We start from the raw sequence: 112237 nt of genomic DNA, 5'->3' as shown, positions 1-112237 counted from the left end.
GCAAGCTCCTGCTGGTTGCCGCGATGCTGCAGCTCGGCATTCCCAGTGCGGCCGCCGCGGATGCGCAGGTCAACACCATCCAGGACGTTTTCCGGCATCTGCGCACCTGCTGGAAGCCGCCACCGCCGGCCAAGGCGCGCCCACTCGACATCACCGTCGTCGTGAGCTTTAACCGGGCCGGAAACATTCTGGGCCATCCGAGGATTACCTATGAATCCGCGGAAGCCTCCGACGATGACCGGCTGCAATACCGGATCGCGGTGATGGAAGCGTTGCAACGCTGCACGCCGATGCCATTTACCGATGCAATGGCCGGCGCCGCCGCAGGGCGTCCATTCGCAATCCAGTTCCGCAGCCGGAAGACTTCACCCCCAACGCAAGAGAGACGAGCATGAGCGTCACCGAAAACACCCTGATCCTCGAGACCACGCAGGGCCCCGTCACCATCGAGATGCGGCCTGATCTGGCGCCCGGCCACGTCGCGCGCATCAAGGAGCTGGTCCGCGAGGGCTTTTACGACGGCATCGTGTTCCATCGCGTGATCGACGGCTTCATGGCGCAGACCGGCTGCCCGCAGGGCACCGGCACCGGCGGCTCCGGCAAGAAGCTGAAGGCCGAGTTCAACAAGGAGCCGCATGTGCGCGGCACCGCCTCGATGGCCCGCGCCGCCAATCCCGACTCCGGCGACAGCCAATTCTTCATCTGCTTCGACGACGCCCGCTTCCTCGATAACCAGTACACGGTGTGGGGCAAAGTCACCGAGGGCATGGAGAACGTCGACAAGATCAAGCGCGGCGAGCCGGTGCAGAACCCCGACAAGATCGTCAAGGCGCGGATGGCCGCGGACAAGGAATAAGTGCTCAATCCTCATCCTGAGGAGCGCGGAACGCGCGTCTCGAAGGATGAAGGCCGCTGCTGCAGTTTGGCCTTCATGGTTCGAGACGGCGCTACGCGCCTCCTCACCATGAGGGTCTGACTGTGCGGCGCTGAACTCGACATGCGCACCGATCTCTTCGATTTCGACCTGCCGCCCGAGCGTATCGCGTTGCGTCCGGCGAGCCCGCGCGACTCCGCGAAGATGCTGGTCGTCGAGAATGGCGCGTTGCGCGACCAGACCATTTCCGACCTGCCGCAATCGCTGAAGCCGGGCGATCAGCTCGTCGTCAACGACACCAAGGTGATCGCGGCGCAGCTCAAGGGCCGCCGCATCGGCCGCGAGACCGAGCCGAAGATCGAGGCGACACTGATCAAGCGTCTCGACGGCTCGCGCTGGCAGGCGCTGGTCAAGCCGGCGAAGAAGCTCACAGCCGGCGACCGCATCCGCTTCGGCAATGAAGGCAAGGTCTGCCTGCTCGGCCATCTCGACGCCGAGGTCGAGGCCAAGGGCAGCGAAGGCGAGGTGACGCTGTCGTTCTCGTTCCACGGGCCCACGCTCGACCAGGCCATTGCCGATCTCGGCAGCCCGCCGCTGCCGCCCTATATCGCCTCCAAGCGTACGCCTGATGACCAGGATCTTGCCGACTACCAGACGATGTTCGCGGCGAACGAAGGCGCCGTCGCCGCGCCGACCGCCGGGCTGCATTTTACGCCCGCGCTGGAGCAGGTGCTGCGCGAGCACGGCGTCGGCATCAACCGCGTGACGCTGCATGTCGGGGCAGGGACGTTCCTGCCGGTCAAGGTGGACGATACCGAGAGCCACAAGATGCATGCCGAGTGGGGGACGATCTCGGCCGAGACGGCGGAGCGGCTCAACACCGCGCGCAAGAACGGCGGCCGCATCATCGCCGTCGGCACCACGTCGTTGCGCCTGCTCGAGAGCGCGGCAAGCGAGGATGGCACCATTCTGCCGTTCGCGGCGGAGACCTCGATCTTCATCACCCCCGGCTATCGCTTTCGCGCGGTCGATATTTTGTTGACCAATTTCCACCTGCCGAAGTCGACGCTGTTCATGCTGGTGTCAGCGTTTGCGGGTCTGGAGACGATGAAGCGAGCCTATGCGCACGCCATCGGGAGCGGCTACCGGTTCTATTCGTATGGCGATGCGTGTTTGCTGTTCCGGGCAGAGCCCTAAGACGGATGAGCGAAGCGAAATCCGGGATTCCTGCCTTGCGGCTTCCCGCATTTCGCTGCGCTCTTGCGGGCTACAACACTGCCCTAGGGTGGGCAAAGGCGCAGAGCGCCGTGCCCACCATCGATCTGCATAGTTGAGGTCGATTGGTGGGCACGCTTCGCTTTGCCCGCCCCTACGAGACCGCTACGCCATCGCCCGCTGCGGCAAGAGCTCCGCTATCTGTACAGCATTCAATGCCGCGCCCTTGAGCAGCTGATCGGCCGCGACGAACATCGAGATCGAATGTCCTGTGGGGTCGCTGAGGTCCTTGCGGATGCGGCCGACCAGGACGTCGTCCTGGCCCGAGGCGTCGATCGGCATAGGGAAGTAGTTCTTGGCGCGGTCGTCGATCACCTTGACGCCGGGCGCCTGCGCCATGATGGCGCGGACCTGGTCCTCGGTGATCGGCTTCTCGCATTCGAAGGTGATGGCTTCGCAATGGGCGCGCAGCACCGGCACGCGCACGCAGGTGACGCCGACGGCAATGGTCTCATCCTCGAAGATCTTGCGGGTCTCCTTGATGACCTTGGTCTCTTCATCATTGTAGCCGGTCTCAGGATCGACCGCGGTGTTGTGGTTGAAGAGGTTGAAGGCGTAGGGGTGCGGCATCACCTTTGGCGTATAGACCTGCCCGTTGAGATTGGCGCGGGTGGATTCGACGAGCTCCTCCATCGCCGCGGCGCCGGCGCCGGAAGCCGCCTGATAGGTCGAGATGATCACCCGCTTGATGCGGTTCTTCTGGTGGATCGGCCAGAGCGGCACCAGCGCCGTGATGGCCGCGCAGTTCGGGTTGGCAATGATGCCCTTGTGATCACGAATGCGGTTTGCGTTGATCTCGGGGATCACCAGCGGCACGTTCGGGTCCATGCGGAAGGCGGAGGAATTGTCGACCACGACCGCGCCGGCCTTGACCGCGATCGGCGCGAACTTCTTGGAGATGCTGCCGCCGGCGGAGAACAGGGCGATGTCGACGCCGTCAAAAGCGCGCTCGGTCAATTCCTCGATGACGACCTGTTGCCCGCGGAACGACACTGTCTTGCCCGCCGAGCGGGCGCTCGCCAGCGCCTTGAGCTTGCCGACGCGAAAGCCGCGCTTGTCCATGGTGGCGATAAATTCGGCGCCCACCGCACCGGTGACGCCGACAATCGCGACGACGGGATCGTTACTCACTTTGTCCTCCATTGCATTGAGAATTTAGACAACAAAAAAGCCCCGGACCATCGAGGGCGGGGCTTCGGTAGAGCTGATGCGTTTAAGTCGACGACCTACGCGCGCACGCCTCCCCCGGCCCCTGAGGCCGTGGTGGTTTTGGTCGTGCGTTTGGTGGTCGCGAACATGGCGGCGACTTATGCGGGAGAGTCTTGCAGCCGTCAATGGCTTTCCGCCCCGGTCGATGCCGGGGCCGGGCCGCCGCTATTTGGCCCGCGCGCCCGGCGGCTCCAGGATGACCTCCTTGAGGTCGTCGCCGCTGATCACGACAATCGCAAAATTGAGACGGCCGCGTTCGCGCACCAGCCCGCCGCTGATTGCCTTGCCCGAGGCTGCGCGTTCGGCGACGCGCACGGCGTCGGCGAGGCGGTGCCTGATCGCGCCGAGCGCTGCGAGGTTGTCGCGGTCCTCATGGTCGAGCTCGGCGAGGGGGAGGGCGGCTTCCCCGCCGACGAGCTCTCCGGTCAACGCGTTGATGGTGTGGCGCCAGATCCGGTCATTGTGCAGGGTTTTCACCCGGTAGACCGGGGCGCCGGAAGCTCCATCGAAACTCACATCTGCCGTGGTGGCGCCGGCGTGTCGGCCTTCTGCAATCGCCACGGCCTGGCTGATCGAGATCGACGAGCTGCGGAAGCGCTCGATCTCGCGGCTGACCGCCTGGCGGTCCGCTTCGGCATCACCATCTGTGTCGCTGTGAAGCGCGGTCGGCGTGCCTGCGGTCATGATCGCCTGTGCCGGTGCCGCGAGGAGCAGTGCGGGCAGGGCGATCGCAAGCAGTTGCGAGGTCCATCGTTTGGCTGTCGTCATGCTCGAAACCCTCGGCCAGCGAGTGTGCCGGATGATCGTAAAGAATTCGCGGCCGACCTTGGGCACCGGTCGGCCGCGGAGCGCCGCATCGGGCTGTACCCGGCGCGACGATCGAAGCGGTACGGACCTCCTTGGGGCTGGTGAAAAAAGCGGTCCGTCTCGCCTTATAACAAAACCATACCGTATCGTTTCATTTGGTCAATGGCCGAGGCACGGGTTCTTGGGAATTTGATCGCGAGCTCACGGAATTGTCAGCGGGACGGGCGCCGCGGCGTGCTCTTTGCGGCGCTCTGGACGCGGTCGGCGGGTCCCAGCGCGCCGGCCAGGAACAGCTTGATCGCCGCACGCATGCGCTTCTCCGCAGGTTTTAGCTCCAGCGCCGTTCCGAACGTCGCCATGCGGTGGGTGTGCCCGACGACCACGTCGAGAAACACCTCGGCTGCAATGGTGGTGTCTTCGACATCAAGTGCGCCTTGCGCCACCAGGTGATCGAATAAGCGCGCCGTGGTGGCGACGGCCTTGAGCCAGCCTTCTTCCTTGCCGAGCTTGGCGACGTCAGGGAAGTTGATGGCTTGTGACGTCATCATGCGGCTGAAGGCGACGGCGTCGGGACCGCAGGTGAATGTGAGCATCTCGCGCCCGATCTCGACCAGCCGCTGCTCGACCGAGATGTTCGCGGCGCTAGAGAGTTGCGTCTCCGCGGCTGCCGACAACGGTGCAAGCCATCGTGCGATCTCGCGCCTCAGCACGGCCGCAAACAGCCCTCGTTTGTCGCCGTAACGGGAATAGACTGTGGGCTTGCTGACCCGGGCCGCTTCCGCGACTGCGTCGAGCGAGGTCGCGTCGAAGCCGCGATCGAGGAATAGGCGGGTGGCGACCTCGATCAGCCGCTGATCGCGCTCGATCGCGGCGGTCTTCGTCGGCCGGCCGCCGCGCGATTTCGGCACCTCGCGCCGTGGCGCAGCCGGTCTGGTCTTGGTCGCAGTCAATCCCATGCCCAATGATTCCTGCGCGATCGTGATATCAGTCATTCGCTCTATATCGCGCAGCAGCGGGGGCGTCATCGCGAATCTGGCCGATTTGGCCGTGTCATCAACGGTTTCCCTGTGGCCTCGTTCCGTCATGAGGGATCACGGAAGCGTCGAAATCCAGGCTTGGCCGGAAGCCGCCTTGTCATATCCGTACTGATACAGCGCCCGCATGTAGGCGGTATCGAACCCTTCCGAGGGCGCCGCCGGATAGTCGCGCGCGATGTAGGAGAGATGGAAGCCGAGGCGGTTGCGCTTGGCGAAATCATAGGTGGAGAAGATGATCGAGCGCGTCTGCGACTGGGTGATCGACGACAGGCTGCGCGAGGCGACGTCGATGGTGCTGTTGGAGACGAGCTCGAAGTTGCGTTCGATCTTCTTGTTGACGAGGATGTAGATGTCCATCTTCGTGTTGCCCGGCAGGCGGCTGCCTTGGAACAGCAGGGCTTCCGGCAACGTCAGCACCGGCGCCGTCACCCCGCCGTCGACATGCATCTCCTGGAAACGCCGGCCCTGGCCTTCGGCGTCGATAATGATCGGCGGAAAAACCAGCGGAATGCTGGCGGAGGCCGCCATCACGTCGCGAAACAGCTTTAGCGCCTCGGCTGTCCCGACCGCGGCGATCTTGCCCATGTCCCAGATCGCGGTCCGCTGGGTGTCGAGATCGGTCGTCACCACCAATAGCTTCCGGCCCTTGGCATTCTCGCGCGCGACTTGCGCCATGATCTCGGGTCCGACATAGCGGGCGACGAGCTCGCGCAGCCGCGTGTTGCCGAACAGGCCGGATCCGAATAGCACCCGCATGATGCTGGGATCCTTCAGGAGGCTCTCGGCGATGCCGCTGGTGTAGACCTCCTTCAGCGTGTCGTCATATTGCGAGCCGAGGAATGCAAACGGCGCGATGAGGCCGCCGGTGCTGACGCCCGAGACGACCGAGAAGGTGGGACGGGTTCTGGACGCGGTCCAGCCGTTCAGCACGCCGACGCCATAGGCGCCGTCGGCACCGCCGCCGGATAGCGCCAGGTAGGTCTTGGTCGCGGTGCTGTTGTCTTTCTCGAAGCTGAATTTCGTAACGGGCTCGTCGGCGTAGCGCCGGAGCCCATCGATGTCGAGCACGCGCGATGTGCTGGCTTCAGCGGCCGTGTAGGGCGTCCGGGGCAGGGACGTGCAGGCACCGAGCGCCAGGCTGCACGTCAAGACCAGGACTCCGCCCAGGCGGGCGCCTATCGGCCTTGTCCAGCCCTGCGATGGGGCGGACATGTCAGTCGAACTTGAAGGGTAGGGCATCGTCGGTGGCGGGCGATCATACTCATACGGCCGCCGGCAAATCTGCCGCGGCATTCTCGTCCAGCCTCCAAAGTAAAACTATACTGTATCGTTTTGTTTAACAAGAGCGGCGGACCTCGATATCGCTCAAGTCCTCCCAGTTGAGCCATTGGCCGGCCATGGCATGGTTCGGGCGGGTTGATCGACGTCCTCCGACACGCAATAAGCACCGCCATGAATCCCGACAATGATCTTCCCAATCACTTTGAGTTGCTCGCTACCGATGGCGCCGCGCGCAGCGGGCGCCTGACGACGCCCCACGGCGTGGTGCGGACGCCGGCCTTCATGCCGGTCGGCACCGCCGGTGCCATGAAGGGCATGCACTGGCGCGAGGTGCGCGACGCCGGCGCCGACATCGTGCTCGGCAACACCTATCATCTGATGCTGCGGCCCGGCGCCGAGCGGATCGCGGCGCTTGGCGGCTTGCAGACCTTCACCGGCTGGAACGGGCCGATGCTGACGGATTCCGGCGGCTTCCAGGTGATGTCGCTGGCGGATCTGCGCAAGGTCAGCGAGCACGCCGTCACCTTCCGCTCGCATATCGACGGTGCCAAGGTCGAGCTGTCCCCGGAGCGCTCGATCGAGGTGCAGCGCTTGCTCGGCTCCGACATCGCCATGCAGATGGACGAATGTGTGCGGCTACCGGCCGAGCGTGATGACATCGAGCGGGCGATGCGCCTGTCGCTCCGTTGGGCCGAGCGCAGCAAGCGGGCCTTCGAGAGCGCGCCCGCTGGTTACATGCTGTTCGGCATCGTGCAGGGCGGCGACGTGCCGCAGCTTCGCCATGCAAGCGCGCAAGGCCTGGTCGAGCTCGGCTTCCACGGCTATGCGATCGGCGGCCTTGCCGTCGGCGAGCCGCAGGCGGTGATGCTGGGGATGATTGACGAGACCGCCCCGCTGCTGCCGCAAGAGCGCCCGCGTTACCTCATGGGCGTCGGCACGCCCGACGACATCCTCGAGGCGGTCAAGCGCGGTGTCGACATGTTCGATTGCGTGATGCCGACGCGCAATGGCCGTCACGGCGTCGCCTTCACGCGCTTCGGCCAGGTCAATTTGCGCAACGCGCGCCACGCCGAAGATCCGCGTCCGCTCGATGAGGAGAGCTCATGGCCCTCGACGCGCAGCTGCGCTCGCGCCTATCTGCATCATCTCGTCAAGGCAGGCGAGACGCTCGGGGCGATGCTGCTGTCCGAGATCAATATCGCTTACTATCAAACCCTGATGCAGGGCATCAGGGTTGCGATCGCACAGGGCAAGTTCGAGGAGTTCTATCAGCTTACGCGTGAGGACTGGGCGAGGGGCGACATCGCCCCGCGCTAGAGCAACTCCACGATCAGTTGCATACGAACCGCTGCTTGATGGCGTGCTTGGTGACGAAGCCGTAGCCGCAATTATCGCAGGTCCAGAGATAGCTGATCACGCGGTCCGAGACGTAGGCGGATGCTTCGGCGGCGACCATGGAGTCGGCGCAGACCGGACAGGTGGGCAACTCGCTGCAACGCGGATCGCGGTTGAGCGCGACGGTCGACAACACTTCAGCAATCGCTGACATCGTGGTGACCTCTCCCTGCTTGAGACTTAAGTCTAACATAAGCAGATGCGCTTGACGAGGTCGCAACACAAATGCGTTGGTTTTCTGATATTGGCAGCTCACGTGATTTTGCGATGCAGCGTATTTAACATGTGCTGCATTGTCGCTTGCGTGTCGCCGCAAGCTGTCCGTAACTGCGCAAGAGCCGCGACAGAAGCGCAGATCGTCGCCACAGGGAGTTCATCATGGACGCATCGTCCAACACGGGTGCAGCGCACCAGCCCGGTCGCGGCCGGATCTATGACTCGATCGTCGAGGCTTTTGGCGACACGCCGATCGTGCGGTTGCAGCGACTGCCCGGCATGCACGGCGTGAATGCGACCATTTTGGCAAAACTTGAATATTTCAGCCCGGCCGCGAGCGTGAAGGACCGCATCGGTGCGGCTATGATCATCGCCATGGAGAAGGCGGGCATCATCACGCCCGACACCGTGTTGATCGAGCCGACGTCCGGAAATACCGGAATCGCGCTTGCCTTCGTCGCGGCCTCGCGCGGCTACCGGCTCAAGCTGGTAATGCCGGAGTCGATGTCGATCGAGCGGCGCAAGATGCTGGCCTTTCTCGGTGCCGAACTGGTGCTGACTCCGGCAGCCCAGGGCATGAAGGGCGCCATTGCCGCCGCGGAAGAACTGTTGAAGACGACGCCGAACTCGGTGATGCCGCAGCAGTTCAAGAACCTCGCCAATCCCGAGGTGCACCGCCGCACCACGGCGGAAGAGATCTGGAATGACACGGCGGGCCGCATCGATATCTTCGTCGCCGGGGTCGGCACCGGAGGCACCATCACGGGCGTCGGCCAAGTGCTGAAGCCGCGCAAACCATCCTTGCGGGTGGTGGCGGTCGAGCCGGAGGAGAGCCCGGTGCTCTCAGGCGGCCAGCACACCGCGCACAAGATCCAGGGCATCGGTGCCGGCTTCGTCCCCGACATCCTCGATCGCTCCGTGATCGACGAAATCGTCAAGATCAACTCGACCATGGCAATCGAGACCTCCCGCGCGCTGGCGCGGCATGAGGGCATTCCAGGCGGCATCTCCTCGGGCGCCGCGATCGCGGCGGCGCTCCAGATCGGCAAGCGCCCCGAAGCTGCGGGAAAAACCATCCTGGCGGTGGTGCCGTCCTTCTCCGAGCGGTATCTTTCAACGGCTCTGTTTGAGGGAATCTAGGATATGGCGGATCAACCAAGACGGCCGCGTACGCTTGGCGACGCCAGGACGGAAGCTGAGGCGGCGTTCAAGAAGGTGACAGCCAAGGCCGCCGTGGCGCCGCCCAAGCAAACCGCCGTTCCCGGCATCAAGGAACAGGTCACGCTGCGTATCGACCAGGACGTGCTGGAGTTCTTCCAGGAGGGCGGGCCGGGCTGGCAGGACCGCATCAACGAGGCGCTGCGGAAGGCCGCGGGGAAGTAGGCACCGCAGCCCAGGCAGCGGACCGCATCCTGAGAAGCTTGCGCGGCAAGCGTCTCGAAGGATGAAGGCCTCCGGGCCTTTCATGCTTCGAGAGGCGCTCCTATGGCGCGCTCCTCGGGATGAGGAACTCGCAACGAAAAAGCCCGGCCTGAGCCGGGCTTTTGCTTTGATTGGCTTCGCGCCTCAGCGGCGGAACATGCCGCCCATCATGCCGCCGACGACGCCACCCACGAAGGCCGCGCCGGCAGCGTCGCCTGGATTGCTGCGCTGGGGAGCGGGTGCCGGCGCACTGCTGGGTGCCGGAGCGCTGGCACGCCGAGCCGCCTTCTGGCTGTTATCACTGGCGGTCGGCGGTGCAGCCACGATCTCCGAGAGCAGGGCCTTGTGCTGGTGCTTATTGAGGTAGCCGGAGGAAGGATAGCCGCGCGCGGCCTGCCAGCGCTTGAGCACGGCGCGGGTCTCATCGCTGAATACGCCGGTCTGCTTGGTGTCGAAGCCGAGGCCGGTGAGGCGACGCTGCACGTCGCGGCGCTGGTTCTTGTCGAGGCCGATCTGGTCCTCGGTGAGCTGAGTGGCCTCGTCGGTAAAAGTCGCGGGATCGACGCCAGCAGTGAGCGTGCGGGTCGCGGTCGAGGGGCCGCTCTTGATCGCAGCAAGGCGTGCCAGCGCCAGCGCCTTGAACTGACCGTTCGGATAGGCGGCAAGATAAGCGTTGAGCTCTTCCGGCTTGTTGGACTCCTTTACCGAGCGCCAATATTCGAGCTCGACGCCGTCCGAGCCGCCGCCGGTCGCTATTGGCACGCTGCCAGCCGCGGTCGGAGCCGCGTTGGCGACCTGGGTCGTGGGGGCCTGGTTGAGATAGACGGAGCCGGTCAGGTTGGTGTGGCCCCAGGGCAGCTGGCCTTTGCGGGTCTCTTCATTGACCTGGGCGCGCACCGACGTCATCGCCTGCTGGATCTCGACCCCGGGCTTGGTGATGTTGTCGATCAGCGCGCGGGTGAACGGGCTGTTGTTGCCCTCCTGGCCGTCGAGGGCGGTCTGGCCAGGACCGGTGGCGAACGCGATCAGCGTGCCTTCGCCGGACTTCATCTCGGCGAGACCGCTCTGGACGTTGACGCTGCGGGTCGCCGAGTTCGACTTGATCTTGGCGGCGAACGGATTGTCGCGGCAGGCATCGAGGAAGACGAGCTTGACCTTGGCATCGCCCATGGTCTGCTCGAGCGTGAGGTCGATGTTGATGGCCGCCCCCAGCTTGACGTCCATCTCCGACTTGATGTCGGCGTCGACAGGCAGGAGATAATTGGTGCCGCTGACCGCGATGCCGTGGCCGGCATAATAGAACAGCGCGATGTCGGAGCCTTGCGCCTTGCGGCCGAAGTCGAGCAGCTTCTCCGTCATCTGGTCGCGGCTGAGATTGGATCCTTCGATCACCTCGAAGCCGACATTGCGCAGCGTCGCCGCCATCGCTTTGGCGTCGATCGGCGGGTTCGGTAATTGCGCGACGTTCTTGTAGTTGCCGTTGCCGACGACGAAGGCGACGCGGCGGTCGGCCTTCGCGGCACTGATCGACAGGGCCATGCACATCAGCGAAGCGAGGAGGGTGAAATAGCGCATCTGAGATCCCCAACAGAATCGAATTGTAGGCAGCAACAAATTGGCAACGAACCTACACGAAGTGCCCGACTCCGCGCCACCAAAACGGCAGTAAGTCGCGTCCAAACCGCTGCTGTGTGGCCGAATGTGCACGATGGGAATGCTTCCCGAACGTGATCCAAATCACACGGCCACTTCGTTTTGTCGCGCAAGGCAGCGCAAGGTTCACTGCGCGCGGGCGGGAACGGGCGGAGCCGGCTTCAAATTCAGGAGATTGCCGCACAGGATCAGCGCCGCGCCGAGGACCGTCCAGGCGTCGAGCCGCTCGGAATACAGCAGCCAGCCAGCCGTCGCGGTTAGTGGAACGCGAAGGAAGTCCATGGGGACCACGATCGTCGCGTCCGCATAGCGCATCGCGCTCGCGAGGCAATAGTGTGAAAACGTGCCGCAGACGGCGATCACGCCGACCCAGGCCCAGACATGGGCCGATGGCCAAGTCCAGACAAACAGCGTCGGAGCGAAGCCTGCGACCGACTGCACCACCAGCATCCAGAACAGGATCGACAGCGCGCTGTCCGTGCGCGTCAGGGATTTAACCAGCGCCATTGACACGCCAAATCCGACGGCAGCGCCGAGCGCGATCAGCTGCCCCGGATTGATCTCGCCGGCGGCGGGACGGACGATGACGATCACACCGACAAGGCCGAGCACGATGGCCGCAATCCTCCAAGGCGTCATGCGTTCGGACAGGAAGCTCGCCGCCAGGATCGCCGTCCAGATCGGCATGGTGAACTCGATCGCGACCACCTGGCCGATCGGGATCAGCGTCAGTGCAAAGAACCAGCCGAGCTGAGCGACATAGTGCACCAGGTTGCGACCGATATGTTGCGGCAGGCGCGACGTCTTGAGCACCTTGAAACCGCCCGCGCGGTAGATGATCGGCGAGAGCAGCACGAAGCCGAGCAGCGACCTCACTTCCATGATTTGAAAAACGTTCAGCTCGCGCGTGGCTTCGCGCCCGGCAACCGCCATCACCAGCATCAGCGACAGCCAGCCGGCCATCCACAGTGCGGCCATCGTTTTTGACGGTGTCGTGCTCATTGAGGGCAGATGCTGGAGAATGGAATCTTGAAAGGACGGCCGGTATCAGCGACATCGCCGCCGTTTGCAACGGCCAAATCTGCGGATGCAGCGATGCAGGTCGGCGTGCTAAGGCGTCAGCGAACGACGAGAAAATCGGGAGGTCTTCGCTCATGCGTATCTTGCAGCCAGCCGAGTGGAAAAAACCGCGCGGCTTTTCCCATGGCGTCCTCGTCGACGGGCCGGGGCGTTGGGTGGTGCTGGCCGGGCAGACCGGCGGCGATGAGAGCGGCAACTACGCGCCCGACATGGCGGCGCAAGTTGCGACAGCTCTGAAGCGGATCATCAAGCTCCTGGGCGAGGCCGGCGCGGGCCCCGAGCACATCGTCCGCCTGACGTGGTACCTGACCAGCCGCAGCGAGTATGAGGCCGCCGGGGCCGGCATTGGCGCGGGCTGGAAGGAAACGCTTGGACGCAACTTCCCGCCCTCGACGCTGCTTTACATCGGCGGTCTCGTTGACGAGCGGGCCAAGGTCGAGATCGAGGTCACGGCGTTCGTGCCGCAGGCATAAAAAGTCGACCCGGCGAGGTCGCCGGGTCGACTGTCTTGAACGTGCTATCTCAGCGCGACATCGAGATGTTGGCGCCGCGGAACTGGCTATCGGCGCGCATCGTGACGGTCTGCTTGTTGCCACTCGTCTTCAGCGCGATATTGGCGTTGAAGCCGGCGGCAGAGGCGACCACATCGAAGTTTCCGCCGCCGCCGCGGCCCTGGAGCGAGCCGCTGATATTGCGGCTGGCCTCGGACCAGCTGCCGGTGATGGCGCTGCCCTCTGACTTGACGCTGGCCCCGAGATTGAACTTGTAGGCGTCGCTGGCGCAGGTCAGCGACATTTCCATGGTCGGGCCGATCGGGGTGTACTTGGCCCGGCAGCGGATCCGCTCGGTCGAGCCATCATCGAGGATGACGGTACCGCTGCCGCTCCAGGTGCCTGCCATCGGGGCAAACGGGCCGGACTGGGCTTGGCTTTCAGTGCGGGCGATGCTCGCCACAAACAAAATGGCGGCCGCGATCAGCAGCCGCCGGCCTCTGGCGCGAGCCTCAGTTGGTTTATTGGCGCGATGCTTCCCACCGCCCGCTGCATGGTATGCCTGCAGATGCTCCATTCCACTTCCCCGATCCGGCGTTGCCGTTGAGTTGACCGTTGGCATATGCACCATTGATCGAAACTTTCACAAGTCCCTCACGACCGATGGTGCCGGAAACGTTAGCGCCGGGCGCAGTGATCTTGCCATCGGCAACCGTCAGCATGGAGCTTGCGGTCGGTTCGCAGGAGCCGCTCTTGGTCACGATCGTGACCTGCCAATTGCCGTCATAGGGGCTCTGGGCGAAGGCGGGAGCGGCGAGGGTGCCGGCGACAACTGAAGCGGCACACAACACCGCAATGCGACCTAAACGCATGAAATCCGTCCTCGAATTTGTCTGATATGCTGACGTTTATTCGCACCAAATGTGACGGAAATTTGTTGCGATGCCAAATCGAAAATTGTTCCTGTGGAAACAATGGTTTATTTGAGTCTTGGTGCTCCGATTTCCGCTGCAAAATCAACGCGGACTCGCGTTAAGGGTAAACGTCAGGAGAGACTTGGTGCCAAGGTCGCGAACTGCTCGTCCTGAACTTTGGCCGGCAGCGTCTTGTGGACCTTGGCATAATCGATCACGTCGGCCAGTAGCTTGAGGCCGAGAGGCGCCAGCGCGCGTTCCCAGAGCTCCCGCGCCGTCTCGCCCTTCTTGACGAAGCACCAGTCCTGGGCGGCGATGGCGCCCGCGTCCATGCGGTCGGCGAGGTGGTAGATCGTGCCGCCGGCGATCGGATCGCCTTCCTTGATGGTCCATTCCACGGCGGCCTTACCGCGGTGGCGCGGCAATAGCGAAGGGTGATAGCCGATCCCGCCCAGCTTGGCGGCGGCGAGCGCGTCCCTGCCGATCCGGGCGTGACTGTGCGCCGTGATGATCAGATCGGTATCGGAGGCAATCTCGGAGGCCACCACCAGCTTCGGATTGGCCTGGACCACCACCTCGATGCCGGCCGCCTTGGCGGTGGCGGCGAGGCGATCCTCGGCATCGGCCACCACAACCCGCGCGATCGAGACGCCGTGCTCCCGGAGCATGTTCAGGGTGGTCACGCCGAAATGGCGGGAGCCGACGAGGGTAATGCGCATGGGTATCCGATCCGTCTCGCAGCTGCGTTATCCCCCGATAACACGTCCGGACGTCCTGTCACCACCCAGGCCGCGTTTGCGCGGGTTATCAACAATGCACCGGGTGAGGGCGCGATGAACTCAGCGATTGTGCAGCCACCAGCGTTGCCGTGGTGCCACGGTCGGATGGGAAATGTGGGCAAGCCGGCTCTTGTGTTTCGTTGTAGACAGAAGAGATCTTCCATCTGTCGTAAGAGCATGCACAAATCGGGGCTGGCGACATTTCAACCCGCATCCGTTTTCAAACCGGCTTGGCCGCTGGCGTGATCGCCAGCGGCTTTTTCATACCGCGCATCGCGAAATCATCTGATGGTAATACGTTATCAACAAGCTTGGCGTATCGACGAATCCGTCGCGGATTTGTATTGCGTACCGCGACCGAGAATGTTCCGCCGGCGTAGGTGCGCCGCGCCGGCCTTTTCGCCGGGACCAATCTCATGCCGAGCGCGATTGAGCAGATCGTCGACATCTATGTCCGACTGAAGAACCGACGCGGCCTCGACGAGCTGATGATGCACAGGCAGCGGCTCGCGGTCGATCTGAAGAGCAGGTCGGGCTATGATTTCAGCCTGCCCATCGGTCAGATCGACGAGGAGATCGCAACCATCGAAGCGGGCCTCAGCCGGCTGAAGGCGGGCGATTCCAACACGGCCGGCACCAGCCAGCCGACCTGACCCGTTCAGTCGCGCCGGCCGCCGTCGATCACCGTGAATAGCGGCCGCGCCGGAGTCGGCTCGACCAGAAGCTCTTCCACCAGTGCGGTCGCCGCATCGACATATTTGCGCGTCGGCTTGTCGAGCGGACGCTTGGCCTCGTCATCGAGTGCGACTTTTGCGGCCTCGACCAGCTTGCGCATGCGCACCGCATGATCATCGCCCGCCGTCAGCGTCGCGCGTGCCAGCGAACGCAGCACGAACAGCTCGCCCTCGAGGCGGAGCAGACGGTCGTTGAGCCTGGTGAGGACGGCGTTGAGGTCGGCCATGGCGGATGTTCGGCGCGGAGGATCTGTCCTGATCTAACGGCGATCAGTGAACGGAGTCCAAACACCCTTGGCGCAATTCGGTCGATACCCGGCTACGAATTTCGCTGCCGCTGTGTCCAGGCACGATCGTTCGATCGGTCAGGGAACGCGGCGGCTCAGCCGATCATCCAGCTCCGGCCCAGCGCCGTCCGAACAGCGGCGGTTTCGACTTCACCGCTTCCCAGCCGAAGAAGTGATGCTTGCCCGACCAGCTATGCACCACGCTGCTACAGATGCTGCATTTGAAGCTGCCGGCATGCGCGTCATCATGTTCCTCCCTTGTCGCGGCGTAGGTCATGCTGCAACCCCGGCAGGTGAATTCTTCGATCGTCCAGATGCTATTGGCCATTGCACAGAATGTCTTTGAGGACCTCAACCCACGGTAGCCACGGGCTTTTGCAGCGGCGTAAACTGGCCCAGGGAAATCCGGTTAACGGACGTTAGCCAAGCCAGGCCGCAAGTCCCGATCAATGCGCATCTGCACGCGTCTGATGGCGAGCAGCGGCAGCTTGCCTTGCACGCGCCCGGAGCGCACCCTGTCGCCGATCGCATAGGCATAGCGCCAGTAGCCCGGCGCGGCATTCCGCTTCAGCGAATAGTGGACGCCGCGGTGAATCCCCGCATGTGCATCAGGCTCTCTGGGACCGGCCGTCATCGTCCTCAAAATGCCGGTAGGTCCGATGCGTTCCTAGTCAGCGGATGTTGCGGGAACCGGTCGCCTTGACGCCCGGCTTGTTGCTGGCAATAACGGCTAGGCCGCGCAAGCGCCGCAAGTTGCGTTCATGTCGCAAGGAAGGCATTAGCCGTGAAAAGTCTCCGTCAGCTCCTGACGGGTGAGGATATCATCCAGCTCGTGATCCGGCTCGGCCTGCTCGCCCTGCTGATCATCTGGACCTTCCTGATCATCCGCCCGTTCGTGCCGATCCTGGCCTGGAGCGGCGTGCTCGCGGTCGCGTTCTATCCGGCCTTCAGCTTGGTCGCCAAGATCCTCGGCGGCAGGCCGAAAACCGCGGCAGCGATCCTGACCCTGATCACGCTCGGCATCGTCATCGGCCCTGCGACCTGGCTCGGCCTCAGCGCCGTGGACGGTGTGCGGGAGCTGGCGCACCAGCTCGGCACCGGCGATCTGGCGCTCCAATCGGCGCCGGAGCAGCTCAAATCGTGGCCGCTGGTCGGTCCGTGGCTCTATGACCTCTGGGACCAGGCCTACACCAACATCCGCGCAGTGCTGCGCGAGGTGGCGCCTTATCTCCAGCCGCTGGCGGGACCGCTGTTGTCGCTCGCGGGTGATGCGGGCCTCGGCACGGTCCAATTCCTACTGTCGGTGTTCGTTGCCGGCTTCCTGTTTCCGCACGGCCCGCAGCTGGTTGCAGCCGGCCGCAGCTTCCTGTTTCGCATCGTACCCGAACAGAGCGAGCATTTCCTGGAGCTCGCGGGCGCGACCATCCGCGCCGTAGCGCAAGGCGTGATCGGCGTCGCAGTGGTGCAGGCGCTGCTCGCCGGCTTCGGCTTCAAGCTCGCAGCCGTGCCCAGCGCCGGCCTTCTCGCCTTCATTGTGCTGCTGCTCTCGATCGTGCAGATCGGCGCCTTCCTCGTGCTGCTGCCGGTGATCATCTGGATCTGGACCGCCAAGGACGTCACCACGGCGCTGCTGCTCACCGTGTTTCTCGTCCTGGTCGGCTTCATCGATACCATGCTGAAGCCGCTCGTCATGGGGCGCGGCCTGACCACGCCGACCATCGTGATCTTCGTCGGCGTAATCGGCGGCACGCTCGCCCATGGTATCGTCGGCCTGTTCATCGGTCCGATCATCCTGTCGGTGGCGTGGGAGATGATGATGGCCTGGATCAGGACCGAGGACAGGACGGAGGCGGGCAAGGGCTGACCTTGCGCTCGCCGGTGCGACCGGCCCGCCGTGTCGCACCAGGAGCCAACGGCTCCGCGGCCTCTGATCAAGATGCGTCCCGAACTTGTCTATCCGACTAGACAAGTTACGATCTGGACGATTCTGGTCTCGATCTACGGCAGTGATGGCGAAGTCTTCCAAGCTGGTTGCCGCCAGGCGCGGCAAGGTATTGTTGGTCAGACGCCGGTCGGACGGCCTCTGGATGTTCCCGGGCGGGCGCAAGCGCGCGCGCGAATCCGAGAAGGACTGCCTGCGGCGGGAGATCAAGGAGGAGCTGCCCAAGCTGAAGCTCGGCCGGATCAGTCTCTGGAAGGAAGTGAAGGCCAGGAACAAGCGCTCCGGCCGCAAGATGAGCGACGCAATCTTCATCGCCAAGGACGCCAAGGGCAGGCTGGCGATTGGTGACAAGAAGGAGATCGACCGCGCCGCCTGGCAGAAGCCCCGCGGCATCCGCCTGACGCCGACCTCACGCTACATCCGCGACCGCCTGTTTCCGAGAAAGTCGCGGCGGTGAGCTAATCCTCTCGCCCCGCAGGTCGTGTCCGCGCGGCGGATGACCTCGACCGGGCTGCTCGCGACTCCGGCGCAGCGAGCCTGATCACATCGGCCTCGCGTTGCTCCTTGCGAGCCTTGCGCGCATTGCGCATCGCGCGCTTGATGAAGGGGTGTTGGGAGTCCTCTGCGAAGAACAGCACCACCTCGCAGCTCGGACATTGCCTGGAATAGCCGTCCTGCAACCGGCCGGCGCGATCGCGAAACACATCCTTGCAGCGTGTGCACTGAATCTGGACGAAATTCATGCGCGATCAACTATTGAAAATGGATGTTCAGGTGATCTCAAAGGTCTGAAGAAAGCCTGAAGCGCCTTCGGGAGTCGGTCGACGGGCTTTGTCGCAGCCGATGCGGGTAAGTGGGCCGGTGCTCGCAGAATGCGCGCAGCCGTCATCGCGCCGCCGCAGCGGCCCCGACCGATCAATTGGCTCGATCAGCGCTATTGCTTGGCCGCCATAGTGTCCAGACAACGGTTGAGATAGGCGGTGCGATCCCTCGGCAGCACCTTCTCGAGATCCGCCTTCATCGCGCATTCGCGCTGCCGCAGCTGCTCGGCCCGGCGCTTCTCGGCCGCCTCCCGATATTCGGGGGCGACCTTGCTTGGGTCGACCAGCGCCTGTGAGCGTGCAGGAGCCGTCGCAAGCAGTGCGATGGCCGCAATGAAGAAAATGAATGGTTTCAAAATGCGCCTCCGTAAAAGCGGGCATCCTAGCTCGCGCTGTGTGGGCGCTCAAATCCGAAGATGCGGTACTCCGATCCGGAGCAGTTGGGCGTTGAATGCACGGTCCGCGCCGATCGATATCTAGCCCGCCGCTTTGGAACGACTCCGCCTGCCGAGCGTAGAATCCAGGCTCTCGGCCCATCCCCAACCCCAAAAGCCCCGGGCCTGAGAGAAAACCTTTCCCCACAAAGGTTGGCGACCTCGGTTTCCCCGAGGTCGTTTGATTTGGATGCCGCAAGGGGTGTGAACCAGTTCACAAACGCCCGGCGGAATCGCTGCTATGAGGACGTCATTGCTTAACCGATTCATTTTGAACGAAACGCCCCAGCGTGGCTCCAAGCGCTGGGGTTTTTTCGTGCCTGCTGGATCCGTGGAGCGTTCTCCATCGCATTGACTTTCGCATCGAGAGCAGGGTCCGCATTTACGCGTCGGAACGGAGCCAGTTCCGATCTGCTGGGCGAACAACGGCCAAATTGCCGGGATCACGATGATGCCCCCGACGTTGCCCATGAGCGTGCGTTCGCGGGGCAAATCCCATATGCATAGCGGCAAGCAGCCGAATCGAGATGCGAGCGGCTCGCGTGCAGTTGCCGGCGGTTGACGATCAGAGACGGATTCAAGTGAGGCTTTCCAGAAACGCGCGGGCGACTAAAAAGTCGCCTAAGAAGAGCAAGCGGGCGCAGCGCGCAACGATCTCGTCTTCCTCGCCCCTCGGTATGATGGCTCTGCATCTGCTGGCACAATGGAAGCAGTCCGGACGCAGCGGTCTGGTTTTTCTTGCCGAGAGCGAGAACCGGGCGGAGCGGCTGGGCAGCGTCATCCACGCGCTCGACCCTTCCTGCGAGGTGCTGGTGTTTCCGCGATTGAACACCTTGCCGTTCGATCAGTTGGAGCCGTCCCACGAACTCGCGGGGCGCAGAGCCTCGGTCCTGAGGCGCCTCGCAAGATCCAAGAAGCCGCTCTTTCTGGTTTCAACGGCGGAAGCCGTGATGGAGCGCCTGCCGCCGCCGGCTAACCTGTCGCGCTTGAGCGTGAGCTTGAAGGTGGGCGGCGCGTTTTCCGAGCAGGACCTCGAGGCGCGCCTCCAATCCCTGGGATACGATCTCGAGGACGAGCCCGACTATCCGGGCGGGGCGCTGTTTCACGGCCAGACCTTCGAGATATTTCCCGCAGGCGCGCTGGGACCATTCCGGATCGAGCATTCGGATCGCGCGATCAGGCGGATCGTGGCGTTCGATCCGAAAGAGCACGACATCATATTCGAGACCAGCGAACTTCTGGTCGATCCCATGTCGGAGCGCCTTGGCTTTGCCGGCAAGCGCGGCAAGCGCGCGAGCCTGTTCGACTATTGCGGGCGTGCCAAATGGATCGCCGATGCAGGGGTCCCATTGCACGCCGGCGCCTGGCTGAGCACGATCGAGGAAGCCGCGCCACGTGCGGAGCGGGAGCGCGAATATCTGGGCCGAGGTGACTGGAAACGGCTCGCCAAGGGCATGAAGGTGTTGCCGCGGGCGGCGCCGTTCCAGACCACGCCGGAGTTTTCGAAGCTGACATCCGCAAGGAAAGCACTTCGGGCCTTCGTCGAGGAAACGCGGCGGGCCGGTTCGCGCCTGATCCTCGTCGCCGCGCAGGAGGACGATCTACGCGTGATGGAGCGGATGAGCGGCGTCAGGGCGCAGCGCTGCGAGGACTGGGACGAGGCGACGAGTGGGCGCAACGGCGAGACGGCGCTGCTGGCCGATCTCGATGCCGGCTTCGTCCTGCCGGGGAAAAAGCCTCTTGCCGTCGTCACGGCATCCGACGTGCTCGGCAGCCGGGCGCATCATCCCCAGCCGATGGCACGCGCCTGGAGTGCAGCCTTCGATCATCCGGACGTGCCGGAGCAGGGCACGGTGGTCGTCCATCTCCAGCGTGGCCTTGCCGTGCTCGATGGCTTGCAGACGGTGAACACGGGCGGTGGCGCAATGCGAGAGATGATCCGCCTCAAGTTCGCGGGCGACAATGCGGTGCTCGTACCGCCGCCCGATCTCGCTTTGATGTGGCCTTACGCAACCGAACTCGGCAAGCTGGCGCTCGACAAGGCCGATGGCAGCACGTGGTGGGCGCGCCGCACCGAGGCCGAGCGCGAAATCCAGCTTGCAGGCAAGGTGCTGGCCAAGCACATCAGCCAGCGCCGCCGGCGGCGCGCCGAAAAGCTGGTTCCGCCGGGATCGGCCTACGAGAAATTCGTGGCGCGCTTCCCGTATTTCACCACGAGCGACCAGGCCAAGGCGATCGCCGACGTGCTGGACGATCTCGCGTCCGGTCACCCGATGGACCGTGTGATCTGCGGCGATGTCGGCTTTGGCAAGACCGAGGTGGCGCTGCGCGCGGCGGCCGCCGTGGTGCTGTCGGGCAAGCAAGTGGCGATCGCGGTGCCGACGACGGTGCTGGCCCGGCAGCATGTCGCGACGTTCCAGAAGCGCTTTGCCCCGTTCGGCATCGAGGTCGGCAACCTGTCGCGCGCGACGTCAGGCGCTGAGCTGCGCGAGACCAGGGAGGGACTGCGCAGCGGCCGGATCAAGGTCGTGATCGGCACGCAGGCGCTCACCGGCAAGGACGTGAAGTTCGATGATCTCGGCCTCGTCATCATCGACGAGGAGCAGCATTTTGGTGCCGCCGAAAAAGCAAAGCTCTCCGGCCTCGCCAAGAATGTACATGTGCTCATGATGAGCGCGACGCCGATCCCGCGGACGCTGGCCGCCGGTCTTGCCGGTTTTCGCGATCTCAGCGTGATCGCTTCGCCACCGGTTCATCGGCTGCCGGTCGCAACCAGAATCGCACCGCTGTCGGATGCTGCCATCGCCAACGCATTGCTGCGCGAGCAGCGGCGCCACGGCCAGAGCTTTCTGATCTGTCCGCGCATTCAGGATCTCGATCCCATGCTGGCGCGGGTGCAGGCGGTGGCGCCGGACCTCCGCATCGTGTGTCTGCACGGCAGGCTGGCGGCCGACGAGATCGACGACCGCATGATGAGCTTCGTCGAGGGCAGGGCCGACGTCCTGCTCGCGACCAACATCGTCGAGAGCGGCCTCGACATTCCCCGTGCGAACACCATCGTGGTGTGCTGGCCGGAGAAGTTCGGCCTTGCGCAGCTGCACCAGCTGCGCGGGCGGGTCGGCCGCAGCGGCATCCGCGCCTTCGCCCATTTGCTGACGGAGACGGAGTCCGGGCAATCCGAGAAGCGCCTGGCAGTGCTCGAGGAGTTCAGTCGGCCCGGCGCCGGCTTTGCCATCAGCGAGCGCGACCTCGATCTGCGAGGCGCGGGAGACCTGTTCTCGGAGCAGCAATCCGGCCACGTGCAGGTGTTCGGGCCCGTGCTCTACAGTCACCTGCTGAAAATGGCCTCGGAGAAGGTCGACGAGGGGCGGGCCCCGGTGTGGGTGCCCGACCTCAATTTGCCGGTCGGGGACATGCTTCCCGACAGCTACGTGCAGTCCGAGCCGGTGCGGCTCGAGCTCTACGCGCGTGCAGCACGATGCAATGACGAAGACGACCTCGACGACCTCGAGGAGGAAACGTCGCGCCGCTTCGGCCCCTTGCCGAATGTCGCGCGCGACTTCTTCGGCGCAGCTCGGCTCAGGATCGAATGCAAGCGCAGAGGCATCATCCGCCTCGACGTCGGCCCCGGGGCGGTCGCCGCGACATTCCTGCCCGGGCGCTTGCGGAAGTCGCGGGGAAAGTCGCTGCAGCGCGACGGCGATCGCGTCGTCTATTACAGCCCGATGCGCGATGCGCCATTCGAGCGGGTTGAGGAGTTGTTCGAGGTGCTGGACGAGGGGTAAGGGCGCTTGCGCCTTCGTCAGCACGGGCACCGGAAGCAGGGCAGGCACGCGGTCTGTCGGCGTCGTCCTTCGACCGCAGCTTGACGTCATCTTCAGCGGTACCCGAGCAGAGTTGCTGGATGAAGGTTGAGGCGCTGCCAAAACTGCGAAAACAACCCCATGCACAGTAGCTAAGTGCCGCCGGCACAACGTCTTCTGCATTGGACGCAAAGGTCATTTGACGCGTCGGGCAAAACAGTGGCATTCTGCCATCTTCGGAAAATCCGCCGCGAAGCACTTTGGTCATTCCTCGCACACACCCCGTATTCAGCCGGAGTGGCTGAGCCTGTCAGCCGCCCAAGCCGCTAACGTGGAATTAATCCGAAAAGCCCACAATTTTAGGCACTTGTGTATGGGTGCTGCGTAAAGGAGGCGTCGCGAGGACGTTCCGGGAGCGGCTTCCTTTTGCTCGCTCATTGGGGTCAATGCACGTGACCATGACTTTCGAAACGCAAGGCTTCGTCGAAGAGCTCGACCCTGCAGCACTGGCAGCGGCAGTCGCCGCACCCGCAGTCCCAGAAGCTCCAGGGCCGGTCAAGCGGTCCAGCCGCAAGTCGGTCCTGGCACTGTCGGTGTGTGCCTTGGCCATCAACGGCGCGGCCGCCATCTATACGTTGCCCTCTGAGTTTCCGTCGCTGAATGTCGGCAGCTTGGCTGAACTGCTTCCGCGCCAGGAAGCTTCGGCGCCAAAAGCCGATTCGGTTGTCGCTGCTCTGAAGGACATTCAATCGGCCCAACAGCTACAGACTGCCTTGCTGAAGGAGAACAATGATTCCGTGCAGCAAAATGCAGCTTTGCTGCAGCAGGATTCGATGGTGCTGCTTTCTCTGCGACAGAGCATCACGGACGAACGGGTCGATGTGAGGAAGATATCTTCGCAGCTTTCCACGCTGATCGCGAAGGTCGACTCGCTGCAAAGTGCAATGATATCGGACATAACCTCCTCCATTCCAAGAGGGCACGCCCGCAATCGACTGGCGATGCGCAAACGGATGGTTCGGGAAGCGAAGCCTGTCGGGCCTGTTTCGGTTGGAGGAGCTCCGCTGAGTACGCCGGCCACGCCGCCGGCTCCGGAAAGCTGAAGCATTTTATTCAGCAACCTGAGCGGCGAACGCAGGGTGCTTTGGGTCTTGGGTGGCTCACCCTCTGACTTCTTCTGAAATTGGATATTGCACTTCTTTGCGATTGGAGCGCGAGCGGTGGCTAGCGCAACAGCCATCAGTTGCTTGACCTCGACCTCCAGCCGTATTCCTGATGCGGAATGGTGGCGGTGATGTCGGCCTCTTTGTCCGCTGAGAGGCGCCAGGCTGCCACCCCGAAGCACAAGGTCAAAATCAGGGCTGTCGCAAGCAGAAGCATCGAGACGAAATGGCTCACGCGCGTCCACCACAGTTTGAAACTACAGAGAGCGAACACGAGACACCGATTCGGAAAATACAGACGCGCTGACCTAAAGCCTGGTTTCCACAGCTAGTCATACCGGGCCAAAGGCGCTCACGATCCCGATCGTGATCGGGACCAACGCGACGATTGTCCATAAGGCGGGCGAGCTGGAGGATAGGCCGGCGAAAAAGATCAAGAGACCGAAGCCAACGAGGGCCGCCGAGATAGCATAGGCGAGTGCTTTTTCCATCATTCGATCCACAAGGAATACGGGATGGATTGCGCCTCTAGGACTCGTTGCCGGTCGAAACGTTCCTATGCCCGAATATCTGGATCAAGCGGTGCATCAGCATCTTTGATCCGTTGACGGGACGCATTGGCAGGTCAGCCGCCGACAGGGATGCTCGTCCTCCGCGGCTGACCCGCGAGATGTGGGCCTTGGAAAGCCCTCGATCAAAGCAACCATCTTCGAAACGTCAGAGAATTTGATCCGGAGTCCACCCGTGCGATTTTGTCCGGTCTCGCTATCCAACAGCGGGAGCGCGCAAGGGCCCTCAGCGACATCGCCAGACTCAGGAAAGAGGCATCCGCCGAGATCGAACGGTTGATCGCCTTCCTGGACGCCTCCGATCCCTATGTCGTGACCGAGCTTGAGCAAGGGGTTGATGATGGGCCCTGCGATACCGACGAATTGGAGGTCAGCGAGGGGGATCACGAGGACGTCCCTTGGAAGCCTCGACCACCACCACAGCCAAGAGCAATGGGCGGGCGGCGGTAGCACCGACCTGGAGGAAGACCCTACCGAGTCCGGGATTGCTGACTGGGAGGGTTTGCTAGAGCAGATTGGTATGCGGGATTGGACCGGGACGGTGATGGCATGAAACCAGCATGGAGGCGTGGCACCGCCGGCAAGCAGTCGGCCTGGCAAGCTAGGTGCCGGAAAACGTTGATAACGCTCGGCTGGTGCTTCAGGCGGTGCAAGAGCTGGTAGAGACCTTCCTGATGCAGGAACCAGCCGCGCCACTACCCGCGAATGTGGTCTCTCTGCGGGATCTTCCCTGCGCTTAGGCGGGCGGTAGTCTCAAAAAGATACGCCGCCGGGCTCGAAATACATTGTCCCGGCGGCGCCCTGTTTCAAACTGGGTCCAGCAATCCCAGTCATCCGAATATGAGCAATGCTTGTGCCAAGAGGCCCGCCGGAGCTTCCGCGTGACTCGGGGTCTGACGGCACGTCGTTAAAACAAACGCTGCCGTGCTGCAGTGCCACTCGCTACCAAGTGCACCACTTGAGACGGGATGCGGAGCTGCCATGGCGAACAGAAGAGTCGCGCCGGCGAAGGAATTTACGATCACCAGCGTGCGCGCTTTACGAGACAAGGCATTGATGAAAGCTGACATAGCCGAATCCCCATTGGTCCATTGGGAGAGGCTAGGCCGGGTTTGTTTCTGGATGGCTTCGCGGCGCTGAAAAATGGTTTCGTCGCGGGAATAGGCGGGAATAAGTGGCAAGGTCAAGAATGGTCTCATTTGGTCACTGCAGTCACTCCTTGACCCCCGACTGCTGGGAATGTTTAGGGAAATGGCGACTTCAGCGCGCCCACCGCGCATTGGGAGTCAATCTCGGTAGACGGGATGCGCCTATGACCGCCGCTCAGCCTGCCGACGTCAGGTGCCCCAAGTGCAAGCAGCCGACCCGGCTTGTGGAGCGGCTTTGGCGCCTCGAAACCTCCAGCTACGTCCGCGTTTTCAAATGCCAGTGCGGGGACTGGGACGATTAGGCCGCCTCAGTTGGCGGCCCGCCGGGTTCACGCTGGCGGACATCTTTTTAGTTTGTGCACACTAGTCACCATTAAACGCAGTGATTATTCTGGCACGATATCTCGCGTATTTTAAATTATTTTAATGGGTTGAGGGATGATGAGTACCTTTGATCAAGTTGTTTTCCATCGCGCCATTTCACTGCAGAAGCGATTTGCATTTCTCGAAGGTCAGATGGCCGAATTGGCTAACCTGCGGAATCGACTGGCGCACGCTGAGTTGCGGCGCTTTCGGTTGAGGGCGAGCCGGTCGGCTTTCAAGAAGGTGGCCCGAGGCCGCACCTGTAGATAACCTTTCCTCTCAACCTACACAGAATTGCCAGGCTCCCGCTTCTAAGCCCAAGCTATGGGAACGCGTGGGTCGGGTGATTCATGGAGCGGAAGCCGTTTGAAAGCATGTCTCTCGAAGAACTGTGGCAACTGCACACGGTCGTCAATGATATTCTCGCGAAGCGGCTAGTGGCGAAGAAAGAAGAGCTCGAACGACGACTGGAGCTGCTTAACCGAGAATACAAGGCTCCGCATTAAGCCGCCTCAGTGGCCCGCCGGTTCGGGGGCCGCTTTGTTCTCGTTTCTGGCACTGGCCTGTTTCCGACATTACTGGCCCGGTTTGATTTCGCAGGGGCCTCATTTTGAGTTCTGTATCGTTTGATACTTTGCTGACCAACGTGCCTTGCTAGTCTTTCCCAAACAGAGGGGGCAAGCATGGACCGGCTAAAGCACGCGCGGGGGCAGTTTGAGGCTCCGATCTGCCCTAATTGCCAGATCGGCATGAGGTGGTTTCGATCCGAGTTGGTGCGAGACAATCCGCCGTCGATACTCGCTCACCTCTTTGTCTGCCCTAATTGCAAGCGCGCTCAGCGCCAGGACCGCGAGATCTCGCCAGTTTGCGTTTCTCCCGGAAAGCTAGCGAGTCCGCGCCTTCGTGTAGTCGGCGAAAATAAGTAAGGCCGCCTCAGTTGGCCGCCTGTTTCGCCTGACACGCGGCGCACGATCAAGGGCGACGCATAGGCTTACTACTGGAGAATCGGCCCCCGGCTTCAGGGGGCTTTTGGGGTAGGCCGGGGCCGCTCCGCCAGCTCGGCAGGGAGCCGGCAAGACTCTCAAGCTCCATATGGCGGCCTTGTTCCTCAGGAATCGACGCGACGCCCCCGGATCGCGAGCCGGGGATTGCCTCCCTCAAAGTCGGGCTGGACGTCGGCGCCGCGGCTTCCGCACCCCCTGACAGACGAACCGCGCTTCGATATCAGACAGTCGCACCTCATCAGCCCAACGATCCGCATCCAAAGCAACGTGACGCCCGCAATGGCAATAGGCCAACACGCCGCGAACACCCATCGCGCGCATTGCACCGAAGGTGATCTTCAGTGGCCTGCCGTCTGAGTGAGTAGGCGTGTGGCGTTTTGGGTGAGGCATTGCGCATCCAAACGCACTGCTCGCGAGAGTCAAATCGTCGAACGGTAGCGTTTCGAAAGGTGAGCTAACCACTTTCTGTGGTGGGTGTGGACAACGGCATCGGCTTCTTGCTGTCGGGCGCTATCCTCAGCGCGAGGCGAGCAACGATCGAGCCCCAAAAAATGGCGAGCCCGACAACAACGAAAATTTCCGCTGTCATTGTTGCACCTGCCGAGTGTGCACATTGTGTGCAGACAGCAAAAAGTCTCTCAACCTGAGAGGCCGAATATGGTCGTAAGTGATTGTTTTTGCTTGGTGAGCGCGCTGGGGCTCGAACCCAGGACCCCGTGATTAAAAGTCACGTGCTCTACCGGCTGAGCTACGCGCTCCCATGGCCGCTGATGGCTTGAAAGAGATCGCCATCGTGTTCGGTCATTTCGAGAAGCATGTCTTGCCGCCGCGCTCTACTTGCGTTGCGGGGAAAACCGGCTGTTTCCGGATCATGCTGTCGGCCCGCGCTGTGTAGGGGGAGTGGCTGCGGAGGTCAATAGTGCGGATGGCTGCCGAAGATCGCGGCAGGAGCGGCAATTCGTGCGCTGCTTCCGTTGGTTAGGTCAGGAATTTCAACCTGATTGGCGGGCCATCATCCACGCCGAAAGCGAGGATGGCCTGCCATCCGTCAGTTCGCCTCCCGCCGGACCTCGCTCGGCACCGGTTGCGGCGTGCCGCCCGGGTGGGGCAGCGCCACTGGGCGCAGGCCGATCAGCTCGGCGGTGCGGATCGCGCTGTCGCGCCAGAATTGGAACGAGTTGATGCGGCTGAGTTCGAGGATGGCAATCGCGACCGCGGCGAGGAACGGCAGGCTCTGGAGCACGAGGACGCCGGCGAAGATGTAGATCTCGGTGATCTGCCTAAAACTGTTCGAGGCGATCAGGACGCCGGCGCCGATCACCAGCAGAGTGCCGATCACGGCCTCCCAGAACGCCTGGAACTCGATCGACATCCGCGACAGGCCGCCTTTCGAGGTGCGGGCGAACGCGATGTGCTCGGTGATGAGGCCCTGCGCGACCGCACGCGACACCGTCCATTGCACGCTCATCGCCGCGATCATGGCGCCCAGCATCTGGCCAGGCTTGATCGCGACGCGGGCGCGGTACATCGACAGGAAGTGCGCCAGCGAGACAATGAAGGCGCCGATGATCGGCAGCGTCAGGATCTTGTCGGGGATGGCGATGTCGGCAAAGGCGACGATCGGCACCCAGACAAGATTGAGCAGCGCCACGACCACGCCGAGGCTTTCTGCGCCAAGCCAGTTCAGCCAGCCGAGGCCATATTCGCGCTTCTGGTCGGGCGTAAGCCGGCTCCTGCCGGGCAGGAAGAAGCGCCAGTGCTTCTTGACGATCTGGAGGCCGCCATAGGCCCAGCGGTGACGCTGCTTCTTGAAGGCTTCGTAGGTGTCGGGAAGCAGGCCCTGGCCGTAGCGATGGTTGGTGTAGTGGGTGGTCCAGCCGAGCTCCTGGATCGCCAGGCCGAGATCGGAATCCTCGCAGATCGTATCTGACGACCAGCCCCCCGCCATGTCCATCGCGGCGCGGCGGATCAGGCACATCGTGCCGTGCACGATGATGGCGTTGGCTTCGTTGCGCTGGACCATGCCGATGTCGAAGAAGCCGGCATATTCGCCGTTCATGATGTAGTGCATGATCGACAGGTTGCCGTCACGATGCTCCTGCGGCGCCTGCACGAGGCCGACGCGCGGATCGGCGAAAGCCGGCACGAGGTCCTTCAGCCAGTCGGGATCGACGACATAGTCGGCATCGAGGATGCCGATGATCTCGGCATCCGCCGCGGTGCGGTCCATCGCGATGCGCAGCGCGCCGGCCTTGAAGCCCTGCACCTTCTCGGCATTGATGAACTTGAAGCGTTCACCGAGCGCGCGGCAATGATCCTGGATCGGCTGCCAGAAGGCGGGATCCGGCGTGTTGTTGATGATGACGACGCATTCGTAGTTCGGATAGTTCAGCCGCGACAGCGCATCCAGCGTCTGCTTGAGCATCTCGACCGGCTCGAAATAAGCGGGGATGTGGATCGAGACTTTCGGGTAGTAATTCTCGGGCACGTTCTCGACCGGCTTGCTCTTGGTGAGCAGCCGCTGCGGCCGCCGGCCGAACGCGACGGCCGCGATCTCGTCAATACGCGCCATCGCGATGAGGACGAGCGGAACGAGCAGGATCATGCCCAGCGTCAGCGCGAAGGCCGAGCCGAAGACGAAGTAATGGCTGTTCCAGAACGCGAACACCGTGGCGGCCCAGGCGCCGACGCCGTTGGCTGCCGCCGACAGCAGGAAGGCCTGCTTGGCGGTCGCTTTCTCGATGCGCAGGATCGGCAGCGACAAGAGGGTGCCGACCAGCAGCGCGATGCCCATCAGCTTCCAATAATCGGGGTTCTCGACCGGACCGGTCCAGGCGAATTTCGGCTCGCCGCTGGCGTTGAGGATGCCCCAATAGGGACCGACGCCGCCTTCGTAGAACTTCCAGGGCCGATCGATGGCTTCGACGATGTTGTAGTCCATGCCCATCGCTTCGGCGCGGCTGACGAAATTGCGTAAGGTCAGGGCCTGCTTGAATGGACCGGGGTCGGCATTGCGCAAGTTGTAGCCCGCGCTCGGCCAGCCGAACTCGGCAATCACGATGCGCTTGCCGGGAAACAACTTGCGCAGAAGTTCGTAACGATCGACCGCCTGATCCACAGCCTGGTCAGAGCGGAAGTTTTCCCAATAGGGCAGCACGTGAGCGGCGATGAAGTCGACGCTGGAGGCGAGGTCCGGAAAATCGCGCCAGATGTTCCAGATCTCGCCGGTGGTGACGGGAACGCGGACCGCGCTCTTGACCTTCTTGATCTTCTCGATGAGGTCCTCGACCTTCTGCTCGCCGCGGAAGATCACCTCGTTGCCGACCACGATGCCGATCACGTTGCTGTTCTTGCGGGCGAGCTCGATGGCGGCCTTGATCTCCCGCTCGTTGCGATCCTCGTCCTTGTCGATCCAGGCGCCTACGGTGACCTTGAGGCCGAACTCGGCGGCGATCGGCGGCACCAGCTCGCTGCCCTCCGTCGCGGTGTAGGACCGGATCGCTCGCGTGAGGGTCGAGAGCTTCTTCATGTCCGCGCGAATCTTGTCGGGGTCGACGTTGATGTCGACGACGTGTCCCGGTTCGAACGGCGTATAGGACAGACTCGGCACCAAGCCCTTGAAATCGGGCGCGGGTTCCTTGTCGCGGAGGACTCCCCACAGTCCCGCATGGAGCGCAGACACAAGCAACAGAACGGCGGCGACAACGCGCATCGCGGCTAACCAAAAGGGGCTGAGGTGGCAGGGAAGCGGATCCGACCCCGAGATCCGACCGAGTCCGCGGCAAAGGGAGCATACCTCTGCTGCGCGGTTTCACAACTGTCATGGCCTCATGTCCTTATGAGGGCATGGCCTTTTTCGAACGACGCGCGGCAGTGCCAACCGTGTCTTGGCCGATCGTTCCTGAACGACAGCTGAAACGACGCTTGGCTATTTCTGGGGCGCGGGCGTCGGGCTTGCCGCAGGCGAGGGGCTTGCGGCTGGCTGGGCGGCCTGCGCATTGCCCGGCGTCGGCGCTGGGGTTTGCGAGGCGCTCGCCGCCGCCTGCTGCGGCTGGGACGCCGGGTTGATCCAGCAAGCGTGCACGCGGCTATCCAGGGTCTCGGCGACCTTGGGATCGATTTGCCCGCCGAAGCGGGTCAGGCAGCGGAACGCAGCCTGGATGTGGCCGCCGGGGCAGCCGAAACGGTCGTAGAGGTCGAGATGGCGGAATGCAGTATCGAGATCATCCCGCCACATCAGCCGCACCACGCGCCGGCCAAGCCAGACGCATTCGGGATTGCCGGCGGGGCCGTTGATGACCTGGGCCGCTTCCGCGAATTCGTCGGTGCGGCGCTGGTTCTGGGCAGCGTCCTTGGCCGCGTCCGCGGGCTGGGCCGCGGCCTTCTGGTCGGGGGCGGGCGTGCCGCTCTGGGCGGAGGCGCCACCGAGGCCGGCGAGAACGAGAAGGGAGGAGACGGCCAAGGTGGCGGCGAACTGCCGCAGGACCGCATTTCGTAACTCGAACACCCGTTGCCGCATGAATTCCCCAATGTATCTGCTGGTCGTCCGCGTCAGGATCCCGCAGACGCGTCGGTGATGGCGTCCAAATGGGTCTCCAATGCGGCGGAAAAGTCTTTCCGAGTCCATGACCTGTATTTGGAATTTTGTCCAGCAAAGTCACAATCCTAGGCCCCGGTCGAACGGCCGCAGCCAGATTCCTGGGAGCAGCGGATCCACACCCGGGCGCACCCCCTTGGCAGACGGCGTGCAAGCAGGTAATCGACGGACCCTTCGCGGAGGACGGAACCGATTTCTCTTCGTACGCCACTGGCGCTTCTGCTCGTTTCACTGGGTGCGATTGCTGCCGTGTGGTGGTGGTTGGCGACGCCAATCACGCTCGCGCGCGCGCCGATCGATCCCGCCGAGAAGGTCCAATGCGTCTCCTACGCGCCGTTCCGCGGCGAGCAGTCGCCGCTGGAGACGTGGACCCATATCGAGGCGGACCAGATCGAGCAGGACCTGCGCCAGCTCAAGGAGATCACTGACTGCGTCCGCACCTATTCGATGGAGAACGGGCTCGACCAGGTGCCGGCGATCGCCGCCAAGGTCGGCGGCCTGAAAGTGCTCCAGGGCATCTGGCTCTCCAGCAACCGCACCAAGAATTTCGAGCAGGCCGCGCTCGCGGTTCGCCTCACCAAGGAATTTCCTTCCATCATCACCACGGTCATCGTTGGCAACGAGGTGCTGCTTCGCGGCGAGATGACGACGGCGGACCTCGTCTCCATCATCCGCTCGGTCAAGGCGCAGGTTAGCGTGCCCGTCACCTATGCGGACGTCTGGGAGTACTGGCTGAAGAATCGCGAGGTCTATGACGCCGTCGACTTCGTCACGATCCACATCCTGCCCTATTGGGAGGATTTCCCGGTGAAGGCGAAATTCGCCAGCGCCCATGTCGAGTCGATCCGCGAACGCATGGCGGTGGCGTTTCCGGGCAAGGAGATCCTGATCGGCGAAACCGGCTGGCCGAGCGAGGGACGTATGCGCGACGGCGCGCTGCCGTCGCGCACCAACCAGGCGCGGGTGGTTTCCGAGATCCTGAGCCTTGCGAAGGCACAGAAGTTCCGTGTCAACCTGATCGAGTCCTACGACCAGCCGTGGAAGCGCAAGCTGGAAGGCACCGTCGGTGGCTATTGGGGCCTGTATGATTCGGTGCGCCGCGGCCTGAAGTATCCGCCGGGCGAGCCGATCAGCAATTTCCCGTACTGGAAATGGTACATGGGCGCGGGCATGGGCCTCAGCGTGCTGGTGTTCGCGGTTGCCGGTCTCACGCTGCGCCGGCGGCCGTGGACGCCGCGCTTCTCGGCCTGGCTCGGCGTCGGCATCTCGGCGACGACGGCGGGCATCCTGCTCGGCATCGGCGCCGATAAGATGTATTACGAGAGCTACGGCATCGGCGGCTGGCTGCTCTGGGGCGCGCTGCTCCTCGCCGGCATCCTGTCGCCGATCTTCTGCGCGCAGGCGATGGTGATCGGCCGCAGCCTTCCCACCTTCCTCGATCTGCTCGGCCCGCGCGAGGGCCGGAAATGGTCCAAGCTCACCGCCGTGCTCGGCCTGACGCTGGCCGTGGCCGCGGTGATCGCGGCGCAGACCGCGCTCGGCTTCGTGTTCGACCCGCGCTACAAGGATTTTCCCTACGCCGCGCTGACGATGGCCGTGGTGCCATTTGCGCTGCTGATGCTGAACCGGCCGCAGATCGGCCAGCGTCCGATCGCGGAGGCGGTGTTCGCGGGCCTGCTGGCGCTGTCGGCCGTCTATGTGCTGTTCAACGAGGGCCGCGACAATTGGCAGTCGCTGTGGACCTGCGCGATCTACCTCTTGTTCGCGCTCACGCTGTGGCGGGCGCGGGCCGAGCAAATCCAAGAATGAACAGGCCAATCGCAAGGCCCGACAGCACGACATTGTAGAGCACGATGCCGAGGCCGGCGGCGATGACGCCGACGGTGAGCAGCACGATCGACGGCCGCATCAGGTTCAGCGTCGCAACCACCAGCGCGACGATCCCGAACACCGAATTCTTGAACAGCACGGTCGAGACCGAGCGCGCCTTGCAGAGCAGCGTCTGAAGGCCGGCATCGCAGGCGAGCGCGACTTGCGACAGTTCGATCGCGAGGTAGCGCAGATAAAGCGCATAGCCAACGGAGGCGAAGCCGACGACGATCAGGAACTGCACCTGGTAGGGCGTGAGGCGGAAGGGCTTTTTTGTCATGGCGGCAATATGGTCGGGATGGCACCGGCAGGCAACAGGGCAGGCGAAGTTTCTGCTGACCGCATCCCCCAGGAACACAAGAGGGGCGGGCTGGTTCTGATGTTGTGACGCCTAACGCATGATGTCTTCGAGGAGTGAGCATGGACAAGCCAACCCAGGAGCAGCTGAAAGAGCTCAAGAGGCTGAGCAAGGAAGCGCGGGTCGACGATTGGTCCGAGGTCGTACAGTCCAAGGATGAAGCGGAGATGCGTATTCGCGATCTGAAGGAAAAGGCGCGCATCGAATAGTGATTGCCTGCGCGGAGATCCATCAAGGTCAATTTTGCGCCTTTCGGCTCTGTTCTGAGGGACGGCGCTCGTATTTCTCGGCCAATGCGAGCAGCCCCTTAACGCGGAGCCGAGGGCCCAGCGCCAGGGTCCGCATTCCCATCGGCTTGTCGTTCATATCGCGGTCAATGCCGATCAGCAGACCTGTTCCCGCCGCGACGAGAAGCCTCAGCACGTGATCCAGTTCGTTCATCAAAGCACGCGAGGTTTCGGATGGGCGACTCTTGAGGCGGCGTTGGACGAGCGCGAACTTGCTGCGAAAGAGCGTCTCAGGTCCAAGCGTCCGATGGTCGCATGCGCGCGCAACGCCGGATTTCATCGCTGATCTTGCGGCGAGTCCGCGCGCCGCCCCCGACAAAGCGCCCGCGAATGTTTTGGCGCCTATCGCCTGAAGAACGAGGACAGCGTCGATCCTGCAGACGTTGACGCCGCCTCCGGCTTCGGCGGCGCGGGCTGCGCCGCAGGTGGGGGTGCAGGCGGCGGCTCCTCGCGCTTCGAGCGTTTCGAGGAATAGTTGCGCCGGCGCTTGTCCGGCTTTGCAATTGGCGCGGGCGCCGAGGCGCTCTCGGCCTGCGGCACCGCCTCTTGGCTCTTCTCGGCGTTCTTGTCTTGAACCCTGTCTTGAGTCTTCTCCGGCCCCTTTTCTTGAGCCCTCTCTTGACCGCCGCGCATCGATAAGCGCTGGCCGTCGAACACGGTGGTCTCGCAGTGGCGGTCGTTCTCGGTCAGGCCGGCGCACAGTTTTGCGGCGGCGGCGGCGTTGATCAGGGGCCCGGCACCCAAACGGAGCTGCATGCCGAGGCCCGCGGCGCCCTCCTTGATCATGATGATCGGCCGCAACGCTCCAACTTCCGGATGGGATTTGGTCACGCCGCGCCAGAGTGCGCGCAGGCCATCGATCGAGTTGGCGCCGCCGAGGTCGATGGCAAAGCGCGTCTGCTGGACTGCGATCGCGGGCGCTTCGGTCTCGGCTGCTTCCGGGGGCTTCGTTGCTGTCGCGACGACCTCGGTTGGAGTAGGAGCCGGCTCGGGCTTCTTCTCGGCGGCCTTCTCGGCTGCCTCAGGTTGAATCAGTTTCGACGCGGCTGTATCCGGCGGCGCCATGATCGACTTGGACGGCACCAGCGGAATGGTCGGCAGCGCCGAAGTCATGGCCGGTGACTGCTGCACGAGCGAAGCGGCGGCCGCCGTCTGCGGCGGCGGGCTCGACGGCTCCTTCGCAGTCTCCTTCGGCGTATCCTTCTGGGTATCCTTCTGGGTATCCTTGGCGGCTTCGGTGCGCGGCTTCTCGCTCGCCGGAGCTGGCGTCGAGACGACCGGCGCGACGCTGGGAGCTGCGGTCGCTGGCGCGACATCCTGCGGCTTGGCGCCTTGCGGCGGCGTGGCGTTCTGCTTGGCGATGGCACCGGTGACGGAATCCAGACCCTGCTCGAGCACCGTGACGCGTGAATAGAGCCGGTCGCGGTCGCTGTTCAGCGTCTCGATGGCGGCGGCGAGGCGGCGTGCCTCGTTCTGGCTGTCCTTGGTCAGCATTTGGAGCCGGTCGGCCTGGCGCGCGAGGTCAACGGAGGCAATTTGGTCACGGCGCCAGCCAATATGGGCCTGGTTGGCCACCACCGCGATGACGACGGCCCCGACGGCCGCGACGCCCCACGAGCCCAGCCGCCACATCATGCGGCGGTCGAACGCGCTTTCCTCGGCCAAAAGTCCGGAGAACAGCCCGCCGGTCTCCTTGGTGTCGAAGGCATCCGCCAGTGGGTCGGAATCCTTTGCCATGAACGTTAAGTGCCCAGCCCCGTCTGGCTTCCCCGAATCAATCAGGGAACATTAACAGGAAAAGCGTGCCGCACTTGAATTCCGGGCGTTTGCGGGGGTAGCAAGGCGAGAGCATCTGGGCGGCCTGCCGTCCGCCGCACCATTGATCCGGCCGTATCTGACAGGATTCCGATGACCGCCCGTTCCAGCCTTACGATCGTGCTCGCCGCCGGCGAAGGCACGCGCATGCAATCGAGCCTGCCGAAGGTGCTGCATCCCGTCGCGCATCAGACGCTGCTCGCCCATGTGCTCGCCGCCGCACCAAAGGGAACCGGCACGTCGCTCGCCGTCGTGATCGGTCCCGATCACCAGGCCGTCGCGGAGGAGGCGAGGCGCAGCCGCCCCGACGCACTCACCTACGTGCAAGCCGAGCGGCTCGGCACCGCGCATGCGGTGCTGGTGGCGCGCGAGGCGATCGCGCAGGGGGTGGACGATCTCTTGATCGCGTTCGGCGACACGCCGCTGATCTCGGCCGAAACCTTCGCGCGGCTGCGCGAACCGCTCGCCAGGGGCGCCGCCATCGCCGCGCTCGGTTTTCGCGCCGCCGATCCCACCGGCTATGGCCGCTTCATCGTCGAGGGCGATCACCTGGTCGCGATCCGCGAACAGGCCGACGCCAGCGAAGCGGAGCGCAAGATCGATCTCTGCAACGCCGGCGTGATGGCGATCGATGGTCGCCGCGCGCTCGAAATCCTCGGACAGGTCGGCAATGCCAATTCCAAGAGCGAATATTATCTGACGGACGCAATCGGCATCGTCCGCGACAAGGGATGGGAGTCCGTGGTGATCGAGACCAGTGAAGACGAGGTGCGCGGCATCAACACCAAGGCGCAGCTCGCCGAAGCGGAAGGCGTGATGCAGGCGCGCTTACGCAAAGCGGCGATGGAGGCCGGCGTCACGCTGATCGCGCCGGAGACGGTGTACCTGTCCGCCGACACCGTATTCGGCAAGGACGTCACAATCGAGCCGTTCGTGGTAATCGGCCCGGGCATCTCGATTGCCGACGGCGCGGTGATCCATTCCTTCTCACACATCGTGCAGAGTGCGATTGGCAAGAACGCGTCTGTCGGTCCGTTCGCGCGCATGAGGCCGGGCAGCTCGCTCGGCGAAGGCGCCAAAATCGGCAACTTCGTGGAGACCAAGGCCGCGACTCTCGAGGCGGGAGCGAAAGCCAATCATCTTGCCTACATCGGTGATGCGGTCGTCGGCGCCAAGTCCAACATCGGCGCCGGCACCATCACCTGCAACTACGACGGTTTTGGGAAGCACAAGACGGTGATCGGGCAGGGCGCCTTCGTCGGCACCAACTCCTCGCTGGTCGCGCCCGTGAAAATCGGCAACGGCGCCTATATCGGCTCCGGCTCGGTGATCACCCGCGATGTACCCGACGATGCGATGGCGCTGGAGCGCAACCAGCAGACCATCCGGGAAGGCGGCGCGGCGCGCTATCGCGAGATGAAGACCGGCGGCAAGACTCCCGAAAAGAAGCCGGAGACGTGAGCGAGGCTATTCGTCGTCGGCGAATTCGGAGAAGATGGCGCGGGTCAGGCGCCAGCCGCGCGGCTTGGCGCGCTTGGCCGGCTCGCCTTCGGGATGCTTGATGAAAAGCGGCTTGTTCTCCTTGCCGCGCAGGGGCGGCGGCCAATGCGCAAGGTGCGTGCCCGAGGTCTCGCTGGCGCGCAGATACATCGACGACCGGCCTTTGCGGTCGGATGAGCTTCTCATGGCCGTCTCTCCTGGGCGGGAATCGTTGGCCAAACATGTTGACAGTGAGTTAACGTGCGAGGTTAAAGGCCGGCCAAATCGACGCAGGCGGGGCTCGGTGTGATCGGTGCTGTCTCAATCAGCAATAATTATTGAGTACCTGGTTCCGTAGGAGTTTCGCTAAAACCAACCGCGTCGTTTAGGCGATTTTTCGGCGATTTGGGGGATAGTGATCCGCATGTGCGGGATTGTCGGCATTCTCGGGCGCGAACCGGTTGCAGAGCAATTGGTGGAGTCGCTCAAACGTCTCGAATATCGCGGCTATGATTCCGCGGGCGTCGCCACACTCGAAGGCAAGCACCTGGAGCGCCGCCGCGCCGAGGGCAAGCTGAAGAACCTGGAGAAGCGGCTCGAGGCGGAGCCGTTGCAGGGTACCACCGGCATCGGTCATACCCGCTGGGCCACCCATGGCAAGCCGACCGTCAACAACGCGCATCCGCACGCGACCGAACGCGTCGCCGTGGTCCACAACGGCATCATCGAGAATTTCCGCGAGCTGCGCGAGGAGCTCGAGACGAAGGGCACGGTATTCCACACCGAGACCGACACCGAGATCGTGGTGCACCTCGTCGACGATCTGCTCGCGCGCGGCAACAAGCCGGTCGAGGCGGTCAAGCTGACGCTGGCGCGCTTACGCGGCGCCTTCGCCCTCGGCTTCATCTTCGCCGGCGACGACGACCTCATGATCGGCGCCCGCAACGGCCCGCCGCTGGCGATCGGCTATGGTGACGGCGAGATGTATCTCGGCTCCGATGCCATCGCGCTCGGCCCCTTCACCGACACGATCAGCTATCTCGAAGACGGCGACTGGGTCGTGCTCACACGCAAGAGCGCTGATATCTTCGACAAGGACGGTCACGCCGTCCAGCGCGACAAGATCAGGCACGCGGCCTCGACCTCGCTGGTCGACAAGGCCAATTACCGCCACTTCATGGCGAAGGAGATCCACGAGCAGCCCGAAGTGGTTGGCCACACCCTCGCGCGCTATGTCGACATGGCAACCGAGCACGTCGCGCTGCCGGTCAAGCTGCCGTTCGACTTCAAGACGATCCAGCGCATCAACATCACGGCCTGCGGCACCGCGAGCTATGCCGGCTACGTTGCAAAGTACTGGTTCGAGCGTTTTGCGCGCGTGCCGGTCGAGGTGGACGTCGCCTCCGAATTCCGCTACCGCGAAGCGCCCCTGCGCAAGGGTGATCTCGCCATCTTCATCTCGCAATCCGGCGAGACTGCCGACACGCTGGCGGCGCTGCGCTATGCCAAGGCCGCGGGCGTGCACACGGTCGCCGTCGTCAACGTGGCGACCTCGACGATCGCGCGCGAGAGCGAGACCGTGCTGCAAACGCTCGCCGGTCCCGAGATCGGCGTCGCCTCGACCAAAGCCTTCACCTGCCAGTTGATGGTGCTGGCAAACCTTGCCATTGCGGCCGGCAAGGCTCGCGGTGAATTGTCCGACGAGGACGAGACCAAGCTCGTCCATGGCCTCGTCGAGATCCCGCGCTTGATGTCGGATGCGCTCACCACCGAGGTGGAGATCGAGCGTCTGGCGCGCGAGATCGCAAAGTCGCGCGACGTGCTCTATCTCGGCCGCGGTACCAGTTTTCCGCTGGCGCTCGAAGGCGCGCTGAAGCTGAAGGAAATATCCTACATCCACGCCGAAGGCTACGCTGCCGGCGAGCTGAAGCACGGACCCATCGCGCTGATCGACGAAGCCATGCCCGTCGTCGTCATCGCGCCGTATGACCAGGTGTTCGAAAAGACCGTCTCAAACATGCAGGAGGTCGCCGCGCGCGGCGGCAAAATCATTCTGATGACCGACGCCAAGGGCGCGGCGGAGGCGACCGTCGATTCTCTCGTCACCATCGTCATGCCTGACATGGCGGCGGCGTTCACGCCGATGGTCTATGCCGTTCCGGTGCAGCTGCTCGCCTATCACACGGCCGTGGTGATGGGCACCGACGTGGACCAGCCGCGCAACCTCGCAAAATCGGTGACCGTGGAATAGGCACAAGGGATATCGGTTGGTCGCAGTCTTCCCAAACCTGCTAGAAGCCCCTAGCTTGTGTGCTGCGACCCACCTGGAACCCTAATGACCCCCCGCGACGACGCGCCTGCGCCACCTGATCCCATTCCGGAACCACATACCGGCCTGATCGGCCGTTTCCGCAATTATTTTCTGACCGGCCTCGTCGTGACGGGGCCTATCGCGATCACGCTCTATCTGGTCTGGTGGTTCGTGACCTGGGTCGATGGCGTGGTGCGGCCGTTCGTGCCGCTGGCCTATCGGCCTGAAACATATCTGCCCTACGTCATTCCCGGATGGGGACTGGTTGTCGCGTTTTTCACGCTGACGCTGGTCGGCTTCCTCGCGGCCAACCTGATCGGCCGGACGCTGGTCGATGTCGGCGAGACCTTTCTCGGCCGGATCCCGGCCGTGCGCGCCATCTACCGCGGCCTCAAGCAGGTGTTCGAGACATTGTTCTCGGGCAAGGGCTCGAGCTTCCGGAAAGTGGGCCTGGTCGAGTTTCCTTCGCCCGGCATGTGGTCGATCGTGCTGATCTCGCAATCGCCGAACGAAGACATTGCGCGCAACCTGCCCGGACAGGAGGAACACGTCTCGGTATTCCTGCCGTGCTCGCCGAATCCGACCACCGGTTTCTTCTTCTATGTCCCCAAAAGCAAGATCATCGAGGTCGATCTCACCGCTGAGGACGCGGCCACGCTGATCATGTCGGCCGGCGTGGTTCAGCCGGGCTCGGCGCCAGATCCGAAGAAGGCCGCCGCGCTCGCGGGCGTCGCCAACGCCGCACGCATCGCGAATGCGTCTGCGCTCCAGCCTGCGAAAGTGGAGTAGGGCCATTCCGGCGGGATGGCCACATTCACGCAGGCGTTCGCGTCCTCTGCTAGTGTCGGGTCGACTGAGCGTATCGTTCGGAATTCGGCCTGGAGTGCATGATGTCCAAAACCATTGCGATCCTCGCGCCGGGTGCCATGGGCAGTGCCGTGGCTCGCCGCCTCAGCGAGAATGGCGCGCGCGTGCTGACGTCCCTGAAAGGGCGAAGTGAAGCCACACTGAAGCGCGCGGCGGACGCTGGCATGGTCGGCACCGAGGACGACGCGCTTGCTGAAGCCGACATCATCCTCTCGATCGTGCCTCCGGGCGAAGCAGTGGCGCTGGCTGAACGGCTGGCCGCGCTGATCATCCGGCGCGAGAAGAAACCGGTTGTGGTCGACTGCAACGCCGTCAATGTCGATACCGTGCAAAGGATCGCAGAGATCATCGGTTGGGCGCAGGCGCCATTCGTCGATGCCGGCATCATCGGCTTTCCGCCGCAGCCGGGGGGCAAGAGCCCGGCCTTCTACATGTCCGGCGAGTACGCCAAGGACGTCGCCGTTCTGAATGACCTTGGTCTCGATGTGCGGATCGTTGAAGGCCCGGTCGGCGCAGCCTCTGCGCTCAAGATGTCCTACGCCGGCATCGTCAAGGGTCTCGCCGGCATCGGCTCGGCCATGGTAATCGCGGCAACGAAAGCGGGCGCGGCCGAGGCGCTGCGCGACGAGCTCGCGCTCAGCCAACCCGCGATCCTGGCTCGGCTCGAGATCGCGCTGCCCGACATGATCCCGAAAGCCTATCGCTGGGTCGCGGAAATGCGGGAGATTTCCGGATTCCTCGGCCCCGATCATCCGGCCACCCAGATCTACGAGGGCTTTGCGCGGTGGTTCGAGCATCTCGCGGAGGACGCGAAGGGCGAGGCGGCGGATGCGGAGCTGTTGAAGGCGTTCGCCGCGCGCATCGCGCAGAAGAAATCCTGATCGCCTGATCTCACGTCACCACAATCATTCACTCGCCGTGCGCTGAAACGGATTCCAGAAAACCCTGGATATCCCGGTCGCGTCTCAGGCGCACGACCGGGACATCAGGGCCATATTGAATGCGCTCGGCCTCGATGGCGGGCACGCGCTCCGTGTTGTAGCGCCACGCCTCTTTCATCAGTTTCCAGTCGAACTGTTCCGGACATCCCTCGGGCAAATCGGGCCGTGCGGTAGCGCGATCGAAAGCCGAGCGCCAGAGAATACGCCATTGGCAAAGCCAGCGCGGACGGTCGATAACGACCAGCGTATCGGCGCGCGCGAGCGTGAGATCGAAGGCCAGCCCCGAGAAGCTGCCGTCGACGACCCACGCATCGCCCGCGATTGCCTCAGCGACGCGCGAGCGAAAGCTTGCCTTGTCGGATGGCTTCCAGCCCGGCCGCCAGTAGAGCACGTCGAGATGCACCACCGGCAGCTCGAGCTTTCGCCCGAGCTTCAGGGCGAGGCTCGTCTTTCCGCTTCCTTGGGAGCCAACGACGATGATCCGGCGCATGGCCGAAGGTTTTCACGAAAACGCTCGCAACGAAAGATAGCACTCTTGGCCGAGACCGAGGCGGCCGCATCCTTCGCTGCCGCGATAGCTCAGCCCGCCCCGATCAGCGGAATCGCCTCGTCCCGCTCATACAGATACAGCAGGCACCGCAACGCTTCGCCGCGCTCGCCCTTCAGCTTCGGATCGTCCTTCAGGATGCGCAGCGCCTCGTCGCGCGCCTGGGTGATGAGCTGGCCATGGACTTCCGAACGCGCGATGCGATAGCCGGGCAGGCCGCTCTGGCGCACGCCCAGCACGTCGCCTTCGCCGCGCAGCTTTAAATCTTCCTCGGCGATGCGGAAGCCGTCGGTGGTTTCGCGGATCACCTTCAGCCGCGCCTTCGACATCTCGCCGAGCGGCTCCGAATACAGCAGCAGGCAGGTCGAGGCTTCCGAGCCGCGCCCGATCCGGCCGCGCAGCTGATGCAATTGGGCAAGACCAAATCGTTCGGCGTTCTCGATCACCATGATGGTCGCGGCCGGCACGTCGACGCCGACTTCGACCACGGTGGTCGCGACCAGAAGCCCGATCTCGTGGGCAGCGAACTGGCCCATCACGCGGTCCTTCTCGGTGCCCTTCATCTGGCCGTGAACGAGGCCGACGCGCTCACCGAAGCGTTTTTGCAGGCTTTCGAAACGCTTCGTCGCGTTGGTCAGGTGCTCGGTGCCCTCGGCCTCGGATTCCTCGACCAGCGGGCAGATCCAGTAGACCAGCTTGCCGGATTGGAGCGCGCGGCCGATGCCGTCCATGACCTCCTCGATCCGGCTCACCGGCACTGCGCGGGTGTCGATCGGCTGGCGGCCGGCCGGCTTTTCGCGCAGCTCGGAGATGTCCATGTCGCCGAAATAGGTCAGCACCAGCGTGCGCGGGATCGGCGTTGCACTCAGCACCAGCACATCGACGGATTCGCCCTTCGAGGTCAGCGCGAGGCGTTCGCGCACGCCAAAGCGGTGCTGCTCGTCAACGATGCCGAGCGCGAGGTCCTTGAAGATGACATCGTCCTGGATCAGCGCATGCGTGCCGACGAGGAGGTCGATCTCGCCGGCTTCAAGCTGCGCCAACAGCTCCCGACGCTCCTTGCCCTTTTCGCGGCCGGTGAGGATCGCAACCCGCATGCCGGCGCGCTCGGCGAGCGGGGCGATGGTCTTGATATGCTGGCGCGCCAGGATCTCGGTCGGGGCCATCAGCGCGGCCTGTTTGCCGACCTCGGCGACCGCGGCGGCAGCTAACAGCGCCACCACGGTCTTGCCGGATCCGACGTCGCCCTGGAGCAGGCGCAGCATGCGCACGGGCTGTTTCAGGTCCTCGGCGATGGCCGCAGCAGCGCTGCGCTGCGACGGCGTGAGCGCGTAGGGCAGGGCGTCGATGATGTTGTTGCGCAGGTGCCCGTCGCCGGCATTGCGCACGCCGGCGGGGCGGCGCAATTGCGCGCGGATCAGGGCGAGTGCGAGCTGGCCGGCGAGCAGTTCGTCGAAGGCGAGACGCGACCAGAACGGCTGGTCCGGCAGGACGTCGGTGAGCTCGACCGGCTGGTGCACGCGCGTGAGCGCCTCGGTAACCGGAGGAAAATTGCAGCGGCGCATCACCTCCGGACTGATCCACTCCGGCAGGGCTGGCAGCTTTTGAAGGGCCTGCGCGATCGCGCGGCGCAGCGAGCCGAGCGCGAGGCCCTCGGTCAGCGGATACACCGGATCGATGCCAGAGAGCTTTGCAATCGCCTCTTCGTCGAGCACGCGATCGGGATGCACGATCTGCGGGATGCCGTCATACATCTGCAGCGTGCCGGAGACGTAGCGCTTCTCGCCTACCGGCAGCAGCTTTTCGACATAGCCGGGCTTGGCGCGGAAGAAGGTCAGCACGACCTCTCCGGTGTCGTCGCTGGCGTAGACGAGATAGGGCGCGCGCGCGTTGCGCGGCGGGGGCGGGCGATGGCGGTCGACGGTGACCTCCAGCGTCACCATGGTTCCCTGGACGGCGTCGCGGATTTTTGGCCGGGTCCGGCGGTCGATGACGTGGCTCGGCAGGTGCAGCAGCAGATCGACCAGCCGCGGCGTCTCGTTGCGGCTGAGCAGGTACTGCAACAGCTTGTCTTGCTTCGGACCGACGCCGGGCAGGCTGGTCACGGGAGCAAACAGCGGATTGAGCAGACTGGGGCGCATTCTCGCAACAATCGTCACGCGGGCTCAACCCGCGCATCCATCTATTCAAGAGGATGGATTGCCGGGTCAAGCCCGGCAATGACGACCACAAACAATTGCAACAACAAAGGGCTGACACGGCCGGTCCGAGTGGCTATATCCACCCCGCCCGGCACGTCCGGGCTTTCTGCGTTTGACTGGATTTGAGACATGACGGGAACGACACGATCGAGCAGCGGGCTCGACGACCGCCGCAAGCGGCTTCTGTTCCGCTGCTGGCACCGCGGCACGCGCGAGATGGACCTGATCCTCGGCCGCTTTGCGGATGCCGAGATCGGCAATTTGTCCGAGCCTGAATTGATCGAGCTCGAGCGCTTGCTCGAGGTCAACGATCCCGATCTCTATGCCGCGGTCACCGGCGACAAGGTGCTTCCGGCCGATGTCCCCGGCGCGCTGTTTGCCCGCATCAAGGCATTCCCGATCGCGGACGGCGACGCATGAAGCAGGGCATGAAATCACCGGCCGAGCTGCTGACGCCCGGCCGCGCGCTGACGCTTGCCAATGTCGCCGAGGGCGCCGAAGGCCTCGTCGTCTCCGATCTCGCCCGTGCCATCGCGGCGCGGCCGAAGAAGCCGGCGGTCAGCCTTGCGGTGGTCTGCCGCGACGGTCCGCGCATGCAGCAGCTCGAACGGGCACTGCAATTCTTCGCGCCCGATCTGCCGGTGCTGACCTTCCCGGCCTGGGACTGTCAGCCCTATGACCGCGTCTCGCCGCATGGCGGCATTTTGGCGCAACGCCTGACGACGCTGGCGCGGCTGGCTTCGCTCGCCGGCAGCGACAAGCCGCTGATCGTGCTGACCACGGTGAACGCCGTGGTGCAGCGCGTGCCTGCGCGCGACCTCGTCGCGGCGCAGGCGCTGTCGGTTGCGCCAGGCAACGTGGTGCCGATGGACACCATCGTCGCCTGGCTCGAGCACAACGGCTACAACCGCTCCTCGACCGTGCGCGAGCCCGGTGAATACGCCGTGCGCGGTGGGATCCTGGACCTGTTTCCGGCCGGCCTCGATCAGCCCGTGCGCTTCGACTTTTTCGGCGACAGCCTGGAGTCGATCCGCTCGTTCGACGCCGAGACGCAGCGCACGCTGCTCGACATGCGCGCGCTCGACCTCGTGCCGATCTCGGAATTTCAGCTCGTCACCGACACCATCCGCCGTTTCCGCATGGGCTATGTCGCCGAGTTCGGCGCGCCCGAGCGCGAAGACGCGCTGTACGAGGCGGTCAGTGAAGGCCGCCGCCATCCCGGCATGGAGCACTGGCTTCCCCTGTTCCAGGACCGGATGGACACGCTGTTCGACTATCTGCAAGGCGCGGCCGTCGCGATCGAGCCGCAGGCCGAGGATGCCGTCCGCGAGCGCTTCAAGCAGGTCCTCGACTATTACGAGGCCAGACGCGAGGCGCTGGAGCATCCCGGTGGCGGCGCCATCTACAAGCCGCTGCCGCCCGACCGGCTCTATCTGACCGAGGAGGAGTGGGGCAAACGCCTCGGCGACGTCCCGGTGGCGCGGCTGACGCCGTTCTCCGTGCCGACCGACGGCACGAGTGTCGTCGATGCCGGCGCGCGCAAGGGCCGCGACTTCGCGCCGGAACGCAATGACACCACCGTCAATGTGTTCGAGTCCGTCGTCGCGCATGTGATGGCCTTGCAGGCCCAGCGCAAGAAGGTCGTGATCGCGCTGTGGACCGAAGGCTCGCGCGACCGCATGACCTCGATGCTGCGCGACCACAAGCTGGCCCACACAACCAGCGTCAACAGCTGGCGGACGGTGCAGGCGACGCCGCGAAACGAGACCATGCTCGCCGTGCTCGGCCTCGAAAGCGGCTTCGAGACCGACGAGATCGCACTGATCAGCGAGCAGGACATCCTCGGCGACCGTCTGGTGCGGCCGCGCAAGGCGAGCCGCAAGCTTGACAATTTCATCTCGGAAGTGACGAGCCTCGCCGCCGGCGACATCGTCGTCCACGTCGATCACGGCATCGGCCGCTTTATCGGCCTGCAGACCCTCGACGTCGCGGGCGCGCCGCACGACTGTCTCGAGCTGCATTATGCCGCCGAGACCAAGCTGTTCCTCCCCGTCGAGAACATCGAGCTGTTGTCGCGCTACGGCTCCGACCAGACCACCGTCGAGCTCGACCGCCTCGGCGGTTCGGGCTGGCAGACTCGCAAGGCCAAGCTGAAGAACCGCATCCGCGAGATCGCTGGCGAGCTGATCAAGATCGCGGCCGAACGCATGCTGCACGAGGCGCCGAAGCTGCCGGTGCAGCAGGGCCTCTACGACGAGTTCTGCGCGCGCTTTCCCTATGACGAGACCGAGGACCAGCTGGGCGCGATCGAGTCCACTCTGAAGGATCTCGAAAAGGGCCGCCCGATGGACCGCCTGATCTGCGGCGACGTCGGCTTCGGCAAGACCGAGGTGGCGCTGCGCGCGGCCTTCGCCGTGGCACTCGACGGCAAGCAGGTCGCGGTCGTGGTGCCGACCACGCTGCTCGCCCGTCAGCACCACAAGACTTTCTCCGAGCGGTTCAAGGGTTTTCCGGTCAACGTGGCGCAGGCCTCACGCCTCGTCCCGACCAAGCAGCTTAACCAGGTCAAGAAGGGCCTCGCCGACGGCTCCGTCGACATCGTCGTCGGCACCCATGCGCTGCTCGGCAAGGCGATCAAGTTTCGCGACCTCGGCCTGCTCATCGTGGACGAGGAGCAGCATTTCGGTGTCAGCCACAAGGAGCGGCTGAAGGCGCTTCGCGCCGAGGTGCACGTGCTGACATTATCGGCGACCCCGATTCCGCGCACGCTGCAATTGGCGCTCACCGGCGTGCGCGAGCTCTCGATCATCGCCTCGCCCCCAGTCGATCGGCTCGCGGTCCGCACCTTCGTCGCCCCGCACGATCCCTTGATGATCCGCGAGGCGCTGTTGCGCGAGCGATATCGCGGCGGCCAGGCGTTCTACGTGGTGCCGCGCATCGACGACCTCGCCGAGGTCAAGGATTTCCTCGACAAGAACGTGCCGGAGATGAAGGTCGCGGTCGCGCACGGCCAGATGCCGCCCGCCGCGATCGAGGACATCATGACGGCATTCTACGACGGCAAGTTCGACATCCTGCTGTCGACCACGATCGTGGAATCCGGCCTCGACATCCCCAACGCCAACACGCTGATCGTGCACCGCGCCGATATGTTTGGCCTGGCCCAGCTCTACCAGCTCCGCGGCCGCGTCGGTCGCTCCAAGCTGCGGGCGTACGCACTGTTCACGCTGCCGGCGCAGCAGAAGATCACCGCGCAGGCCGAGCGCCGGCTCACCGTGCTGCAATCGCTGGAGACCCTCGGCGCAGGCTTCCAGCTTGCCTCGCACGATCTCGACATCCGCGGCGCCGGAAACTTGCTCGGCGAGGAGCAGTCCGGCCACATCAAGGAGGTCGGCTTCGAGCTGTATCAATCGATGCTGGAGGAGGCGATCGTCAACCTCAAGGCCGGCGTCTCCGAACCCGCCGCCGACCGCTGGTCGCCATCGATCACGATCGGCATGCCCGTGCTCATTCCGGAGGACTATGTCAACGACCTCTCGGTGCGGCTGTCGCTGTATCGGCGCCTCGCCGATCTCGACACCGAGGAGGAGATCGAGAATTTTGGCGCCGAGATGCGCGACCGCTTCGGCGTCTTGCCCGACGAGGTCCGCTATCTGTTCAAGGTCGCCGCGATCAAGGCGTTCTGCCGCCGGGCCAATGTCGAGAAGATCGATGCAGGTCCCAAGGGCGCCGTCATCGCCTTCCGCGACAATTCCTTCGCCTATCCCGATCGCCTGGTGACGTTCATCCGCAGCCACGGCAAGGCCGCGAAGGTGCGGCCCGACATGAAGGTGGTGTTTCTCCAGGACTGGGAGACGCCCGAAGAGCGTCTCGCCGGCACCACGGAGATCATGCGCCAGCTGGCGCAGCTCGCGCAGAGCAAGAAGGCGGCGTGAACCTCCGGTCTCTCCGCGTCATTGCGAGGAGCCCTTGCGACGAAGCAATCCAGAATCGCTCCGCGGAGAGAGCCTGGATTGCTTCGCGGAGCCTGTCATCGGGCCGCGCTTCGCGCGGACCCGTTGGCTCGCAATAACGGGGCTTGTTGAAGCGGCTCGCTAAAAACTACGACGCCGCCCGCGACGCATCGGCGGACAGCCGCCCAAGGAGCGAGCGCGCCGTATCCGATGCCGACAGCGAATCCACGCTGACCACGGGATCGCTGCGCATCTCGTGCTTGCCGTTCGCGGTGTGCCGCATCACCGCCGACAGACGACGCGCGATCATATGCGCGGTGCGGAAGTCGGTCTCCGCGAACACCACGATCACCGAACCGTCCTTCTGCGCCGCGCCAAAATCCATCTGCCGCATCAGGCGGCTGAGGATCCGCGCGGCATCGAGCTGGGCACGGGGATTATTGGGATCGAAGGCGAAGCGGGCAACAGAGAGGCCGCCGCCGCGGGCCAAGGTCTGTTCGACCGCCTTGGCAAAATCTCGGGCGAAGGCTTCCACGGTGAGTAGGCCGCTGCGTGGATCGATCCAGCCGCCGGCGTCGATCGAGCGCAGCGTGCGGCTCAGCTGTGCTTCCATCGCATGCTGGCGGATTAGTGGCAGTGCATTGGCAGCGACCTTCACCGGCTCGCCGGAGATCAGTTCGAGATTGGGCAGATCGTAACTTTGCGCGAGCTGGTGTGCGGTGACGACGACGGGCAGGCTACGGAAGCGGGTGTCCTCGGCGAGCACCGTCAGGAAGGCATCGGTGACGCGCGCCGTAAAGCCTTCGGCGAGCACGACGCCATCGAGGTCGCGGGTGTTGAGATGCTTGGCGGCGGCTTCGATCGAGAGCGCGCCGATGACGCCGATGCGTTCGCCGAGCGCGACCGACAGCGCAGGATAGGCCGCGCCGCGGCCGATCAGGAGCACGGTGGCATCGCGTGCGGGATCGGCCGCCGGCAACGGGACCGTCGCTTCCGGCAGCCGGCGCAGCACGGTGGCGTGAAGGGTGCGCACACGCAGCGCGGCGCGGAGCCGCGCGATCAGGCGGTCGGGATTGGCGCCGCGTGAGGCGAAGGGCAGGGCGTTGTGCGGCAGCGTGCCCGCGGCATCCATGGCTACGAAGGGAAGGTAGGGTGACTGGCTCGCAATCTTCTTCGCGAGCGGAGCCATGTGCGGCTCGTGTCCGGCATGCATCGCCGCGAGAACGGCGGCCGGCTGCACCTGCTCGACCGCGCGTGCGACGCTGGCCCAGTCGGTGTCGACCACGGGAAAGAGCCGGGCCTCGTCCAGCGCCGCAATGAAGGGCGGCCGTTCGGCATTGGACACAAACAGGATCGGGCCCGCCTGGGACATTGCAAACTCTGATCACGCGACAGATGCCGCACAATCTAGTTTGGCTGCCTTAATGCAGCGTCAACGGAACGGCTGAAACTGATCCTAGACCTGCCCCGAGCGGTCGCGAAAAGCCTCGACCATCAGGGGGTTGAGCCCGAGCTCGCTGAGCGCGTCGCGGGCGCGGGCGTTGTCGTGGGCCCGGCCTGCCAGCCGATGGCCGGAGAGGCGGTCGGGCAGGGCGGTGAGCAGGGCACCCTGACCGAGGCGGCGAGCCCATTCTTGGAGATCGTTGGAGAGGAAGCGGTAGCCGCCGACGGCCATGATGCCGGAGGGCGGCGCGGTGATGCAGATTGCGCCGCTCGGACGGTCGAGCCGCGCGGCATAGCCGGTATCGACATAGTCGCGCGGCGGCTGCGCGACCAGCGTGTCGCCGACCGGCTGCGGCGGCGCGTAGGCTGCGATCGGCACCATCGGCCCGCGCAGGCCGAGCGTGCCCTTCGGGGTCAGCAGGATCTCGCCCGCGATGGAGGAGCCGGACTGCTCGCGCGGGGCGCCGTGCGGCCCCGGCATCACCGCGACAGGCATGCCGTCCTCGCCGCGGCGGGCGCCGAACAGGCCAGCCTCGCCGAACAGATAGACATCCGTCAGCCGCGCATGCGGCGCTATCCAGGCATCGCTTGCGGCGACCTGCTCGGGCGCGCGCCAGAGGCCGATGACGTTGCGCAAGGTCGGCATCCGCGCGGCGAGATCGGAATCGCCGAGGCGTAGCGCGAGCTGGGCAGGCGCGATCAGCACCTCGCATTCGTGCTGGTTGATCTGCTGCTCCAGCACCTCGCTCTCGAAGGGATGATGCAGCGCCAGCGTGCCGCCCGAGAGCAGCCAGACCGCCAGCGAAGAGGCTAGCCCCGCGAACGACATCGGCGCGAACGCCGCCATCACGGTCGCGCCCTGCTTGACGTCGGCCTCGAGCGACATCGCGAGGCCACCGGCGATCAGGCTGAAATGCGGCCGCGGCACCGGGCGAAAACCTTCCGCGGTGACGTCGAAAGAGATCATCGCCGCCTTGCGGCCGTCCTGGATCACGGTGCGCGTGCTGCCGGGCGGGCGGGCCAGCACGTCGTCGAGCGAAGCCATGCCCTCGGGCAGATCGGTGCCGAAGCCGCAGACGTGACGGATCGAGAATGCTTCTGCCGCTGCTTGCATCGCCAGGTCGGCATAGCTGACGCCATCGACCGTGCTCATGGTGACGATGGCGCGCGCCGCGGTGCGGTTGAGCGCGGCGGTCAGTTCCGCATGCCGCCACAGCAGCGGCAGCACGGCGACGACGAGGCCCGCGCGGTGGGCGGCGAGCACCGTCAGCACGAATTCGACCGTGTTGGGCAGCTGGATCGCGATGACGGTATTGGCCGGCAGGCCGGATTCGACGAAATGCGCCGACAGCGCCTCGATCGCCGTATCGGCCTCGGCGTAGCTCATCCGCCGCGGCTGGTGCCCGGTCACGTGCGTCTTGTTGAGGGGATCGAGCAGAGCCGGCGCGTGCGGCTGCCGGGTCAGCGTGCGCTGAAACAGCGTGTCGAGCGTCGGCGATATTGCTGGCTGGTTCACGGCGTCACTTTGCTTGATGAGCTTCCGGCTGCCCCTTCGACCACCAGGTCTCCGGCAGATAGCCGGACAGCGAAGTGGCCTTGGGCCGTTCTATCCGATTCCAGCGCGCGATCCATTGCTCGGATACGTTAAACAAGGGGATTGTGTAGAAGCCCGCGACCAAGGAGCGGTCGAGCGCGCGCACCGCCGAGACGAAATCCGCATGTTCACGGGCCTCCAGCAGAGCGGCTATCATGGCATCGACGGCGGGATCCCTGGCGCCCATGTAGTTGCGGGTCCCCGGATTGTCGGCGGCAGCGCTGCCCCAATAGAAATACTGCTCGTTGCCGGGGGACAGCGACTGGTCCCAGCGGTTCTGGATCATGTCGAACTCGTAAGCGAGTCGGCGCTGATCGAACTGCACGGGATCGACCGAGCGCACGGTCGGCTCGATGCCGGCGCGCTTGAGGTCGCGCTGGAAGGAGAGCGCGATGCGCTCCTGGTCGCGGGTTGTGACCATGATCTCGAAGGTGAAGGGCGCCTTGGTCGCGCGGTTGCGCAGCACGGTTCCGTCGAGATCGTAGCCGGCCTCCGACAACAGTTTCAGCGCGGCGCGCAGTGTCGCGCGGTCGCGACCCGAGCCGTCGGTGACCGGCAGGCGGTAGCTGCCGTCCATGATGTCGGGCGGGATCCCGGCGGCGAAGGGATTCAGCAGCTCACGCTCACGCGCATCCGCAGGCCGGCCGTAGGCCGATAGTTCCGAGCCGGCGAAATAGCCGGCGACGCGCGAATAGAGGCCGAAGAAATAATTGCGGTTGACCAACTCGAAATCGAACAGCAGCGTCAGCGCCTTGCGCACGCGGATGTCGGCGAAGATCGGTCGGCGGGTGTTGAATACCAGGAATTCGGAAGGCTGCGGCACCCCCGGCTTGACGGTATCGCGGATCACTTCACCGCTTCGTGCAGCGGGAAAATCATAGCCGTCGTGCCAGCGCAGCGGCTCGTGCTCGACACGGAAATCATAGAGGCCGCGCTTGAAGGCCTCGAACTGGCCGTTGGCCTCGCGAAAATAGTCGAGCCTGATCTCGTCGAAATTGTAGAACCCGCGATTGATCGGCAAATCACGGCCCCAATAGTCGGGATTGCGGGTCAGCGTCACGCTGGCGCCGGGCCTCACCGCCGTGACGCGATAGGGGCCCGAGCCGATCGGGCCCGTCAGCGTTGTCTCCTCGAAGCTGGCGAGGTCCACCGCATGCTTGGGCAGGATTGGCATCAGGCCGAGGATCAGTGGCAACTCGCGGTCATTGGCGCCAGAGAGGTCGAAGCGGACGGTGAGGGGGTCGGGCGCCTCGGCCTTTGCGACCTTGGCGTAATATTGCCGGTGATTGGGACGGCCGTGGTCGCGCAGGAGCTGCCAGGAGAAGAGCACGTCTTCAGCCAGCACGGGTTTGCCGTCGGAGAAGTGGGCGCGCGGATCGAGGTGGAACGTGACAAAGGTCCTGTCGTCGTTGGTTTCGACGGTCCTGGCGAGCAGGCCATAAAGCGTGAACGGCTCGTCCTGGCCGCGCGCGAGCAGGCTCTCGACCACGTAGCTCCGCACCTGCTGCACGGCCAACCCCTTCACGATGAAAGGATTGAGGCTGTCGAAGGTGCCGAGAACGCCCCACGTCATGCGTCCGCCTTTGGGGGCATCCGGATTGACGTAGGGCATGTGGGTGAAATCGGCAGGTATCGCCGGCTTGCCGTGCATGGCAATGGCATGGGCTTCCTCGGCACACGCGCCGCCTGCCGACAATCCGACGGAGAGGGCCAAAACGAGGGCCGGGGCGAGACGGCAAAGGCGGAGTCCGGGGCCCTCGAAGAGGCGCTGGAACATGAACATCGGCACACGTTGATTCGAGGACCGGCAGGCCTGAATCCTATCACAGGGAATTTCCCCTGGGCGCAGCTGTGGGTGTGGCCAAAGATGGCTGTCGGCATTGATCTTTTCGTCGGCCACGTTAAGAAGGCGGTCAATCGCGCAAGAGCGCCGAGCCCGTCACTTATCCGCCTCAATTGACGGGAAGAGAGCCGCGCCCAAGGCGGCCAGGTTCGGCGCTTCGGAGCGGTTCGGGCACTTCCCGTTCAGAAAGGGTTTTCCGCAATGAATTTCCGTTACTTGGCCGCGTCCGTCCGGCCGCGCGGGCGACTTCTCGCCCTGTTGACGGCGACGGCGTTGGCCGTTCCGTTTGCCGCTGAGGCCCAAGCTCCCGCACCAGCTCCTGGCGCGCCCGCGCCCAAGGCGACTCCGGCCCCGAAAGCGGCGCCGAAGGCTGCCCCCAAGGCTCCGGCGCCGGCGGCCTCACCGCAGGCCCAGCAGGCTCCGGCGCAGGGCGGCCAGCAGCAGGGCGCAGCCCAGCCGGCCGATCAGCAGATCCAGCTGATCTATGCCCCCTGGACCAAGTTCTGCCTGAAGGGCCAGGACGCCAACGCCAAGCAGGTCTGCTTCACCGGCAAGGACGGCCGCATCGAGTCGGGCCAGCCGGTCATCGCCGCCGTGATCATCGAGCCCGAAGGCGAACCCAAGAAGATTCTGCGTGTGACGCTGCCGCTCGGCATGCAGCTCGTGCACGGCACCCGCATCATCGTGGACAGCAACGCGCCGCTGCAGCAGCCCTACGTGATCTGCTTCCAGAACGGCTGCATGTCCGATTACGAGGCCACGCCCGAGCTCATCAACAGCATGAAGAAGGGCCAGAACCTCGTTGTCCAGGCGATCAATGCCAACGGCGCGCCGCTGACCCTGCCGCTGCCGCTCGCCGGCGAATTCCAGAAGGCCTATGACGGTCCGCCGACCGACCCGAAGGTGTTCGAGGAAACCCAGAAGAAGCTTCAGGAAGAGCTTCAGAAGAAGGCGGAGGAGCAGCGCAAGAAGCTCGAGCAGCAGGGCATGCCTCCCGGCACAGCTGCGGCTGGTCAGAAGTAATCGGGACCACATCCCAAACACGAAAAAGGCGCTCGGTTTGAGCGCCTTTTTTGCGGGCCGCTTGCTGGCGGCGAATTTCAGTTCAGCGACGGATTGCGCGGGCGATAGCCGCCGGCTTTGTCCTTGATGAAGATCTCGGCAACCTGTGAATGCCGGACCGGCTCGCCGGAATCGTCGGGCAACAGATTCTGCTCCGAGACATAGGCGACGTATTCCGATTCCGCGTTCTCCGCGAGCAGGTGATAGAACGGCTGGTCCTTGTGGGGCCGCACCTCCTCGGGAATCGAGAGCCACCACTCCTCGGTGTTGTTGAATTCCGGATCGATGTCGAAGATCACGCCCCGGAACGAGAAGATCCGGTGGCGCACGACCTGTCCGATCTGGAATTTGGCGGTCCGCGCTTTAATCATCCCCCGTCGATAGACCAGGATTGTGGCCGATGCTAGTGGCGTCACCGGAATTAACCTTCGCGTCAGGGACGGGTAGCCCCCAAGTCTTCAGAAAACACTTCATCAATGCTCAATATCCTCAATCTGGCTCTGCCTTATTTCGGCTTGATCTTCGTCGGATTCGCGTGCGGCAAGGCCAAGTCCCTGCCGGAATCGGGCCTCGCCTGGATGAACTTCTTCCTGCTTTACGTCTCGCTGCCAGCGCTGCTGTTCGCGATCATGTCGAAGACGCCGTTTGCGGAGCTGAATAATCCACCGTTCCTGATCGCGACCACGCTGGCGACGGTTGCGGCGTTCACGCTCGCGCTGGTCGCCGGCAAGGTTCTCGGCCGGCTGACGCTGCGCGAGGCGACGCTTGCGGGCCTCTCCGGCGGCTACGGCAATATCGGTTATATGGGGCCGGGCCTGGCGCTCGCAGTGCTTGGGCCGAAGGCATCGGCGCCAACCGCGCTGATCTTCTGCTGCGACAGCATCTTCCTGTTCACGATCGTGCCGCTCTTGATCGAGTTGTCCGACCGCGACCATCCCTCGCTCGTCCACGCCTTCGGCGTCGTGCTGAAGCAGATCGTGCTCAACCCGCTGATCATGTCGGCCTGTTTTGGTGCAGCGGTTGCAGCGCTGCATATCGAGCTGCCGGTTGCGCTCGACCGCACCATCACCTTCCTCCAGAACGCAGCTGCGCCGACCGCGCTGTTCGTGCTCGGCGTGACCGTGGCGCTGCGCCCATTCGACCGCGTGCCTTGGGAGGTGCCGGGCGTGATCGCGGTCAAGCTCCTGATCCATCCGCTCACGGCATTCGGCCTGATGCTGGCGTTCGGTCCGTTTGCGCAGCCCTGGGCCGCGACCGCTGTACTGATGGCTTCACTGCCACCGGCCCTGAACGTGTTCGTGATCGCTCGGCAGAACGATGCCTGGATCGAATCCGCCTCCGTTGCGGTACTGCTCGGCACCTTCGCATCGGTGGTCACGCTGACCAGCGTGATGTGGGCGATCCAGAGCGGCCGGCTGGCGCTCCCGTGAGGCGGCTTACCTTCGCCATGTCGGCGCCAGGCCCTCGCGCATCGCAAAGCGACGGAGCGGGCCGATGGCGCCGAGCAGGCGCATGCCAACGGCGCGGACCGGCTGCAGCGGCAGGAAATCGTTGAGCAGGGAGCGGTTGGCGATGTCGATCGCAAAGGTCCGGCTCAAGACGTCCGGACGCCGCGCCCGGTCGTAGCGCTTGAGCACGTCGCTCGCGCCCGGATCCCGGCCCGCTGCGAGGGCCTCGCCCGCGACCCGGGCGATGTCGGCGGCATCGCGCAGGCCGAGATTAAGGCCCTGGGCACCGATCGGGGGAACCACATGGGCCGCTTCTCCGACGAGCGCGATACGGTCACGGCCGAAGGATCTTGGACGCTCGATCGCCAGCGGGAACAGGTTGCGGCCGGGCTCGACCGTCATGCGTCCCAGAATCGAATGCGACTGCTTCTCGATCGCGGCGGACAACTCCTCGTCGCTCAGGCCGCGAAGCCGCTCGGCCTCCGCCGGCGCCGCGACCCAGACGATGCTGGAGCGATCGCCGGGCAGGGGCACGAACACGCAAGGACCGTGCGGCGTGTGGAACTCGGTCGAGACATTGCGATGCGGCCGTGCATGGCAGACGTTGAAGGTCAGTGCGGTTTGCGTCAGCTCGCGCCGCATCACCGCGATGCCGGCAGCCTCGCGGCATAGCGAATGCCGACCATCGGCGCCGACCACGAGCCGGGCCGAGAGGAATTGTGCCGCGGCCGTGCGAATGGCGACCGCGTCGGCTTCGATCAAGACGCTTTCCGCCTCGTCGTCGCAACGGACGAGGTGGGGGAGTTCGGCCGCGCGTTCTTCGAGCGCCAGCATCAGCGAACGATTGTCGATGTTGTAGCCGAACGCGTCGAGACCGATTTCGTGACAGGAGAAGCGGACCTCCGGGGCACGGAAAAGCCGGCCGGTGTCGTCGACGAGGCGCATCACCTCGAGCGCGGCCGCCTTTTCCTTGCAGTGCGACCAGACGCCGAGGCTCTCCAGAAGATCGACGGAGGCCCCCAACAGTGCGGTGGTGCGGTTGTCTGCATAGGGCACGCGGCGCGCCACCAGCGCGGTCCGCGCACCCGCCTGCGCCAACGCGATCGCCGCTGCAAGTCCTGCCGGTCCGCCGCCGATCACGGCGGCGTCATGGAGTGTCGATGCGTCTGTCATGGAAGGACAATTGACACGCCCCGCGGCAAATTCAAGCCCGCTGATTTTGCCTGATTTTATGACGAATTGTGCAACGGCGCGCCGCAATGGCGGATGTGCAAATCGGTCTCATTCTGGTAGCAGAAGCCATGGACAGCCAAGAGGATTCCCTGAAGCCCAGCCCCGCGATCCGCGCCGCGGCGTTCTCGGTCCACATCTTCACCGCGTTCGGTGCGGCGATCGCGCTGCTGGCGATGCTGGAGGCCGTGCGCGAGCACTGGGCAGCGATGTTTCAGTGGCTGGGCGTTGCCCTGATCATCGACGCGATCGACGGTCCGATCGCGCGCCGGCTCGACGTCAAGAAGGTGCAGCCGAACTGGTCGGGTGACGTGCTCGATCTCGTGGTCGACTTCGTCACCTATGTCTTCGTGCCGGCTTACGCGATCGTGGCCAGCGGGCTGTTGCTGCCGGTCGCAGCTCCCTTGCTCGGCGTCGCCATCATCGTCACCAGCGCATTATATTTCGCCGATCTGCGCATGAAGGCGGACGACAATCATTTCCGCGGCTTCCCGGCACTGTGGAATGCGGCGGCGTTCTATTTGTTCCTGCTGCACTGGCCGCCGCTCTGGTCGACGTTGCTGGTCGCCGTGCTCGTGGTGCTGACCTTCGTGCCGTTTCACGTGCTGCATCCGGTCCGCGTCGTGCGGCTGCGCTGGCTGACGATGTCGTTGATCGCTATCTGGGCGCTGCTCGGCCTCTATGTGCTGCAGATGGATTTCCGCGTCGGCACCGGCGTGACAATAGTGCTTTGTGCCATCGCGCTCTGGATCAGCTTCAGCGATGCCCTGATACGACTGGTGAGATCCTTCGCATGATCGATCTCCTCACCAGTCCCGAAGCCTGGGCTGCGCTGCTGACATTGACGGCGCTCGAGATCGTGCTCGGCATCGACAACGTCATCTTCCTGTCGGTGATCGTCTCGCGCATTCCGGAGAAGCAGGCGCATCGCGCCCGCCAGATCGGGCTGGCGCTGGCGCTGCTGTTCCGCATCGTCCTGCTCAGCCTCCTGGTCTGGCTGATCGGGCTGACCGCGCCGGTGTTCGCCGTCAAGGGTTACGACTTCTCCTGGCGCGATCTCATCCTGATCGCCGGCGGCCTGTTCCTGATCGCCAAGGCGACGCACGAGATTCACGGCGAGGTCGAAGCCGATGACGGCGAGGGCGACGAGAAGTCCGCCGGCAACGCCTTCTTCTGGGTGATCGTCCAGATCGTGATCATCGATGTCGTGTTCTCGCTGGACTCGATCATCACCGCGATCGGCATGGCGCAGGACATCGAGATCATGATCGCGGCCGTCGTGATCGCCTGCCTGATCATGTACATTTCGTCGGGGCCGGTGTCGCGATTCGTCGCGGAGCATCCGACCACCAAGATGCTGGCGCTGGCATTCCTGGTGCTGATCGGCGTCGCGCTGGTCGCGGACGGATTCCAATTCCACATTCCGCGCGGCTACATCTATTTTGCGATTGCGTTCTCGGCGGCGGTCGAATTCTTCAACGTGCTGGCCAAGCGCAACCGCAGGAAAGCCGGCACGCCGTCCGTCTAGCCGTTCCTAACTGGGTCGAGTTGACAAGGCGGGCGCGATGCCGTTCGCTGAGCCGCGAGAAGAGGAGGTCAGGTGATGACCAAAGCCGTCCGTGTGCACAAGGTCGGAGGCCCCGAAGCCCTGGTCTATGAGAGCGTCGACGTGCCGGCGCCCGGGCCCGGCGAGGTGCGCATCCGCCAGCACGCGGTCGGCCTGAACTTCATCGACGTCTATTACCGTACCGGCCTCTACAAGGCGCCGGGATTGCCTTTCATCGCCGGCAACGAGGCCTCGGGTGAGGTCGTCGCGGTGGGACCGGGCGTCACCAATTTCCATCCCGGCGACCGCGTGGCCTATTATCACAATCTCGGCGCCTATACCGGCGAGCGCAACATCCCCTGGGAGAAGCTGGTCAAGCTGCCCGACCACATCACCCACGAGCAGGGCGCCGTGCTGATGCTGAAGGGGCTCACGGTCTGGTATCTCCTGCACAAGACCTTCAAGGTCGAGCCGCATCATCGCGTGCTGATCCACGCAGCCGCCGGCGGCATCGGCTTGCTTGCCTGCCAATGGGCGAGGGCGCTCGGGGCCCACGTCATCGGCACGGTGGGTTCGCGCGAGAAGGCCGAGCTTGCGGAGGCCAATGGCTGCGACCACGTTATCCTCTACAACGAGGAAGACTTCGTCGCGCGCGTCAAGCAGATCAGCCGCAACGAGGGTTGCGACGTGGTCTATGACGGCGTCGGCAAAGCGACCTTCCCGGGCTCGCTGTCCTGCCTGAAGCCGCGCGGCATGTTCGTCTCGTTCGGCAATGCCTCCGGTCCCGTGCCGCCGTTCTCGATCGCCGAGCTCAACAATCACGGCTCGCTGTTTGCGACGCGGCCGAAGCTCAACGACTATGTCGGCAAGCGCTCGGAATTACTGGAAGGCGCCGACACGCTGTTCGCCGCCGTCATCAATGGCAAGCTGCACGTGCCGATCAACCACGCCTACGCGCTCAAGGACGCCGCGAAGGCGCATATCGAGCTGGAAAGCCGCAGGACGACGGGCGCGTCGATCTTGAAGCCGTAGTTTCTTCCGTCATCACCTGCTCCGGGGTCCCGGACAAGCTGCAGCGCGCAAGCGCTGCGGCGTAGATGCGCACCATGCAGAGAGATGGGGCCCCGGCTCTGCAGCGCATCGCCGAAGGGGCGCTGCGCTGCGTCCGGGGCACGAGACGTGTCTTACGCCACCCGCCGTGCCGCGCCGGCCTTGGTCAGAATCGCGTCGAGACAATCGATCATCTCGGCGATCTCAGCCCGCGTGACGTTCAGCGCCGGCATGAAGCGCAGCGTGTCGACCTGCGGCGCGTTCAGGAGCACGCCGGCCTCGAACGCCTGCGCGACGATCCCCGGCGCGATCGGCAGCTTGAGGTCGAGCGCCAGCAGCAAGCCTCGGCCCCGCACGCCGCCAAGCCCGTGCCGGGCCGAGACTTTCTGCAGCTCGCTTTCGAGCAGCAGCCCGGTCTCGATGACCGACTTCAAAAAGTTCGGCTTGCTGACCGCTTCCAGCACCGCAAGCCCCGCCGCGCACATGATCGGGTTGCCATTGAACGTGCCGCCCTGATCGCCATGCGCGAAGCAGGAGGCGCGTTCGGCCGCAAGCAGGGCGGCGAGCGGCACGCCGCCGCCGATACCTTTGCCGAGCGTCATGATGTCGGGCGAGATCCCGGTGTGCTCGTGGTGGAAAAGTTTTCCGGTCCGGCCCATGCCGGTCTGGATCTCGTCGAAGATCAGCAGAAGACCGTGCGACTCGGTGAGCGCGCGCAGCTCTTGCAGGAACTGATCACTCGCCGGCCACACGCCGGACTCGCCCTGGATCGGCTCGAGCATCACAGCGACGGTGTTGTCGTTGATCAGCTTCTCGACGGAGGCAATGTCGTTGAGCTTGGCCTTCTTGAAGCCAGCGACTTTTGGCTCGAACAGCGGCTCGAACGCCTTCTTGCCCGAGGCCGACATCGTCGCCAGCGTCCTTCCGTGGAAGCTGCCTTCGAAGCTGATGATCTCGAACGCACCGCCCTTGTGGAGGCTGCCGTATTTTCGCGCCAGCTTGATGGCGCCCTCGTTGGCTTCCGCGCCTGAATTGGCGAAGAACACCTGGTCGAAAGCGCTGCCTTCGACCAGAGCCTGGGCGAGCCTGAGGCTCGGCTCATTGTAGAAGGCCGGGCTGGGCGTCAGCAGCCGCTTGGCCTGCGCGGCGAGCGCATCGACGATCGCAGGCGGCGAATGGCCGAGGCAGTTCACGGCCCAGCCCTGCACGAAATCGAGATAGCGCTTGCGGCTGTCGTCCCAGAGATAGGAGCCGGCGCCCCGGACGAACACGGCCTTGGGTCGTGCCGTGATGTCCATCAGCGCGTCATACGGATGGGTGGCGGTGGTCATGTCGAACTCCTCTGGAGGCGGATGGAAAAGACGCGCGAAAGCAAGAAGGCCGCACTTTGCGGGTGCGGCCTTCTCGAAAACTCTGCTGAATTCAGGCGATCAGCGGCGTCGTCGGACATGGCGCAACCCATCATCGTCGCGGGTGCGACGACGGAAAGCTGCGCGGCGGTGGGTCCGAGAGTTGATCATGGGGCGCGTCCGTACAGCCGAACGGCTGGACTTGTCAAGCAGACGTTCTAAAAAAACACGCGCCTGGCGTGTATCGGTCAGGTACGAAGCGCGGCTTCCTCGCTGCTTCCGGACGCAGGTCAAGTTTTGACGAGCCGTCAGAATCCCGCGACGCTGCCGTACAGATCGTATGCGTCGGCGCGCTCGATCTTGGCGGTGACGATCTCGCCGACGCGCAAGGGGCGGCGGCTGGAGAGATAGACGGCGCCGTCGATCTCGGGCGCATCCGCCTTGGAGCGGCCCTTTGCCACCGTCGGGCCGACCTCGTCGATGATGATCTGCTGGCGTGTGCCGACCTTGCGCTTCAGCCGCCGTGCCGAGATCTTCTGTTGGCGGGCCATCAGCGCATTGTAGCGCTCCTGCTTGATCTCTTCCGGGACCGGGTTCTCGATCGCATTCGACGTGGCGCCCGCGACCGGCTCGTATTTGAAGCAGCCGACGCGGTCGATCTCCGCTTCATCCAGCCAGTCGAGCAGATAGGCGAAGTCGGCATCGGTCTCGCCGGGGAAGCCGACGATGAAGGTGGAGCGCAAGGCGAGATCGGGACATTCCTCACGCCAGCGCTTGATGCGCGCCAGCGTCTTGTCCTGCGCCGCCGGGCGCTTCATCGCCTTCAGCACCTCGGGGCTCGCGTGCTGGAACGGGATGTCGAGATAGGGCAGCACCTTGCCCTCGTTCATCAGCGCGATGACATCATCGACATGCGGGTAGGGGTAGACATATTGCAGCCGGACCCATGCTCCGAGCTCGCCGAGCTCGCGCGCGAGATCGAGGAATTTGGCACGGACCTGGCGATCCTTCCACGGGCTCTCGGCGTATTTGAGATCGATGCCGTAAGCGGACGTGTCCTGCGAGATCACCAGCAGCTCCTTGACGCCGGCGCCGACCAGGCGCTCGGCCTCGCGCAGCACGTCGTTGGCGGGGCGCGAGACGAGATCGCCGCGCAGCTTCGGGATGATGCAGAAGGTGCAGCGGTTGTTGCAGCCTTCGGAGATCTTCAAATAGGCATAGTGCCGCGGCGTCAGCTTGATGCCTTGTGGCGGCACCAGGTCGAGATGCGGATTATGGGCCGGCGGCAGCGCGCGATGCACGGCGTCGAGCACGCTCTCATATTGCTGCGGGCCGGTGATGGAGAGCACGCCCGGATAGGCCTGCTCGATCTGCTCGGGTTCCGCGCCCATGCAGCCTGTTACGATCACCTTGCCGTTCTCGGCCATGGCCTCGCCGATCGCCGAGAGCGATTCCTGCTTGGCGCTGTCGAGGAATCCGCAGGTGTTGACGATGACGATGTCGGCCCCGTCATGCTTGCGGGCGAGCTCGTAACCCTCGGCGCGCAGGCGCGTGATGATGCGCTCGGAATCCACCAATGCCTTGGGACACCCGAGCGACACGAAGCTGACCTTGGGCGCAGCCGTCTGATCCATATCTGAACTGCCTGATTGACCGGCCTGAGCTAGTCCCAATTGCCCACAATTACAACCCTTTGCAGGGCGTTCCGGCGTGCTATGGATGAATCACTGGTGGTGAGTGAGCTATGAGCGCCGAACAGTCGCCCAAAATCGTGATCGTCGATGAAAGCCCGATCCGGGCTGCGATCCTGGAGGAAGGATTGCGGGAGGCCGGATTCACGCAGGTCGTCCATATCCGCGAGATGCAGAGCCTGCTTGCCCGTATTTATGCGGTCGACCCCGACATCATCCTGATCGATCTGGAGAACCCCAGTCGCGACGTGCTGGAGGCGATGTTCCAGGTCAGCCGCGCCGTGAAGCGGCCGATCGCGATGTTCGTCGACCAGAGCGATTCCGCCTCGATCCAAGCCTCGGTCGAGGCGGGGGTATCCGCCTACATCGTCGACGGGCTGAAGAAGGAGCGCATCAAGCCGATCCTCGACCTCTGCGTGTCTCGCTTCAACGCTTTCGCCAAGCTCCAGGAGGAGCTGGAACGCACCAAGTCGCAGCTCGAGGACCGCAAGATCATCGAACGCGCCAAGGGCATCCTGATGAAGGTGAAGGGCCTCACCGAAGACGAAGCCTATGTGCTGCTGCGCTCCACCGCGATGCGCGAGAAGAAGAAAATCGGCGAGATCGCGCAGTCGATCATCACCGCGTCGGAGATGTTGAAATGACCGCGCCCCTTCGCATCGGGTTCATTCCGCTGGTTGATGCCGCCGCCCTGATCGTCGCCGTCGACAAGGGCTTTGCCGCTGCCGAAGGGCTCGAGGTCGAGCTGGTGCGCGAGGTGTCCTGGTCCAACGTCCGCGACAAGCTCAATATCGGCCTGTTCGACGCCGCGCATCTGCTCGCGCCCGTCGCGATCGCGTCCTCGCTCGGGCTCGGCCACGTCAAGGTGCCGATCGCCGCGCCCTTCAATCTCGGCATCAACGGCAACGCGATCACGGTGTCGCCGGCGCTCCACGCCGCGCTGATGGAGGAGATCGACGGCGACCGCTTCGATCCGCTTGTCACCGCCAAGGCGCTGGCGAAGGTGGTCGCCAAGCGCCGCAAGGCCGGGGCCGATCCACTGACCTTCGGCATGACCTTCCCGTTCTCGACCCACAATTACCAATTGCGGTTCTGGATGGCGGCGGCCGGCGTCGATCCCGATGAGGACGTGCGCCTTGTCGTGCTGCCGCCGCCCTACATGGTCGACAGTCTCAAGAGCGGGCACGTCGACGCATTCTGCGTCGGTGCGCCCTGGAACTCGATCGCGGTCGATCTCGGCATCGGCCATATCCTGCATTTCGTCTCCGACATTTTGGTGCGCGCGGCGGAGAAGGTCCTGGCCGTCCGCCAGGTCTGGGCCGACAAGAATCCGGACGTGGTCGCCAGCCTCGTGCGCGCGGCGGTGAAGGCGGCCGAGTTCATCGAGCATCCGGAAAACCGGATCGAAGCGGCGCGGATACTGGCGCAACCCGAGCGGATCGGCGTCGATGCCGAAGTCATCCAGCGCACCCTCACGGGACGTCTGAAGATTTCGCCGGACGGGACGTTCCGCGAGAGCGGCCGCTATCTGCTGGTTGGGCGCGAGGAGGCTGGGCGCCCCGATCCGGTTCAGGCCGCCTGGCTCTATGCGCAAATGGTACGTTGGGGGCAGGCGGCGTTGAGCCCGGACGGCGCCAAGACGGCGATGGCGGTGTTCAGGTCCGACCTTTACGATGCCGCCCTCGGCCGCCGCCCGCCCGACGAAGCCCCGGCGGCATTTGGGGCCTTCGCCGGGCCGGCGTTCGATGCTGACAACATCCTGCAACATCTAGAGGCCTTCGACGTGGGGCGTTGGAAGGCCTGATCGTCTCTGCATAATTTTAAGGCAATCCATCTCATCGACTAAATTTCGAGCTGACTGCTCGAATTTCATGAGGTGATCCGCGACCGGAATGTTCCGGAGCTGCTGCTAAGTGATTGAATTCTCAATTTTTCTTATTTCGTCGAAGCTGGCACGCAACTTGAATGTTGCACTGCGGCCAGCTTGTCACAGGTGCCTGCTGAGCCGAAACCCGCAGCAACGAAGCTGATCGGACCGCTGGGTCACGAGGCCGGCTCTTGGAGCCAGCCGAGATACCTCGCGGGTCGTGCCAATTTCCGTCGATACCACCTCGGTGGCCGCAGGAGCTTCGTTACCGACCATGAAAATCGATACGCTCGCAGTCGACTTTACCGACGAGCAGAAACGCTATCTCGAAGGCTTCACGACCGGTCTGCAGATCAGCCGCGTCGGTCGCGGTCTCGGCGGCGGCGCCGCCAAGGCGAGCGCCGAGCCCACCGGTCCCGATGCCGTGCACATCAAGGCGCAGGACAAGGTGATCGCGTCGGGCAAGAAGCTCGCCGACCAGGAGAAGTTCAAGCGCGAGGAGCATCCTTTCGATGCTTATTCGCGCTTGCGTCAGCAGGCGCTCGACAACGCGCCGCCGAGCCCGGCGGACAATTTCCGCTGGCGCTATTACGGCATCTTCTATGTCGCGCCGACGCAGGATTCCTACATGAGCCGCCTGCGGATTCCCAACGGCATCATGAAGCACTGGCAGCTGTCCGGCCTTGCCGATCTCGCCGACGAACTCTGCGGCCCCTACAGCCACGTCACCACGCGCGCGAATCTCCAGCTTCGTGAGATTCCGCCGAAGAACGCCGTGAAGCTGATCGAGGGCATCCAGGACCTCGGCCTGTGCTCGCGCGGCTCCGGCGCCGACAACATCCGCAACGTGACGGGAACGCCGACGGCGGGCATCGATCCGCAGGAGCTGATCGACACGCAGCCTTATGCGCGCGAGTGGCACTATCACATCCTCAATGACCGCTCGCTCTACGGCTTGCCGCGCAAGTTCAACGTCGCCTTCGATGGTGCCGGCAGGATCGCGGTACTCGAGGAGACCAATGACATCGCATTCACCGCGTACGAGGTGAAGGACGGTTTCGGCGTCGAGCCCGGAGTCTGGTTCCGTCTCGGTCTCGGCGGCATCACCGGCCACAAGGATTTCGCCAAATATTCCGGCATCATCGTCAAGCCGGAGCAGGCGACCGCGGTCGCCGACGCAATCGTGCGCGTGTTCATCGACCATGGTGACCGCACCAACCGCAACAAGGCGCGTCTGAAATACGTGCTCGACAGCATGGGCCATGACGGCTTCCTCAAGCTGGTCGAGGAGCGATTGAAGACACCGTTCACGCGCGTGCCCGGAGAGGCCTTTGCGCCTCGGCCGGCCGCGGACCGCATGGCGCATGTCGGCGTGCACAAGCAGAAGCAGGACGGTCTCAACTGGATCGGCGTGTCGCTGACACTCGGCAAGCTCACCTGCGATCAGATGCGCGGCCTTGCCAAGATCGCACGGGATCTCGGCGACGGCGAGATCCGCCTCACGGTCTGGCAGAACCTTCTGATCTCGGGCGTGCGCAACGAGAATGTCGAGCTTGCCATCGCGGCGATCAAGCAGATCGGGCTCGCGGTCGAGGCCTCGCATATCCGCGCCGGCCTGATCGCCTGCACCGGCAATGCGGGCTGCCGCTTCGCCGCGGCGAACACCAAGCGCCATGCCGAAGAGATCGGTGACTGGTGCGAGCCGCGCGTTCCGATGGACAAGCCGGTCAACATCCATGTCACCGGCTGTCACCATTCCTGCGCGCAGCACTACATCAGCGACATCGGTCTGATCGGGGCGCGCGTGCCTGTCAACGAGGAGGACACGGTCGAGGGCTATCACCTTTTCACCGGCGGCGGGTTCGGCCCTGACGCGGACGTCGGGCAGGAGGTCTATCACGACCTCAAGGCCGAGGATGCGCCGAAGACGGTCGAAGGACTGCTCAAGGCCTATATCGCCCATCGTTCGTCTCCCGATGAAACCTTCCTGTCCTTTGCGCGCCGCCATGACGGCGAAACGCTGCGCAAGCTCGCCGATGCACAGGTGTCCGCATGAACCAGATCACGCCTCCGCCGAAACTCGACATCATTCCCGCCAGCGCACCGTTCTCCGATGCGCAGCGTTCCTGGCTGAACGGCTTCTTTGCCGGACTGTTGTCGCCTGACGCCGCCGCGCCGCTGTCGGCGGAGCAGGGCGCCGCCGTCATGCAAGGCGCCGCCGGCGACGGCGACGACGGCGAAGCGCCGTGGCACGACCAGACCTTGCCGATTGCCGAGCGGATGAAACTCGCCGAGGGCCGTCCCCTGCGCCGCAAAATGATGGCGGCGATGGCGCAGCAGGATTGCGGCCAGTGCGGCTACAATTGCCACGATTATTCCGAGGCCATCGCGAGCCGCAGCGAAGCACGGCTCAACCTCTGCGTTCCCGGCGGCAAGGAAACCGCGCGAATGCTGAAGTCGCTGTACGAGGAGCTCGACAAGGCCCCGGCGGCCAAAGCGGCGGACAAGCCGGACACGGCCGCGCCAGCGGTGACCGTGACCATCGCAGAGCCGGGCCGCTCGCGCGACAACCCCGTGACCGCGACTTTCCTGTCGCGCCGTCTTCTCAACAAGGGAAAGTCGGAGAAGGAGACCTACCACATCGAGTTCGATCTCTCCGAGAGCAGGCTCGACTACGTCGTCGGCGACAGTTTTGGTGTGTTCGCGCGCAACGATGTCGGCCTCGTCGACCAGATCATCGCGCTGCTCGGCGCCTCCCACACCACCAAGGTCAACGGCAAGACGTTGCGCGAGGTGCTGATCGAGGACGTCTCGCTGTCGCCGGCGCCGGACACGCTGTTCGAGCTGATCTCCTTCATCACCGGCGGTGCGGCGCGCGAGAAGGCGCGGGCGCTGGCGCAGGGCGAGGATCCCGATGGCGATGCGGCGACGCTCGACGTCATGGCCGCGCTCCAGAAGTTTTCGGGCACGCGGCCGCATCCGGAGGCCTTCGTCGAGGCGCTGGAGCCGCTTCAGCCGCGGCTCTATTCGATCTCGTCCTCGCACAACGCGACGCCCGGAAAGCTATCGCTGACGGTCGATTCGGTGCGCTACGTTGTCGGCAAGCGCAAGCGCCTCGGCGTCGCCTCGACCTTCCTCGGCGAGCGTATCAACGAGGGCGAGAAGCTCAATGTCTATGTGCAGAAGGCACACGCCTTCGGCCTGCCGCAGGACCCGAAGACGCCAATCATCATGGTCGGCCCCGGCACCGGCATCGCGCCGTTCCGCGCCTTCCTGCTCGACCGCAAGGCTACCGGCGCGCCCGGCAAGAACTGGCTGTTCTTCGGGCACCAGCGCAGCGATTGCGACTTCTTCTACCAGGAGGAGCTCAACGCGATGAAGACCTCGGGTCTGCTCACGCGACTGTCGCTGGCCTGGTCGCGCGACGGTGAGAAGAAGTTTTACGTGCAGGACCGCATGCGCGAGGTCGGCCGTGAGGTGTGGACGTGGCTTGCCGAAGGCGCGCATCTCTACATCTGCGGCGATGCCAAGCGCATGGCCAAGGACGTCGAGCGCGCGCTGGTCGACATCGTCGCCCAGTTCGGCGCACGTTCGACCGACGAAGCCGTCAGTTTCGTCGCCGAGCTCAAGAAGACCGGCCGATTCCAGGCTGACGTTTATTAAAACGCGAGAACATCGGGATGAGTCGTCCGGTTGATCGGACGGCCTTCCCAGGGTTTGGCCTGGCCATCATCCCTTGCGAGCCGGTTCCGGCTGCCTCGGAATTTAACGAATGAGATTCTCGGAACCTTCGCTTGCGGAGAATATGCATCTGCAATGAGCCTCCTATGAAGAAGCTCATCGCTTTTTCTGTCGACGTCTTGCCGGCACCCCCGGTTGATCCATCATAATCCCGCAAATGGGGCACTGGAGATCGACCATGCGCGAATTATCGGCCGAGGCCAGACTGCACTTCTACGCGCGCTCGCTCTCGCGTCGGACCGGGACGAGCATGCATCATGTCGCGCTCTATAGCGCGTTCGCCGTCATCGCGGCGATCGTGTTCGGCACGTTGTCGGTGCATCCGTTCTGATCACGCCCCGCGCTTGAACGGCGCGACCTCGATCCCCGCATTCTTCAACGCCTGACGCACACCGCGCGCGATCTCGACGGCGCCAGGCGTATCGCCGTGGATGCAGACCGTGTCCGTGCGCATCTTGATCACCTTGCCGGTGACAGAGACCACCGCGCCGTCCTGCACCATGCGCACGACGCGATCGGCGATCGCCGTGGCATCGTGCAGCACCGCGCCGGGTTTCTTGCGCGAGACAAGATTGCCGTCGTCCTCATAGGCGCGGTCGGCGAACACCTCGTGCACCATCGGCAGATTGGCCGCTTCGCCGGCCTTCACCAGCTTCGAGTTCGCGAGCACGACGAAGATCAGGCTGGGATCGACCGCCTTGATGCCGGCGGCGATCGCCTTCGCCGTCATGTCGTCCTCGCAGGCGACGTTGGAAAGCGCGCCATGCGCCTTCACATGCGTCACCTTGTACCCGGCTGCGGTCGCGATCGCCTGCAACGCGCCGATCTGGTAGGCGACGAGGTTCTCGATCTCGGATGCCTTCAGCCCCGCGATCGGATGCCGGCCAAAGCCGTGCAGATCGCGGTAGCCGGGATGCGCGCCGACCGAGACGCCGCGCGCTTTCGCGAGCTCCACCGTGCGGCGCATGATGTCAGGGTCGCCGGCGTGGAAGCCGCAGGCGACGTTGACCGAGCTTGCCAGCTCGATCATCGCCGCGTCATTGCCCATCTCCCACGCGCCAAAACCTTCGCCGAGGTCGCAATTGAGATCGACTGTCTTCATGGGTGCTCTCCGCCTCTGGTCTTGTTGCCGTTCACGGTTCCGCGGCGACCTGCCACGTCCCGGCATCGACGGCGCTCACGGCATAGCCCGCAACGTTAGCATCGCTGAGCGCCTCGATGTTGAGCGAGGTGGTGTCGGCAGGGCGCAGGCGATCGGGCAGGCTGCGGATCAGTTGCGCGAACTTGCGCGCCTCGTCCTGCGCCTCGGCCATGCTGACCGCCTTGAAACGGAACGCGGTTCCCGCCGAAGTCTGCGCGAGCCGGCCGACATCGGCCGTGATGACGGTTGCGATCTTCGGATAACCGCCCGAGGTGCCGCGATCCATCATCAGCACGATTGGCGCGCCATTGCCGGGCACCTGGATGCTGCCATTGACGGTGCCGTCGGAGACGATGTTGTGGCCGTGCAGATGCTTGATGGCGGGGCCCTCGAGGCGGTAGCCCATCCGATCGGAGGTTGCCGAGATCTTCCACTCGCTGTCTAGGAACAGCGCCTTGTTGGCGTCGTCGAATTCGTCGTCCTGCGGGCCCAGCAGAACACGGATCGGGCCGCTCACGGGCTTCGGCAACTCGATCCGCAGCTCGCTCGCGCCGCTTGCGGCATCAATGTTGAATTCGTCGCCGGCCTGGAGCGGGCGCGGGTAGGGGCTGCCGAGGCCCGCGCGCGCATTCACGGCGAGGCTGCCGAACACCGGCTCGCCCTTGATGGCGCCCTCGATCGCGAGATAGGTGAAGGCGCCGCCGCGGGCAAAGCCCAGCGTCAGAGTCTCGCCATCCTTCAAGATCACCGATGTGTCCATGGCGATCGGATTTCCGGCGACGTCCGCATTGCGCGGCGCGCCCGATATCGCGATGCGCACGGCGCCATCACGTGCGGTGAAGGAGGCGCCGAACGGGCCGATCTCGACGGCGGCCGCAAACGGCCCGTTGCCGACAAGCGTGTTCGCCGCAGCAAGCGACAGCCGGTCCATCGCCCCGCTCACCGTCAGTCCATAGCGCTGCGCGCCGTGGCGGCCGCCATCCTGAACGGAGCTTGCGGGCCCGATGCTGGTGACGACGAGCCGGCTCATGCGACCACCTGGTCGGCGACGATTTCGCCGGCTTCAGCAGCGCGGTCCAATTCTTCGAACGTCTTGTGGTCGATGGCGTAAAACGTCACGCGATCACCGGGTTCGGTGAGGAAGGTCGGATTGCGGTGGAGCTGATAGGTCCGCACCGGCGTGCGGCCCAGAAGGTGCCAGCCGCTCGGGGCGGCCAGGCATTGGATTCCGGCCTGGACGCCGCCGATCGAGATCGTGCCGGCGGGCGTCAGCACGCGCGGATTCTGTCGCCGCGACATGTGGAGAAATTTATCCAGCCCGCTGAGATAGGACCAGCCCGGCGTAAAGCCGATCATGGCGACCTTGTAGTCGCCGGCGACGTGACGGGCGACGATGTCGTCGGGGGTGGTGTTGAGCGCCTTGGCGACATCCTCGAGGTCGATGCCGTGCTCGCCGCCATAGGCGACGGGAATGCGCCAGCGGCGAGCCTTGGTTGCCGGAGGCAGCTTCTGGCTCGCGAGCGCGAGCAGCTTCTCGCCGAGCGCGTCGAAACCGATCTTGCCGGGATCGTAGTGCACCAGCAGCGAGCGATAAGTCGGCACGGCCTCAGTGATGCCGTCGATCGGGCTTGCGACAAGCGCCTTGTCGAGCGCCAGCACGCGCTGGTTGGCATCATCGTCGATGGTGCGGCTGAACTCGACCGTGACGGCGCTGTCGCCACTGGGCAAAAGGCGGGGCGGGGGAAGCGTCGAGGCCATGAGCTGTCGAAATCGGACTTCTGAAGAATGCGGTCCCCAGCGTTCGAGTTCCGCTTCGTCCTGCTTCGCGTAAATGCGCCCGCAAGTCCAATAAATTAATGCAAGGGGACACGATAAAGCCTTGTTATCGCGTCGCATAATAGCCCGGCGGCCCTGCGTTATTGCTAGCCTCTTGGCCCTTGACGCAAGGCGCCCGGCTCGCAAGATGCGCGCGTTCTTTCCCGCCCATCCGGAGCTCGTCTGTTTCCATGTCGCTGTCCCCCGAAGCCCGCAAAACCCTCGTCGGCATCACCACCGCCACCATCACCACGGTCCTGCTGAAGAAGGGCCTGCGCAATGTGTGGATGCGCGGCGCGCGTCCGTTGCGACCGGGCCTGCCGCGCCTGGTGGGTCCGGCCTTCACCCTGCGCTTCGTGCCTGCGCGCGAGGATCTGGCGACGCCGGAATCCTGGTCATCGCCGATCTCGACCCGCACCGCGATCGAGGCAATGCCCGAAGGCTGCATCGCCGTGGTCGATGCCATGGGCATCACCGATGCCGGCATCTTCGGCGACATCCTCTGCGCGCGCATGGTCAAGCGCGGCGTGACCGCGCTCGTCACCGACGGCGTGGTGCGTGACGTCGAGGGCGTGCTTGGCACCAATCTTCCGGTCTGGTGCGACGGCTATGCCGCGCCGCCGTCGGTTGCGGGCCTCACCTTCGTCGGCTGGGGCGAGCCGATCGGCTGCGGCGGCGTCGCGGTGTTTCCCAACGACATCGTGGTCGCCGACCAGGACGGCTGCGTGCTGATCCCGCAGGCGATGCTCGATCACGTGCTCAACGAGGGTGTCGAGCAGGAGCGGATGGAAGCCTGGATCGTCAACGAGGTGAACAACGGCGCCATGCTGCCTGGCCTCTATCCCATGAATGCCGAAACCAAGGCGCGCTACGCCGCCAGCAAGAAGTAACCGGGAAGGAACGAGGTAATCCCCATGGAGATCACTATTGCAGGCACGCGGCCGACCCGCCGTGCGCCGAAGGAAAACTTCACCGGCACCGTGTGGCAGGACCCGGTCATCATGGCGCCCGCGCCGGCACGGCTGAACTGCTCGCGCGTTGCGTTCGAGCCGGGCGCGCGCACCAACTGGCACCATCATCCGCTCGGCCAGACGCTCTACGTCATCTCCGGCGTCGGGCGCGTGCAGTCCAAGGGCGGCCCGATCCGCGAGATCCGCCCGGGCGACACCGTCTGGATTCCGCCGGGCGAATTGCACTGGCACGGCGCATCGCCGACCAACGGCATGTGCCACATCGCCATGCAGGAAGCGCTCGATGGCGTCTATTCGACCTGGCTGGAGCCGGTCACCGACGCCGAATATGGGGCAGCGGTCGGCTAAGGCGCTCGCGTGCGGGGCAAGGTGTATCGCCCCAGGGCGATGCATCGCCGATCCCGAGACCGGAAATTTGGGACTACCCGAGCGCTGGGTTCCGGCTCTGCGCAGAGACGCCGTAGCGCGTTTACGGGCGTCCTGGCTGCTTGTCCCCGCGGCACCATCACATTCTTTCCGCCGTCCACGTCCCCCTGCACATGGCGCCACGCCAGGTGCCGGAGCCGGAAGTGCCGGTGAGCCGGCCGAAACCGACGGCGCGCTTGATGCCGGTGCTCAGCGTGACGTTGATGTTGCCGGCATCGGCGACGCGGCCCGACGCCGTCACCGCGGCGCTGCTCGATGCGATGTGACCATTGTTGATTCCGATCGAGACGGTCGCGCCGTCGCCGCAGGCCTGGATCGAGGAGGCGATGCGGACATTCCATGCACCGTCGAAGGCGGAGCCCGCAGCATCGGCCTGCGCGAGCGGGAAGGCGATAGTGACAATGGTGGCGAAGAGAGCCTTGCGAAAGCCGTTCATGACACGCCCCTGTGTTTGACCGTTCGGGGATCGTGACATGGACCGGGAACCGGCGATGTGAGGGCTGTCACGTGTGCAGGAGGTTGAGTGAGGTTGCTCACCTCGCAACAGAAGGGCGCGTAAAAACAAAGGGACCCGCATCGGGGCCCCCTTGCATTGGTCAGAACGATCAGTCCGATCTCAGTTCACCCGCGTCCAGGTCTGGCCGCCGCAGAACATGCCGCCGAAGGCGCAGCCCTGCACGCGCAACCGGTCGGTGCCCTTCATCGCGATCGTCGAGTCGTAGGTCGAGCCGGAATTGGGGTCGAGGATGCGGCCTGACCATTTCTGGTCCTTGCCGGGCTTCATGTTGATCAGGACCTGCTCGCCGTTCTGGTTCGATTTCGAATCGACCGAATAGCCGCAGAGATTGGTGCCGCATTGCTCGATGCGGACCTTGCCTTCCTTCTCCTCCGTGAGCCAAACGCCGAGCGGCGAATTCAGATCGCGCGTGGGCGCGGCTGCCGGAGCAGGCGTGGCTGCAGCCGCCTGAACGGGAGCGGGGGCAGGCGCCGGCGCGGGTGGCGGAGGCGGCGCCGGTGGTGCGGCAGCCACGGTCGGGGCGGGCGGTGGCGTCACAGCGGGCGCCGCCTGCTGCTCGACGGGAGCAGCGGCCGAAGGCGGCGCAGGGGGCGGCGCCACGGCCGTGTCGGCGGGCGTGTTGTTGGCGGTGGCCGGTGACGGAGCGGGTGGTTGCGGCGCTGCGGGCGGCGCTGCTGCGGCGGCGGGTGCAGGCGCCTGCACGGCCGCGGGCGGCGCGGCGGCGGGAGCGGGGGCAGGTGCCGGAGCAGCAGCCGGCGCTTGCGGATCCACCGTGGCCTGCTGCGGCGCCTGCTCGTTCTTCTTGGCCTTCTTGGCCTTGCCCTGGCCGGTGTTGTCGTACAAGCCGGGGATCTGCACCGTGCCGCGGTCGGGATCGATGCGGATGGTGCGCCCGCCATATTCGAAAGTGTATTGTGCCTGAGCAGCCGTGCTCGCCAACAGGAATGCGGCCGTAGCCAACAGCTTCCTCATTTCGCATCTCCTGAACAGATGGTCCCCGGACTGACGCATACGCTCCGGTTCGATCGCAAAAAGTGATCTAGATCACTTTCATCCGTATGAGTCGTGCTGCAATGCGTTCGGGTTCAATACGCCCGGAACCCGTCCACAGTTTGGCCGAAGCGAGCGACAGGGCGACGCAGCCTAGTTGAACCAGGCGGCATAGATCTTCTTGTAGCTGCCGTCTTCCATCGAGATGTGCAGCCATTGGTCGACGAAGGCTTTCAACGCGACATCGCGCTGCAGCCAATAGGCCTTCTCCGAAAAATCGAACGGCTTTTCAGGGTGCACCGCGCAGAGCACGCCGGCATGCTGCTTCTGCTGGTATCGCGTCTCGGAGGCGTCGGTCATCATCAGATCGGCGTTGCCCTTGGCGATCTCGTCGAAGATCACGGTGTTGTCGGCAAAGACGGTGATCTCGGCATCCTTGATGTTGGCGCGCGCGAAGCGTTCGTTGGTGCCGCCCGGATTGACGATGATTCGGGTGCCCTTCTTGTCGATGTCGGCGATGCTCTGGTACTTGGCCGTGTCGGCGCAGCGCGCGATCGGCGTCTTGCCCTCCCGCATGATCGGCGTGGAGAAGAAGCCTTTCTTCTGCCGGTCGAGCGTGACGGAGACACCGCCCATGGCGATGTCGAACTGGTCGGCCTCGAAATCCTTCATCAGCTTCGGCCAGGCCGTCGGCACGAATTCGACCTTGACGCCGAGCGCCTTGCCAAGGGCCTGCGCCATGTCGACGTCGAAGCCGCTGAATTGCTGCGTGGTCTTGTCCAGATAGGTGAAGGGCTTGTAGTCGCCGGTCATGCCGACGCGCAAGGTGCCGCGCTTGACTATCTCGTCGAGGCGCGAGGGCGCCTGCTGCGCGTGCGCCGAGAGATTCACCAGCAACGCCACGGCCAAAGCTGCCCAGATTCGAACGATCATCTCTTTTCCACCCGTGCCCGAGCTGTCATTGTGCGGGGTGGATTTAGACCAGATGCCCGTCGCTGGCGAGGCGGAATTGAAGGGAATTCAGAGGTGACGATCTCGATGTACGAGGCCTCGGTAGGCCTCTTCGTGCCGTACTTGCGCAACCTGTCCGGATTGCTCGACAAGGGCGTGGCCTATGCCGAGACCCGCAAGTTCAATCCGGCGGTTCTGCTCGGTATGCGCCTGGCGCCGAACATGTACGATCTGGCGCAGCAGGTCGGCGAGGCCTGCCGCCATGGCGTGGTCGCCCCGGCCTTGCTGGCGGAGCGCGAACCGATCACGCTGCCGGTGCTGGAGCACGACATGGCCGGACTTCAGGCACGCATCGCGACGTCGATCGAGTTCATCGAAAGCCTGCCGCGCGCCGAGATAGACGCGTCGGCCGAACGCAATGTGTTCTTCAAGCTGAAGAACGGCACCGAGCTGCCATTCACCGGACGAACGCTGCTGCTGACCTTCAGCGTCCCGCAGTTCTTCTTTCACGTGACGACGGCCTACGACCTGTTGCGGCACGCCGGCGTCGAACTCGTGAAGAAGGATTATCTGGGAAGGAAGTAGATGCTCGGCCTTCACCTCTCCCCGGCGGGGAGAGGTGTACAGCGACGTAAACCTACGCTTCGCCCTTGCGCTCGAATTCGGCGAGCGAGCTGCGGCCGGCAATTTCGCTGCGCAGCTCTTCGAAACGCCGATGCGCTTCGTGCTCCTGCGCGTCGACGAAATGCACGGCGGCTTCGCTCGTCATCGGGCCGCTAACCACGGGCGCCGACTGCTCGCCGATGGTCTCGTGGACGTAGAATTGGCCGTCGTCGCCGCGATGGACTGTCCATTTGAGGCGGATCGCCACCATCGGGCCCGGGCCGACCTTGCTGTAGCCATCCGCATCAGTGTGCTCCGGCACCAGCGGCTGCTCCTCGACCACTGGATGCTCGTCGACAATTGGCTGCTCGTCGGCGGCGATGTGCTCACGTTCACCAGCGACCATCATTTCGGTCTCGGTCTCCCGTACGACGAGAACGGGCTCGGGGTGCTCTAAAATGCTGGCGATGGTCGCCAGCGCGTGGTCGGTCGGGTCGATCTCTGCCAAGGGTCCATCCTCCAGCTCGACGCGGCCGGCTGGTCTGTCCCACTGCCGGTGCGCCCTGGCTCATTACGCGCGTTTGATTAAGGCTGAGTTGGGGCTCGATCTGCACCAAAATGGGACGGTTTTTGGTCGTCCCAAGCGAGCGCCTGCGCCGCCCGCCCGGAGTTCGGCTCAGCCCAGCACGTCCTGGTTGATGACGTTCTGCCGGATGGGATCGCCGTCCAGCGCACTCAGGATGTTGCGCGCGGTCTGCTCGCTCATGCGGCTCACGGCCTCGATGGTAACGCCGGCAACATGCGGGGCCATGATGACGTTGGGCAGGGCAAACAGTGCGTTGCTGAGCGGCGGCGGCTCCACCTCGAACACATCGATACCGGCACCGGCGAGCTTGCCGGAGACCAGCGCGTCATAGAGCGCGGCCTCTTTCACGATGCCGCCGCGCGCGGTGTTGATGAGGTAGGATTTCGGCTTCATCCCGCCGATCCGTGCCGCATCGAACAGGCCGACCGTCTCCGGCGTCTTCGGACAATGGATGGTGACGAAATCGGCATGAGGCAGCGCGGCATCGAAATCGGCGACGGGCTCGCAGCCGGCGGCCTTGATATCGGCAGCCGGCTTGTAGGGATCATAGACCTGTACCTTCATCTCCATCGCTAGGCAGCGCTTGGCGGTGCGACTGCCGATACGGCCGAAGCCGATGATCAGCACGGTCTTGCCGTAGAGATCGAACGGCAGCATGCCGAGCCGGTCGGCCCATTTGCCGTCCTTGACGCAAGCGTGCAATTCCTGCGCGCGCTTCGCCAGCGTCAGCATCATGAACAGCGCGGCTTCCGCGACCGAGGGCGAGTTGGCACTGCCAGCGACCATCAGCGGCACCTTGCGGCGGGAGAGGGCGGGCACGTCGACGGCGTCGTAGCCGACGCCGATGCGGGTCACCACCTTCATGTCCTTCGCGGCGTCGAGCTCGGTCTCGCCAAAGGCGGTGGCGCCGAGCGCGACGCCATGGACCGGTGCATGGCTCTTGAGCAGAGCCTCGAAGTCCTTGGCGGAGATCAGGTTCGGAAACTCGACGAGCTCGATATCGTCCCGCTGGGTGAGGAGGGCGCGTGCCCCTTGCGACAAAGTTTGCGTAACGAAAATCTTCTTCTTGTTGGTCGCCATCGTCTCCTGCCTGCGCGAGTTTCTTGGACCGGCATCACAACACGACGCCGGACGCCTCGTTTAGCAGGTGCATGTTGTTGAGGTCCATCGCCAAACGCATGGGTGCCCCGTCCTTGGCGCCGGCATTGGGATCGACGCGGCCGCAGACCGGCGTGCCGTCGAGCCCGAAATAGACCAGCGTCTCCATCCCCATCGGTTCGGTCACGTCGAGCACGGTCTCGAAGGTTTCGACGCCGGGCGCGAGATGCGCATGCGACTCGGTGAGGTGCTCGGGGCGAAGGCCCAGCAGCAGCTTCTCGGTGCGCGGCAGAGTCTTGTAGCGTGCGGCGCGGGCTGGGGGCAGCGGGAAAGCGATGCGGTCGGTGAGACGGATCTGGAGCGTGCCGCCGACGTCCTCGAGCCGGCACGGAATGAAGTTCATCGCGGGCGAGCCGATGAAGCCCGCGACGAAGCGTGTGGCCGGCTTGTGGTAGAGCTCGTTCGGCGTGCCGATCTGCTCGATACATCCCTTGTTCATCACAACGACGCGGTCGGCCAGCGTCATCGCCTCGACCTGGTCGTGGGTGACGTAGACCGTGGTGGTGCGCACCTTCTGGTGCACCTTCTTGATCTCGATCCGCATCTGCACGCGCAGCTTGGCGTCGAGATTGGACAGCGGCTCGTCGAACAGGAACACCTTCGGATTGCGCACGATGGCGCGGCCCATCGCGACGCGCTGGCGCTGGCCGCCGGATAGCTGCTTCGGCTTGCGATCGATCAGGTCGGTGATGTCGAGGAGCCGGGCGGCCTCGGTCACTCGCGCCTTGATCTCAGCCTTGGGATAGTGCTTCAGGCGCAGGCCGAACGACATGTTCTCCGCGACCGTCATGTGCGGGTAGAGCGCGTAATTCTGGAACACCATGGCGATGTCGCGGTCCTTCGGCGGCACGTCATTGACGACGTCGCCGCCGATCATGATGTCACCGTCGGTGATGTCCTCGAGCCCTGCGATCATGCGCAGCGTCGTCGACTTGCCGCAGCCGGAGGGGCCCACCAGCACGATGAATTCATGATCGGAGATATCGAGATCGATGCCGCGCACGGCTTCGACATCGTCGTAACGCTTGATCACCTTACGCAGGGAAACGTCGGCCATTGCACTTCAACCCCTCAATTTCAACCCTTCGTCGCGCCGGCGGTCAGGCCGGCAATGTAATAGTCCATCAGGAAGGCGTAGATGATCAGCGGCGGCGCGGCGCCAAGCAGCGCGCCGGTCATGATCTGTCCCCAGTTGAAGACGTCGCCCTTGATCAGTGTGGTGGTGATGCCGACCGGCAGCACGAGCTGATCGATCGAGGTCGTGAACACCAGCGGATAGAGGAACTGGGCCCAGGACACCGTAAAGGCGAAGATGGTCGCCGCGATCAGCCCGGGCAATGCAACGGGAATGAAGATCCGGGTCAAGGTCTGGAGCCACGAGGCGCCGTCGATGAGGGCGGCTTCATCGAGCTCCTTCGGGATCGAGGCGAAATAGCCGATCATGATCCACGTGCAGAACGGCACCGTCAACGTCGGATAGATGAACAGCAGCACGTACCATCGGTTGAGCAGCGTGATGCCGGTGTAGTCCTGGACGACCCCGAGCATCTTGAACAGCGGGATGAAGAGAAGACTGTCCGGGATCAGGTAGGTAAGAAAGACACCGGTGGCCAGCGTCGCTGAGCCCCAGAACTTCATCCGCGCCAGCGCAAAGGCCGCGGGGATGCTGATCAGCATCGTGATGATCACGACCACGATCGACACGATCGACGAGTTCCAGAAGAAGCGCAGAAACTGGTTCGAGCTCAGCAGCTCGACATAGTTCGACAGCGTCGGGTGGAACACCCACCAGGGATTGGTTGCCGCCGATATCTCCGCGCTGCTCTTGAGCGAGGTGATCAGCATGTAGATTGGCGGCGTCAGGAAGAAGATCGCGAACAGCACCAGGAAGAAATAGGACCAGCGCAGCGCCCAGGCGCGGTCGCGGCTCATGCTGCCATACTTGATCTTGCGGGAGGGGCCGGCCTTGTCGATTGCGAGCGTGCTCATCAGGCTTCGTTTCCGCGTTTGTTGACATCGCGCAGGATGAAGATCGCAGCGACCGCCAGGATCGGCACCATGAACAGCGAGACACAGGCGCCGAGCGGAATGTCGCTGCTCTGGATGCCGACCTGGAACGCCCAGGTGGCGAACAGATGCGTCGTATCCAGCGGACCGCCTGAGGTCAGGATGCGCACGATGTCGAAATTGGCGAAGGTGACGATCAGCGAGAACAGCGTGGTGATGGCGATGATGTTGCGCATCATCGGCAAGGTGACGTACCAGATCCGCTGCCACCAATTGGCGCCATCGATCGCGGCGGCCTCGTAGAGTTGATCGGGGACGGATTTCAGCGCGGCCAGATACATGATCATGAAGAATGGCGCGCCGTACCAGATGTTGACGAGGATGACGGAGAAGCGTGCCCAGAAGGTGTCGCCGAGCCAGGGGATCGGGCCGACGCCGAAGAAGGACAGCGTGTAATTGAAGGCGCTGTAGGAAGGGTCGAACAGCCACAGCCAGGCCAGCGTGCTCATCGCCGGTGGGATCACCCAGGGCACCAGCAGCATGCCGCGCCATTTGCGCTGGCCCTTGGCCGGAATGTTGTGGACGAAATGCGCGACGATGAAGCCGATCAGCGCCTTGAAGATCACGGCCGTGATCGCGAAGATGCAGGACTGCTGCACCACCATCCAGAACGTCTCGCGCTTGAACAGGAAGGTGAAGTTGCCGAAGCCGACGAACTTCGTCATCGACTTGTTCAGCGTCGCCAGATGAACGGAATAGAAGGCGGGGTAGAGCACGAGCAGCGCGATCAGGAGGATCAGCGGCAGCGTCAGGAAAAACGCCACCGTCGATTTGCGCCCGAGCGCATTGCGCAGGCTCGATCCCCTGCGGGCGCCCGCCGCACGGGCGACGCGACCTCGCTCAACGACGACATCGGCCATGTCAGATTCCTTGGATTAGTCTTTCTCTATGCTCTTATGCTGTCCAACCGTGAAGCCGGCCATGCGGCTTCACGGTCAAGCGGATTGAAGCATGCAGCCCGGGCAGCTCACGCACGTGACGCGAGCCGCCCTGTCAGCAGGCCCCGGCCTAGCTCCGCATGAAGCCTTCGCACTCGCCCTCGGCCCAGGCGAGCGCCTGCTCCAACGTCTCGCCCCGCGCATAACGCAGTGCCATTTTGGTCAGCGTCGCCTGGAAGTAGATCTGCTGTGCGATCTTGGGCGGCGCCGGCGATGCCGCGATCGACAGCGTCTGATGCTTGTGCGGGTCCGGATAGTGATAGAGCGTTCCCTTCGGCGGCCCTTCTTCCGCCCAGGTCTTGAACTTGGTCATGTTCGCATACGCCGGCAGATCATAGCCGCCGCTCACCGCGACGAACTTCTCGATCGATGACGGCGCGGACAAGTGAACGAGCAGGCTCTTGGCCGCCTCCTTGTTCTTGCCGAAGCTCCAGACGCCCCAGAAGTACGGCAGGTACGGCGCAAACCGGCCCTTCGGACCGGACGGGAAGCCGTGCGTCCAGCACTGCTCGGCGACCTGCGGCGCATCGCGCTTGGCAACAGCCCAGGCGCTCGGCGGATTCAGGATCATCGCACCACGGCCGGAGATCAGCCATTTGTTGTTCGAAGCGTCGTCCCAGGAGGGTGCATCCGGCGGCAGGAACGCGATCAGCTTCTTGTAGAATTCCATGGCCTGGCGAACCTGATCGGTCTTCACCGTGATATCGCCCTTGGCGTTGACGAGCTCGGCCCCGAAGGACTGAAAGATCGCGCCGGCGGTATCCACGCTGTCGGTGGTCTCGCCGAGGCCGATGCCGAATGCAAAGCCAGCCTTCTGGCAAGCCTCGGCTGCCTTCAGGAAGGTCTCCATGGTCCAGTTGTCCGCCTTGGGCGGGCTGCCGGCCGGGTACATCTCCTGTACGTCGATGCCGGCGTGCTGCTTCATCAAATCGATGCGGGAGCAGGGCCCCTTGATCTGGCTGCCGGGGGTCGCGGGCACCGCGAGCCATTTGCCGCCCGAATTCCCGAGATATTTGACGGTGCCGTTCACCTCGCCATTCTGCTTGAGGAGCGGCTCCACGACGTCGTTGAGCGGCTCGAGATTCTCGGCATAGGCCTGCGGCCACCAGCTCGGCATCTGAAGAATGTCATGACCCGACTTGGCCTGGGCTTCGGCCGCGGCGGTCAGCTCGATCTTCTTGTTGTTGCTGGTGATGTAGTCGATGGAGACTTCCACCTTCTCCTTCGCGGCCCATTCGTTGACGAGATCGGTCGAGGCCTTGTTGGCGCCGGGCACCCAATGGTCCCAGAACCCGATTGAGAGCTTGCCGGCGGCGTAAGCGCCTCTGACATAAGGCGCCGTGATCAGCGCCGCGGAGGACATTGCAGTGGCAGCCACAAATTGACGTCGCGTCAGTGTCTTGCGTGACATCTCGTTTCCTCGCTTGGGTGTTGTTGTTGGAGTTTCCTCTGAGAGACTTCTTTCTTGAGTTCTCGTTGTTGGATTTTCTTATTGGTGCCGTCGGCCCGCGTCGGCATTTCACGCGAGGTCGCAGCAAATTGGTAGCGCGATCAGATCATGATTGATCGCGTCTGTCGAGAAAGCCGAACGGCTCCTCGTCTAGAACTATTGGTGTGCCCGGCAGGATCGCGAGCGCATTCACGACCGTGTGCTGCAGGCAAACCGCGGACGTTCATTTTTGCGGCGCACACTTCGCGCAAGCGAGCCCTCGAACGATCTGTGCGCAATTACGCCGCAGTTTCGAATAAGCCTGCATAACCGCTTCGCGCGAAAGACTTTTCGGGCGTGGACGGCGATTGGTGGCGTCTGGACCTCGGCGCGGCGGAAACGATAGAGTTGCAATTGTCATGGGCCTTTCGCCGGAGAGGCCAGCCAGATCGACGATGGAGACGAGAATGATCAAACCGGTGCTGCCAGCGCGGCTTCACCTGCGACGATGGTTTGCGCTGGGGTCCGTGCTCGCGCTGCTGCTGGGCGTCGCCGCGGTGGCGAACGCCCAAGGTCTGGTCAAAGGCGTTCAGGAGGGCGCGGCGGCCGGAAACAAGGCGGCAGGTCCGGTCGGCGGCGTGCTTGGCGGCGCCATCGGCGGCGTGGTGGGCGTCTTCACCGGCGTGCTCGGCGTCGGCAACAATGGCAATCAGGCGCCGCCGCCCAAGGAGGCCAGCAAGGATGCAAGCAAGGATGCCAAGCAGCCGGGCGGCAAGGACAAGGACGCCAAGAGCGCCAAGGCGGGGAAGGGCTCCAAAGCGAGCAAGGAAGCGAAGAACGCCCCGCAGAATGGCAAGGACAACAAAGAAAATAAGGATGTCACGGTTCTCACCCAGACCGGCGCTCCGCAGCAGAGCGCGGAACAGATCGTTGCCAACAGCGATGCCTATATCGAGCGGATCAAGACCGAACTGAACCTCACGCCCGATCAGGAGAAGCACTGGTACGGCTTCTCGAGCGCCATGCACTACCTCGGGCATAATGGTGCAGAGCGGCTCAACCTTCGGGTCGCGCGCGCCAAGCGCGATCCGCCCGACGACATCATCGAGCAGATGCGCAACGAGGCGCAGTTCCTGATCGACCGGGCGGCCGACCAGCGCAACGTGGCCGACGCGGCCGAGCCGCTCTATTCGAGCCTCGATGACAAGCAGAAGCAGGTGTTCATTCAGGAGATGGTGCGCCTGAGCCACGAGCGAGGACTGGATTGATCAAGTTGAATCGGATCGGGCGCGTCTGAATTAAGGGCGGCGGCCACGAATTCGTGTATCCTCTCCGCAATTCGGTTATGGTTAGCTTCGTAAGGCTGACTGCGGGGTTGATATGGCGGACGGACTCTCCGTTTTCCTGGTCGAAGACGAGGCGTTGATCCGGATGATGATCGCCGACATGGTGGAGGAGCTCGGCCACCGCGTCGTCGCGGAAGCGGACAATGTCCGCGACGCCAGCGCCTTTGCCATGACCGCGCAGTATGATCTGGCCATCCTCGACATCAATCTGATGGGCGTCTACGTCGATCCCGTCGCCGATCTGATCGAGCGACGCGGAAAACCGTTTCTGTTCGCGACGGGTTATGGACCGGAGCTGCTGCCGTCCTTGCTGCGGCGAAGGCCGATCCTGCGCAAGCCGATCGCGATGGATCAGCTCAAGGCGATGATCGATTCGATGTTTCCGGAAGCCACAGAGAAGGCGCCGCACTGAGTGATGGCGTGGACGCCTCCCTGGTGACGGCGTAGACGCCGCACTGGTGACGGCGAGACGCCGCACTGAGATCGCCAAACGAAAATGGCCGCCCGTCGGGGGGGCGGCCATTTGGCGAAACAGCTCGGCGCGCTGTCAGATCAGGCCGGCGCTGAGATCGATGCCACGCGCGATCAAGCCGAACGAGACGGCCAGGCCCGTGCAGCAGAACAGCAAGATGGTCTTGAACGAAGAAACGGCGAACCGCGCTTCGACGGCGGCCGGCATCACGGCGAGCGAGATCATGCTCATGTTCACTTCCCCCCTTATTGGTTATTGACCCTGATTTGCCTCAGGTGGGGGAACTCTTAGAGCAAAAAGTTTGACGCCAGATTGCGAGGCATCGTTAATGAAGTCGCAATCGCCTCGTGTTCTCACGCGCCGGGACGAGCTCGCAAGCCTCAGTTGCGACCGTTTCTCAGCACCGTGGCAATGGTGTGCGCCGTCATGGCGGCGCGATCCGAAGCGCGCTGGGCGGCCAGCCGGTCCCTTGCCTTTTCCTCGATCAGGAGCTCGATCAGGGCCAGCCGCTTGTCTTCGTTGTCCGCCTCCCGCAGCAGGCGGTGATAGCGGTGATAGTCGAAACCGAAATCCTGTTTACGCATGCCACGCCCCCGCAACTACGCCACACACAGACAGGATTGTTTCGCATCGGAAACGCGCAGGCAAGCACGATCCCGCGCGGAATCGGGTGTACGCGGCAATCAGTTGTGAATTGCTGGACCGCGAGAGGGCGCTTCCTCCGCTCAATTTAGTCAATTTGGATTGTGCTGGGCGAACATCTTGAGGCCGACGAAGCTCGCATCAGGCTTGATCACCAGCCTGGTCGGGATGTTGCGCAAGTAATCCTGGAAGCGTCCCTTGGCCTCGAAGCGTGCTCGGAATGCGGACGCCGCGAGGAACTCGGGAAAACGCGGCACGATCCCGCCGGCGATATAGACGCCGCCGCGGGCGCCGAAGGTCACCGCGAGATTGCCCGCGACCGAGCCGAGGATGGCGCAGAACATGTCGAGCGTCGCACGGCTGACGGGGCAATTGCCCTCCAGCGCGGCCTTGGTGATGGCGGCAGGATCCCGATGTGGTACCTGGGCGCCATCGACCTCCGCGAGGGCCTCGTAGAGGCTTTGCAGGCCAGAACCTGAGAGCGCGCCGCGCTCGATGGAGACATGGCCAAGGCGCTTGCGCAGACAGGCGATCACGCGTTCCTCGCGCTCGTTCTCCGCCGGCAGGGTGGCGTGACCGGCCTCGGTCACGACCGCCAGCCGTGCGCCATGGCGCTCGACCAAACAGGACACCCCAAAGCCGGTTCCGGGCCCGACCACCAGCAGGGGCTCTCCGGGCAGGCCATCCTGCCCGCCAAGCGGAATGAGGTCGGCAGGCTGCAAGGCGGGAAGAGACCAGGCCACCACTTCGAAGTCGTTGAGCACGTGGACGCTGTCGAAGCCGAGCGCAGCTTGCAGCTCGTTGCCGTCGATGACCCACGGACTGTTGGTCATGACGCAGCGATTGTTGGTGACAGGGCCGGCCACCGCCAGCACAGCTCTTCGGGGCTGCCCGCCGGAGAACCTGCGAGCGAGAACATCGACGATGGCCTCCCGAACGGTCGGGAAGTCGGCGACCTTGACGTAGTCGATCGGTCCGGTCGGATCGCTGTTACTCGATTCAGCCTGGCTCAGCGCGAAGCGCGCATTGGTGCCGCCGATATCGGCGAGTAGAATTTGTCCTGTCTTGCCGATCGTCATGGCCATATGGCTGCCGCAGCCGCACGGGCTGCGGGAACCGCTTCCTCCGCTCTCTGATCGCAAATTGCGAACGGCTGTCAGAATCCGTCCCTGGGTGCAGCTAGTCAACACGGTTGATGTCAAACCGTTGCACCCTGAGCGCCTTTCCGGGACCAATTCGCGGGTGCTTCCTCACGGACCAACGGTTGCGCAGCAGCGCGGGAAGGCGGACACTAGGGGAAGCGCGCCTGGCGCCTTCGCGCCGGCAGATGCAACGAGACCAGCGATGAAGATTTCCGACCGCGACGTGCTGCTGGCGATTGACGTGCAGAACGACTTCTGCACCAACGGGGCGCTCGCCGTTCCCGGCGGCGAAAAGGTCGTCCCCGCCATCAACCGAGTCGCCCAAAAATTCGCCAATGTGGTGCTGACTCAGGACTGGCATCCGCGGGATCACGTGTCATTCGCGGCCAACCATGCCGGCAAGCAGCCGTTCCAGACCATCGAGCTCGACTACGGCACCCAGGTGCTCTGGCCCTCTCATTGCGTGCAGGGTACGACGGGCGCTGAATTCCACCGGGAGCTCGACGTTGTCGGCGCGAGCCTGGTGGTGCGCAAGGGCTTTCGCCGCGGCATCGATTCCTATTCGGCGCTGTTCGAGAACGACCATAAGACGCCGACCGGACTGCTCGGTTACTTGCGCGAACGCGAGCTGAAGACCGTCTTCGTCGCCGGTCTGGCGCTGGATTTCTGTGTTCGCTTCTCGGCGGAGGACGCCCGCACGGCCGGTTTCGAGGTCGCCGTCGTCGAGGACGCCTGTCGCGGCATCGATCTCGACGGCTCCGTGGCTGCCACCCATAGGAGTTTTAAGGATCGCGGCATTTCGGTCGTGAGCCTCGAGGCGTTCCTGTGAGGATGAGATAGCCATGGTGGAGAAGGCCGGCAGACAGCCAGGCGGACCGGGGCATGCGCCGGATGACCCGATGCTGTGGCCATTTGCGGCGGCGCGACTGGCTATGGACGCCTGTTTCTGGTGGCTGGAGCGCGGAACTGCGGAGCAGGGCGAGAGCAGCTTGCCGTGGACGACGCCCAGCACGGTTGCGCTGGAGCTTGCGACCATGCGCCTGCGCGATTTCACGCAGACGCGGTCCGGTCAGCCGGCGCTGGTCTGCGCACCCTATGCGCTGCATCGGGCCCCGATCGCCGACTTCGCGCCTGGCCACAGCGTGGTGCAGTCGCTGCAAAATGGCGGCATCGACCGCGTCTATCTCACCGACTGGCGGTCAGCCACGCCGGAGATGCGCTATCTCTCGATCGACAGCTATCTGACCGATCTCAACGTCGCCATCGACGAGATCGGCGCGCCGGTCGATCTCATCGGGCTGTGCCAGGGCGGCTGGCTGTCGCTGCTCTATGCGACGCGCTTTCCGGCCAAGGTGCGGCGGCTGGTCCTGGTCGGCGCTCCGGTCGATCTGTCGATCGACTCGGCGCTGTCGCGGCTCGCCCGCAACGCACCCGACCTGGTATACGACCAGCTCGTCGCTCGCGGCGGCGGCAATGTCAGCGGCGAGGAGATGCTGCGCTTCTGGTCCAAGGCGCCTGACAGCGACGATATCGCAGTGGCGTTGCAGAGGGGACTCTCGGACGAGGAGGGCGCGACCCTACTCGCGCGCTTCGACCGCTGGAATAGCGAGACGCTCGATTTGCCGGGCACTTATTACCTTCAGATCGTCAACTGGATTTTCCGGGAGAACCGGATTGCCGGCGGCAAATTCGTCGCGCTCGGCCGCCCGGTTGACCTGAAGGACGTCAAGGCGCCGATCTTCCTGCTGGCCGGGTTGGACGACGACGTCGTGCCGGCTGTGCAGGCGCTCGCCACCGCTGATCTCGTCGGCACCCCGCCGCCTTTCATTGCGGCAGCTTCCGAGCCGAGCGGTCATCTCGGCCTTTTCATGGGGGCGCGGACCCACGCCCATGCCTGGCCTCGGATCGCCGAATGGCTGCGCGATGATCTGTCCGGGGTCTTGGCGCGCAGCGCCTGACGTCGCGGGCGCCGGCTGGCCGACATGCAAATCGGTTATGCATGATGGCGGATGGCCTGCACGGGCGCCGGTCGATGGGCTACATATGATGCGGTGCTGGCGGCTGCGGCTAGTGGCGCAAGAGGTTGAAGAGATTGCAAGGATTGAAGGTACAGCGCTTGATGTCTTTCCACTCGATCTATGCCCATGGATTTGCGCGCGTAGGGGCCTGCGTCACCACCTCCCGCGTGGCCGACCCCTCGGCCAATGCGAAGACCGTCCTGGTGGCGGCCAATGCCTGCCACGAACAATCGGTGGCGGTTGCCGTGTTTCCCGAGCTGTGCCTGTCCGGCTACGCGATCGAAGACCTGGTCAAGCAGGATCCGCTGCTCGATGCGGTCGAGCGCGGGCTCGCTGCGATCGCCGAGGCCTCCGCGGCACTGATGACGGTCCTGATCGTCGGCGCACCGCTGCGCTTTGGCCATCGCATCTACAATTGTGCGGTCGTCATCCATCGCGGCACCGTGCTTGGCGTTGTGCCCAAGAGCTATCTGCCGACCTACCGCGAATTCTACGAAGGACGGCATTTCGCCTCCGGCGCGGGCATCGCCGGAGAGACGATCTCCTTTGGCGGGCTGCATGCGCCGTTCGGCGTCGACCTTCTGTTCTCGGCCGAGGACGTTCCGGGCCTCACCATCGGCGTCGAGATCTGCGAGGACATGTGGATTCCGGTGACGCCGGCATCCGAGCTCGCGCTCGCGGGCGCCAGCGTGCTGATCAACCTCTCGGGCAGCCCGATCACGATCGGCCGGGCGCGCTCGCGCGCGCTGCTGTGCCAATCGACATCGGCGCGATGCCTCGCAGCCTACGTCTATTCCGCCGCCGGAGCAGGGGAATCGACCACCGATCTGGCCTGGGACGGCCAGACCTCGATCTACGAGAATGGCGTGCTGCTGGCCGAGGGCGAGCGGTTCCGCCAGGACGGCCAGATTACGCTGGCCGACGTCGATCTCGACCTGCTCAGGCAGGAGCGCGCGCTGATGGGCACGTTCGACGACAATCGCCGCCAGCGAGAGGCGTTTTTCCGCAAGGTGACATTCGCGCTGAAGCCGCCCGCCGCCGACGTCGGCTTCCTGCGCAAGGTCGAGCGGTTTCCGTTCGTGCCGAGCGACGAGAGCCTGCTCGAGCAGGATTGCTATGAGGCCTACAACATCCAGGTCGCCGGCCTCGTTCAGCGGATGCGTGCCACCGGCACCAAGCGCGTCGTGATCGGCGTCTCCGGCGGGCTCGATTCCACGCACGCCCTGATCGTCGCCGCCAAGGCAGTCGATCTCCTCGGCCTGCCGCGCGAAAACATCCTGGCTTACACCATGCCGGGCTTTGCCACCGGCAGCGAGAGCAAGACCCACGCGCTGGCGCTGATGAAGGCGTTGCAGACGAGCTGGCAAGAGCTCGACATCCGCACCACGGCCACGCAGATGCTGAAGGATATCGGCCACCCCTTTGGCAAGGGCCAGAAGGTCTACGACGTCACCTTCGAGAATGTGCAGGCGGGCCTGCGCACGGACTATCTGTTCCGCCTCGCCAATCATCACGGCGGCATCGTCATCGGCACGGGCGATCTCTCTGAACTCGCGCTCGGCTGGTGCACCTATGGCGTCGGCGACCAGATGGCGCATTACAACGTCAATGCCGGCGTGCCGAAGACGCTGATCCAGCATCTCATCCGCTGGGTGATCTCATCGAACCAGTTCAGCGACAACGTCAACCGCACGCTTGGCTCGATCCTCGCTGCCGAAATCTCTCCAGAGCTGGTGCCGGTGCAGCCTGGCGAGAAGCCGCAGAGCACGGAAGCGTCCGTCGGGCCCTACGAGCTGCAGGATTTCAACCTGTTCTACACGCTGCGCTTCGGCATGCGTCCCTCCAAGATCGCCTTCATGGCGCAGCACGCCTGGAAGGACGTCGCCACGGGCGAATGGCCGCCGGCCTTCCCGAGCGACCGGCGCAGGGCCTACGATCTTCCCGAGATCCGGCGCTGGCTCGAGGTATTCCTGCGTCGCTTCTTCGCTTTCAGCCAGTTCAAGCGCTCGGCGATGCCGAATGGACCGAAGGTTTCGGCGGGTGGGTCATTGTCGCCGCGCGGCGACTGGCGGGCCCCGTCGGATGCGAGCGCAGCGGCATGGCTTGAGGAACTTGAACGGAACGTGCCGAACTGATCGGCGCGGCGCATGGACATTGAGGGGACGATCGGATGCCAGTCGGAGAGGGGGCGGGTGAGGAAGCCAAGGTCGTCAACGGCCTCTACATCTTCGACATCGAAATGCGCGACGGCAAACGCGGCCAAGCCAGGGGCGTGGTCGTGCTCTGCGACGGGCGCATCATGGGCGGCGACAGCTATTTCTATTACACCGGCAGCTACACGTTCCGGAACGGCAAGTGGCGCGGCGACATGATCGTCAATCAGCATACCGAAGCCATCGGCAAGACCCTCGCATTCGGCGGCAGGGAGGTCACCTGCGGTTTCTCGGGCGACTACTCGGCCGGCGGCGCCGAGGTCGAGGGCATGGCGCTGGTCGGCAAGACCACCGTGACATTCACGGCCCGCCTCACGCTGAAGGACGCGATGTAAGCCCCGCGTGATCTGCTCCCGTTCCTTGGCAGGAACCTTCGCACCCGCAGAACGTTCGCGTCTGTTGCTGTGAATTGTCGAGGAGAGGGACCATGCGCAAGCACTTGATGTTATCGACTGCGGCCGTCGGACTGATGCTCGCCTCCGGCTTGGCCTACGCCCAGGCGCCCGGTGAGCGCAGAGACGAGCCGAAACGGACCGAGGAACCGGCCAAAGGCGCTGCGCCGCAGCGCGGGGGCGCGGCCCAAGGCGCTCAAGAGCGGGTTCAGGAGCGCACGCAGGGCGCCCAGGAGAGACTCCAGGGAGCCGGTCGCGAAGAGAAAGGCGGCGCGGCCAAGCGCGAGGCCAACGAAGACAAGCGCCAGCCAGCTACAGCCGCCGAACGTGATCAACCGAAGGCGAAGGATCAGGCACAAGAATCTCGCGAACCTTCGCGCGATCGCAATCGCGAGGCCGAGACCGCCAAACCTGGGCGCGACAGCGGCAAGAGCAGCGCAGAGACGAAGCAGGACAAGTCCGCGCCGCAGAAATCAACTGCCGAGTCCGAGAAATCCAAGGCCGGCCCCGCGGGCCAGCAGAACGAGCGCAGTGGGGCTGCGGCCAACCAGAACGAGCGCAACCAGACCCAGCCGCCGCGCAACGCCGCCGAACAACAGCCGCCGGCGCAACAGAACAACCGCCCGGCCACCGCGACCGACACGAACCGGACGGCGCCGACCAACAATGCACAGACTGCGCCGGCGACGGGCACGCAGACCAATCAAGCCAATCAGACCACCCAGACCAACACGCAGGTTAATCAGCAGACCAGCATGACGTCTGAACGGCAGGTGCGGATCTCTGAAACGGTAAGCCGCGCGCGCCTGGCGCCACCAGAGCGCAACCTGAGCATCGCGATCCGGGTGGGTGAGACGATCCCTTCGCGCGTCCGTCTGCATCGGCTGCCGCCTGAGATCGTGTCGATCGAGCCGGAATATCGCGACTATGAGTATTTCGCGACGGATGACGACGTCGTCATCGTGGAGCCGCGCACGCATCGCATCGTCAGCCAGGTTCCGCGGGATCCGTCGCGGGCTCGTGCACAGATGGGCGGCAGCGCCGGCCAGAGCATGGCGGCCGCCGGCGGGAGCAATGTGAACTGCCGGATCATGCGGCGCGATGCCTCGGGGAACGTGGCCGAAGCAGAGCCGTCAACCGTCGGCTCGACTGCGCGCACGGATTCGCTGAGCGTGACGGTCCAGATGCCCGGCGGCGGATCGTCCGCGCCGATTGCCCTCGGCGCTCCCGCGGGTGACATCGTGGTCGCGTCGCAAGGGCAGGGCGACTGCACGGTGACAATCGAGCCGCAGACGCGCTAAAGCATGATCCGGAAAAGTGCGAAGCGGTTTTCCGAAAAGATCATGCTTAAACAGCCGCATGAAGCGCGATGACGATTCATCGCGCTTTAGGCGCCGGGCCGAACGACGACGCTGAAACGAGAACGCGCCGCCCGGCTGAACAGCCGGACGGCGCGCATCGCGTTCAATCTGAAAAGTTTCGAGGTCCGGAGTGCCTAGGAGTCCGGACCTCGTCACCTTGCCCCAGCCTTCAATCCCCCGCCCCATGTGGTCCCCCAACCCCATGTAGCGCGATCAGAGGGTGATGCCCGTGGAAGTGGCCGCCGATCGATGTCCCGCGATGTACGCGAAGGTTGGTTAGGCTTCCATTCCGGATCACTACGGACACGCCCGCGCCGTTTGAACATTGACGCGTTCGTCCGCGCATGCCGCGATCCTTGCCGCCTGAATGCGATGCGAGCAGATGTCCACATCTGGTCCGCGGTGCGAAACCCGCATTTCACCGGCCTGTCATTGAACTGGTCTAGCCCTGTTCCCGTCATCGCTGATGGCCAAGGAGCAAGCCATGTCGAAGCCGGTGCTGGGCGCCGCATTGTCCATCAAGTCGATCCCCGCGCATCGCGACTGGCTTCTGGAACGGCAGCGCGATCTCGAGATCCAGGATTTTTTCCGCGCGGATCTGCTCGATAGCGACTGGCGCGCGACTGCCGGCGAGATCAAGCAGATGCTTGCGGGCCACACGGGCCGGCTCGGCATTCACGGCCCGTTCTGGGGCTTCAAGATCGACAGCCACGATCCCATGATCCGCCAGGCCGTCACCAAACGCCTGCTTCAGGGTCTTGATGCAGCCGAGTTCCTCGGCGCGACCCAGATGGTGATCTATTCGCCGTTCACCACCTGGGACCACAACAATCTTGATCTCTACACCGATAACCGCGGCAATCTGGTCGAGCGGGTCAAGGCGACGCTCGCCGAAGTGATCGCGCGCGCCGAGACCATCGGCTGCGAGATCGTCATCGAGAACATCGAGGACAAGGATCCGCGCGACCGCGTCCGCCTTGCGAAGGCGCTGGAGAGCAGCAAGGTCCGCGTCTCGCTCGACACCGGGCACGCCAACTACGCCCACATCTCCACCGGCGCACCGCCGGTCGACTATTACGTCGAAACCGCCGGCGACATGCTGACGCATGTGCACCTGCAGGATACCGACGGCTTTGCCGACCGGCACTGGGCGCCGGGCGAAGGCAACATCCCGTGGGTCGCCGTGTTCCGCGCCCTTGGGCGGCTGACCTCGAACCCGCGGCTGATCCTCGAACTTCGCAACCACGACGACGTCCGCGCCGGCGCAGCCCATCTCGCTGCGCTCGGACTGGCCGAATAATCGCATCATCCTGGGCAGGGGTCACATCATGAGCAAGTTCACCCGTCGCACCATTCTGAAATCCGGCGGCGCTGCCGCCAGCACGCTCCTTTTGCCGCGCTTTGCCATCGCGCAAGGCGACAACCGTCCGTCGGTCACGATCGCCGTGCAGAAGGTGACCAATTCGAACGTCCTCGACGTGCTGCGCGAGCAGTCCAATGTCGGCGAGCGCGTGTTCTTCTCCTCGATCTGGGAAGGCCTGATCTCCAAGAACTGGCGCGGCAACCTGGAGGCCGTGCCCGGCCTTGCCACCGAATGGCGCCGCATCGACGACCAGACCGTCGAAGTGAAGCTGCGCCAGGGCGTCAAATTCCACAATGGCGACGAGCTCACTGCCGAAGACGTCGTCTTCACCTTCAGCCGCGAGCGCATGTTCGGCGAGACTGAAGCCAAGAGCCGCTCCACCATCCAGGCTTTCGAGAAGATCCCGGCGCCGCGTCCCGGCAAAGAGCTGCCGCCAGATGTGCCGGCCGTTGCCCGCCGCATCTGGCCGGACCTCGTCCGGGTCGATGCCGTGGACAAGTACACGGTGCGCTTCTACAACGCCACACCCGACGTCACCATCGAAGGCCGGCTGTCGCGCTATGGCTCCGACATCATGAACCGCCGGGCCTGGGAAGAAGCCGCGAGCTACCTCGACTGGGCGCGCAAGCCCGTCACCACCGGTCCCTACAAGGTCGTCGAGCTCAAGCCCGACGTGTCGCTGGTGCTGGAAGCGCACGACGAATATTGGGGCGGCCGCCCGCCGCTCAAGCGCATCCGCTTCCTCGAAGTGCCGGAAGTTGCGAGCCGCATCAACGGCCTGCTCTCGGGCGAATACCACTTCGCCTGCGACATCCCGCCGGACCAGATCGCCGGCATCGAAAAGAATTCCGCGTTCGAAGTGCAGGGCGGCACCATTCTCAATCATCGCCTGACCGTGTTCGACAAGAACCACGCCCAGCTCGCCAATCCGCTTGTCAGGCGCGCCTTTACTCACGCAATCGACCGCCAGGCCATCGTCGACAGCCTGTGGGCCGGCCGCACCCGCGTGCCGAAGGGCCTGCAATGGGAATTCTACGGCGACATATTCAACGCGGACTGGAGCGTGCCGGCCTATGATCCCAAGCTTGCGCAGGATCTGTTGAAGCAGGCCAATTACAAGGGCGATCCGATTCCCTATCGCCTGCTCAGCAATTACTACACCAACCAGGTCGCGACCGCGCAGATCCTGGTCGAAATGTGGAAGTCGGTCCGCCTCAACGTGCAGATCGAGACCAAGGAGAACTGGTCCCAGATCATGGAGCGGGCGCCGACCCGCGCGGTGCGCGACTGGTCGAACTCGGCCGCCTTCAACGATCCGGTGTCGTCGCTGGTTGCCCAGCACGGGCCGAACGGCCAGCAGCAGCAGATCGGCGAGTGGACCAATGTCGAGCTAAACAAGCTATCGGAGTTCCTGGAGACCTCGACCGATCGCCCAGCCCGCAAGAAGGCGTTCCGCCGCATGCTGGAGATCGCCGAGCGCGAGGACCCCGCCTATACGGTGCTACACCAGAACGCGACCTTCACGGCCAAGCCGAAATCCATCAAGTGGAAGGCAGCGCCCGCCTTCGCGATGGATTTCCGCGCCGGCAATTTCGAGGCCTGACGTGGCGCCGCTGGTCAGCATCCGGAACTTGCGCGTCACCTTCAACGGCGTGCAGGTGCTGCGCGGCGTCGACGTCAGCTTGCAGAAGGGCGAGGCCCTCGGGCTCGTCGGTGAGTCCGGATCGGGCAAGTCGGTGACCTGGCTTGCCGCCCTGGGCCTGCTGCCGCGCCATGCCAAGGTCTCGGGCTCGGTACTGCTGGACGACCGCGAGATCCTCGGCGCGCCCGCGGCCGACCTCGACCATGTCAGGGGCGGGCGGGTCGCGATGATCTTCCAGGATCCGGCGAGCGCGTTGAACCCCGTGCTGACCATCCGCAGGCAGCTCTGCGAAGCGCTGGCGTTGCATCGCGATCTCTCGGGCGACGCGGTGAAGGCGGAAGCGCGGCGGCTGCTCGATCTCGTCGGGATTCCCGACGCAGGCCGGCGGCTGTCCGCCTATCCGCACGAATTCTCCGGCGGCCAGGTCCAGCGCATCATGATCGCAATGGCGCTCGCCGGAAATCCCGACCTGCTGGTCGCGGACGAGCCGACTACCGCGCTCGATGCCACCATTCAGGCCCAGATCCTGGAGCTGCTCTCCTCGGTCCGTCGCGAGATGGGCATGGCCATGGTCCTGATCAGCCACGATCTCGGGGTCGTCGCCGAGAACTGCGATCGTGTCGCCGTGATGTATGCCGGCCGCATCGTCGAGGAGGCACCCAGCAACCAGCTCTTCGCCGATCCCGTGCACCCTTACGCGCAAGGCCTGATCGGTGCGCTGCCGCCGCTCGATGGAGCGCGCCGGCGCCTGACGGCCATTCCCGGCACCGTGCCCGATCCCGCGCGGATGCCTGAGGGTTGCGCCTTCGCGCCACGCTGCACGCTGGCGAGTGAAGCTTGCGGACTTGTCGCGCCGAGCCTGGCCCCGATCGCGCATGACCGCAACGTCGCCTGCATCCGCGCCGAGGCTTCGCGCCGGGCGCTGCTCGGGATCGCCGCCGAATGAGCGCGCCGTTCGTCCAGGTGTCCGCGATTTCGCGCAGCTACGCGATGCGCTCCGGAATGTTCGGCCGCAGCACCGTCGTTCACGCTGTCGACGGCGTGTCGCTGAGCATTCCCAAGGGCGAGACGCTGGGCTTGGTCGGCGAGTCCGGCTCGGGCAAATCGACCACGGGCCGCATCGTGCTCGGCTTCGAGCCGTCCGACAGCGGTGAGGTGCGGTTCGATGGCAAGCCGATGGCCCCGCTGGGAACGGCTGCATGGCGCGCCCAGCGCGCACGCATGCAGATGATCTTCCAGGATCCGCTGGGCGCGCTGGACCGGCGGCTGCCAGTCGCCGCGCAAATTCGCGAGCCCCTGGACATCCACGATCTCGGCATGCCCGCCGAGCGCGAAGACCGCGTTCGCGAATTGCTGCGCGCGGTTGAGCTGACGCCGGCACATGGCGCGCGCTATCCGGGCGCGCTGTCCGGCGGCCAACGCCAGCGCATCGTGCTCGCGCGGGCGCTGGCGACCAAGCCGGATTTCCTGGTCTGCGACGAGCCGGTCAGCGCGCTCGATGTCTCGATCCAGGCGCAGGTGGTGAACCTGCTCGCCGATCTCCAGGCCGAGCTGTCGCTGACGCTGCTGTTCATCAGCCATGATCTCCGCGTCGTCAGGCAGATCAGCAATGTCGTTGCCGTGATGTATCTTGGCCGCATCGTCGAGATCGGCAGCGCCGATGATCTGTTTGCGCGGCCCGAGCATCCGTACACGCAGGCGCTGGTCTCGGCCTCGCCCGCACCGGGCCGCCGCAGCGCGGGCCGCATCGTGCTCGCTGGCGATCCGCCGAACCCGGCGGCGCGCCCTCAAGGCTGTACTTTCCATCCGCGCTGCCCGCGCGCCATCGCGCGCTGTGCAAGCGAGGTGCCGGCACTCTCAAGCATCGGCGGCAACAGGCAAGTCGCCTGCCACCTGGTCACGGGTGCCGAAACGCGGGACGCGGCGTGATGGGCCACTTTTTCGCCATCCGGCTCGGCCGCGCGGCTCTGACGATCGTCCTCGTCGTCACCTTCGCCTTCGTCGTGCTGCGTCTGTCGGGCGATCCCGCGCTGATGATTTTGGGACCGGAGGCGCCGCCGGAGGTGCTCGCAGCATTCCGCAAGGCGTGGAGTCTCGATGATCCGATCTGGGCCCAGTACTTCGATTATTTTGGCGCCATCGCCAAGGGCGAGCTTGGCCGCTCCATGCGCGACGGCCGGCCCGCGATCGAGCTGGTGCTGGAACGCATCCCGGCGACGCTGGCGCTGACCCTGCCGGCGTTCTTCTTCAAGGTCGCGCTCGGCATTCCCGCAGGGATCTACGCCGCGCTGCATCGCGGCTCGGGAATCGACCGCGCCGTGATGATGACGGCGGTCGCCGGCTTCACCGTCCCGAGCTTCGTGCTCGCGCTGGTGCTGGTGTTGGTATTCGCGGTTCAGCTCGGCTGGCTGCCATCGGGCGGCCAGGAGAGCTGGCGGCACGCGATCCTGCCCATTGCGACGCTCGGCCTCGGTGGCGCCGCGGTGCTGGCGCGCTTCACCCGCAGCGCGATGCTGGAGGTGCTGGGCCAGCCCTATATTCGCACGGCTTCCGCCAAGGGCGTGTCCTGGCGCCAGGTGGTGACGTCGCATGCGCTGCCGAACGCCGCGATCCCGACGGTCACCATTCTGGGCTTCATGGTGGGAACGCTGATCGCCGGCGCGGTCGTCGTAGAGAGCGTGTTTGCCTGGCCGGGAGTAGGGCGCCTGCTCGTGGTCGCCGTCGCCAACCGCGACCTCGCCGTGGTGCAATGCATCTTGCTGCTGGTCGCGATGACCATGGTGACGTCCAATCTGGTCGTCGACTTCCTCTACGGCTTCCTCGATCCGCGCCTGCGCGCCAAAGGGGCGCATGCATGACCGACGCGACGCTGAAGGATGCCAAAGCGTTTTCAAGCGAAGTGGATTCCGGTTCGCGCAAAAGAAACGCGTCAAAACTAGAATCTAGCCTCCGCCGCCGCATCAGCCTGGCGGCGATCCCGGTCTCGGTCGCGCTCGCGATCACCTGGATCATCGCCATGCTGCTGATCGCCGCGTTCGCCGAGAAGATCGCGCCCTACGGCTTCACCCAGCTCGACCTGCGCAATCGCCTGGCGGCTCCCGGCAATGCCGCGCATTGGCTCGGTACCGACGAGCTCGGCCGCGACGTGCTGTCGCGGCTCCTCGTCTCCATCCGCATCTCACTGCTGATCGCGTTCGGCGCCACCGCGATCTCGGCGCTGGTCGGCACCACGCTCGGCTTCCTCGCCGCGCATTTCCGCGGGGCCATCGAACAGCTCGTGCTGATGCTGACCGACTTCCAGGCCAGCATGCCCTTCCTGATCATGGCGCTCGCGGTGCTCGCCTTCTTCGGCAATTCGCTGCCGCTGCTCATCGCTCTGATGGGACTGTTCGGCTGGGAGCGCTACGCCCGCATCGCGCGGGGCCTCGCCATCTCCGCCAATGCGCAAGGGTATGCCGCCGCCGTCCGCCAGTTAGGGGCGGCGCCGTCGCGGATCTACCTCCGGCACATCCTGCCCAACATCGCCTCGACCCTGATCGTCTCGACCACGCTGGTCTTTCCCGAGGTGATCCTGATGGAATCCGGCCTGTCGTTCCTCGGCCTCGGCGTGCAGCCGCCGATGACCAGCCTCGGCAACATGGTCGGCTATGGCCGCGAATACCTGACCCGGGCGCCCTGGATCATGCTGGCGCCGGCCACCACGATCGTGGTCACGACGTTGGCCGTCTCTGTGATCGGCGACTGGTTACGCGACCGGCTCGATCCGACCTTGCAATAGGGCCTCGACTTCTCGACTCCCGGTTCTGCAGGCGGCGTTTGCACAACCTCGCGCTGGGGAACGTTCGCGAGAGGCCGCGCCGGGAGCAGGGGAGCCCTGTCCGGACCAAGTTCCCGTTGCGCGCGTGCCCCGCGTGCGCTATCCGGCCGGAAAGCTCTGAGGCGGCTTCCATTTTTCCGCCCGGCTCCAAGCCAACCCGAGGACGGAAACCGCCATGCCAGCCTATCGCTCCCGCACCACCACCCACGGCCGCAACATGGCGGGCGCCCGCGGCCTCTGGCGCGCGACGGGCATGAAGGATGCCGATTTCGGCAAGCCGATCATCGCCGTCGTCAACTCCTTCACCCAATTCGTGCCCGGCCACGTCCATCTGAAGGACCTCGGCCAGCTCGTGGCCCGCGAGATCGAGCAGGCCGGCGGCGTCGCCAAGGAGTTCAACACCATCGCGGTCGATGACGGCATCGCCATGGGTCATGACGGCATGCTCTACAGCCTGCCGTCGCGCGAATTGATCGCCGACAGCGTCGAGTACATGGCCAACGCGCATTGCGCCGACGGTCTCGTCTGCATCTCCAATTGCGACAAGATCACGCCCGGCATGCTGATGGCCGCGCTGCGGCTCAACATCCCCGCCGTGTTCGTCTCGGGCGGACCGATGGAGGCCGGCAAGGTCAAGCTTCAGGGCAAGACCAAAGCCGTCGACCTCATTGATGCCATGGTGGCCGCGGCCGATTCCAAGGTCAGCGATGAGGACGTCAAGGTGATCGAGCGCTCGGCGTGCCCGACCTGCGGCTCCTGCTCGGGCATGTTCACCGCCAATTCCATGAACTGCCTGACCGAGGCGCTTGGCCTCGCGCTGCCCGGCAACGGTTCGGTGGTCGCAACCCACGCCGACCGCAGGCGCCTGTTCGTCGAAGCCGGCCACACCATCGTCGACCTCGTCCGCCGCTATTACGAGCAGGACGATGCCAGCGTGCTGCCGCGCAACATCGCCAACTCTAGGGCGTTCGAGAACGCCATGACTCTCGACATCGCGATGGGCGGCTCGACCAACACCGTGCTGCATCTGCTCGCCGCTGCCCATGAAGGGCAGGTCGAGTTTACCATGCGCGACATCGACCGGCTCTCGCGTCGTGTGCCCGTGCTGTGCAAGGTCGCACCATCCGTCGCCGACGTGCATGTCGAGGACGTGCACCGCGCCGGCGGCATCATGGGCATTCTCGGCGAGCTCGACCGCGCCGGGCTGATCGACACCTCGGTCTCGACCGTGCACGCCCCGACCATGAACGATGCGTTGGAGCGCTGGGACATCAAGCGCAGCAAGAGCGAGGCGGTGCGCACCTTCTATCGGGCCTCGCCCGGCGGCATCCCGACCCAGGTCGCCTTCAGCCAGGAGCGCCGCTACGACGAGCTCGATGCCGACCGCGAGAAGGGCGTCGTGCGCGACCTCGAGCACGCTTTCAGCAAGGACGGCGGCCTCGCCGTGCTTTACGGCAATCTCGCGCAGGACGGCTGTATCGTGAAGACCGCCGGCGTCGACGCCTCGATCCTGAAATTCTCCGGCCCCGCGCGCGTGTTCGAAAGCCAGGACGCAGCGGTGGAGGGCATCCTGGGCGGTAAGGTCGTCGCGGGTGACGTCGTCGTCGTGCGCTATGAGGGCCCGCGCGGCGGCCCCGGCATGCAGGAGATGCTCTATCCGACCAGCTATCTGAAATCGATGGGCCTCGGCAAAGCCTGCGCGCTCGTCACCGACGGCCGCTTCTCCGGCGGCTCGTCCGGCCTGTCGATCGGCCATCTGTCGCCGGAAGCGGCCGAAGGCGGCAATATCGGTCTCGTGCGCGACGGCGATCGTATCGCCATCGACATCCCCAACCGCAGCATCAGCCTGGAGGTCTCCGACGAGGAGCTGGCCAAGCGCCGCGCCGCGGAGGAGGCGAAGGGCGATGCCGCCTGGCAGCCGCAGAACCGCAAGCGCAATGTCTCGACCGCGCTGCAGGCTTACGCCGCGCTCACCACCAGCGCCGCGCGCGGCGCCGTGCGCGAGGTGAAGCGGCGTTCGAGATAGCGCCTGATCGACGCGCCACAGGCTGGGCGGATTCTTCCGGAATGACCCGCGGTCTCCGCGCGAGCGGGCGGGCGCACTGTTGCAGGACAGAGCCGGGACAAGCGGTCGCAAAAGAAACGGCCCCGCCTCCTGGGGTGTGGGCTTTTGGGGGTGGAGGCGGGAGCCGTTTTGCGAAGTGGGCGCCCAACGTGCGGGCTCGCCCGCCAGGCCCCTGTGAATTTAGTGTCTTTGCGCCCATTTTGCCATTTAATTTTTATTTATTTGTACTTTGTTTGTGATTTAATCGCGCCATCCTAAGAAAATAGCCGAAATCCATTTTTCCGAATCCGGCCGGGCGGACGCCGTATCCTCCGCAACGGTCCGGATTGCCAGTAGCGGGGTAAGCCATGAGTCACTCTCCATCGCTCGTGCCGCACATTGCGACAGACCGGGACGTCTATCTCGTGCTCGATGATTTCGGCCGGCGGCTGGGCCGCGCCTGGTGTGAGACGGCTGAGGAGGACGCCAATCGGGCGACCCTGCTCAGGAATCTCGTCGAGGGGCAATATCTCCATCCGGTACGTGTCGTGGCTTTCAATACCGCGGAAGGATGGTCGCGAGATGCCACGGCAGAAGTCGCAGACGAACTGCGCCGCCGCTTTGTCGAATTCGAGGAGACCGATCCCTCGCTGCTGGAGTTTTTGGAAAGAGCAGCGAGGCGGTGAAGCTCGAGCGGAGGCGGATGAACGCCAAACGCACGTCGCGTGTTGATGCGCGTGGTCAATGAGTTCTTACCTGTCGGCTGCGACTGGCTGTTCGCATTAAGGATGCCCCGACGAAGTTCGGCAGCCCAGGATTTTGCGTCGTATACTGCTAGCGACCTTCGCAAATCCATTTCGGGCAACTGGGGCACCACGCAATGTCTCGTACTCTCGCCGTCGTTTTCTCTACCGCCGTCGCCGCGATTTCCATGATGGGCGCAGCCTCCGCCGGCTGCTACAATTGCTATGCGCCGCCGCCGTGCACGACCTGCTACCAGCAGCAATACGTCGCGCCGCAATACCGCGCTGTCGACGAAACCGTGATGGTGTCTCCCGGTTCTGTGGTCGCGCATCGCACGCCGGCGCAGTACCGCACCGTAATGGTGCCGCAGACCGTGATGGTGGCGCCGCCCAGCGTCCAGTACGAGCGCATCCCCCCGCAATATGCCACGCGCCAGCGCGTCGAGATGGTGTCGCCGGGCTATTCGTATTACGCGCCCGTGCAGATGGGCTGCGCGTCCTGCGGGTACTGAGCTGACGCAATGAAGACAGTCTCGCGCGGCGCTCCTTGCGGGGCGCCGCTTTCTTTTGCGCATCAGCAAGCGAGGCCCGGATATGGAGACGAATCCAACCGGACCTCGCAACCGGCAACGCCCTGGGAGATGTCGCCGGTATCTGGGATTGCCGAGACGTCGGCGCGTGGCGGCGCCGAACCTGCCGCCAAGCTAGAGGAACAGGCTGACACTCGCCTGACAAAGGGCGGGGCTGAAGAGGTTGAGGCGAGAGTGCGAACTTCGCGTTGCCTTGCGCGGTCGACGCGTTAAGCGACACCCGTTCCAGGCTTGGAAGGGTGGCCGAGTAGTTTAAGGCACCGGTCTTGAAATTTACTCTGAAAATGGTCGGTAGGAATTAAGCTCCTAGGAGCGGCGATCTCGTCATGGGAAAAGGGTCCGCTCGGGAAGCTTTCGGGCCCCATACGACCAACCGGGCCCCTGCGACCGGCCGCGCTGGGGGACCATTGAGCGGCCGCCGACCGAGGCGGCGCTCTTCAGCAAGTGAAGAAGAAACCAGCGCAGCCATGCCGAACGCTAGGGGCGCCTAGAGACCACAGGGCAATAGCAGTCTGTGCTTCGGCCTGGAAAATGAACGCTGATCGCTAGGCACGTTCCTAGGCCAGCCGAGTTGGCCTTGCTTCGCTCACTCATCATTTTTGCTCGCTTCGTCCGCTCTCACGTTGCGAGCCGGGAATCTCGACAATGGTGCTCAGTTCCTCTCCAGGCGCGTCCGGAAGCTCACAACTCTGTCCATGTCGCTGGAAGCTGATTGCCTACCTTGTTGCTTCACCACCTGCTCGAGTTCAAGAGCTTCTATTGCAAGCTCATCTGCCAAGCGTCCGAAGAGTTCGCGCTTTTGCGGATCGCTTGCCCGCCTGCTCATAAGGGCCAAATCCGCGGCATCGGCGCGGAGTTTGTCCAATCTTTTTTTGAGGTCCGCCATTATCGGCATGTCCTAAACCCACCTCGTCTCGGGTGGGGGTACAAGTCAACGGCGGAATATTCTATTGGTTCTTCGTTAACCGTTCATTAGGCTGACAGGCGTCGTGAAGACCCCGCGAGGGTGAACCGGCGGGCCAGGATCCGAGTCGCGAATCCTCTGCCGGGATTTCGGACCAAAGCGGAGTCACATCAGCGGCTTAGCCTGCGATTTCCCTGGCGGTCGGCGCGATGCCGGGCCCACCGGTGGAGCACCCACGGTGCGCCGATCAGACGCATTCGGTTAGCAACAGCCACGTCAGCCATATGCTGGCCGAATATTCATCCCAAGATCGTGCAGGAGCGGCTAGGCCATTCCTCAAATCGCGATCACGATGGAGAACCATCTGATGCCGAACATGCAGGGGCGAAGCGGCCGCGGCTGTTGACGTTGCCATGCGAGCCGCCATAAACAAGCGAACCGAAGCGACGAAAAGCTAAACAATTTCCAGTCTGGAAGGGTGGCCGAGTGGTTTAAGGCACCGGTCTTGAAAACCGGCGTGCCCGCAAGGGTACCGTGGGTTCGAATCCCACCCCTTCCGCCACAATCCAATAAAATCAACCGCTTAGATGCGGTTCGTTACCGCGCTCAGCTGAGCTCGACATTGAGGGCGCAATCGCGGATGAGTTGAAGCGACACGAAATCTTGTCGGACTCGCTGCGCCGCTCGAGATCGGTAGCAACTCCAGGCGAGGGGGGCCTGGTGTGCCTTAGCTGTGTTGCGCGGACGATTGATCATCCCAGAGCAGTTCACCGCACCGGCATTGATACACCCGGATGAAGCGGGCTGCCTTCATGTCCCATAGCTTCTCCGCCAGACTGAGCGGTTCGCGGCATTTGGGGCAGCGGAACAGGGTTCGGCTCGGGGGCGTGGCTGGAGGCATGGGCACGTCTCATTTTTCAGAAGACGCGAAAGCTCGGCAAGCGTTCCTGAGCATGATCCGGAAAAGTGTGAAGCGGTTTTCGGCAAAGATCAGGCTCAAACACAACGTCAAGCGCGATGACGATTATTGCCAATCGCATTGCGCTTTAGCTCCGGTGGAGGCCGTTGCAAAATAGGAACGCTTGCGGCCCACGTACTTTGATCCGCATGCGCTTAGGCGCATCAGGCTATCTAACCGTAGCCCGAGCGGCCCCAGCCCTGGGTCCTTGATCCAGGCCTGGGGTCGTTCTTTCTCGCGCAAACGGCTGCGCCTGGACCGGCGAGCCTTCGTTGAAGGACCAGGTGTCTCAAGCTGCACGTGCAAACGAGCGACGCCTGTGGCGCAGGTATCGCTCGATATCGGCGAGCGGCATTGCGTTCAGCACCCGCTCTGCGGGGACGCCGCCTTTTCGCGCCATCTCGACGCCCCAATGCATGTGATCGAGCTCGGCGATCGAGTGCGCGTCCGGATTGATGCTCAACATGCAGCCATATTCGAGCGCAGCCTGATGCCAGCGCCAGTCCAGATCGAGCCGCCAGGGATGAGCGTTGATCTCGATTGCGACGTCGTGCTTGGCGCAGGCGCGCAGCACCTTCTCGACATCGATCTCGTAGCCTGGACGGCGCTGAAGCTGGCGGCCGGTCATGTGGCCGACGATGGTGGTGTAGGGATTGGCGACAGCCCGCAGCAGGCGTTCGGTCTGTGCCTTCCGATCCAGCCTGAAACGCCCGTGGATGCTGGCGACCACGAAATCGAAGCCGTCGAGCACCTCGTCCGGATAGTCCAGCGATCCGTCCGCCAGGATGTCGGACTCAATGCCCCTCAGGATCCGAAAGTCCTTGCCAAACTTTCTATTGAGCCGCTCGGCCTGCCGATGCTGCTCCTTGATCTGCTCGAGCGAGAGACCCCCGGCGTAGTGCGCCGACTGCGAGTGGTCGGCGACACCGAAATATTCGAAGCCGCGCTTCAGCGTGGCCTTGGCCATGCTCTCGAGCGTCTCAGTCCCATCCGAGGCGTCGGTGTGGCAGTGCAGGATGCCGCGCAGGTCCTGGTCGGTGACGAGCCTCGGCAGCTTTTTCTTCAGCGCCCGCTCGATCTCGCCGCGGCCCTCGCGCAGTTCGGGCGCGATGAAGGGAAGGCCGAGCGCCCGGTAGATGTCTTCCTCGGTCTCTGCGACAACGCTCCGCCCCTTGTGCAGCCCGTCCGGCTCGAGGCGCATTCCTTTCTTGTCCGCGAGCGCCCGAAGCTGATCCAGATGAACAGGTGAGCCTGTCGCGTGGAGCAGGGCGGCGCCAAAATGCTTGCGATCGGCGAGGTGAACTTGCAGCCCGCCTGATTCGATAACGCTGCCGCTCCCGGCGGCCTCGGCGACGATCGCGAAGTCGGCGACGAGTTCGCAACCGCGCCTGAAGTCGCCGGCGATCGTGAGCCGTCTGAGCTCGGGCCGCGCTTTCCGCAGCGAGTCCGTTGCATGCTCGAGCAGGGCCGCGGCGCGATGCAGGTGCAGGCGACCCTTGCCGCTTTTGGCGATCGCAAGGTTCTCCACGATCTTGGTCTGCAGCGCGGCCCCAAGCCCCTTGGCCTTCTTGATGCGGTCTTGCTCGGCTGCCGTTTCCAATTCGGACAGGGAGGTGATCCCGAGATCCTTGTAGAGCTTGAGCACCTTCTCAGGCCTTAAGCCCGGCACCGTCAGCAGTTCCAGGACCCCCGCGGGAATTTCCTTGCGCAGCTTCTCAAGGCTCGGATGAGTCCCCGTGCGATACAGCTTGGTGATAATGTCCGCGATGGCTTCGCCGACCCCGGGAATCTCGGTGAGGCGGTCTTCCTCGATCAGCACGTGGAGCGGGACGACGAGCGCGGCAAGATTATCGGCGGCGTTGGCATACGCCTTCGCACGATAGGGGTTGCCTCCACGCAGCGCCGTTCGCTGCGCGTATTCCCTCAGGAGTTCAGTCACCCTTGGGGTGTCAGCGACCGCCACTCACCTCGCTCCAGGCCTTCAATCGATTGACCTCTCAAGCTTTTGGGCTGCCCGGAAGTCGTCCAGATGCTGCAGGTTTGGCCCGTACGCGGCCTCCTTGGTGAGCAGGTGGTAGATCCGGGCTACCATGATTTGGAGATGCTTCATTCGCCCGCGGGGCATCGTCCGGGCCTTGCAAAGGGCTCGAACCGCGTGCGCTCGGAAATAGTCAAAAGCGTCGGACATCGTGGATTCAACGTCTCGCTCAAAGATTGGTTCTTATCCGTCGCTTCTAGAAGCACCAGTCCCATCGCCGTCTGTAGATGGGAGCCGCTCGACAATCAGGACGAACGAGAGCGCATCCGGAACGCTGTCGAACTTGAAAAATTAGCCTGGCAGGAAGCTTCACAGCGGGCCAGGCATGTTCTTCTTTTTCTCGAACCGGCTCGGGTGTCTCGGCTCGTTGCTGATCTCCGGCTTGATCACTCTCGCGCTCCTCTTCCTGCTCGGGATAGTCCGGTTCTGAACCCCCGGCGCGTGGTCCAGATTCACCCTCCACGCATTTGAGATGCAGGTCGCCAGCATCTGGAACTTGGCCAGTGCTGGCCTGTTGTACGCACTCTCGTCCACCTACGGAGAGATGTCTTGGAAAGCACAATCATCGGAGAATTCGACACTCGCCGCAGCGCCGAGCTTGCCATTGAGCACGTCGTCCAGGAATGCGGCGTATCCCGAAGCGACGTCTTCGTCCAACCGGCCGGCGGCGCGAACACGGCGGGGACACATCCGGCCGGTGCTGACGTCAAATCCGCGCCCGCGCCGGAAGGTCACCAGAAGTTGGAAGGTCTGATCGAGGTCTCCGTGGATTTCCACGGCGATGCCCCTGAAAAGATCGCAGACGTCTTGAGGGGCGCCGGCGCAAAGACTGTCCGAACCAAATAACGCAAGTGCGCTTGTGCCGCGTAAGCTCTGTGGTTCGGCATTCTCACACCGAAGCGTAGCCCGTCTCCGAGGACGCGGAACCCGTTGAGCATTCACAGCGTTTTAGACACGAACGCGACTTGCGAGGTCCACCTGCTTCAGAGTTCATCGACCCTGATCCCCGGCAATACCGTCTGGCGGCGGTGCGAAGCGCGCCGCGTCGCGGTTCTGAATGATGCTGCCGCTTATTTCGCGGCCCTGCGGGATGCGCTGCTGGAGGCGCAAGACCAAGTTTATGTGATCGGATGGGATATCCATAGTGAGACCAGGCTGGTCGGAGCTTCCGGACGAGCGGATGATGGTCTGCCGGAACAGCTTGGCCCATTCCTCCGCGCGCTCGTTCAACGCCGTCCCGCCCTGTGGATTAATATTCTGATCTGGGACTTCGTCTCGTTTTACGGGTCCGAAAGGGAATGGAATTCCGCGGCAAAATTCACCGCCGGAACATGTGGCCGCGTCCGATTTCATCTGGATTCCACACTTCCGTTTGGTTCCGCCCAACACCAGAAGATCGTCTGTGTCGACGGTTCATTGGCGTTCGTTGGCGGGCTCGACCTGACGATCAGGCGCTGGGACACGAGCGACCATCGCGCCGATCACGCGTTGCGCTGCGACCCTGCGGGTAAGCCATACCCACCGTTTCATGATGTTCAATGCATGGTCGACGGGCATGCTGCGGCATGGCTAGCCGACCTCGCGGAGGAACGCTGGCGTGCGGCAGGTCAACAGGTTCATCCTCGGCGCGCGCTGAAGAGCATTCGGTGGCCGGCGAATGTGCCGGTTGAGGCGGAGCACGTGCCGGTGGGTATCGCCAGGACAGAGATCGTGTGTCCTGCAGGTTCGAGGATCAAGGAGGTCGAGCGCTCACTGGTTGCAGCGATCCGGTCAGCGACGAGCTTCGTTTACATCGAAAACCAGTTTACCAGCGCTATCAGGATAGCGCGGGAATTGGCCGAGCAGATGCTTCGCGCGCCTTCGCTTCGGGTTCTCGTTGTCACTCCCAAACTGCATTCGTCCTGGGTAGAATCCCAAGCCATGCAAAACGGCCGTGGTGCCTTCATCGACTGCTTCAATGAGGCCGGAGTGGCAGATCGTATCCGCTTCGTCTACCCGGTCTCACCCAGCGGGGATACCGAAGCTGCCGTGATGGTGCACAGCAAGCTCATGACCGTCGACGATCGGATCTTGAGAATCGGCTCGGCTAACCTGAACAATCGGTCGATGGGTGCCGATAGTGAGTGTGACCTTATTTTTGAAGCTGCATCCGACGAGCATAGAAACTTCATCGCTTCGGTCCGCCGTCGCCTGATTGCCCATTTCTGCGATCTCGACGAACAGACCATAACGCGAAATGAGGATCGTCTTTTTGCGCTCCTGGACGACGTGTCGAGAGCTGATGGGGCGAAGGCGCTGCGGGAAGTGGAGTCCTCGGTTCTGACCAGTACTCTGGCCACAATGGTTCAGCCGGTGGCCGACCCTGAGCGGCCTCTCCATCTCGAGCGGGCGGCATCTCGCATGTGGAGCACGAAGACTCTAATAGGGATCGTATCGATAGCCGTGGCGCTTTTTGGATTGGCGATGGCTTGGTCGTACACGTCTTTGAGCGATTTCGCCGACGCGGGTCGTATTTCAACGTTCCTGTCTGCCTACTCGCAGTCTATCTGGGGGCCGCCATTCGCGATCGCAGCTTTCGTCGTCGGCGGGCTGGTCGTGTTTCCGGTTCTCGTACTCATTGCAGCAACTGCTGCCGCGCTTGGGCCCTGGCTAGGGTTCATTACCGCAATGGCCGGCGTCTTGCTCAGCGCCCTCGTGCTTTTTGCGCTCGGGCGGGCACTCGGACGACAGCGACTCCAGCGTTTACTCGGACGACGTGCAGCGCGCATCCAGGAACGCGTCTTAGGCAAGGGTATTCTGGCTGTCGTCGTCATCCGGATGATTCCGATAGCACCGTTCTCGGTGGTGAATGTCGTGGCTGGTGCGAGCACGCTGCCTCTCCGCGACTTCATGGTTGGAACTCTGCTGGGCATGATGCCCGGTATTCTCGCCATGGCAGTTCTGGGGGCTCAAATCGCAGATTTGGCCAGGGATGCTTCCTGGAGCAACATATTGCTATTGGTCTTGGCGTTTTTGAGCTGGCTCGGAATCTGCGTAGGCGCACAATTCGTCGCGACCTGGCTCGCCGGGAGGCGCTGATGGCGGCGATGCGTTTCATGACATGGAATGTGCATGGCACGTTCAATCTCAATACGAAGTTCGATTTGGAGGGTGTTTGCTCGATCGTTCGCCGGTGGGCCCCCGATGTCGTCGCGCTTCAGGAGGTGGATTCGCGATCGCGGTCAGACAATCCATTCGCGAAGTTGGCAAGTGTTGTCGGCGATCACCGCGTTCACGCCAAGTCGATCGTCACCGAGGATGGCGACTACGGTCAGATGCTCCTAAGCCGCTTTCCATTCTCCGGGGTGCCCGAGATCGTCGACGTGTCGTATCGGGAGCGGGAGCCCCGTAGGGCGATTGCCACGGGACTGCTGACACCTGTCGGCCATGTGCGCGTGGTGGCTACTCATCTCGGCTTGAGTATCCATGAGCGGTATGCGCAAGCTCAGGCCCTGGTCAGCCTTGTGAAGCCCGGAAAGACCGTCGTTCTCGGCGACTTCAATGACTGGTTTTGGGTCAAATCGGTGCGGCGTGTGCTCGCGCAGGTTTGCCCAAACCGGACACGCTTGCGGACTTTCCCGGCGCGCTTGCCCGTTCTACGCCTTGATAGAATCTATGCGACGCCCGACGCCCGGTTCGGGAAAGTGTGGACCGACCGGGAGGCAGGAGCCTATTCAGACCATTTGCCGGTGATTGCAGAAATAGAGATCTGAATATTTTCCCGAGGGAAGATGATCTTCTCGCTCGCCGCTTTCCCCAAAGCGCGATGAGATTAGGACGAATCGTCATCGCGCTTTAGGTTGTTGTCTTGACATGATCTTTTCGGAAAACCGCTGCGCATTTTTTCCGGATCATTAGCGTTCGGGAAGGGATCCCGATCAGCCTTCTTGCCGATTTTCCGAAGATGGCAGAATGCCACTGTTTTGCCCGACGGGTCAACCGGCTTTTGCGCGAATGCAAAAGGCGTTGTGCCAACAAGACTTAGCTACTGTGCATGGGGTTGTTTTCGCAAACTTCGTTGGTCAGCGTCTATGCTTCAGCTCAAGCATGCGGAACTTTTTCCTCGCCGCCACGTTGTGTTGCCATGACTGAAGACCTTTCCTTCCGACGCAAGCCTCTGACTCCCGAGCAGCGCCAGGCACGTGATGCAGCGCGCCGGCTCGAGGCCGAAAAGGCCATGCGCGATCATGAGGCGGCGCAGAAGGCGTTTTACGCCAACAAGGAACGGCTGAAGGCCGAACGCCTCGCGCGGGAGGCGGCCGCGGCGAAGGGCTGACCAAACGCGGTCGGCGCCAACAATCTCCCATACCGATCTTTCAAACCGATGCCGCCGGCGTCTCACGCCGGTTGGCGTTCCCCTTGCTCAAGACCAGCTTGCGCGCGCCCGGTCCCACGCCCATCGGCGGGCTTGACGGCGTTTGCCTTCCGGGAGGAAGCTTAGGGTGAAGTGAACCACGGAGACGTTCGCTCCCAGCCAGTATGTCACATCAGCGAAACGAGAATGGAGCTGACCATGACCATGTTCGACAAGCGCGAGCAGGGCTTTGAAGCAAAGTTCGTCCACGACGAGGAGCTGATGTTCAAGGCGACGGCCCGGTCCAACAGGCTGCTCGGGCTTTGGGCCGCAAGCCAGCTCGGCCTCAGCAACGACGACGCGGCAAGCTACGCAACGGCGCTGGTCACGGACAATCTGGAGAGGCAGACCATCGACGACATCGTGAGCAAGGTGTCCGCCGATCTCGCCGCCAAGGGCGTGGCGCGCGAGCAGGTCGCGCAGAAGCTTCTGGAATACCTGCGCCAGGTCATGCAGCAGCAAGCTGGCACATGAGAGGCTGGCCATTATGCCTCATTCGGCGTGCTTGCGCGCCCCGGCATCGCTGAGCCTGTCGACATAGGCGATGCCGATCGCCGAGAAGACGAAGGTGAGGTGGATCAGCACCTGCCACATCACGCCAGTCTCGGTAAAGCCGGCGCGGTTCGAGCCGAGATTGCCGGCCTCGATGAAGGTGCGCAGCAGCGCGATCGAGGAGATGCCGATGATGGCCATGGCGAGCTTGATCTTGAGAACGCTGGCATTGACATGGCCGAGCCATTCCGGCTCGTCGGGATGACCCTGGAGATCGAGCCGCGAGACAAAGGTCTCGTAGCCGCCGACGATCACCATCACCAAGAGATTGGAGATCATCACGACGTCGATCAGGGCCAGCACGCTCATCATGATCTGTTGCTCGGTGAGGTCGAGCGAGTGCCAGGACAGATGCCAGAGCTCCTTGAGGAACAGCGCGATGTAGACGCACTGCGCCACGATCAATCCGAGATACAGCGGCAGCTGCAGCCAGCGCGAGCCGAAGATGATCATCGGCAGCAGGCCCAGACGCGGCAATGGCGGTCGGGGTTCGGTGCGGCGTTCGGACTGGAATCCAGGCTCAACCGACATTCAGGCAGCATCCTCGCATGGAGATGATCTTGCTGCCATGTAACCCGGCAAGATGGCCGGCGGAAGACGCGGCGCAAGCCGGTCGTTTGCCAGGGATCGCGCCGTTTCGTGCTACCGTGCCGGGCGGCCGTCGCGCGCTCGGCCAGCACGGAATCAAGATCGGGAGGCGGGGAGTGTTTCGCAGCGGGACATGGGCGGGTGGGATCGCGCTCGCAGCCGCGATCATGGCCGGCTCCGGCGGCGCGGACGTGTCGGCAACGCCACTAACCCCGTTCCGCTATGAGGCGCAGGCGCAGCGCCATTGTCCGCAGGATCAGGTGGTCTGGCTCGATTTCAGGAAGGGCGTCTACTACACCAGGGGCCAGAAGCGATATCGCCAGGGCTTTGACGGCAGCTTCGTCTGCCTGAACGAGGCTCGGGACGGCCGCTACCGGCGCTCGCTGCTCGGCCTGCGCTGAGCGGCGGGTGAGTGGGAAAAGCGAGCGGGCTATTTCCGGCTCGGCAGCTTCACCGGTACGTGCGGGGAGGTGCTAATGACCCTGGGGCTTCCGTCCGGATAGGTGCGATCGCCGCGGATCAGGGATTCAAGAACAAGAAAAAACTTCTCGGCAAGCATGTGACTCACCCTGGTTGGTGATGGCCTCTTGAAATTAAGTCGAGGCGCCGAATGCGGAAATTCAATCAACTAAACGGGAGCGGGACAATCCCGGGCAAACACTGTTTGCAGCGAAGTGTGGTCGTCGTCGGGAAAGCGCGAAGATCGCGCCCGAGATTAACCGAAGGCCAGTGCCACGAGGCTAGAGCAGAGCAGGACCAGGCCGCCTGCGGTCAATGCTAGGAAGCCATCGGATACGAGGTCATGGTTGCGCATGGGACACCTGCCGCTCTCGTCCTCGATGCTCGATCGGATCGATTAAAATTGTCCGAACGTGCCGCCTTGAAAGAAGTGAATGCTTGCCGTCCCGCGCGAGTGCCTTCAGGCCCTCGTGCGGTAACCTTCAAACGCATGGGCAAGGAAGATCGCCGCGCTTACCAGACCCATCAGTGCCGAAACCGTCTCGATCATCGCTAAATTCCAAATCCCGCCCTGCATCCGAGAGAACGCGTGCGGCCTTGCACAGTCAAAAGAATTTCCCTGAGCGGCGTGACAATGGGGATGGAGTGAGGATTTGGCGCAACAGAATGTCCAGCCTTGGCACAGAGCAGGGCCCTGCGTTCCGTAGATCACGGGGGAAGCGAACGTCCCGTTTACCATGCCGGCGTGATCGCTGTGGGCTCCCCATTTCCGCCGTGTTCGGGTTGCGTTATCGTTACTGCTTCCGATGCGGTGGTGGGCTGCCTCGGATCAAAGGACCGGACGGCGCTCCCGTAGCCAATGCGGGTTGGGCATGCCGCCGGCGGAATGGTATTTGGGGCAAATGGGGATCCGACGGTCAGATTCGGTTTTGCGGGCCGCGCGCGGTGTTGCGGCGGTCGCGACCTGCCTTGCGCTCGCCAATTGCGCCTCTTCGACCAAGTTCGCCAGCCGCGTCGATCCGAAATATGGCGTGTCCTCAAGCCCAAGGGTGGTGGCCTGGGGTGACCCGGTCCCGAAGGGCGGCGGCACCTACCGCGTCGGTAAGCCCTATATCGTGGCCGGCCGGACCTACGTGCCGGAGGAGGACGTCAACTATCGTGCCGAGGGCATGGCGTCC

105 protein-coding genes and 2 tRNA genes (2 of these 107 running past the window's edge) are annotated in these 112237 nt (G+C 64.0%); 57 read left to right on the top strand and 50 right to left on the bottom strand.

Features of this window, described 5'->3' with window-relative positions:
- The 3 genes from IVA92_RS35265 to queA form a co-directional block, all read left to right on the top strand.
- Positions 1-395: the 3' portion of a hypothetical protein gene (locus IVA92_RS35265; protein WP_247279893.1), read on the top strand. It extends 16 nt beyond the left edge of the window; 395 of the gene's 411 nt are visible here — the last part of the coding sequence; its start codon lies beyond the left edge, outside the window; its stop codon occupies positions 393-395.
- Positions 392-856 carry a peptidylprolyl isomerase gene (locus IVA92_RS35260; RefSeq protein WP_008563933.1) on the top strand — a complete coding sequence of 155 codons (465 nt, stop codon included), beginning with the start codon at positions 392-394 and terminating at the stop codon, positions 854-856. Before IVA92_RS35265 ends, IVA92_RS35260 begins: the two co-directional genes overlap by 4 nt.
- A gap of 141 nt (positions 857-997) precedes the next feature.
- Positions 998-2071: a tRNA preQ1(34) S-adenosylmethionine ribosyltransferase-isomerase QueA gene (gene queA, locus IVA92_RS35255; protein WP_247279892.1), complete on the top strand. Its 1074-nt coding sequence runs from the start codon at positions 998-1000 to the stop codon at positions 2069-2071.
- 183 nt (positions 2072-2254) lie between these two features.
- Here the strand turns inward: queA and IVA92_RS35250 are convergent, their stop codons facing one another.
- From IVA92_RS35250 to IVA92_RS35235, 4 genes are all read right to left on the bottom strand, one after another.
- Positions 2255-3292, bottom strand: coding sequence for an aspartate-semialdehyde dehydrogenase (locus IVA92_RS35250; protein ID WP_247279891.1), 1038 nt, complete (start codon positions 3290-3292; stop codon positions 2255-2257).
- A gap of 231 nt (positions 3293-3523) precedes the next feature.
- Positions 3524-4126 (bottom strand): PepSY domain-containing protein, encoded by a 603-nt coding sequence (locus tag IVA92_RS35245; RefSeq protein ID WP_247279906.1) that lies wholly within the window; start codon positions 4124-4126, stop codon positions 3524-3526.
- Positions 4127-4377: 251 nt separating this feature from the next.
- The gene (locus IVA92_RS35240) at positions 4378-5121 is read right to left on the bottom strand and encodes a TetR/AcrR family transcriptional regulator (RefSeq protein ID WP_247279905.1); all 744 of its coding nucleotides are present in this window, start codon (positions 5119-5121) and stop codon (positions 4378-4380) included.
- A gap of 135 nt (positions 5122-5256) precedes the next feature.
- On the bottom strand, positions 5257-6414 hold the full coding sequence (locus IVA92_RS35235; protein WP_247279890.1) for a patatin-like phospholipase family protein: 1158 nt from the start codon (positions 6412-6414) through the stop codon (positions 5257-5259).
- 240 nt (positions 6415-6654) lie between these two features.
- On the opposite strand from IVA92_RS35235, the gene tgt reads away from it, so the two are divergent.
- The gene (tgt, locus tag IVA92_RS35230) at positions 6655-7800 is read left to right on the top strand and encodes a tRNA guanosine(34) transglycosylase Tgt (protein ID WP_247279889.1); all 1146 of its coding nucleotides are present in this window, start codon (positions 6655-6657) and stop codon (positions 7798-7800) included.
- Between the two features lie 13 nt (positions 7801-7813).
- Here the strand turns inward: tgt and IVA92_RS35225 are convergent, their stop codons facing one another.
- Positions 7814-8032 carry a hypothetical protein gene (locus tag IVA92_RS35225; protein ID WP_247279888.1) on the bottom strand — a complete coding sequence of 73 codons (219 nt, stop codon included), beginning with the start codon at positions 8030-8032 and terminating at the stop codon, positions 7814-7816.
- Positions 8033-8256: 224 nt separating this feature from the next.
- Here IVA92_RS35225 and cysK point away from each other — a divergent pair, with 224 nt between their 5' ends.
- Entirely contained in the window at positions 8257-9234 is a 978-nt protein-coding gene (gene cysK, locus IVA92_RS35220) for a cysteine synthase A (protein WP_247279887.1), read from the top strand.
- Between the two features lie 3 nt (positions 9235-9237).
- Positions 9238-9477: a BrnA antitoxin family protein gene (locus IVA92_RS35215; protein ID WP_247279886.1), complete on the top strand. Its 240-nt coding sequence runs from the start codon at positions 9238-9240 to the stop codon at positions 9475-9477.
- 183 nt (positions 9478-9660) lie between these two features.
- Here IVA92_RS35215 and IVA92_RS35210 read toward each other — a convergent pair whose 3' ends face one another.
- Complete coding sequence (locus IVA92_RS35210) at positions 9661-11091, bottom strand: caspase family protein (RefSeq protein WP_247279885.1); 1431 nt, start codon at positions 11089-11091, stop codon at positions 9661-9663.
- 204 nt (positions 11092-11295) lie between these two features.
- Entirely contained in the window at positions 11296-12171 is an 876-nt protein-coding gene (locus tag IVA92_RS35205; RefSeq protein WP_247279884.1) for a DMT family transporter, read from the bottom strand.
- A gap of 152 nt (positions 12172-12323) precedes the next feature.
- On the opposite strand from IVA92_RS35205, the gene IVA92_RS35200 reads away from it, so the two are divergent.
- Positions 12324-12722, top strand: a complete 399-nt coding sequence (locus IVA92_RS35200) for a RidA family protein (protein ID WP_247279883.1) — start codon at positions 12324-12326, stop codon at positions 12720-12722.
- Positions 12723-12771: 49 nt separating this feature from the next.
- Here the strand turns inward: IVA92_RS35200 and IVA92_RS35195 are convergent, their stop codons facing one another.
- The 3 genes from IVA92_RS35195 to IVA92_RS35185 form a co-directional block, all read right to left on the bottom strand.
- Entirely contained in the window at positions 12772-13317 is a 546-nt protein-coding gene (locus IVA92_RS35195) for a hypothetical protein (protein ID WP_247279882.1), read from the bottom strand.
- Positions 13262-13612, bottom strand: a complete 351-nt coding sequence (locus tag IVA92_RS35190; protein ID WP_247279881.1) for a hypothetical protein — start codon at positions 13610-13612, stop codon at positions 13262-13264. Before IVA92_RS35190 ends, IVA92_RS35195 begins: the two co-directional genes overlap by 56 nt.
- Positions 13613-13785: 173 nt before the next feature.
- Positions 13786-14373, bottom strand: coding sequence for a formyltransferase family protein (locus IVA92_RS35185; protein WP_247279880.1), 588 nt, complete (start codon positions 14371-14373; stop codon positions 13786-13788).
- Positions 14374-14849: 476 nt separating this feature from the next.
- On the opposite strand from IVA92_RS35185, the gene IVA92_RS35180 reads away from it, so the two are divergent.
- Positions 14850-15086 (top strand): hypothetical protein, encoded by a 237-nt coding sequence (locus IVA92_RS35180; protein WP_247279879.1) that lies wholly within the window; start codon positions 14850-14852, stop codon positions 15084-15086.
- A gap of 5 nt (positions 15087-15091) precedes the next feature.
- On the opposite strand, the gene IVA92_RS35175 is transcribed toward IVA92_RS35180, so the two are convergent.
- From IVA92_RS35175 to IVA92_RS35165, 3 genes are all read right to left on the bottom strand, one after another.
- Positions 15092-15394, bottom strand: a complete 303-nt coding sequence (locus tag IVA92_RS35175) for a hypothetical protein (protein WP_247279878.1) — start codon at positions 15392-15394, stop codon at positions 15092-15094.
- 163 nt (positions 15395-15557) lie between these two features.
- Positions 15558-15782 (bottom strand): hypothetical protein, encoded by a 225-nt coding sequence (locus IVA92_RS35170; protein WP_247279877.1) that lies wholly within the window; start codon positions 15780-15782, stop codon positions 15558-15560.
- Positions 15783-15863: 81 nt separating this feature from the next.
- The gene (locus IVA92_RS35165; protein WP_247279876.1) at positions 15864-16088 is read right to left on the bottom strand and encodes a hypothetical protein; all 225 of its coding nucleotides are present in this window, start codon (positions 16086-16088) and stop codon (positions 15864-15866) included.
- Positions 16089-16238: 150 nt separating this feature from the next.
- Between IVA92_RS35165 and IVA92_RS35160 the strand changes: the two genes are divergently transcribed.
- Together IVA92_RS35160 and IVA92_RS35155 are read left to right on the top strand one after the other, a co-directional pair.
- Positions 16239-17318, top strand: coding sequence for an AI-2E family transporter (locus tag IVA92_RS35160; RefSeq protein ID WP_247279875.1), 1080 nt, complete (start codon positions 16239-16241; stop codon positions 17316-17318).
- 145 nt (positions 17319-17463) lie between these two features.
- Positions 17464-17853, top strand: a complete 390-nt coding sequence (locus tag IVA92_RS35155; protein ID WP_247279874.1) for an NUDIX hydrolase — start codon at positions 17464-17466, stop codon at positions 17851-17853.
- Between the two features lie 477 nt (positions 17854-18330).
- Here IVA92_RS35155 and IVA92_RS35145 read toward each other — a convergent pair whose 3' ends face one another.
- On the bottom strand, positions 18331-18573 hold the full coding sequence (locus IVA92_RS35145) for a hypothetical protein (RefSeq protein ID WP_247279872.1): 243 nt from the start codon (positions 18571-18573) through the stop codon (positions 18331-18333).
- A 755-nt stretch (positions 18574-19328) separates the two neighbouring features.
- Between IVA92_RS35145 and IVA92_RS35140 the strand changes: the two genes are divergently transcribed.
- Together IVA92_RS35140 and IVA92_RS35135 are read left to right on the top strand one after the other, a co-directional pair.
- The gene (locus IVA92_RS35140; protein ID WP_247279871.1) at positions 19329-22436 is read left to right on the top strand and encodes a DEAD/DEAH box helicase; all 3108 of its coding nucleotides are present in this window, start codon (positions 19329-19331) and stop codon (positions 22434-22436) included.
- A 464-nt stretch (positions 22437-22900) separates the two neighbouring features.
- On the top strand, positions 22901-23557 hold the full coding sequence (locus tag IVA92_RS35135; protein ID WP_247279870.1) for a hypothetical protein: 657 nt from the start codon (positions 22901-22903) through the stop codon (positions 23555-23557).
- Positions 23558-25016: 1459 nt separating this feature from the next.
- Here IVA92_RS35135 and IVA92_RS35130 read toward each other — a convergent pair.
- From IVA92_RS35130 to IVA92_RS35110, 4 genes are all read right to left on the bottom strand, one after another.
- Complete coding sequence (locus IVA92_RS35130) at positions 25017-25373, bottom strand: hypothetical protein (RefSeq protein ID WP_247279869.1); 357 nt, start codon at positions 25371-25373, stop codon at positions 25017-25019.
- A gap of 2010 nt (positions 25374-27383) precedes the next feature.
- Positions 27384-27459, bottom strand: a tRNA-Lys gene (locus IVA92_RS35120).
- Positions 27460-27749: 290 nt separating this feature from the next.
- Positions 27750-30413: a glycosyltransferase gene (locus tag IVA92_RS35115; protein ID WP_247275672.1), complete on the bottom strand. Its 2664-nt coding sequence runs from the start codon at positions 30411-30413 to the stop codon at positions 27750-27752.
- 216 nt (positions 30414-30629) lie between these two features.
- A complete protein-coding gene (locus IVA92_RS35110; protein WP_247275671.1) occupies positions 30630-31220 on the bottom strand; it encodes a beta-1-3, beta-1-6-glucan biosynthesis protein in 591 nt (196 codons plus the stop codon).
- Positions 31221-31547: 327 nt separating this feature from the next.
- Between IVA92_RS35110 and IVA92_RS35105 the strand changes: the two genes are divergently transcribed.
- Entirely contained in the window at positions 31548-33107 is a 1560-nt protein-coding gene (locus IVA92_RS35105) for a beta-(1-6) glucans synthase (RefSeq protein WP_247275670.1), read from the top strand.
- Here IVA92_RS35105 and IVA92_RS35100 read toward each other — a convergent pair.
- Positions 33067-33447: a hypothetical protein gene (locus IVA92_RS35100; protein ID WP_247275669.1), complete on the bottom strand. Its 381-nt coding sequence runs from the start codon at positions 33445-33447 to the stop codon at positions 33067-33069. The genes IVA92_RS35105 and IVA92_RS35100 overlap by 41 nt on opposite strands.
- Before the next feature lie 140 nt (positions 33448-33587).
- On the opposite strand from IVA92_RS35100, the gene IVA92_RS35095 reads away from it, so the two are divergent.
- Positions 33588-33734 carry a hypothetical protein gene (locus IVA92_RS35095; protein WP_247275668.1) on the top strand — a complete coding sequence of 49 codons (147 nt, stop codon included), beginning with the start codon at positions 33588-33590 and terminating at the stop codon, positions 33732-33734.
- Positions 33735-33762: 28 nt separating this feature from the next.
- Here IVA92_RS35095 and IVA92_RS35090 read toward each other — a convergent pair whose 3' ends face one another.
- On the bottom strand, positions 33763-34092 hold the full coding sequence (locus IVA92_RS35090; protein ID WP_247275667.1) for an MgtC/SapB family protein: 330 nt from the start codon (positions 34090-34092) through the stop codon (positions 33763-33765).
- Positions 34093-34154: 62 nt separating this feature from the next.
- Positions 34155-35549, bottom strand: coding sequence for a hypothetical protein (locus IVA92_RS35085; RefSeq protein WP_247275666.1), 1395 nt, complete (start codon positions 35547-35549; stop codon positions 34155-34157).
- A 171-nt stretch (positions 35550-35720) separates the two neighbouring features.
- Between IVA92_RS35085 and glmU the strand changes: the two genes are divergently transcribed.
- A complete protein-coding gene (glmU, locus tag IVA92_RS35080) occupies positions 35721-37088 on the top strand; it encodes a bifunctional UDP-N-acetylglucosamine diphosphorylase/glucosamine-1-phosphate N-acetyltransferase GlmU (protein ID WP_247275665.1) in 1368 nt (455 codons plus the stop codon).
- 6 nt (positions 37089-37094) lie between these two features.
- Here glmU and IVA92_RS35075 read toward each other — a convergent pair whose 3' ends face one another.
- A complete protein-coding gene (locus tag IVA92_RS35075; RefSeq protein ID WP_247275664.1) occupies positions 37095-37313 on the bottom strand; it encodes a hypothetical protein in 219 nt (72 codons plus the stop codon).
- 217 nt (positions 37314-37530) lie between these two features.
- On the opposite strand from IVA92_RS35075, the gene glmS reads away from it, so the two are divergent.
- The 3 genes from glmS (at position 37531) to IVA92_RS35060 (ending at position 41165) form a co-directional block, all read left to right on the top strand.
- Entirely contained in the window at positions 37531-39357 is a 1827-nt protein-coding gene (glmS, locus tag IVA92_RS35070; protein WP_247275663.1) for a glutamine--fructose-6-phosphate transaminase (isomerizing), read from the top strand.
- 84 nt (positions 39358-39441) lie between these two features.
- Positions 39442-40206, top strand: coding sequence for a DUF502 domain-containing protein (locus tag IVA92_RS35065; RefSeq protein ID WP_247275662.1), 765 nt, complete (start codon positions 39442-39444; stop codon positions 40204-40206).
- A 101-nt stretch (positions 40207-40307) separates the two neighbouring features.
- Positions 40308-41165, top strand: a complete 858-nt coding sequence (locus IVA92_RS35060) for an NAD(P)-dependent oxidoreductase (RefSeq protein ID WP_247275677.1) — start codon at positions 40308-40310, stop codon at positions 41163-41165.
- Between the two features lie 28 nt (positions 41166-41193).
- On the opposite strand, the gene IVA92_RS35055 is transcribed toward IVA92_RS35060, so the two are convergent.
- Complete coding sequence (locus tag IVA92_RS35055) at positions 41194-41631, bottom strand: AAA family ATPase (protein WP_247275661.1); 438 nt, start codon at positions 41629-41631, stop codon at positions 41194-41196.
- Between the two features lie 173 nt (positions 41632-41804).
- A complete protein-coding gene (gene recG / locus IVA92_RS35050; protein WP_247275660.1) occupies positions 41805-43913 on the bottom strand; it encodes an ATP-dependent DNA helicase RecG in 2109 nt (702 codons plus the stop codon).
- A 189-nt stretch (positions 43914-44102) separates the two neighbouring features.
- On the opposite strand from recG, the gene IVA92_RS35045 reads away from it, so the two are divergent.
- Positions 44103-44393: a succinate dehydrogenase assembly factor 2 gene (locus IVA92_RS35045; RefSeq protein WP_247275659.1), complete on the top strand. Its 291-nt coding sequence runs from the start codon at positions 44103-44105 to the stop codon at positions 44391-44393.
- A complete protein-coding gene (gene mfd, locus IVA92_RS35040) occupies positions 44390-47908 on the top strand; it encodes a transcription-repair coupling factor (RefSeq protein ID WP_247275658.1) in 3519 nt (1172 codons plus the stop codon). The genes IVA92_RS35045 and mfd overlap by 4 nt, the downstream gene beginning before the upstream one ends.
- Before the next feature lie 166 nt (positions 47909-48074).
- On the opposite strand, the gene IVA92_RS35035 is transcribed toward mfd, so the two are convergent.
- From IVA92_RS35035 to IVA92_RS35025, 3 genes are all read right to left on the bottom strand, one after another.
- Positions 48075-49298 carry a GGDEF domain-containing protein gene (locus IVA92_RS35035; RefSeq protein ID WP_247275657.1) on the bottom strand — a complete coding sequence of 408 codons (1224 nt, stop codon included), beginning with the start codon at positions 49296-49298 and terminating at the stop codon, positions 48075-48077.
- An 84-nt stretch (positions 49299-49382) separates the two neighbouring features.
- Entirely contained in the window at positions 49383-50885 is a 1503-nt protein-coding gene (locus IVA92_RS35030) for a class I adenylate-forming enzyme family protein (RefSeq protein WP_247275656.1), read from the bottom strand.
- A 4-nt stretch (positions 50886-50889) separates the two neighbouring features.
- Positions 50890-52746: an extracellular solute-binding protein gene (locus IVA92_RS35025; protein WP_247275676.1), complete on the bottom strand. Its 1857-nt coding sequence runs from the start codon at positions 52744-52746 to the stop codon at positions 50890-50892.
- 261 nt (positions 52747-53007) lie between these two features.
- On the opposite strand from IVA92_RS35025, the gene IVA92_RS35020 reads away from it, so the two are divergent.
- Positions 53008-53829 (top strand): invasion associated locus B family protein, encoded by an 822-nt coding sequence (locus IVA92_RS35020; RefSeq protein WP_247275655.1) that lies wholly within the window; start codon positions 53008-53010, stop codon positions 53827-53829.
- Between the two features lie 77 nt (positions 53830-53906).
- Here IVA92_RS35020 and hspQ read toward each other — a convergent pair whose 3' ends face one another.
- A complete protein-coding gene (gene hspQ / locus IVA92_RS35015) occupies positions 53907-54239 on the bottom strand; it encodes a heat shock protein HspQ (RefSeq protein WP_008564941.1) in 333 nt (110 codons plus the stop codon).
- 105 nt (positions 54240-54344) lie between these two features.
- On the opposite strand from hspQ, the gene IVA92_RS35010 reads away from it, so the two are divergent.
- On the top strand, positions 54345-55298 hold the full coding sequence (locus IVA92_RS35010) for an AEC family transporter (protein ID WP_247275654.1): 954 nt from the start codon (positions 54345-54347) through the stop codon (positions 55296-55298).
- Positions 55299-55304: 6 nt separating this feature from the next.
- On the opposite strand, the gene IVA92_RS35005 is transcribed toward IVA92_RS35010, so the two are convergent.
- Positions 55305-56489, bottom strand: coding sequence for a UbiH/UbiF family hydroxylase (locus IVA92_RS35005; RefSeq protein WP_247275653.1), 1185 nt, complete (start codon positions 56487-56489; stop codon positions 55305-55307).
- Between the two features lie 86 nt (positions 56490-56575).
- Between IVA92_RS35005 and pcsA the strand changes: the two genes are divergently transcribed.
- The 3 genes from pcsA (at position 56576) to IVA92_RS34990 (ending at position 59124) form a co-directional block, all read left to right on the top strand.
- Positions 56576-57343 carry a phosphatidylcholine synthase gene (gene pcsA / locus IVA92_RS35000; protein WP_247275652.1) on the top strand — a complete coding sequence of 256 codons (768 nt, stop codon included), beginning with the start codon at positions 56576-56578 and terminating at the stop codon, positions 57341-57343.
- Positions 57340-58074: a TerC family protein gene (locus IVA92_RS34995; protein ID WP_247275651.1), complete on the top strand. Its 735-nt coding sequence runs from the start codon at positions 57340-57342 to the stop codon at positions 58072-58074. Before pcsA ends, IVA92_RS34995 begins: the two co-directional genes overlap by 4 nt.
- A 75-nt stretch (positions 58075-58149) precedes the next feature.
- Positions 58150-59124, top strand: a complete 975-nt coding sequence (locus IVA92_RS34990) for a quinone oxidoreductase (RefSeq protein WP_247275650.1) — start codon at positions 58150-58152, stop codon at positions 59122-59124.
- A 152-nt stretch (positions 59125-59276) separates the two neighbouring features.
- On the opposite strand, the gene IVA92_RS34985 is transcribed toward IVA92_RS34990, so the two are convergent.
- Both IVA92_RS34985 and rimO read right to left on the bottom strand, forming a co-directional pair.
- Positions 59277-60473, bottom strand: a complete 1197-nt coding sequence (locus IVA92_RS34985; RefSeq protein WP_247275649.1) for an acetylornithine transaminase — start codon at positions 60471-60473, stop codon at positions 59277-59279.
- 326 nt (positions 60474-60799) lie between these two features.
- The gene (rimO, locus tag IVA92_RS34980) at positions 60800-62125 is read right to left on the bottom strand and encodes a 30S ribosomal protein S12 methylthiotransferase RimO (RefSeq protein WP_247275648.1); all 1326 of its coding nucleotides are present in this window, start codon (positions 62123-62125) and stop codon (positions 60800-60802) included.
- Positions 62126-62235: 110 nt separating this feature from the next.
- Here rimO and IVA92_RS34975 point away from each other — a divergent pair, with 110 nt between their 5' ends.
- From IVA92_RS34975 to IVA92_RS34955, 5 genes are all read left to right on the top strand, one after another.
- Positions 62236-62826, top strand: coding sequence for an ANTAR domain-containing protein (locus IVA92_RS34975; protein WP_008564898.1), 591 nt, complete (start codon positions 62236-62238; stop codon positions 62824-62826).
- Positions 62823-63986: a CmpA/NrtA family ABC transporter substrate-binding protein gene (locus tag IVA92_RS34970; RefSeq protein WP_247275647.1), complete on the top strand. Its 1164-nt coding sequence runs from the start codon at positions 62823-62825 to the stop codon at positions 63984-63986. The genes IVA92_RS34975 and IVA92_RS34970 overlap by 4 nt, the downstream gene beginning before the upstream one ends.
- A 337-nt stretch (positions 63987-64323) precedes the next feature.
- The gene (locus IVA92_RS34965; RefSeq protein WP_247275646.1) at positions 64324-66105 is read left to right on the top strand and encodes a NirA family protein; all 1782 of its coding nucleotides are present in this window, start codon (positions 64324-64326) and stop codon (positions 66103-66105) included.
- Entirely contained in the window at positions 66102-67712 is a 1611-nt protein-coding gene (locus tag IVA92_RS34960; protein ID WP_247275645.1) for a sulfite reductase subunit alpha, read from the top strand. Before IVA92_RS34965 ends, IVA92_RS34960 begins: the two co-directional genes overlap by 4 nt.
- A gap of 256 nt (positions 67713-67968) precedes the next feature.
- Positions 67969-68121 carry a hypothetical protein gene (locus IVA92_RS34955; RefSeq protein ID WP_212025333.1) on the top strand — a complete coding sequence of 51 codons (153 nt, stop codon included), beginning with the start codon at positions 67969-67971 and terminating at the stop codon, positions 68119-68121.
- Here the strand turns inward: IVA92_RS34955 and IVA92_RS34950 are convergent, their stop codons facing one another.
- The 3 genes from IVA92_RS34950 to pxpB are packed head-to-tail and all read right to left on the bottom strand — an operon-like array spanning position 68122 to position 70689.
- Complete coding sequence (locus IVA92_RS34950) at positions 68122-68892, bottom strand: 5-oxoprolinase subunit PxpA (protein ID WP_247275644.1); 771 nt, start codon at positions 68890-68892, stop codon at positions 68122-68124.
- Positions 68893-68923: 31 nt separating this feature from the next.
- Positions 68924-69961 (bottom strand): biotin-dependent carboxyltransferase family protein, encoded by a 1038-nt coding sequence (locus IVA92_RS34945; protein ID WP_247275643.1) that lies wholly within the window; start codon positions 69959-69961, stop codon positions 68924-68926.
- Complete coding sequence (gene pxpB, locus IVA92_RS34940; RefSeq protein ID WP_247275642.1) at positions 69958-70689, bottom strand: 5-oxoprolinase subunit PxpB; 732 nt, start codon at positions 70687-70689, stop codon at positions 69958-69960. The genes IVA92_RS34945 and pxpB overlap by 4 nt, the downstream gene beginning before the upstream one ends.
- A gap of 248 nt (positions 70690-70937) precedes the next feature.
- Here pxpB and IVA92_RS34935 point away from each other — a divergent pair, with 248 nt between their 5' ends.
- Both IVA92_RS34935 and IVA92_RS34930 read left to right on the top strand, forming a co-directional pair.
- Complete coding sequence (locus IVA92_RS34935) at positions 70938-71636, top strand: ribonuclease activity regulator RraA (RefSeq protein ID WP_247275641.1); 699 nt, start codon at positions 70938-70940, stop codon at positions 71634-71636.
- Positions 71637-71660: 24 nt separating this feature from the next.
- On the top strand, positions 71661-72065 hold the full coding sequence (locus tag IVA92_RS34930; RefSeq protein ID WP_247275640.1) for a cupin domain-containing protein: 405 nt from the start codon (positions 71661-71663) through the stop codon (positions 72063-72065).
- Between the two features lie 157 nt (positions 72066-72222).
- Here IVA92_RS34930 and IVA92_RS34925 read toward each other — a convergent pair whose 3' ends face one another.
- From IVA92_RS34925 to IVA92_RS34915, 3 genes are all read right to left on the bottom strand, one after another.
- Complete coding sequence (locus IVA92_RS34925; RefSeq protein ID WP_247275639.1) at positions 72223-72579, bottom strand: hypothetical protein; 357 nt, start codon at positions 72577-72579, stop codon at positions 72223-72225.
- 180 nt (positions 72580-72759) lie between these two features.
- Positions 72760-73632, bottom strand: coding sequence for a DUF2147 domain-containing protein (locus IVA92_RS34920; protein ID WP_247275638.1), 873 nt, complete (start codon positions 73630-73632; stop codon positions 72760-72762).
- A gap of 171 nt (positions 73633-73803) precedes the next feature.
- Positions 73804-74583 carry a transporter substrate-binding domain-containing protein gene (locus IVA92_RS34915; RefSeq protein ID WP_247275637.1) on the bottom strand — a complete coding sequence of 260 codons (780 nt, stop codon included), beginning with the start codon at positions 74581-74583 and terminating at the stop codon, positions 73804-73806.
- 105 nt (positions 74584-74688) lie between these two features.
- Here IVA92_RS34915 and IVA92_RS34910 point away from each other — a divergent pair, with 105 nt between their 5' ends.
- Positions 74689-75186, top strand: coding sequence for a DUF1993 domain-containing protein (locus tag IVA92_RS34910; RefSeq protein WP_247275675.1), 498 nt, complete (start codon positions 74689-74691; stop codon positions 75184-75186).
- A gap of 52 nt (positions 75187-75238) precedes the next feature.
- Here the strand turns inward: IVA92_RS34910 and IVA92_RS34905 are convergent, their stop codons facing one another.
- From IVA92_RS34905 to IVA92_RS34880, 6 genes are all read right to left on the bottom strand, one after another.
- Positions 75239-75712, bottom strand: coding sequence for a hypothetical protein (locus IVA92_RS34905; RefSeq protein ID WP_247275636.1), 474 nt, complete (start codon positions 75710-75712; stop codon positions 75239-75241).
- 168 nt (positions 75713-75880) lie between these two features.
- The gene (locus tag IVA92_RS34900; RefSeq protein WP_247275635.1) at positions 75881-76870 is read right to left on the bottom strand and encodes a hydroxyacid dehydrogenase; all 990 of its coding nucleotides are present in this window, start codon (positions 76868-76870) and stop codon (positions 75881-75883) included.
- A gap of 34 nt (positions 76871-76904) precedes the next feature.
- A complete protein-coding gene (gene ugpC, locus IVA92_RS34895; protein WP_247275634.1) occupies positions 76905-78005 on the bottom strand; it encodes a sn-glycerol-3-phosphate ABC transporter ATP-binding protein UgpC in 1101 nt (366 codons plus the stop codon).
- 20 nt (positions 78006-78025) lie between these two features.
- A complete protein-coding gene (locus tag IVA92_RS34890) occupies positions 78026-78937 on the bottom strand; it encodes a carbohydrate ABC transporter permease (protein ID WP_247275633.1) in 912 nt (303 codons plus the stop codon).
- Complete coding sequence (locus IVA92_RS34885; protein ID WP_247275632.1) at positions 78937-79875, bottom strand: sugar ABC transporter permease; 939 nt, start codon at positions 79873-79875, stop codon at positions 78937-78939. Before IVA92_RS34885 ends, IVA92_RS34890 begins: the two co-directional genes overlap by 1 nt.
- 148 nt (positions 79876-80023) lie before the next feature.
- Positions 80024-81364 (bottom strand): extracellular solute-binding protein, encoded by a 1341-nt coding sequence (locus IVA92_RS34880; RefSeq protein ID WP_247275631.1) that lies wholly within the window; start codon positions 81362-81364, stop codon positions 80024-80026.
- Between the two features lie 485 nt (positions 81365-81849).
- On the opposite strand from IVA92_RS34880, the gene IVA92_RS34875 reads away from it, so the two are divergent.
- Positions 81850-82650 (top strand): Spy/CpxP family protein refolding chaperone, encoded by an 801-nt coding sequence (locus tag IVA92_RS34875; RefSeq protein ID WP_247275630.1) that lies wholly within the window; start codon positions 81850-81852, stop codon positions 82648-82650.
- Positions 82651-82762: 112 nt separating this feature from the next.
- The gene (locus IVA92_RS34870; RefSeq protein WP_247275629.1) at positions 82763-83140 is read left to right on the top strand and encodes a response regulator; all 378 of its coding nucleotides are present in this window, start codon (positions 82763-82765) and stop codon (positions 83138-83140) included.
- Between the two features lie 135 nt (positions 83141-83275).
- On the opposite strand, the gene IVA92_RS34865 is transcribed toward IVA92_RS34870, so the two are convergent.
- The 3 genes from IVA92_RS34865 to glk all read right to left on the bottom strand — a co-directional run bounded on the left by IVA92_RS34865 (position 83276) and on the right by glk (position 84921).
- Positions 83276-83431 carry a hypothetical protein gene (locus IVA92_RS34865; protein ID WP_247275628.1) on the bottom strand — a complete coding sequence of 52 codons (156 nt, stop codon included), beginning with the start codon at positions 83429-83431 and terminating at the stop codon, positions 83276-83278.
- Positions 83432-83580: 149 nt separating this feature from the next.
- A complete protein-coding gene (locus tag IVA92_RS34860) occupies positions 83581-83784 on the bottom strand; it encodes a hypothetical protein (RefSeq protein ID WP_247275627.1) in 204 nt (67 codons plus the stop codon).
- A gap of 150 nt (positions 83785-83934) precedes the next feature.
- Entirely contained in the window at positions 83935-84921 is a 987-nt protein-coding gene (gene glk / locus IVA92_RS34855; protein ID WP_247275674.1) for a glucokinase, read from the bottom strand.
- A gap of 265 nt (positions 84922-85186) precedes the next feature.
- Here glk and pncA point away from each other — a divergent pair, with 265 nt between their 5' ends.
- From pncA to IVA92_RS34785, 14 genes are all read left to right on the top strand, one after another.
- On the top strand, positions 85187-85813 hold the full coding sequence (gene pncA / locus IVA92_RS34850) for a bifunctional nicotinamidase/pyrazinamidase (protein WP_247275626.1): 627 nt from the start codon (positions 85187-85189) through the stop codon (positions 85811-85813).
- 13 nt (positions 85814-85826) lie between these two features.
- On the top strand, positions 85827-86942 hold the full coding sequence (locus IVA92_RS34845) for an alpha/beta fold hydrolase (protein WP_247275625.1): 1116 nt from the start codon (positions 85827-85829) through the stop codon (positions 86940-86942).
- 161 nt (positions 86943-87103) lie between these two features.
- Positions 87104-89137 (top strand): NAD(+) synthase, encoded by a 2034-nt coding sequence (locus IVA92_RS34840; protein ID WP_247275673.1) that lies wholly within the window; start codon positions 87104-87106, stop codon positions 89135-89137.
- 35 nt (positions 89138-89172) lie between these two features.
- Positions 89173-89550, top strand: coding sequence for a GrlR family regulatory protein (locus IVA92_RS34835; RefSeq protein WP_247275624.1), 378 nt, complete (start codon positions 89173-89175; stop codon positions 89548-89550).
- Between the two features lie 92 nt (positions 89551-89642).
- Positions 89643-90908, top strand: a complete 1266-nt coding sequence (locus IVA92_RS34830; protein ID WP_247275623.1) for a DUF1236 domain-containing protein — start codon at positions 89643-89645, stop codon at positions 90906-90908.
- 544 nt (positions 90909-91452) lie between these two features.
- Positions 91453-92268: a sugar phosphate isomerase/epimerase family protein gene (locus tag IVA92_RS34825; protein ID WP_247281124.1), complete on the top strand. Its 816-nt coding sequence runs from the start codon at positions 91453-91455 to the stop codon at positions 92266-92268.
- Between the two features lie 28 nt (positions 92269-92296).
- A complete protein-coding gene (locus tag IVA92_RS34820) occupies positions 92297-93934 on the top strand; it encodes an ABC transporter substrate-binding protein (RefSeq protein WP_247281123.1) in 1638 nt (545 codons plus the stop codon).
- Between the two features lies 1 nt (position 93935).
- Positions 93936-94919, top strand: coding sequence for an ABC transporter ATP-binding protein (locus tag IVA92_RS34815; protein WP_247281122.1), 984 nt, complete (start codon positions 93936-93938; stop codon positions 94917-94919).
- Complete coding sequence (locus tag IVA92_RS34810) at positions 94916-95902, top strand: ABC transporter ATP-binding protein (protein WP_247281121.1); 987 nt, start codon at positions 94916-94918, stop codon at positions 95900-95902. Before IVA92_RS34815 ends, IVA92_RS34810 begins: the two co-directional genes overlap by 4 nt.
- On the top strand, positions 95902-96831 hold the full coding sequence (locus IVA92_RS34805; RefSeq protein WP_247281120.1) for an ABC transporter permease: 930 nt from the start codon (positions 95902-95904) through the stop codon (positions 96829-96831). The genes IVA92_RS34810 and IVA92_RS34805 overlap by 1 nt, the downstream gene beginning before the upstream one ends.
- Positions 96828-97751 carry an ABC transporter permease gene (locus tag IVA92_RS34800; protein WP_247281119.1) on the top strand — a complete coding sequence of 308 codons (924 nt, stop codon included), beginning with the start codon at positions 96828-96830 and terminating at the stop codon, positions 97749-97751. The genes IVA92_RS34805 and IVA92_RS34800 overlap by 4 nt, the downstream gene beginning before the upstream one ends.
- A 214-nt stretch (positions 97752-97965) precedes the next feature.
- The gene (ilvD, locus tag IVA92_RS34795) at positions 97966-99816 is read left to right on the top strand and encodes a dihydroxy-acid dehydratase (protein WP_247281118.1); all 1851 of its coding nucleotides are present in this window, start codon (positions 97966-97968) and stop codon (positions 99814-99816) included.
- 386 nt (positions 99817-100202) lie between these two features.
- Positions 100203-100520, top strand: coding sequence for a hypothetical protein (locus tag IVA92_RS34790; RefSeq protein WP_247281117.1), 318 nt, complete (start codon positions 100203-100205; stop codon positions 100518-100520).
- A gap of 245 nt (positions 100521-100765) precedes the next feature.
- Positions 100766-101089 carry a hypothetical protein gene (locus IVA92_RS34785; protein ID WP_247281134.1) on the top strand — a complete coding sequence of 108 codons (324 nt, stop codon included), beginning with the start codon at positions 100766-100768 and terminating at the stop codon, positions 101087-101089.
- 730 nt (positions 101090-101819) lie between these two features.
- Here IVA92_RS34785 and IVA92_RS34780 read toward each other — a convergent pair.
- Positions 101820-102053, bottom strand: a complete 234-nt coding sequence (locus IVA92_RS34780; protein WP_247281116.1) for a hypothetical protein — start codon at positions 102051-102053, stop codon at positions 101820-101822.
- A gap of 490 nt (positions 102054-102543) precedes the next feature.
- Here IVA92_RS34780 and IVA92_RS34775 point away from each other — a divergent pair.
- Positions 102544-102633: transfer RNA gene (locus tag IVA92_RS34775), tRNA-Ser, on the top strand.
- 685 nt (positions 102634-103318) lie between these two features.
- On the opposite strand, the gene IVA92_RS34770 is transcribed toward IVA92_RS34775, so the two are convergent.
- Positions 103319-104992: a DNA polymerase/3'-5' exonuclease PolX gene (locus IVA92_RS34770; protein ID WP_247281115.1), complete on the bottom strand. Its 1674-nt coding sequence runs from the start codon at positions 104990-104992 to the stop codon at positions 103319-103321.
- An 18-nt stretch (positions 104993-105010) separates the two neighbouring features.
- Positions 105011-105217, bottom strand: a complete 207-nt coding sequence (locus IVA92_RS36205) for a hypothetical protein (protein ID WP_346015557.1) — start codon at positions 105215-105217, stop codon at positions 105011-105013.
- A 399-nt stretch (positions 105218-105616) separates the two neighbouring features.
- On the opposite strand from IVA92_RS36205, the gene IVA92_RS34765 reads away from it, so the two are divergent.
- From IVA92_RS34765 to IVA92_RS34745, 5 genes are all read left to right on the top strand, one after another.
- Complete coding sequence (locus IVA92_RS34765) at positions 105617-105913, top strand: hypothetical protein (protein ID WP_247281114.1); 297 nt, start codon at positions 105617-105619, stop codon at positions 105911-105913.
- Between the two features lie 84 nt (positions 105914-105997).
- Positions 105998-108145: a VTT domain-containing protein gene (locus IVA92_RS34760; RefSeq protein ID WP_247281113.1), complete on the top strand. Its 2148-nt coding sequence runs from the start codon at positions 105998-106000 to the stop codon at positions 108143-108145.
- A complete protein-coding gene (locus IVA92_RS34755) occupies positions 108145-108819 on the top strand; it encodes an endonuclease/exonuclease/phosphatase family protein (protein WP_247281112.1) in 675 nt (224 codons plus the stop codon). The genes IVA92_RS34760 and IVA92_RS34755 overlap by 1 nt, the downstream gene beginning before the upstream one ends.
- A 371-nt stretch (positions 108820-109190) precedes the next feature.
- The gene (locus IVA92_RS34750) at positions 109191-109382 is read left to right on the top strand and encodes a hypothetical protein (RefSeq protein ID WP_247281133.1); all 192 of its coding nucleotides are present in this window, start codon (positions 109191-109193) and stop codon (positions 109380-109382) included.
- Positions 109383-109619: 237 nt separating this feature from the next.
- Positions 109620-109934 carry a DUF1476 domain-containing protein gene (locus tag IVA92_RS34745; RefSeq protein WP_247281111.1) on the top strand — a complete coding sequence of 105 codons (315 nt, stop codon included), beginning with the start codon at positions 109620-109622 and terminating at the stop codon, positions 109932-109934.
- A gap of 18 nt (positions 109935-109952) precedes the next feature.
- Here IVA92_RS34745 and IVA92_RS34740 read toward each other — a convergent pair whose 3' ends face one another.
- Positions 109953-110543, bottom strand: a complete 591-nt coding sequence (locus tag IVA92_RS34740) for a TIGR00645 family protein (RefSeq protein ID WP_247281110.1) — start codon at positions 110541-110543, stop codon at positions 109953-109955.
- A 224-nt stretch (positions 110544-110767) separates the two neighbouring features.
- Here IVA92_RS34740 and IVA92_RS34735 point away from each other — a divergent pair, with 224 nt between their 5' ends.
- The gene (locus IVA92_RS34735) at positions 110768-111001 is read left to right on the top strand and encodes a hypothetical protein (RefSeq protein WP_247281132.1); all 234 of its coding nucleotides are present in this window, start codon (positions 110768-110770) and stop codon (positions 110999-111001) included.
- A 960-nt stretch (positions 111002-111961) separates the two neighbouring features.
- Positions 111962-112237 carry the start of a septal ring lytic transglycosylase RlpA family protein gene (locus tag IVA92_RS34730; RefSeq protein WP_247281109.1) on the top strand. It continues 660 nt past the right edge of the window, so the window shows 276 of its 936 coding nt (coding positions 1-276); the start codon lies at positions 111962-111964; its stop codon lies off the right edge, out of view.

Origin of the sequence: Bradyrhizobium sp. 154 (assembly GCF_023073875.1) — a bacterium.
In the GTDB taxonomy this organism is placed as follows: Bacteria; Pseudomonadota; Alphaproteobacteria; order Rhizobiales; family Xanthobacteraceae; genus Bradyrhizobium.
Note: the sequence above shows the minus strand (reverse complement) of the source record. Positions and strands in the feature narration are given on the sequence as shown.

Bases quoted from the DNA above. Each gene is read 5' to 3' on its own strand.
- ilvD (WP_247281118.1), top strand. From the start codon at position 97,966: ATGCCAGCCTATCGCTCCCGCACCACCACCCACGGCCGCAACATGGCG.
- IVA92_RS34995 (WP_247275651.1), top strand. From the start codon at position 57,340: ATGATCGATCTCCTCACCAGTCCCGAAGCCTGGGCTGCGCTGCTGACA.
- IVA92_RS35180 (WP_247279879.1), top strand. From the start codon at position 14,850: ATGCCGAGCGCGATTGAGCAGATCGTCGACATCTATGTCCGACTGAAG.
- IVA92_RS35060 (WP_247275677.1), top strand. From the start codon at position 40,308: ATGTCCAAAACCATTGCGATCCTCGCGCCGGGTGCCATGGGCAGTGCC.
- ugpC (WP_247275634.1), bottom strand. From the start codon at position 78,005: ATGGCCGACGTTTCCCTGCGTAAGGTGATCAAGCGTTACGACGATGTC.
- IVA92_RS35175 (WP_247279878.1), bottom strand. From the start codon at position 15,394: ATGGCCGACCTCAACGCCGTCCTCACCAGGCTCAACGACCGTCTGCTC.
- IVA92_RS35090 (WP_247275667.1), bottom strand. From the start codon at position 34,092: ATGAAATCCGGCGTTGCGCGCGCATGCGACCATCGGACGCTTGGACCT.
- IVA92_RS34900 (WP_247275635.1), bottom strand. From the start codon at position 76,870: ATGGCGACCAACAAGAAGAAGATTTTCGTTACGCAAACTTTGTCGCAA.
- IVA92_RS34930 (WP_247275640.1), top strand. From the start codon at position 71,661: ATGGAGATCACTATTGCAGGCACGCGGCCGACCCGCCGTGCGCCGAAG.
- IVA92_RS34740 (WP_247281110.1), bottom strand. From the start codon at position 110,543: ATGTCGGTTGAGCCTGGATTCCAGTCCGAACGCCGCACCGAACCCCGA.
- IVA92_RS35170 (WP_247279877.1), bottom strand. From the start codon at position 15,782: ATGGCCAATAGCATCTGGACGATCGAAGAATTCACCTGCCGGGGTTGC.
- IVA92_RS34985 (WP_247275649.1), bottom strand. From the start codon at position 60,473: ATGACCACCGCCACCCATCCGTATGACGCGCTGATGGACATCACGGCA.
- IVA92_RS35185 (WP_247279880.1), bottom strand. From the start codon at position 14,373: ATGCGCATTACCCTCGTCGGCTCCCGCCATTTCGGCGTGACCACCCTG.
- IVA92_RS34925 (WP_247275639.1), bottom strand. From the start codon at position 72,579: ATGAACGGCTTTCGCAAGGCTCTCTTCGCCACCATTGTCACTATCGCC.
- IVA92_RS34870 (WP_247275629.1), top strand. From the start codon at position 82,763: ATGGCGGACGGACTCTCCGTTTTCCTGGTCGAAGACGAGGCGTTGATC.
- IVA92_RS34785 (WP_247281134.1), top strand. From the start codon at position 100,766: ATGATGGGCGCAGCCTCCGCCGGCTGCTACAATTGCTATGCGCCGCCG.
- IVA92_RS35100 (WP_247275669.1), bottom strand. From the start codon at position 33,447: ATGACAAAAAAGCCCTTCCGCCTCACGCCCTACCAGGTGCAGTTCCTG.
- IVA92_RS35225 (WP_247279888.1), bottom strand. From the start codon at position 8,032: ATGTCAGCGATTGCTGAAGTGTTGTCGACCGTCGCGCTCAACCGCGAT.
- IVA92_RS34780 (WP_247281116.1), bottom strand. From the start codon at position 102,053: ATGGCGGACCTCAAAAAAAGATTGGACAAACTCCGCGCCGATGCCGCG.
- IVA92_RS35205 (WP_247279884.1), bottom strand. From the start codon at position 12,171: ATGAGCACGACACCGTCAAAAACGATGGCCGCACTGTGGATGGCCGGC.
- IVA92_RS34835 (WP_247275624.1), top strand. From the start codon at position 89,173: ATGCCAGTCGGAGAGGGGGCGGGTGAGGAAGCCAAGGTCGTCAACGGC.
- IVA92_RS35085 (WP_247275666.1), bottom strand. From the start codon at position 35,549: ATGGCAAAGGATTCCGACCCACTGGCGGATGCCTTCGACACCAAGGAG.
- IVA92_RS34845 (WP_247275625.1), top strand. From the start codon at position 85,827: ATGGTGGAGAAGGCCGGCAGACAGCCAGGCGGACCGGGGCATGCGCCG.
- IVA92_RS35095 (WP_247275668.1), top strand. From the start codon at position 33,588: ATGGACAAGCCAACCCAGGAGCAGCTGAAAGAGCTCAAGAGGCTGAGC.
- IVA92_RS35075 (WP_247275664.1), bottom strand. From the start codon at position 37,313: ATGAGAAGCTCATCCGACCGCAAAGGCCGGTCGTCGATGTATCTGCGC.
- IVA92_RS34890 (WP_247275633.1), bottom strand. From the start codon at position 78,937: ATGAGCACGCTCGCAATCGACAAGGCCGGCCCCTCCCGCAAGATCAAG.
- IVA92_RS34830 (WP_247275623.1), top strand. From the start codon at position 89,643: ATGCGCAAGCACTTGATGTTATCGACTGCGGCCGTCGGACTGATGCTC.
- IVA92_RS35115 (WP_247275672.1), bottom strand. From the start codon at position 30,413: ATGCGCGTTGTCGCCGCCGTTCTGTTGCTTGTGTCTGCGCTCCATGCG.
- IVA92_RS34840 (WP_247275673.1), top strand. From the start codon at position 87,104: ATGTCTTTCCACTCGATCTATGCCCATGGATTTGCGCGCGTAGGGGCC.
- mfd (WP_247275658.1), top strand. From the start codon at position 44,390: ATGAAGCAGGGCATGAAATCACCGGCCGAGCTGCTGACGCCCGGCCGC.
- IVA92_RS35190 (WP_247279881.1), bottom strand. From the start codon at position 13,612: ATGCGTTTAGGTCGCATTGCGGTGTTGTGTGCCGCTTCAGTTGTCGCC.
- IVA92_RS34750 (WP_247281133.1), top strand. From the start codon at position 109,191: ATGACTGAAGACCTTTCCTTCCGACGCAAGCCTCTGACTCCCGAGCAG.
- IVA92_RS34800 (WP_247281119.1), top strand. From the start codon at position 96,828: ATGACCGACGCGACGCTGAAGGATGCCAAAGCGTTTTCAAGCGAAGTG.
- IVA92_RS35165 (WP_247279876.1), bottom strand. From the start codon at position 16,088: ATGACGGCCGGTCCCAGAGAGCCTGATGCACATGCGGGGATTCACCGC.
- IVA92_RS34755 (WP_247281112.1), top strand. From the start codon at position 108,145: ATGGCGGCGATGCGTTTCATGACATGGAATGTGCATGGCACGTTCAAT.
- IVA92_RS34920 (WP_247275638.1), bottom strand. From the start codon at position 73,632: ATGAGGAAGCTGTTGGCTACGGCCGCATTCCTGTTGGCGAGCACGGCT.
- pcsA (WP_247275652.1), top strand. From the start codon at position 56,576: ATGGCGGATGTGCAAATCGGTCTCATTCTGGTAGCAGAAGCCATGGAC.
- IVA92_RS34965 (WP_247275646.1), top strand. From the start codon at position 64,324: ATGAAAATCGATACGCTCGCAGTCGACTTTACCGACGAGCAGAAACGC.
- IVA92_RS35110 (WP_247275671.1), bottom strand. From the start codon at position 31,220: ATGCGGCAACGGGTGTTCGAGTTACGAAATGCGGTCCTGCGGCAGTTC.
- glk (WP_247275674.1), bottom strand. From the start codon at position 84,921: ATGACGATCGGCAAGACAGGACAAATTCTACTCGCCGATATCGGCGGC.
- IVA92_RS35045 (WP_247275659.1), top strand. From the start codon at position 44,103: ATGACGGGAACGACACGATCGAGCAGCGGGCTCGACGACCGCCGCAAG.
- IVA92_RS35240 (WP_247279905.1), bottom strand. From the start codon at position 5,121: ATGGGATTGACTGCGACCAAGACCAGACCGGCTGCGCCACGGCGCGAG.
- IVA92_RS35020 (WP_247275655.1), top strand. From the start codon at position 53,008: ATGAATTTCCGTTACTTGGCCGCGTCCGTCCGGCCGCGCGGGCGACTT.
- IVA92_RS34990 (WP_247275650.1), top strand. From the start codon at position 58,150: ATGACCAAAGCCGTCCGTGTGCACAAGGTCGGAGGCCCCGAAGCCCTG.
- IVA92_RS34910 (WP_247275675.1), top strand. From the start codon at position 74,689: ATGTACGAGGCCTCGGTAGGCCTCTTCGTGCCGTACTTGCGCAACCTG.
- IVA92_RS35195 (WP_247279882.1), bottom strand. From the start codon at position 13,317: ATGGAGCATCTGCAGGCATACCATGCAGCGGGCGGTGGGAAGCATCGC.
- IVA92_RS35135 (WP_247279870.1), top strand. From the start codon at position 22,901: ATGCACGTGACCATGACTTTCGAAACGCAAGGCTTCGTCGAAGAGCTC.
- IVA92_RS34875 (WP_247275630.1), top strand. From the start codon at position 81,850: ATGATCAAACCGGTGCTGCCAGCGCGGCTTCACCTGCGACGATGGTTT.
- IVA92_RS35025 (WP_247275676.1), bottom strand. From the start codon at position 52,746: ATGTTCATGTTCCAGCGCCTCTTCGAGGGCCCCGGACTCCGCCTTTGC.
- IVA92_RS36205 (WP_346015557.1), bottom strand. From the start codon at position 105,217: ATGTCCGACGCTTTTGACTATTTCCGAGCGCACGCGGTTCGAGCCCTT.
- IVA92_RS35140 (WP_247279871.1), top strand. From the start codon at position 19,329: ATGATGGCTCTGCATCTGCTGGCACAATGGAAGCAGTCCGGACGCAGC.
- IVA92_RS35235 (WP_247279890.1), bottom strand. From the start codon at position 6,414: ATGTCCGCCCCATCGCAGGGCTGGACAAGGCCGATAGGCGCCCGCCTG.
- IVA92_RS34935 (WP_247275641.1), top strand. From the start codon at position 70,938: ATGTCGCTGTCCCCCGAAGCCCGCAAAACCCTCGTCGGCATCACCACC.
- IVA92_RS35200 (WP_247279883.1), top strand. From the start codon at position 12,324: ATGCGTATCTTGCAGCCAGCCGAGTGGAAAAAACCGCGCGGCTTTTCC.
- IVA92_RS34865 (WP_247275628.1), bottom strand. From the start codon at position 83,431: ATGAGCATGATCTCGCTCGCCGTGATGCCGGCCGCCGTCGAAGCGCGG.
- IVA92_RS34880 (WP_247275631.1), bottom strand. From the start codon at position 81,364: ATGTCACGCAAGACACTGACGCGACGTCAATTTGTGGCTGCCACTGCA.
- glmS (WP_247275663.1), top strand. From the start codon at position 37,531: ATGTGCGGGATTGTCGGCATTCTCGGGCGCGAACCGGTTGCAGAGCAA.
- IVA92_RS34745 (WP_247281111.1), top strand. From the start codon at position 109,620: ATGACCATGTTCGACAAGCGCGAGCAGGGCTTTGAAGCAAAGTTCGTC.
- IVA92_RS34885 (WP_247275632.1), bottom strand. From the start codon at position 79,875: ATGGCCGATGTCGTCGTTGAGCGAGGTCGCGTCGCCCGTGCGGCGGGC.
- IVA92_RS34975 (WP_008564898.1), top strand. From the start codon at position 62,236: ATGAGCGCCGAACAGTCGCCCAAAATCGTGATCGTCGATGAAAGCCCG.
- IVA92_RS35250 (WP_247279891.1), bottom strand. From the start codon at position 3,292: ATGGAGGACAAAGTGAGTAACGATCCCGTCGTCGCGATTGTCGGCGTC.
- IVA92_RS35035 (WP_247275657.1), bottom strand. From the start codon at position 49,298: ATGTCCCAGGCGGGCCCGATCCTGTTTGTGTCCAATGCCGAACGGCCG.
- pxpB (WP_247275642.1), bottom strand. From the start codon at position 70,689: ATGGCCTCGACGCTTCCCCCGCCCCGCCTTTTGCCCAGTGGCGACAGC.
- IVA92_RS35005 (WP_247275653.1), bottom strand. From the start codon at position 56,489: ATGACAGACGCATCGACACTCCATGACGCCGCCGTGATCGGCGGCGGA.
- rimO (WP_247275648.1), bottom strand. From the start codon at position 62,125: ATGGATCAGACGGCTGCGCCCAAGGTCAGCTTCGTGTCGCTCGGGTGT.
- IVA92_RS34860 (WP_247275627.1), bottom strand. From the start codon at position 83,784: ATGCGTAAACAGGATTTCGGTTTCGACTATCACCGCTATCACCGCCTG.
- pncA (WP_247275626.1), top strand. From the start codon at position 85,187: ATGAAGATTTCCGACCGCGACGTGCTGCTGGCGATTGACGTGCAGAAC.
- IVA92_RS34820 (WP_247281123.1), top strand. From the start codon at position 92,297: ATGAGCAAGTTCACCCGTCGCACCATTCTGAAATCCGGCGGCGCTGCC.
- recG (WP_247275660.1), bottom strand. From the start codon at position 43,913: ATGCGCCCCAGTCTGCTCAATCCGCTGTTTGCTCCCGTGACCAGCCTG.
- IVA92_RS35210 (WP_247279885.1), bottom strand. From the start codon at position 11,091: ATGCGCTATTTCACCCTCCTCGCTTCGCTGATGTGCATGGCCCTGTCG.
- IVA92_RS35215 (WP_247279886.1), top strand. From the start codon at position 9,238: ATGGCGGATCAACCAAGACGGCCGCGTACGCTTGGCGACGCCAGGACG.
- IVA92_RS34915 (WP_247275637.1), bottom strand. From the start codon at position 74,583: ATGATCGTTCGAATCTGGGCAGCTTTGGCCGTGGCGTTGCTGGTGAAT.
- IVA92_RS34955 (WP_212025333.1), top strand. From the start codon at position 67,969: ATGCGCGAATTATCGGCCGAGGCCAGACTGCACTTCTACGCGCGCTCG.
- tgt (WP_247279889.1), top strand. From the start codon at position 6,655: ATGAATCCCGACAATGATCTTCCCAATCACTTTGAGTTGCTCGCTACC.
- IVA92_RS34960 (WP_247275645.1), top strand. From the start codon at position 66,102: ATGAACCAGATCACGCCTCCGCCGAAACTCGACATCATTCCCGCCAGC.
- IVA92_RS34970 (WP_247275647.1), top strand. From the start codon at position 62,823: ATGACCGCGCCCCTTCGCATCGGGTTCATTCCGCTGGTTGATGCCGCC.
- glmU (WP_247275665.1), top strand. From the start codon at position 35,721: ATGACCGCCCGTTCCAGCCTTACGATCGTGCTCGCCGCCGGCGAAGGC.
- IVA92_RS34790 (WP_247281117.1), top strand. From the start codon at position 100,203: ATGAGTCACTCTCCATCGCTCGTGCCGCACATTGCGACAGACCGGGAC.
- IVA92_RS34945 (WP_247275643.1), bottom strand. From the start codon at position 69,961: ATGAGCCGGCTCGTCGTCACCAGCATCGGGCCCGCAAGCTCCGTTCAG.
- hspQ (WP_008564941.1), bottom strand. From the start codon at position 54,239: ATGATTAAAGCGCGGACCGCCAAATTCCAGATCGGACAGGTCGTGCGC.
- IVA92_RS34950 (WP_247275644.1), bottom strand. From the start codon at position 68,892: ATGAAGACAGTCGATCTCAATTGCGACCTCGGCGAAGGTTTTGGCGCG.
- IVA92_RS34825 (WP_247281124.1), top strand. From the start codon at position 91,453: ATGTCGAAGCCGGTGCTGGGCGCCGCATTGTCCATCAAGTCGATCCCC.
- IVA92_RS35245 (WP_247279906.1), bottom strand. From the start codon at position 4,126: ATGACGACAGCCAAACGATGGACCTCGCAACTGCTTGCGATCGCCCTG.
- IVA92_RS34735 (WP_247281132.1), top strand. From the start codon at position 110,768: ATGGCCGGCTCCGGCGGCGCGGACGTGTCGGCAACGCCACTAACCCCG.
- queA (WP_247279892.1), top strand. From the start codon at position 998: ATGCGCACCGATCTCTTCGATTTCGACCTGCCGCCCGAGCGTATCGCG.
- IVA92_RS35155 (WP_247279874.1), top strand. From the start codon at position 17,464: ATGGCGAAGTCTTCCAAGCTGGTTGCCGCCAGGCGCGGCAAGGTATTG.
- IVA92_RS34805 (WP_247281120.1), top strand. From the start codon at position 95,902: ATGGGCCACTTTTTCGCCATCCGGCTCGGCCGCGCGGCTCTGACGATC.
- IVA92_RS35260 (WP_008563933.1), top strand. From the start codon at position 392: ATGAGCGTCACCGAAAACACCCTGATCCTCGAGACCACGCAGGGCCCC.
- cysK (WP_247279887.1), top strand. From the start codon at position 8,257: ATGGACGCATCGTCCAACACGGGTGCAGCGCACCAGCCCGGTCGCGGC.
- IVA92_RS35010 (WP_247275654.1), top strand. From the start codon at position 54,345: ATGCTCAATATCCTCAATCTGGCTCTGCCTTATTTCGGCTTGATCTTC.
- IVA92_RS35065 (WP_247275662.1), top strand. From the start codon at position 39,442: ATGACCCCCCGCGACGACGCGCCTGCGCCACCTGATCCCATTCCGGAA.
- IVA92_RS34810 (WP_247281121.1), top strand. From the start codon at position 94,916: ATGAGCGCGCCGTTCGTCCAGGTGTCCGCGATTTCGCGCAGCTACGCG.